A 112,753-nucleotide genomic window follows, 5' to 3' on the forward strand; every position below is an offset into this window, starting at 1 on the left:
GCGATCACCCTGGTCTCCGCACTGTTGTGGATCACCACGTGATCCACCGGACAGACCCTAGACGGTCGTCCCGCCTGACACGTCCAAGCGGTGGCCGGTCATGTAGCGGCTGTCGTCGGAGGCCAGGAACGCCACCGTGTCGGCGACATCCTCCGGCGTGCCCAACCGGCCCAGCGGCGACAGAGACTCCAGCCACGTCAGGGCCTCGCCGACCAGCCGCCCCTGGTGCATGTCGGTGTCGATCACCCCCGGTGCCACGATGTTGACCGTGATGCCCCGCGGGCCCAGTTGCTTGGCGAGCGTCGAGGTGAGCACGTCGAGGGCCGCCTTGGACATTGCGTAGTCGATCGCCCGTGGCATGGCCGGGCCCCGGGTCAGCATGGTGCCGACCGTGACGATCCGGCCGCCGTCGCGCAGCCGCGGCAGGGCGAGTTGCGTGATGAAGAACGGGGCCGTGGTGTTGACCGCGAACAGCCGCTCGAAGCCCTCCCGGGTCACGCCGTCGATCTCGGCCTGGTCGCCGAGGATTCCGGCGTTGTTGACCAGGATGTCGAGGCCGTCGGCGTGGGCGTCGAACGCGGCCCACAGCGTTTCGGCGTCTCCGGGTGCGCCCAGCTCGGCGTGGACGGCGAAGGCCTGCCCGCCCGCCGTTTCGATGGCCGACACCGTGTCCTTCGCCGCGGTGTGGTTGCTGCCGTAGTGCACGGCGACCCGAGCCCCCTCCCTCGCGAGCCGGGTGGCGATGGCTCGGCCGATGCCCCTGCTCCCGCCGGTCACCAGCGCCGTCTTTCCGGTCAATGACGTCATGTTCCTGTTCCTGTCTTTCCGTTACGCGTTGTAGGGAGTGGTGGCCTTGGCGTCGCGCAGCACTCGAGCCCACCAGGTCAGCTGGTCGAGCAGCGTCTTGGCGGCCATCGCCGGCCCGTTCGGGTCCTTGGGCCGGCCGTCCTCGCCGAAGGACTCCCACGTGCCGTGGAAGCTGATCGTGTCCCTCGTGGTGACGGCGTGAAGTTCGGCGAAGACCGCGCGCAGATGCTCGACGGCGCGCAGTCCGCCGGATAGGCCGCCGTAGGAGACGAATGCCACCGGTTTGGCGTGGAACTGGGCGTTGTGCCAGTCGATCGCGTTCTTCAATGCCGCCGGGTAGCTGTGGTTGTACTCAGGGGTCACGATCACGAACCCATCGGCCGCTTCCAGCCGCGGTGTCAGATCGCTCAGAGCCGTCAGCACCTGCGGTGGCGGCGAGACGGACGGGGCGGCCGCGCCGATCGGTACGTCCGCCAGATCGATCAGGTCGATCTCGATGTCGGTACGGCGTGCGGCCTCTCCGGCGAACCAGGTGGCCACGGTGGGTCCGAAGCGGCCGTCGCGGATGCTGCCGATGATGACGGCGAGTCTGAGCGGTCTGTCGGTCACGGTTTTGTCCTCTCGTCTGCGCGGCCTCCTTGAGCGCCGCGTACAAGGTGTTCTCGGTCTGGGTTCCGGTCAGTGGTGGCAGGGAGCCGATCAGGAAGACCGGCACGGCTGTGATGCCGAGGGCGCGTACCCGGCGGAGCCGGGCGCGCAGTTCGCCGGGCGGGAAGTCGTCCGAGGTAGGAGTGCGCGCAGATGACGTCCAACACGATGTGGACGTGCACGCTCTGTCGTTCGTACGAAATGCGGGCCCTCATGCCGCCGCCGTGGCGGGTTCGGCGGGCATCCGGTCACGCAAGGGGATCTCGCGGATGAACCAGGCCAGGGTGAAGGCGATGAGGCCCAGAACGGCGGCGCCGATGGCCATGGCATGGATGCCGTCGGAGACGGCGACGCGGGCCGCCTCGCGCACGGGCGCTGGGTACTGCTGGAGCGCCTGTGCCGTCAGCCGGCCGGTGGCGATCCGATCGGCGGTGCGGGTGCCGAGGCGTTGTGCGAGGGTGCCCTGCAGCCGGCCGGTGTACAGGGCGCCGAGCGCGGCCACGCCCAGCGACGCGCCCATGGTGTGCCAGAGGGTGACGGAACCGCTGGCCGCCCCCATGTCTCGCGGCTCGGCGCTGTTGACAGTGATGATCGTGGTGCTCTGCATCAGCAGGCCGACTCCGATGCCCCCGACCAGGGTGAGGCCGGAGGCGAGGACCGGATTGGTGCCCGGCCGGAGCACCAGCAGCAGGAGCATGCCGACGGCGAAGGTGGCGCCGCCAAGGATCGGATAGATCCGGTATCGGCCGGTGCGGCTGATCAGCCGGCCGGTGCCGACCAGCACGGCGACCATGCCCAGCATCGAGGGCAGCACCAGAAGGCCGCTGACGATCGGCGAGGCGCCCTGGACCAGTTGCATGTACTGGGGCAGGAAGTTGGCCGCGATCACCATGCCGACGCCGCCAAGGAAGCGCACGATCTGGGCGAGGGTGAAGTTCCGGTCGGCGAACAGCCGCAAGGGCACGATCGGCTCGACGGCGCGCCGTTCCACCTTCACCAGCGCGGCCAGCGACAACACTCCGGTCAGGGCCAGCGCGAGAATCGGGCCGGACACCCAGGCGTACTGTGTGCCGCCCCAGCTGGCGATCAGGCTCAGTGCCGCCAGGGCGGTCGTCAGCAGCACCGCTCCCAGGTAGTCGATCCGGGCGCGGATCCGTCGCGGCTGCAGCCGTACGGCGCCGCCGATGAGCAGCAGGGCGACGGCTCCGACGGGCAGATTGACGTAGAACGCCCAGCGCCAGTTGAGCTGTTCGGTGAACAGGCCTCCGAGCAGGGGGCCGGCGATGAAGGCGATCGGCATCATCGTCCCGAACAGCCCCATGAGCTTGCCGCTGTGCCTGGGCGGCACCAGCTCGGCGATGAGCGCCAGGGCACCCACCATCAGACCTCCGGCACCCAACCCCTGCACCGCACGGAAGCCGATGAGCTGGAGCATGTCCTGCGACATCCCCGAAAGCCCCGAGCCCAGCAGGAACAGCACGATCGAGGCCATGTAAACGGGCTTTCGCCCGTAGAGGTCACCGAGCTTTCCCCAGATCGGCGTCGCGGCGGCCATGCAGATCAGGTAGGAGGTCGCGACCCAGGAGAAGTACTCCAGACCACCGAGATCTCCCACGATCGTCGGCAGGGCCGGCCCGAGCATCATGCCGTCAAGCGGGGCAGTGATCATGCCGATCATCACGCCGATCACACCCGTACGAAGAGATGAACCCACAGCTTGACCTTCTTTCGCGTACCTCGTACTCGAAATGGGACCATAGCCATTCAGGTACCCTGTACGCAAATGAAAGGAGCGTGTGGATGTCCGACGACCAGCCGACGAGCATCTGGATGCGACCGGAACGCCTGGAGCGCTCCGGGCCCGGACGGCGCCCCGGCTACAGCCGGGACCAGATCACTCGGACGGCCGTCCAGATCGCCGACGCCGAGGGCCTGGAGGCCACGACCATGCGCAGAATCGCCTGCGAACTCGGCACCGGCGCCATGTCGCTCTACCGCTACGTGCCCAAGCGCGACGACCTGTTCGATTTGATGATCGACATGGTGATCCGCGAGATCGAGCTCCCCGACCGGCCCTCTGGCGACTGGCGATCCGACCTGTCCCTGGTCGCCCACCAAACGCGGGCCACAGGACTACGCCACTCCTGGCTCGTCCCACTGCTGTCCGGCCGCCCCACCCTCGGCCCTCAGCTACTGCGCGTACACGAGTTCGCCCTGGCCGCCCTCGACGGGTTCGTCCCCGACATCGACGACGTGACCGGTTACGTCGGCATGCTCAACGACTACATCCACAGCGCGATCCGCCGCGAAATCGGCTGGCAGGAGGAAGCCCGCCGCACCGGTTTGGACCCGGAAACATGGAAGCGCGATTACGTCGGGCCGTACGTCCGACAGGTCGTCGAGTCAGGCACCTATCCGCTGTTCACCCGGTCCATACTGGAATCCCGGATGTCACACCTATCTCTCGCCGCGCGCTTCCAGCATGGGCTCGAACGCGTCCTCAATGGAATCGGCGCGCAAGTCGCTATCTGACACCTCTTGCCGACCAGAGGCCTGCCCTCACCGGCTACGACGGCACGCTTAAGGACGCGCCGGGAGAGCGGCATCGGCGGGCTGTCCTCACCGAAAATGCAAGGTAGGTCTGAACAATATCGGCGCTCGCTGTTCGGACCTACTTTTCAACCCGCAGGTCAGGATGCTGGGCTACGCAAGGTTCGGCCGGAACGGACACCGGCCACCGCCGGCCGACGTTCCTAGGCGACCGTGAGCACGATCTCGCCTTGGATGTGCCCTCGGGCGGCGCGTTCGTGCGCCGCTCGGGCATCCGCGAGCGGAAACCTGCTGTCGATCACGACGCGAACCGCGCCCGCGTCGAGCAGGCGCCCCACTTCGGCGAGCTGCGCATGGGCCGGGCTCATGCGCCATGACCGCCGTCCACGACGTCGTCCACGAAGAATCGTGGCGATCCAGCCGCCGGTCCCAATGCCACCAGCAGCTGTCGCCGTACGTTTCCTCGGGGCCGTTTTCCAGAGCACGGCGCAGATCTGTCCCGTTGCGCGAATCGGCATTTTATGGCCTCTGCCAGGGGTCAGTACGGTCGGATTCATGGAGTGGAACTTTCCGACTGCAGAAGAACTCGCGGCTGCCTTGCGTGCCGGTGAAGTGACATCGGGGGAGCTGACCGACGAGGCGATTGCCCGTATCGAGCGGGACGACAAGACGATCAACGCGATCTGTGTGCCGGACTTCGACCGTGCGCGGGCCGCCGCGCGCGATGCCGACCAGGCGCGCGCCCGCGGCGAGGACCGGCCGCTACTCGGTATTCCGGTGACGGTCAAGGAGTCCTACGACATCGCCGGGCTGCCCACGACCTGGGGCATGCCGATGTACCGGGACTTCGTGCCGGCCGAGGACGCGGTACAGGTGTCGCGGCTCCGGGCCGCCGGCGCGGTGGTGCTCGGTAAGACCAATGTGCCGTTGGGGCTGCAAGACATCCAGAGCTTCAACGAGATCTACGGCACCACCAACAACCCGTGGGATCACGCTCGCACGCCGGGTGGATCCTCCGGCGGATCAGCGGCGGCCCTGGCGGCTGGATTCGGCGCGTTGTCCATCGGCTCCGACATCGCCGGTTCGCTGCGCACCCCCGCGCATTTCTGTGGTGTCTACGCACACAAGCCGACCCTCGGACTGGCGGCGACCCGCGGTATGGTCCCGCCGGCCACTCCGGCATTGCCGGTCGACCTCGACCTCGCCGTCGTCGGCCCGATGGCGCGCACCGCCCGCGACCTCACGCTCCTGCTCGACGTCATGGCCGGACCGGACCCGCTGACGCTCGGTATGGCGTACGACTTGACGCTGCCGCCCGCGCGCCACGAGCGGCTCCACGACTTCCGGGTCCTGGTCCTCGACGAGCATCCGCTCATTCCGACCGGGTCCGCTGTACGGGCGGGTGTGAACCGGGTGGCCGACGCGCTTGTCGACGGCGGCGCCCGCGTCGAACGGCACACTCCGCTGCTGCCCGACCTGGCCGAAGCCGCGATGCTCTACAGGCAGTTGCTGTTCTCGGGCTCCGTTGCGCGTTTTCCCGTCGAAGCGGACGAGCAGCTGCGGACCCGCGCCGCCGGACTGAGCGCGGACGACCAGAGTCTCGATGCGGCGCTGCTGCGCGGGATGGTGCTCAGCCACCGCGACTGGATCGAGGCGAACAACCATCGCGAGCTCCACCGCCACGGCTGGCGGCGACTCTTCGCCGAGTTCGACGCCGTGGTGTCCCCGATCACGCCCACTCCCGCGTTCCCGCACGACCACAACCCCGATCCGAGGGAACGCCGGATCGACATCGACGGCGTCGAGTACCCGTACTTCGACCAGCTCGTCTGGGCCGGTCTGGCCACCATGCCCGGCCTGCCCGCCACCGCCATACCAGCGGGCCGGTCCCCCGAGGGCCTGCCGGTGGGAGTGCAGCTCATCGGTCCGATGTTCGAAGACCGCACCCCGCTGCGGCTGGCCGAACTGCTCGAGCAGAAGATCGGCGGCTTCCAGGCACCGAGGTAGGGCGTACTACCGGGTGTCCGTCGAGGATGAGGTGCGGATGCCGCCGTCTGTGGTGGATCCGCGCCCGTTCTTCAACGGTCGGCGCGCCGGCTGTTCCGCCGAAGACGCGAAGTAATTCTGAACAAGATCAGTGGCCGCTGTTCAGACTCACTCTTCAGCCAACAGCTCAGCACGCCGACCGCCGGCAGGGTTCCGGCGGCACGGGCAACCGGCCACCGCCGGCCGATGTTCCTAGGCGACCGTGAGCACGATCTTGCCTTGGATGTGCCCCCGGGCGGCGCGTTCGTGCGCCGCCCGGGCATCCGCGAGCGGAAACGTGCTGTCGATCGCGACGCGCACCGCGCCCGCGTCGAGCAGGCGTCCCACTTCGGCGAGCTGTGCGCCGTTCGAGCGGACTTGGGTGCCCGAGACGGTGACGCCCAGCTTCGCGGTCTCTTCGTCGTCGTACTCGCCGAAGAACACGGGGAACAGGGCGCCGCCGCGCTTGAGCGTGCGCAGGAAGCGGCCGCTGTCGCGGCCACCGACGGCGTCGAGAACGAGGTCGACGTCGTGCACGAGTTCCTCGGGACGACCCCTGGTGTAGTCGATGAACTCGTCGGCGCCCAGCTCGCGCAGGAACGGTTCATGCGCGCCCGATGCCACCGCGACGACGCGGGCGCCCTTCCACTTCGCCAGCTGTAGTGCGAAGTGCCCCACACCGCCCGCGGCGCCGTTGACGAGCACCGTCGTGTCGGCGTCGAGGGGCATCGGGCGATGCCGCGCCGCCTGGAAGGGCGAGGGGTGATCGTGTCCGAGTTCGATCAGGAACTGCCACGCCGTCAGCAGGGACATGGGCGCCCCGGCGGCGTGCACGTGATCGATGCCGGCCGGCTTGCGTGCGAGGTCCGACGCGGGCGCGGCCACGTACTCGGCATACGCCCTGCCGTCGAAGCTGGGAAAGCGAAGGAGACCGAAGACCTCATCCCCGACGGAGAAGCCCTCCACATCCGCGGCGACGGCCTCGACGACACCCGACACATCCGTCCCCGGGATCACGGGCAGGTCGAACTTCGGCCTCGTCTCCGGAGGTATGTTGCTCAGCCCGTCGCGCAGGTACCAGTCCGGAGGATTGATGCCGACCGCGTGAACGCGAACGAGCACCTCACCCGCCCTCGGCGCGGGAATCGGCACCTCGTCGTAACGCAGAACCTCAGGGCCGCCGTGCTCGTGCAGCCGGATGGCCCTCATCGTGTGTGTCGGCATCGTTTTCTCCTGCCCCTGCCAGGGGATACGCTTATCGGATCAGTGATCCGGATATCCGAACCACTGATCCGAATATATGGACCACCGATCCGGATAGTCAACTGGATCACCGATCCGGATAGTTGAGAGGGACAGATGCGGGCCGACGCCAGGAAGAACCGCGACCACCTGCTCGCAGTAGCGGGCACCGCCATCACCGAGCACGGCGTCGACGTGTCACTGCGCGACATCGCGCGCCGGGCCGATGTCGGGCTCGCGACGCTGCTGCGGCACTTCCCGACGCGCGAGGACCTGCTCGATGCCCTGCTCCGCACGAGCTTCGACGAACTGACGGCAAAGGCGGGCGAGCTCGAGACGTCGAGCTCACCCGAAGACGCTCTCGTTTCGTGGCTACGCGACTGCGTCGCGTGGACAACCGAGTATCGGGGCGTGACCGTGCTGATGGCAGCCGCCATCGAGGACACCGAATCCGCACTCCATGCTTCGTGCGTCACCCTGCGCGCAGCCGGTGCGCGGCTCCTCACCCGCGCCCAGGCCGCGGGCATGGCGCGGAGCGATATCGATGGCGCCGATCTGTTCGCGCTGATATCCATGCTCGCCTGGCTCGGCGATCAACCCTCGCTCGCGCCACGCGCCGACCGCCTCTTCGAGGTCATCGCGAGCGCCGTCCTGACGAGCGCCATCTAGGACAGAGGGCGACCTACATGGCCTCTACCGTCGGTCCCGTCATCGCGACGCATCGGGAGAGACATGAGTACCGAAGTCCGCCCTTTCCAGATTGACATCGCCCAGGCCGACCTGGACGACCTGAACGATCGGCTGGACCGCACCCGTTGGCCTGAACGACTGCCCGGTGACGGATGGAGCCGCGGCGTTCCCGTCGCCTACCTCCGAGAGCTAGCTGGCTACTGGCGCGACGAGTACGACTGGCGCCGGCACGAGGCGCGACTGAACGAGTTCCCGCAGTTCATGACCGAGATCGACGGTCAGGACATCCATTTCCTGCACGTACGCTCGGCCGAGCCCGGTGCCCTACCGCTGATCCTCACGCACGGCTGGCCGAACTCCTTCGTGGAGTTCACCGCAGCACCGGCTTCGGCTGGCCGGAAGGACGGACGGTCGTACCGACCGGCGTTTACAGCGGACCGCCTGGAATCCGCCGGCTCGCCGAACGCCACAACACCATCCTCCACTGGCCGGAGGACAACCCGGGCGGACACCACTTCATCGCCATGGACCAACCGGATCATCTCGCCGCCGACATGCGCGCCTTCTTCGCCAAGGTCCGCTGACCGGCACGGACCGGCCGCGGCGTCCTCACCAGGCGACGCGGCCGCACACTCTCCGCCTGTCGAACTGCCGGCCACGGCGCCCGAGGAGAGATCCCTTATCGTGCGTTGCGCAGCTTGAGGATGTATGTCGCGGTGAGCGCCACGGCACGGTCTTCGTCATGGGACAGATCTGCGAGGGCACGTGACGTCGTGATCCCCGGGATGTCCGCGAGCGCCTCGGCCAGCCGCCGACGCGCGGACGCTTCGATGGTGCCGTGGGTGAGGCGGTCGACGAGCCTGGTGGCGATCTGATCCGCCAACGCGGGATCACTCGCCAGCGCGCTCAGCGCATCGGCCGCATCGGCGTCGTTCGTCCCCTCGACGATCATGTCGATGAGCGTCGGAACCGCGTCGGCCACTCCACGTGCCCCGAGTGCCAGAGCCGCACACCTGCGGACCACGATGTCGGGGTTCGTGAGGGCGTCGTGCAGCAGGGCTGTCGCCGCCCCGTTCGGAATCTCGGCGATGGACTGGACGGCGCGTTTCCGCACCTCGGCTGCTGGTGAGCCGAGGCCCTCCGCCAGCAGCGCCGACGCGCGATCGCCCGATCGCGCCAGAGCCCATCGAAGGGCTCCGGCGACGTTCGGGTCCGTCTCGCTCAACGCCGCCTCGACCAGAACCTCCACTGGCACCGGAACCTCTTCGACTGAGGACAAGGCCGCCCGCTGGCGCTTCCCGGCGCTCTCCGACCCCAAGGCCTGGAGGAGTGCGACGATCTGGAGGACGTCCTCCCAGCCGGCGGGTTCCGCGGCGTCGATCCGACGGAGTCGTGTGAGCAGCTCCGTCTCGTTCGCGATGCGTTCTCGCGTCTGGCGGATGAGGTCGTCGATGAGCTTCGAGGGCTTGAAGCCGGGATCGTCCAGCGCACACCCGACTTCGCGCAGCGACAGCCCCAATGACCGCAGGCTCTCGATATGGAAGATCCGCCGGATGTCCTCGCCGGAATACGCTCGATAGCCGGCCTCGGTACGGCCCTTGGGCCGCACCAGGCCGAGCGACTCGTAATGCCTGAGCATGCGGGCGCTGACTCCGGACCGTCGTGCCACATCGCCGATCAACACCGCCTATCCCCCCTCCTGGCCGGTCGTGCCGAGGGCCATGAGACGCTTCGCCTCCTCGATCGCGGACTCGAATCCGGCATCCGGGTCGCGCAGCAGCCGTTCCGTGGCGATCGCGTGCCGGCGCACGCGAGGGTCGCGATCCGTCATCGCGGCGCGCAGGGTCGGCGTGATCACCTCACCGAGCGCGATCAGCGCCCGGCTGAGGCTCAACTGCGTCTCACGCTCGCCGCGCCCGAACTGTGTCGCCAACACTCCGGCCAGCTCGGATTCTTCCCCTTCGGGCACGAGTACGACCGCTGCTCGCCACGCGCTCCGCGCCACCTCGTCGTCGGCGTCGGTCAGGAGCGCCCGGGTGATCGCCGGCCACGCCTGCCGGTCCCCGATCTTGGACAGCGTGTGCAACGCCTGGCTTCGTGCCTGCGCACGCTCCGAGCGGAGTTCGTCGATGAGCTTCGGGACCGTCGTTGATGATGAGTGGCGGGTGAGTGCCCAGGTGAGCATTTCACGCACGAAGAATTCAGGCTCGATCGCGCATCGTTCGATCAGCTTGTCGACGAACCTCGGGTCCGGGGCGGTGCCGACCGCCATCGCCGCCCGCATCCGCACCGATGAATTGCCGTTCTCCAGCCCCTGGAGAGCCCTCGTCGGGTTCGTGTCCTCTTTCGGCATGGTCATTGGGACCACCTCCTCGGCCACAGTGAAGACCTTGTCACTGTGTCAAGGTCAAGCGGAGCCACGCCGGGAGATGGCCAGGCACCCTCTGCCCGGCACATGACGTACGGCCTTCAGCCGGAACTGTAGGGGGTGAAGCCGTGCGGCCGACCGGTGTACGCGACCGGAGCCGCACCTAAACAAGATGGAGGACGAAATGACCCGAAAGTCGTTACGGGACTCTCTCCGCCCGTTCTTCGTGATGAGGGAGCCCGTCAAGCCGACCGCCGGCGACGGTGACGGTCACCTCGCCCCTGAGCTGGTCCCGTTCTGGAAGCCCAGCGGGGACGCCGATCGGTACCGCGCCTACCAGGCGGCGATGGCCGCACCGTATGTCGGCGGCTCGCTGTTCGACGTCGGCGCGCAGACGGGAGAGGTGTCCGCGCGACTCATCGAGCTGGTGGGCGCCAAGCTCCAGCGCCTGGTGCTGAGCGACCGGACCCAGAGCTGGGTCGAGCACCTGCGGCGACGCTTCGAGGACGCCGAGGTGCTCCGTGTGGACCTGCCGGAGCGACTCGACATCGCACCGGTCGACACCGTGCTCCTGGTCAACGTCCTCGGGTACCTGGAGGACGACGTCAAGGCGCTGGAGGCGTTGGCCAAGGTCACCACGCCGGGCGGCCGGTTCATCGTCTGGGAGGCCGGCTACCCGAGTCTGTACAGCGCCTTCGACCGCGACCGGGCCGGCCGCCGGGTGCGCTACACGCCGGAGAGCCTGGCCGAGAGGCTTCGGCTCGCCGGTCTGGAGGTGGAGGTCTGCCGGCCCATCAACCTCGTGGGCGGGCTGTTCAACCGGGTCATGGTCGGCCGCACGGCCGACTTCGCCGACCCGCGGCTGGTGAGGCTGTACGACCGCCTGGTCGTACCGCTGAGCCGCCGGTTCGACCGGCTGCCCCTCCGCTTCGGACAGAACATCTTCGCGGTCGCGAGGGTGCGGCCCATGTAACCGCCCGGGCTCCGTCCACAGGAACCCGGCGCAACGCCGAGGGCGCGGGTGGATCCACCGGATCCGCCCGCGCCCTTATGCGCTTCGCCGCAGAAGCCGCGTGCGCGGTCGGCGAGTGCAGGGACGCGGCGGGGGGACTCGCCCACCGGGGCATGCCACATCTGTCACATGTCAGTTACGCGAAGTCATGACCTGTGCGCCGGGCGGACAGACGTGACGGGCGGCGCCTGGGGGAAGACAGGTGATCGTTGTCCCAGTCCCAACGTCCCAGTCCCAACGTCCAGGAGGGTCCGTGCGCCCCCGAGGTCACCTGGTGGAAGCAGATCCGCGTCGCCGATCGGCAGGGTTACAACATCCGAGATCAGAAGGACTTCACCCAGGACGCCAAGCACGTCACCAAGGTCCTCGCCATCACCAAGGCCGAAGTCGACGCGTGCGCGTACGTGATGTTCGAGAAGGCCAAGCACTTGGGCCAGCCCACGGACATGTACCAGACCAACGTGAAGGCCTCCGATCTGGGACATCGCATCGACCTGACCTGGGTGAAGGACTAGGCGAGATCCGCCGGGGCGAAGCCGACCGCGACAGCCTGCTCACCGAACAGACCCGGTACGACACCCATTTCGTCACGAGCCCCGTCTGGTAGGACAGGACCGCCACTTCAGACGCCGGTTGTCACCACCGGCGATACTGAAGATCGCTCTGCTCGCCTTGGAGGCCGACCATGCCCGCTGATCCGTCGTCGAGTCACCGGACGATCGAGAACCTGATCGCCCGCTACGCCGAACTCGTGGACGACGGGGACTTCGCCGGGCTGGACGCGCTGTTCGCCGGCGCCACCTTCGTGGGGAGTGCGGCGCCGGTGAGCGGTCGCGGCGAGATCGAGAAGATGTTCCGGGAGACGCTGATCGTCTATGGCGACGGCACGCCGCGGACCCAGCACGTCACCACCAACCTCGCCATCGAGGTCGACGAAGAGGCTGGGACCGCGACCGCGCGATCGTACGTCACCGTGTTGCAGGCACTACCCGATCTGCCGCTGCAGCCCATCGCCGCCGGCCGATACCAGGACCGTTTCGAGCGCCGCGACGGTCGGTGGCGATTCCTGGAGCGCCGGGTCCGTATCAACCTCGTCGGCGATGTCAGTCGCCATCTCCGCCAGGCCGCCGCACCGGCGTAGTCCTCCCGCGAGGCCGCTTCACTCGCCCAGGTTCTCCGCGAAGAAGCCGGCGAGCTTCTCGACGACGAGGTCGACGTACTGCTTCCGGTCGTACAGGTCGACATGGCCGGCGCCGTCGACCCAGTGGATCTCCTTGAGCTCGCCCGGCTCGTCGGCGAACTGTCCGTCCAGGACGCCGACTTCCGCACATGGTGGGCCGAGCACCGTGTCAACAGCGCCGGCTACGGCACCAAGCACTACCGCCACCGGCTGGTCGGTGATCTCACCCTCGACTGTGACACCTGGAGCAGCCCCGATGGCTCCGGGCAGCGCCTCATGGTCCTCACCGCCGAGCCGGGCTCCCCGTCGGACGATGCCCTGCGCATCCTCGGCGCGTGGACGCCCGAACGGGCGGCAGAGGCGCACCGGTAGGGGGCGCGGCGTCGAACGGAACCCCGGCTCGCCGGGGCCGATCGGAGAGACCGGCCAGGTGATCGCCAGAGCGGGCTTATTTACCTCAAGGTACAAAACGTGCTACGGTCCAGACATGGGAAGGCCGAGGCAGTTCGATCCACAGGTCGCCGTCGAGCAGGCCATGCAGGTGTTCTGGCGCAAGGGCTACGCCGCCACCACTCCGCAGGACCTGGTGGACGCCCTGGGCATCGGCAAGGGCAGCCTCTACAACGCCTTCGGCAGCAAGCAGGCCTTGTTCCAGCAGGCACTCCGGCGCTACCGGGACAGCCAGGCGGCACTCCTCATCGAGATGCTCGAGGAGCCCGGGCCCGTAAGGACCCGGCTGCGCAAGGTGCTGAGGTTGCTGACCGAGATGGATCTGGCCGACCCTGATCGCCGTGGCTGTATGGCCGTGAACACGGCCGCGGAGCTCGCGGGGACCGACGAGGTGGCCACCGAACTCGTGCGGCGCATGCTCGACCGCACCGAGGACGCCTTCCGCGCGCTGATCCAAGAGGGACAGCGCTCCGGGGAGATCGCCCCCGACCGTGACGCGCACGCGCTCGGCAGCCTGCTCATGAACACGGTGGTGGGGCTACGACTGGTGGCGCGCGTCGCCGAGGGGCCCGATCGACTGTCCCGCGTGATCGACGCGGTGATCGACTCTCTGTAACCCCTCCTGCCCCCACCGCCCAAGGCGACCGTCTCACTCGCCGACGGATGCCCTTATTTTGTACCTATAGGTAAAGAAGTGGAGTCTCAATGGAACTCAACCTCACCTCCAAGACGGCCGTCGTCACCGGCGCCAGCCGGGGCATCGGACTGGCCACCGTGCGGGCGCTGATCGACGAGGGCGTACGGGTCGTGGGAGCCGCGCGCACCATCACGCCCGAACTGAAAGAGACCGGGGCGGTCCCGATCTCGGTCGACCTGAGCACCGCCGCCGGAGCGACCACGCTCATCGACGGTGCCCTGGCCGAACTGGGCGGCATCGACCTGCTGGTGAACAACGCCGGCGGCGGGGACGCCGTGGAGCTCACGGGATTCCTCGACACCGATGACGCGCAGTGGAACGGGGTACTCGATCTCAACCTGCTCGCCGCGGTCCGCGTCAGCCGCGCCGCGCTCCCCAGCCTCATCGAGCGCCGGGGCGCCATCGTCAACGTCTCGTCCATCAACTCCCGGCTGCCCGCCGCCGGCCCGGTCGCCTACAGCGCCGCCAAGGCCGCCCTGGCCGCGGTGGGCAAGTCGCTGGCCGAGGAGTTCGGACCGCAGGGGGTGCGGGTCAACACCGTCTCACCCGGAGTGGTCCGCACCGCGATCTGGGAGGACCCGGACGGCTTCGGCGGCAAGGTCGCGGCCGCCGCCGGTGCCGAGCACGCCGCGTTCCTGCAGCAGATCCCCGCGGCGTTCGGCATCACCACGGGACGCATCACCGAGCCCGGCGAGGTGGCGGCTCTGATCACCTTCCTGCTCTCCGACGTGGCCGGCAACATCACCGGCGCGGACCACGTCATCGACGGCGGCACCGTCAAGACGCTCTGAGCCCGCCCCGACGGCCAGGGCACACGAGGGATCCTCACCGGACTCGACTCGCGTTCGAGACGGTGAGGATCCCGTCGATCCGTACGCGACATGGAAGACCGGCCGGGGCGACGTCTCAGACGAGGTGATCCGCTCGAAGATCGTGCTTGTCCATCCAGGCGGCGATGGTCGTGGCGATCGCGTCGGGCTGGTCTTCCGGGGTGTGATGGCCCGCGACGAGGTCGTGGTCGGCGATCTCGAGACCGGCCATGGTGGCGGCGCACCATTCGATCAGTTCCGGTCCCAGCATCGTTCCGGGGCCGGGCTGGAAGGTGAGCATCAGCTTGGGCACGTCGGCACTGCCCGCGAGCCAGTCGTCGTACCTGTCGACCCTGGCCACGACGTCGGCCGGCTCCCCGCCGAGGGGCATGGACCGCGCCCATCGAAGGAGCGGCAGGCGGCTGTCGCGCGTGGGGTACGGCCTGCGGTACGCGGCGAGGTCCGCTTCGGCGAGCGGGCCGGCGGTGCTGCCGGGCAGCATCTCGATGAAGGCGTTCTGGTCGAGCATCATGGCCTCGCCGACGCCCGGCGTCTTGATCGACCGGAACAGCTCACGCCCGCCCTCGGGGAACTCCTCCCAGGACATGGATTTCACGATCGTCTCGGTGACCGCGATGCCGCGCACCCGGCCGGGATGGCGGGCGGCCCAGTCGAAGGCGAGCGCGCCGCCCCAGTCGTGTCCGATCAGGACGACGTCGTCGAGCCCGAGAGCGTCGAACCACGCGTCCAGATACCGGGCGTGGTCGTCGAAGGTATAGCCGATGTCCGGCTTGCCCGACTCACCCATCCCGATCAGGTCGGGCGCCAGCCGGCGACCGGGGTCGCCGACGGCCGGCAGGACGCGCCGCCAGAGGTACGAGGAGGTGGGGTTTCCGTGCAGGAAGACCATCGGCACCCCGGTGCCGGTCTCCCGGTAGTAGATCGTCGAGTCCAGAACCTGTGCGACGGGCATGGTGTTCTCTCTCCGTGCTGATCGAAATACGACCGATGAGGTCAGGTGTTGAGGGTCAGGGCGCGGTCCACCGCGATCTCGATGACGACCCGCCCCGGTGGAGCGGGCGGCGGTGACTGGTAGCGCCTGGTGTAGCGGTACGCGCCGTCGGCGACCTTGCGTGGATCGCCGGACACGGTCGCCGTGCCCTCGAGCGTGATCCAACGGAAGCCGGCCACCTGGCACAGGGCGGCGCGGCCGCCCGGGTGCACCGTCAGGTTGCGCGCCTTGCGTGATGACGCGACCGTCATCACCCTGGCCAGCCCCGCGTCACCGTCCCAGGTGAAACGCACGGCCACCACGTGAAGCGATCCGTCCGGCCGGACGGTCGTCAGCGTGGCGAGGTGCGGCTCGGCCAGGAAGGCCTGGGCCGAGGCCGACAATGCGATATGGCGGGTCATCCTCGCTCCCCTGTTCGAGTTTCATGGGCGACTCGGCGAGGCTACTGTCGTGGGGCTAGTAGGTACCTAGAGGAAAGTGAGGGTGGCGTGACCGAGATCACGACGGAGGTCGCCCCGGAGCAGGCCTGCCCGATCGCGCCCGTGGTCGACATCGTCTTCAGCCGGTGGACCACGCCGATTCTGTGGACGCTCAACGCGCACGGGCGGCAACGGTTCGTCGAGCTGCAACGGCGCATCACCACGATCACGCCCAAGGTGCTCACCCAGCGGCTACGACAGCTGGAACGCGACGGGCTCGTCGTGCGCACCTATCACCCCGAGGTCCCGCCCCGGGTGGAGTACGAGATCAGCGACCTGGGGCGCAGCCTGGCACCGCTGTTCGCGACACTCTCCGAATGGTCCGTCAACCTGGAGAAGGTCGACGAGGCCCGCCGGGACTACGACGCGAGGCAGCAGACCAGCGGCCGCCGAGCCTGAGCGGTCACGGGGGACCTCGTCATGTTCACGCTGCTGCCCAGGGTCGGGGTCGAGCTTCCCCACCGAGCGGGGCTGCTCAGGTTCGGGATGACCGAGCGCCGAGCCCAGTGGGCGATCTCGACACTGGCCGACGTCCGCGAGGAGTGGCTCTGCGTCAGGGCACGCGCGACCGGCGTGGCATGGGCGTTCTTCGCCGAGTACGAAGATCTCACCATCAGCGTCCGCGGTGGCCCCGCTGCCGACGATCGGGTCCCCGGCCTCGACGAGATCCGCATCGCCCGGCGAGGCGATCCTCTCCCGACCGCCCCGGCGGCCGTCCCGGTCGTCTACGACGGCATCGACCTCTTCGGATATCCCGACTCCGAGGTGGAGGAGGCACTGCGGACGACGTGTCCCCATGCCGCGGGCGAGCAGATGCCCGCCGAGGAGTTCGGCTTGACGCTCGGCCGTCCCACCGCCGCCGTCCGTTCCCCGGGAACGGCCGGTCGCAGACCACGCCACCCGGCTCATCGTGAATCGGCCGCGACGCGCTACCTGGCCTCCGCCACGCTGACCGGTCCGGAGCGGTACCGGCTCATGACCGGGTAGCGGAGCGGACCGAGGCCGGCCCGCGGGGTCGATCCCTGGCGGTCACCGCCCCAAGAGCTCGGCGAACGCCAGTGATCTCGAGGTCTCATCGCCTCGGGCACGGGCTGTCAGACTCTTCACATGACCGATCGCCGGCTGCGGGAGACCTTCGATCGCGTGGCCTCTCGCTATCAGACCGCGCGCCCCGACTACCCGGCCGACCTGTACGCCGACCTGCTGGCGATGACCGGACTCCGGCCGCCCGCGCACCTCCTGGAGGTCGGCTGCGGGCCGGGGAAGGCCACTCTGCCGCTGGCGCGAATGGGCTTCTCGATCACCGCGATCGAGCTCGGTGCCGCTCTGGCGGCGGAGGCGCGGCGCCACCTCGCGGCGTTTCCGGGCGGCTCGGTGATCACCTCGTCGTTCGAGGAGTGGCGGCCGCCGCCGGGTGCCCGCTTCGACCTCGTCTACGCGGCCACCGCGTGGAAATGGGTGGACCCGGACATCAAGTACGCCAAGGCCGCCGCGCTCCTGCCCCGAGGCGGTCACTTGGCCGTGTGGGATGCCGGGCATGCCTTCCCTGCGGGCTTCGACCCGTTCTTCACCGAGATCCAGCGGGTCTATGACGAGCTCAGTGAGGGCGACGGCTCCCCTTGGCCGCCGCCACCGCCCGGGGGTCTGCCCGAGCCCACCGCCGCCGAGTTCGAGGCCTCCGGGCACTTCACGGTCGCCGGGACACGGCGCCACGTCTGGGCCCGGCGCTACACAGCCGAGGAGTACATCGCCCTCCTCGACACCTTCTCGGGCCACATCGCCATGGAGCCCGCCAAGCGCGAGCACCTCTATCGGGAGGTGCGCCGCCTCCTCGCCGCACGCCCGGACGGGCGGCTGACCCGCCACTGGTCCGCGGTCCTCACGGTCGGCCGGCGGGCGTGACGGCGTGCGCGTCCTCACCGGTCACGGTGTCCGCGGCGCGTCTCCGGATGACGTACACGCGGGCCACGACGGTCAGGACGGCGGCGACGGGCAGCCAGACGGCCGCCACCAGCCAGGGGTTCTCCCCCCTGCCGCCGACGAAGAGCGGGGAGAAGAGCCCGGCGAAGAACAGCCCGACGGCCAGACCCAGTGTGGCGACCATGCCCGGCGTCGGGTCCGGGATGGCGCGGCGCCTCAGCCGCCAGGCGCACGCGGCGGTCACCAGCAGGCCGCTGGGAACCGTGACCAGCGCGAAGATCAGCACCCGCGCGCGCATGTCGGCCGGAGCGTCATCGGTCTGCTGGGTGAATTCCCCGGACGAGATCTCGGTCAGCAGGCCACGCCAGAGGGTGCCGGTGACCCGCTCGCCCTTCTCGAAGACGGGGCCGCCGGAGTCGTAGGTCGTCTCCCGCCTGGTGCCGTCCGCGCCGGTCAGGACCAGGCGGTTCGGCCCGCGCCTGCTGTTGCGCAGGATCATGTCGGCCACGGTGAACTCCTGCGTCCAGCGGCAGTCGGCGGGCGCGGACGGAGCCGCCGGGCAGCGCGCCGCCGTCTCGTAGGCGCGCAGGTCGCGCGCGCCGCCAGGCGCCACGGTCACGGCGAGGAGGACGCCGAACGCCGCCATGCCGACGCCGGCCAGCAGGGTGAGGACGGTGGCGACGGTGCTGCGCAGGAGCCTGGCGCCGGAGACGTGGGCCATGTCCGCATTGTCTCATTTACCGGATCTTGGTGACGCCTGGCGCAGGACGGTTCGCGCCAGGATGGGGCCATGATGCCTCCTGCTCATGATGGGACGTCCCGGCCGGCCGTGCGGCCGCTGAGCCCCGAGGACCTCCCCTGGATGCGCGAACTATTCACCGAGCGGTGGGGAGGGGTCGTCTCCGTCAGCCGGGGCGTCGCGCACGACACGACCGCGCTGCCCGGCTTCGTCGCCCACCTCGATGGCGTACGGGCCGGGGTCGTCACGTACCGCCCCGACGGGCGGGAGCGCGAACTCGTCACCCTGGACTCCGTACGGCAGGGGACGGGCGTGGGCACCGCGCTGGTCGACGCCGTGGCCGAGGCGGCTCGCGCCGCGGACGCCGTACGGCTGTGGCTCGTCACGACCAATGACAACCTGCGGGCGCTGCGCTTCTACCAGCGGTACGGCTTCGACCTCGCCGTCCTGCACCGCGACGCCGTGGCACGGTCGCGAGCGCTGAAGCCGTCGATCCCGGCGACCGGCCTGGACGGCATCCCGATCCGTCATGAACTGGAGCTCGAACTCGACCTGCGCCGGGCCGGCTCCGCCACAGCGGGGTGAACCGGGGCCGGCGCGGTGGTCGCGGTCACGCACGGGCGGGTGACGGCCTCGCCCTACCGGCCGGCGCGTGCCCCGCCGTAGCGGGGCCCACGCGCCGGTCGGATCGGAGGTCTCCCGGGACGGACGGCGCGACCATGGGCTCCGGTCAGGCGCTGGCGCCGCCGTCGAGGACGAGGTCGTGGCCGACGGTGAAGCCCGCTTCGGGCGAGGCCAGCCAGAGGACCGCGGCGGCGGCCTCGGCGAGGGTGCCGGCCCGGCCGATCGGCAGCGCGTCCTTCAACCGTTCGGCGCGGTCGGCCTCGGTCTCGCCGGGCCGCAGGGACATCGAGGTCTCGATCGGACCGGGACTGATCGCGTTGATGCGGACGCCGTCGCCGATGTACTCCTTCGCCGCCGCGCGGGTCAGCGTGCTCACCGCGGCCTTCGAGGCCGCGTACGCGCCGAGGAACGGCAGCCGCAGATGGGCGCCCAGGTTGGACGCGGTGTTGACGATCACGCCACCGCCGTTGGCGCGCATGTGGGCGATCTCGTGTTTCATGCAGAGGAAGACGCCGGTCAGGTTGACGGCGAGCTGACGGTCCCAGGCGGCCTCGTCCAGGTCCGCGAGCGGCCCGGCCTCGAGAACGCCCGCGTTGTTGAACGCGATGTGCAGGCCGCCATGGCGTGCCACGGTGGTCCGGACGAGCCGGGCCACGTCCTCGGAGGAGGACACGTCGGTCGGCACCGCGTCCGCCCGGCCGCCTTCGTCCTCGATCAGTGCCACGGTCCGGTCGAGCGCCTCGGCGTTCCGCCCGGCGACCACGACGGTGGCGCCTTCGCGGGCGAACGCCAGCGCGGTCGCCCGGCCGATGCCGGAACCGCCGCCCGTGACGAGGGCCACCTTGCGGGTGAAACGTACGGACATTCCTTCTCCTTCTCTCATCGGGTACGGCGCGGCAGTGCCGCGCACACGGCAATGGCCACCAGCGCGGCCGCGGCGACGCGCAGGGCGAAGGCGTAGCCGCTCGAGGCGTCCGGGGAGTGGGCGGCGGCGACGGGGATCAGCACGGCGAGGCCGAGTGGCGGGCCGATCTCCATCGCCGTGTTGACCAGGCCGCCGGCCAGTCCGGTCCGGTCGTCCCCCACCCCGTGCAGCGCGGTCAGCAGGGCGGCGGAGAAGGTCATGCCGGCGCCGAGGGGGAAGACGAGGAGCCCGGCGTACGGCGCGTCGAGGAGGCTGAGCAGGCCGAGGCCGGTCGCCGCGACGGCCGGTCCCGCCGCCAGGACGCGGCGCTCCCCCAGCCGGGCGATGAGCCGTCCGGTGAGCGGGCCGGCGGCGAGGAGGGACGGGGTGGACAGCAGGAAGACCGCCGACGTCCGCAGCGGGGACAGGCCGCGTACCTGCTGGAGGTGAAGGGACAGCATGAAGAACGCCGTGGCCATCGCCGCGGCGCAGAGCGTGACGGCCGCCAGGGGCAGCAGGCGCCGGGCCACGAACGGCAGGGGTGTCAGCGGGACCGCGGCACGCCGCTCGGCCAGGGCGAACAGGACGATCAGCAGGACACCGCCGAGGGCGACCCGGCCGGAGCGCTGCAGGCCGTAGATCAGTGCGGCGAGGCCCGTCGTCGCGAGTACCGCGCCCGGCCAGTCGATCCGGTTCCCCCGGGCCGGCCGGTCGGCGGGGAACAGTCCCGGCGCCACGGCCACGGCGACGGCCGCGACGACCACCGGCGCCAGGAGCGCCCAGCGCCACGACACCCAGGTGATCACCACTCCGGACAGCACGGTGCCCGCGGTCGCCCCGGCGCTGCTCAGCACGCCCCAGACCGCCATCGCCCGGCCCCGTCGACGCGGGTCGGGGAACAGCGCGCCCGCCAGCGCCATCGCCGCCGGCGCCGTCAGCGCGGCGCCGGCCCCCTGGACGAACCGGGCGACCACCATGCTCCCCGCGTCCGGGGCCAGACCGGCCGCCGCCGAGCCGAGGCCGAAGACGGCCGCGCCGACGACGAAGATCCTCCTACGCCCGAACGAGTCCGCCAGCCGCCCGCCGGGCAGCAGCAGCCCGCCGAACGCCACACCGTACGCGGACGTGACCAGCACCGTTCCGGCGTCGTCCAGGTGCAGGTCCCGCCGCATGGCCGGCAGCGCCACCGTGATCACCGTGATCGCGGCGATGAGCGTGAGCTGGACGGCCCCGAGCAGAGCGAAAGCGATCTTCAATCTATTCGGATCGATCATTCTGCTTTCGAGCCCCGCGTCACCGACGACACGGAGTTCGATTGCCGCTGACAGTTCGCTGTCTCCAACCTCCTGCACAGCCGAAACCCTAGCCATATCTAGATCGAACGGTCAAATATCGACGAACGCTCGTCGACTGGTGGCCCGCCGGAGGGCTGTGCGACCATTCGCCGATGCCCGAGAACACGCGCCACCGCCGCCAGGCCGCGATGCGCGGCTGTGACCGGATCCTCTCCGGAGCCCGGCCGGCGACGATGCGGGAGTTGCTCGCCGCGATGCAGGCGGCCGAGGACCTGGACGCTCTGCCCGACCTCTACGACGGCGGGCCGGTGACGGCGCTGGAGGAGCGCGTCGCCGGGCTCCTGGGCACGGAGGCCGCGGTGTTCTTCCCGACCGGCACGATGGCCCAGCAGATCGCGCTGCGCTACGGCGCCGACCGGACGGGGAATCCGACGGTCGCGCTGCATCCCCTCGGTCATCAGGAACTGCACGAGCGGTACGCCTACTCCTGGGTGAGCGGCCTGCGCGCCGTCCGGCCGACCACCGCGCCGCGCAACCCGACGGCCGAGGAGATCGGCGCGCTCGCCGAGCCGGTCTCCACCGTCGTCGTCGAACTGCCGCTCCGCGACGCCGGCTTCGTGCTGCCGACCTGGGAGGAGCTGACCGCCGTTGCGGCGGCCGCCGCCGGCATCGGCGCGCGCCTGCACCTGGACGGGGCGCGGATCTGGGAGTCCGCGCCGTACCTCGGGCGCTCGTTCGCGGAGATCGCGGGCCTCGCCGACAGCACGTACGTCTCCTTCTACAAGACGCTGGGCGGGATCAGCGGCGCGGCGCTCGCGGGGAGCCGGGAGCTCGCCGCGTACGCGCGGGTATGGCGGCACCGCCACGGCGGTCAGCTGTTCCAGCAGTGGCCCGCCGCACTCACCGCGATGGCCGGCCTCGACCGCGAACTGCCGCGGGTCCCCGAGTACGTACGGCACGCGCGGACGGTCGCCGCCGCCCTGGCCGAGCTGCCCGGCGCGCGGGTGTTCCCCGAGCCGCCGCACACGCACCAGTTCCGGCTGTGGCTGCCGTACCCGGCCCGGGCGCTCGAGGACGCGGCGTTCGCGCTCGCCGAGGAGGAGAAGGTCTGGTTCGCCAGCGGGTGGCGCGACACGGAGGTCCCGGGCGTGGCGATGACCGAGATCACCGTCGCCGCCCCCGGCCTGGAGTGGACGGCGGCGGACGTCGCCGAGGTCGGCGCGCGCCTCATCGACCGGACCGCCGGCGCCTGACCCGGATCGCCGGACCCGGTCGACCGGGCCACCGGCGACCGGGTCGGACCGACGCACCCCTGGCCGCCGCAGCCCGACGACCGAGGGGACCGACGCACCCCCGGGAGGCCGGGCCACCGGCGACCGAGCGTGGTCGGCGGGCCGGTGACGTGATCTTTGCGCGGCGGGCCCGGCCGCAGATTTCTCGCTTGACCTGTGTTTACGCCCGCGTGGTCAATGGGTACTCACAGTAACGAGATCGCAACGGCACGTAATGGGAATCACGGGGGACACTCCGGGCCCCGCCCATCGTCTGCGATTCGAGGAGGGCCGGCATGACCGTACGACACCGGCGGGTGATTTCCCCCCACTCGTTCCGGGCGAGAGCGTGCGGCACCCGGCCCTCCAGATCCTCCGGCGCCGGTGCGGTACGCCCCCACGGCATCGGCGCCACACCGGCCGGGCCGGCGGTGTTCCCGAGTCTCACCGTCGGCCCGGCGCCCCGATCCGCCTGCACGGCACACGCGAAAGGAGTCCGGATGACCTGACGCCTGAAACCCTCTCGACTCGAACGGTCCCACTGGCCCGCGGCGGACCATACGACGCCGCGGGCCAGTGCCCTGTTCAGAGCTTCAGGCGCCAGGTCTGCTCCTTGAGCGGCGGCCCGAACTCGTCCGACGGCTCCTCCTCGACCAGTTCGAAACCGGCGCGCTCGTAGAGGCGGCGGGCCCCCGCGAGGACGTCGTGAGTCCAGAGCACGAGCTCCTCGTACCCCGACCGGCGGGCGAACCTGACGCACTCCTCCACGAGCCGGCCGCCCACGCCCCGGCCGCGCGCGAACGGCTCCACCAGGAGGAGGCGCAGGCGCGCGACGCGCTCGCTCTCCCGTACGCAGAAGATCGCCCCGGCGGGCCGGCCGTCGATCTCCGCGATCCACGCGTCGTCGCCCGGCCCGCGCCCCTCGCCGTAGTCGGCGACGACGCGGGCGACGAGCGTCTCGAAGGCCGCGTTGTACCCGTACTCGGCCGCGTACAGCGCTCCGTGCCGCTGGACGACCCAGCCGAGGTCGCCGGGACCGAGCGGGCGCAGCAGGTAGGAGTCGGGCCGGGGACTCTCGCTCAGCAGGCCCTCGATGGCGGCCATGGCGCCCAGCAGCCGGCGCTGCCCGTCCTCGGCGAGGCCGACCAGAATGCGCTCGATCTGGGCCGCCGACCGGGAGTCCAGCTCCTGGAACACGTCGCGGCCGCGGTCGGTGAGCCGGGCGAGCTGCCGCCGGGCGTCGTCCTCGGCGCGGCCACGGACGATCAGCCCGTCGGCCTCGAAGCGGGCCAGCATCCGGCTCAGGTACCCGGCGTCCAGGTCGAGGGACCGGCGCAGGTCGGCGACCTCGCGGGCCTCACCACGGGCCAGCTCGAAGATGACCCTGGCCTCGGTGAGCGAGTACGAGGTCTCGACCAGCCCCTCGTTCAGCACGCCGATGACCGAGGTGTAGAAGCGATTGAAAGCACGGACGGCGTCGATCCGGTCCGGCGGCACGGCACTCTTCATTGACCACCTCAAGCATTAAAGTTGACGCAGTCAAAGATAACGACGCGAGGCCGCACGGTCCAGAGGTGATCGTGGATCAGAGTCGCGCCGGCGCTCGGCGCCGGCGCGGTCCGCGGATCAGACCGTGGCGTCGGCGCTCGGGGCCGGGGCGGTCCGCTCGCGCAGCTCGGCGATCACGCGCCGCTCGACGTAGAAGGTCAGGAACGGGATGATCCCCGCCAGCACGACCAGCACCATCTTCCCCAGCGGCCAGCGGACCCGGCGGTACAGGTCGAAGGCGGTCAGGAGGTACAGCGGGTAGCAGATCATGCCGTGCGGGATGCCCACGGCGGTGGACAGCACGCCGTTGTGCGCGAACAGCTTCACCGGCACCGCGACGAAGCACAGCACGATCAGCAGCACGCCCGTCACGTACGCCATGACGCGATAGCGGGTCACCGCTCCTTGCAAGGGTCGTCCCTCCGTGAGGCCCGCGCCGTCAGGGGCGCGCCGCCTCGTCGTTCAGTCGGGCGAGGCGGCGGTTGTAGGCCGCCAGCTCCTCGTCGTCCTCGTCGTCGATGTCAGCGATCACGGGCGACGGCGCGGCTCCCGGCGGGGTCACCGTCCCGGGGTCGGCGTTCGTCTCGCCGCGCAGCTCGTCCCGCACCATCCGGACCCACATGGCGACCACGAAGATCGCGAACATCGGCCACTCGATGACGTACGCCCAGCTTTGCAGATTGCCGCCCTGGGCGCGCTCCAGCTGCCACCAGCCGGCCAGCATGAAGATGCCGATCAGCACGATGGCGATCGAGTGCAGCCCGAGCCAGCCGGGTCTGAAGAACCGTCGCACGTCTTGAGCGTACCCGCCCCCGCGCGGGATCCCGGTCCGGGTCCGCCTCAGGCGGCGACGGCCCTGATCACCGGCCGCGCGGCGGACCCGTGTAGATGGCGCGCGGGCGCAGCGGCGTGCCCCGGGCGTACTCCTCCAGCGCGTGCGCGAGCCAGCCGGCCGTACGGGCGACGGCGAAGATCGCCTCCCCCACTCCCCGGCCCATGCCCGTCGCCGCGCCGAGCGTCGCGAGCGCGAAGTCGATGTTCACGCCGGGCAGGCCGCGGCTCCGCGCCTCGGCCAGGACCGCCTCGGCGACGGCGAGCCGCTCGTGCCCCGGCGCGGCGGCGCGCACGAGGTCGAGCAGGCAGCCGGCCCGGCCGTCGCGGGCCTGGTAGACGACGCCGCCGAAGCCGGGGACGCGCTCGCCCCGGCGCAGGCGTTCGCCGATCACGCGGGCCGCGCGGCCGGGCGCCCCGATCTCGGCCAGCAGCGCCTCCGCGCCGAGCGAGGCGCCGCCGTGCAGGCCGCCCCCGGCCGCGCCCAGTCCGGCGGTCACCACGGCGTACGGATCGGCGCGGACCGAGGCGGCGACCCGGGCGGCGAGAGTGGAGGCGGCCAGTTCGTGGTCGGCCAGCAGCACGAGCGCGGCGTTCAGCGCCCGGATCGCCGGGGGCCGGGGCTCCGCCGAGGTGAGGCGCGGCCACAGCCGGGCCGCGATCGAGCTCTCCGCCGGCCGGTGGGCGACGATCGCCTCCGGCGGCCGGGGGGCGGCGGTCGCCTCCGGCGACTCTCCGCCGCCGGCGACCGCGGGAAGGGCGTCGACCATGCCGGCGATGAGCTGCCGGCCGACGGCGATGACGGCGGGCGGGTCGAGGACGAGTCGCAGCGGGTCGGCCGCAGCGAGGGCGGCGGCGATCACCTGGAGCCGGTCCAGGGGCAGTGTCTCCTCCGGGAGCCCCGACTGCGCCGCCCGCGCCACCGCGACCGCCTCCGGCCGCGACCGCCACCGAGGGCCGTCCGGCGCGGGGTCCGCGCCGGACCACAGCCACTCCGCGACGGCCTCGAAGGCGTGGGAGGAGGCCAGGCCGAGGGCGTCGCGTCCCCGGTAGTACGGACGGTCGTCGCCGAGCGCGGTGATCCGCGACTCGATCACCAGCTCGCTCGCGCCGGGCGGCCGTCGCGGCCGTCCTCGGCGGGCCAGCTCCTCGATCTCGGCCGGGTCGAACAGGCTGCGCCGCCCGTCCGGCGCGCGCCGCCGCCGCAGCACTCCCCGGCTGACATAGGCGTACAGCGTCGCCGGCTTCACGCCCAGGCGCTCGGCCGCCCGTGCCGCGTCGATCCACTCACCCGCCGCCTCCGTCACGACGTCACCGTAGTTGATCGGCCGTCAACATTGATCGACGCGCCGCGCCGGCCGGCGTCTCAACGGAGACGCGATGTCGGATTCTCGCGAGCGTCCGGTGCCCATCGGTTGATAGGAAAGGAGGATGGACGTCGCGATCGGAGCACTGGAGACGCCGCTGGGCCGGCTGGCCTTCGCCTGCACGGCGGAAGGCCTGTGCGGGCTGTCCTTCCGGGACACGCCCCGCGCCCGCGCGCTGCTGCGCGCGAGGCTGCCCCTCATCGACGCCCCGGCGCGGACGGATCCCGTGCGTGAGCAGCTGAGCGCCTACTTCGCGGACGGGCTGCGCGCGTTCGACCTGCCGATCGACTGGCGCCACACGTCCGGCGCCCAGCGCGAGGTGCTGGAGAAGCTGTACGCCGGCGTCGCCTACGGCGAGACCGTCACGTACGGAGGGCTGGCGGACCTCAGCGGCACCGGCGTGCCCGCGCGGGCCATCGGCTCGATCATGGGCTCCAACCCGATCCCGATCGTCGTGCCGTGCCACCGGGTCGTGGCCTCCGACGGTCTCGGCGGCTACAGCGGCGGCTCCGGCGTCGAGGTGAAGCGCTGGCTGCTCACCATGGAGGGCGCGATCCCCGCCACCCTCGACTGGGACCCCTCCGCCGGGCCGCTCTCCTAGGGTCTGCCCCAAAGTCGCCGCTCGCTACGGACGGGGGCTTTGAGACGGGCCCTGAGCCCGCAGCCCGTCACGCCGGTCGCGGCAGCGCGTCATAGGTGACGCCGGTGCGCTCCTCCGAGACCTCCCACAGCCGGCGGCCGAGCCCCGGGTCCTCGGCGCCGCGCAGGGTCGGCACCCGGCGCGGGGCGCCCCGGCTCTGTCCCGGCCCGCGCGGCCCGTAGCACTGCCCGCCGCGCACGTCCGAGGTGGTCGCCGCGTACAGCGTGGGCTGCGCGCCGGCGGCGTCGGACTGGGCGAAGAGCCTGTTGCCCAGGCCTTGGACGACCTCGCCGATCCGGCTGCCGGCCATCCGCGGCCCGGCCTGCTGCAGGTTCGTCGCGGCATAGCCCGGGTGGGCCGCGACGCTGACCAGCCTGCCGCCGGCCCGGCGGTCGAGCTCCTTGGCGAAGACCAGGTTGGCGAGCTTGGACCCGCAGTAGGCCGTCCACTTCCCGTAGCGGCGTTCGCCGTCGAGGTCGTCGAAGTCGATGCGCCCGAGCCAGTGCATCATGCTCGTGACGGTGACGACGCGCGCGCCGGGGCGGTCGAGCAGGGCGGGCAGCAGCAGGCCGGTCAGCGCGAAGTGACCCAGATGGTTCGTGCCGAACTGCAGCTCGAACCCGTCGGCGGTGGTTCGGCGCGGCAGGGCCATCACGCCCGCGTTGTTGATCAGCAGGTCGAGACCGTACGCCCCCTGCTCCTCGGCGAAGGCGCGGACGGACGCGAGATCGGCCAGGTCGAGGGACCCGAGCGCGACGTCGCACCCGGGAACGGCCGCCCGGACGCGGTCGAGCGCCGCCCGGCCCCGGTCGGCGCTCCGGCAGGCGAGGACCACGGTCGCTCCGTGCCGCGCCAGCCCCAGCGCGGTCCGCAGGCCGAGCCCACTGTTCGCGCCCGTCACGATGGCACGTGTCCCGGTGAGGTCCGAGATGTCATCGGTGGTCCACTTGGCCATGTCCGCACCTCCACTGGCCGCCCATACTAGAACGCGTTTCGGTTCCCTTGAACGGGAACGCGGCGCCGTGCCCGTCCGGCGAGCCGGCCCCGTCCGGGGCCGCCGCCGCCCGTTCCGGGACGCTCGGCCCGCTGTCCGTTCCGCGACGCTCGGCCCGGCGTCCGTTTGACGGCGGCCGACCGGGTCGATAATTGGATCATGCCGTCGCAGGTCATCGTCCCGCACCGGCCCGGCCCGCTCATCGACCCGCCGGTGGCGGCGGACGGCCCCGGCCCGGCCGAAGACCAGGAGATGGGGATGGGAATCCCCGAGGTGGTGCTCGCGGCGAGCGGTGCCGTCCTGTTCGTCGCCGTCCTCGCGGTCGGCCTCCCCGCCTGGCTGAGCGTCGTGGCCGTCGCCGGTCTCGCACTCGGACTCGCGCTGCCCGCCCAGGCGGCGACGCTGCGCGCGGTGCGCCGACGCCGGCTCCGGCGGCACGCGAAGGCCCTCGATCGCGGCATTCCCCTGGACGTGTCCCATTCCTCGGTGCGCCGTCTCGTCACCGCGTACGACCGGCTGCGGCGCACCGCGGGGCCCGGCATGGCGGTGGACGCCGGCCATCTCGCGCTCGTCGAGGTCGCGATGCTGCTGGGCGGCCGCGCGCCACGCGAGGAGGAGGTCGACTACGTCCTGCGCCGGGCCGAGGCGGTGTCCGCGCTGGCCGACCGGCTCGCCCACGGGCCGGTCCCGCCGATCGAGCTCGCCGGTCCGGACTCGGTCGCCCGCATCGAGGCGCTGCTGTCCTGAGGCGCCGGGGTCTCCCGCCGGACGGGGAGGCGCCGCCGTCCTGCTCCGGAGCCTCCCGGTCGCTCGCCCGACGGCGAGGCGTGCCGCCCCGAGACCCCGGGGCCTTCCGCCGCTCAGCCGATGGCGAGGCGGACGGCCTCCGCAGGGCCGGCGGCCCGCCTGATGCCCGGCAGTGGCTCGCCGCGCTCGTCCAGGACCTGCCAGCCGCCCAGCTGCACGACCGGGACGTCGCCCCGGCGCATGGCCAGGGCCAGCTCGGACAGAGTTCCCCAGGAACCGCCGACGACGATGACCGCGTCGGCGGAGGCCACGAGCACGGCGTTGCGCGCCTCGCCCAGCCCGGTGGCGATCGCCGCGCTCAGGCCCGCCGTGGCGCCCTCCCGGTCGGGCCGGGACAGGACGCCGACCACCAGGCCGCCGGCGGACCGGGCGCCCTCCGCCACCGCCGCCATGACGCCGGTGTACCCGCCGCACAGCACGACGGCGCCGCGCTCGGCCAGCAGCCTGCCGACCTCGTGCGCGGCGTCGCGCTCCGCGGCGGTGCAGTCGCGGGGACCGCACACGGCCACCTGGATCAGGACAGGGAGCTCTCGATCGCTCCGACGACCTCGTCGGTGTCCGGCTCCATGCGCGGGTCGAACCGCGCCACGACCGCGCCGTCCGGGCCGATGAGGAACTTCTCGAAGTTCCACCGGATGTCGCCGGTGTACCCGCTCGCGTCCGGAACGGTGACGAGCGCGGCGTACAGCGGGTGCCGGTGCTCGCCGTTCACGTCGACCTTCTCGGTGAGCGGGAAGTCGACGCCGTACGTCGTCGAGCAGAACTCGGCGATCTCCTCCGGGCTTCCGGGCTCCTGACCGGCGAACTGGTTGCAGGGCACGCCCAGCACGGTGAACCCGCGGCCGGCGTAGGTCTGCTGCAGTCGCTGAAGTCCCTCGTACTGCGGGGTCAGGCCGCACTTGGAGGCGACGTTGACGATCAGCACGCTCTTCCCGCGGTACTGACCGAGGTCCGCGGGGCCGCCCTCCAGGCGGTCGATGTCCACATCATAGATCGACACGACCCGAATCCTAGTCTGGAAGCATGGGTGAGCTCCTGGTCGGCACGGCGTCGTGGACGGACAAGACCCTCCTGGCGAGCGGCTGGTACCCGCCGGACGTGAAGACGGCCGAGGATCGCCTGAAGTACTACGCCTCCCGGTTTCCGCTGGTCGAGGTCGACTCCACGTACTACTCGCCCCCGGCCGAGCGTACGGTCGGCTACTGGCGGGACCGTACACCGGCGGACTTCACGTTCAACGTGAAGGCGTTCTCGCTGCTCACCCAGCATCCGACCCGCCCGGACGCGCTCTACAAGGAGCTGCGGGAGCGGGTGCCGGACAAGAGGTCGCTGTACCTGCGGGACGTCCCCGGCGACGTGGTGGAGGAGGTCTGGCAGCGGTTCCTCGACGCGCTGTGGCCGCTGCACGAGGCCGGCCGGCTCGGCGCGCTGCTGTTCCAGTTCCCCCAGTGGTTCCCGATCGGCCGGGCGAACAAGGAGTACATCCTGCAGGTGAAGCGCAGATGCGAGCCGATGCGCGTCTGCGTGGAGTTCCGCAACCGGACGTGGATGAGCGAGGACGACCAGGAGGAGACCCTCGACTTCCTGCGCCGGTACGACGTGCCGTACGTCAGCGTGGACATGCCGCAGGGACACCCGAGCTCGATCCCGCCGGTGCTGGCCGCGACGTCCGACCTGGCCGTCGTCCGCTTCCACGGCCATTCGGACAAGTGGACCAGCAAGAACATCTATGAGCGCTTCGGCTACCTGTACTCGGAGCGGGAACTGAAGGAGTGGGCGCCGAAGGTGCGGCGCCTGGCCGAGGACGCCGACACGACGCATGTTCTCCTGAACAACTGTTATCGAGACTACGCACAGCGCAACGCGGCCCAGTTGGCCGCGCTGCTCGTGGCGTCCCCGGGACAGGGCTCAGCGGTTAGGCAGGTCGCTGACGAAGGTGGACAGTGAGTTGGCCGCGCCACTGATGCCGCCCAGCGCCCCGTGCACGACGTTCGCCGCGCTGTGCGGCCGGCTGATGAGGTAGAACGCCAGGAACGCCAGGCCCCCCCACTTGAAGGCTTTCTTCATCGCGAGTCACTCCTCGTATCGAGTGAGATACAAGGAGTAACTTCCCAGCTATGGCGTCGGTCAGCAGCGGCTGCCCGCAAAGCGGTGTCCTCAAACGGCAAAAGTTTCCGGCGAGGACCCGACCCGCCCGGCGCCGAGCCTCCTCGGCGCCGGGCGGCGGCGCGCCACGGGCGCCGCCCGGCCGGTCGGTCCGCTGCCCGGCCGGGACGGTGGACTAGCGGGTGCCGAAGCTCCTCGGCACCGGCTGGTCCTCGCGCAGGTCACGGAACAGGGTGCCGGCCCGCGCGGTGTCCCAGGTGATGTACTCCCCGACGCCGGCCGCGGAGCCGGTGCCGCCGATCGGGACCGTAGTGGTCAGGCCGTCGCCCTGGGTGACCCCGCGCATGGCCCAGGCGAAGCCCGCCAGGTTGTAGAGGTGGTCGTCCTGGTCGACCGCGAAGTTGTCGGTGGAGCGCAGCGCGAACGGGATGATCCGGAAGGGGTTCAGGAGCACACTGGGGCTGGTCGCCTTGTGCACCAGTGCCGCGAGGAACTTGCGCTGGTTCTCGACCCGCTCCAGGTCGGCGCGGGCGAACGCGCGGCTGCGGACGAATCCCAGGGCCTGGCCGCCCTTGAGCGTCTGGCAGCCCGGCTTGAGGTCGATTCCGGCCTTGGGGTCCTTCATCCGCTCGGGAATGCACATCTTCACCCCGCCGACCGCGTCGGTCATTCCGACGAACCCGGCGAAGCCGATCTCGGCGTAGTGGTCGATGTGAATCTTGGTCGCCTGCTCGACCGTGCGGACGAGGAGTTTCGGCCCGCCGAAGGCGAAGGCGGCGTTGAGCTTGTTCGGGCTGTGGCCGGGGATCGGGACGTACGAGTCGCGGGGCAGGCTCACCAGCGTCGTGCCGTGGTCGCCGATGTGCAGCAGCATCATCGTATCCGTCCGGCGCCCCGCCGCCTTGCCGGTCGAGAACTCCTTGCGCTGCGCCGACGACAGTCCCTCACGGCTGTCGGAGCCGACGATGAGCCAGTTGGTGCCCGGCGTGTCCCCCGGGCGTCCGGCGTAGTCCTCGAAGACGTCGATGCGGTGCAGCCGCGAGTCGAGGTAGAAGTAGGAGCCCACGAGCAGCAGCAGGAGAACGAGGAAGGCGATCAGCAGGCGACGCCCCCAGCGAGGCCGCCGTCGCGGCCGCACGCCGTCTCGGTCATGCGATCCCGGGGCGTCGGCGTACGGTGACGCGCCGACCCCTCCGTACTCGGGCCGATTACTCATGGTGGCCACGTTAGAGGGCTGAAACGGGTGCTCGCGTCACCTTCCCGGATGATTCACCCGCCGCGGATCATCATTCTTCCGAGTGCGGTTCAACCTTTCCGCGTCCGCATGCTGTCGGAGGTGGTGTGAACGCGGAAGCCGAAGAGCAGTTCCGGGAGTTCGTCACCGCACGATGGCACGCCCTCATGCGGACGGCGTACCTGCTGACGGGCGACCACGGGCAGGCCGAGGACCTGGTGCAGACGGCACTGGTCCGGACCCATCGCCACTGGACGCTGATCCGGCGATCCGACGCCCCCGAGGTGTACGTGCGGCGGATCCTGGTCAACCTCAACCACAGCCGATGGCGCCGGAAGAGGGTCACCGAGCAGGTGACCGACGTCCTGCCGGAGCCGGCCACCGCCGACGCGCTCGCCGCCTATGACATACGGGACGAACTGTGGTCGGCGGTCCTGACTCTGCCGCCCCGGATGCGCTCCGTTCTCGTGCTGCGCTACTTCGAGGACCTGCCGGAGGCGGAGGTCGCCCGGCTCCTGGGCTGCTCCCTGGGCACGGTGAAGAGCCAGACCTCGCGCGGCCTGGACCGGTTGCGCGTCGCGTTGGAACGCGAACCCGAGACCGCGCGGAGGAACCGATGAGCATGAACCTGGAAGACGAACTGCGGGCGACGTTCGCCGCCCGCGCCGAGAGCGTCCCCACCGGCCCCGACCCCTATCCGGCCACCGCGCGCCGCGTCGCCCGCGCCCGCCGGCGCCGCCGGGCCGTGGCGGCGGGGGCGCTGGCGGTGAGCGCCGTCCTGCTGGTCGGCGCGCCCGCCGGGATCCGACAGCTCGCCGATCGCCCCGGTCCGGCCTCGGGACGGCACGCCGACGCGCTGAGCTGGCCGCTGCGCGGCTCGCTCGCCGGCGACAAGGCGTTCCTGGGGACGCTCAGCGAGGAGGCTCTGCGCCGTCAGCGCTGGGGCGACATGGTGCACATCCTCTACGCACAGGACGACGGACGGCACCGCGTCGCCGTGGTCGTCACCGTACGGGGACGGTCGGCGCGGGGCTCCGTGTGGCATGGCCCCTCGGGCGCCGAGCCGCGCGCCATGAAGGACGACAGCCTCTTCGCGGACGACAGTGTGCCCCTGGATCCCGAGCCGATGGTCTGGTACGCCGGGGGTACGGGCCCGCTCTTGGTCCTCGGCCCGCCGGCGATGACGGACGTCAAGGTCTCACCGGCCATCGCCCAACGCGGGGACGGTACCGCGTACCGCGTCGTGCGCACGGTCCACGCGGACCGCGGTGCCGTGCTGACCGACGTTCCCGGGGTGCGCCCGTGGCAGCTCGCGGTCGAATTCCGCATCGGCGGCCGGTACGGCCCCGCGCAGCAGGTGCCCTACACGACGGACTCGGAGAACTCCTCCGCCTACTGGCCCGCGGTCGGCAGGGCCGCCGCCAAGGCGACCGGTCACGTCGACGCGGAGCAGGCCCGCGGACTCCTGGACGGGACGGCCGGCTACTTCGGGCTGGTCGGCGAGCGGCTCACCTACCGGTTCTGGTGGGGTGATCGGCTGCCCGGCGGCGTCGACGCCCTCGTCGCGACAGTGAGGGTCCCGTCCGGACCCGAGATCCGCGTCGTCCAGGACACCTACACCGAGAAGGACGGCAGCACCAGCCAGGATCGGTACGCGGTGCGGATGCGCGCCGACGCCGACGCCCGGCGCCCGATCGGCTGGGTCACGACCGCGGCCCAGAACTTCCCCGAGGAGGAGGAGCACGCGACGGGTGCGGTGTACGTCCCGGATGGCCCGGGAGTCCGCGTGGAGTTGTGGAACCACGGGACGATGGTGACGGCGGCTCGGATCGGCGCGACCGGCCTCGCGGTGTTCCAGACCCGGCTCCCGGCGGCCGAGCTGGGCGGCTGCGAGTACCGCGTCCTCGACGGCAAGGGCAAGATCGTCGCCAAGGCCCGGCTCGGCCTGCCGGACCTGGGGACCGTCCTCGGCTGGAACCTCAAATGGTGACGCGGTGCCGGGGCGTGGTCGAATAGGGACATGGCGGAAGAGCTGGAGACGCTGTCGACCAAGGAACTGCACGACCGGGCCATCGAGCGCGCGGTGAAGCATCTCGACGTGGGGTTCCTGTGGCGGCTGCTGAAGGCGATCCCCGCGGCCGAGGCGGCCGCGGGTCACCCGGACCAGGCCGAGGCGGACGTCTCCCACCTGTCCGCGATCCTCAACGAGTTCGTGCACGCGGGCGGTGGCGACGTCGCCGAGGCCCTGCGTCCCCTCTACCTCGAGTACCTCAGCCGCTCCTAGTCCTGACCTCGGCCCTGACCGAAGGCTGACCGAATCCGGACACACGGGCTGCATGTGGTCCACATCGCAATTAGCGTCCTTTCCGAAACCTGAGTGACGCGGCGACAGAAGAGCGACCACAGCGGCCGGTGCGCGTGAGGTTCTCGCGCCCGATGCCGGCGTTCGGGCAGGGAGCTGCCCGGGATGGGAGCCCCCATGACGGGCATCGGACGGCGGGATCTCCTGACGGGCGCGGCGGGTGCCGCGGCGGTCGCGGGCATCGGAGTCGGCGCGGCGCCCCCCGCCGAGGGCGCCGCTCCGTCACGGGCACCAGCGGAGGAGCCGTCCGGACGTCCGACGGGCCGCGCCGTACGGCTGCGCGAGGGCACGGATCTGGCCGCCCAGGTCTCGCCCGACGGACGGACCATCGCGATCGACCTCGTCGGTGTGCTGTGGACCCTGCCGATCTCCGGTGGCCCCGCGCGCCGGCTGACCGACGACCTGTTCGACATCGCGCAGCCCGAGTGGTCGCCCGACGGGCGGCGGCTCACCTTCCAGGCGTACCGCGACGGCGTGTTCGACGTGTGGGTGATCGACGCCGACGGATCGAACCCGCGCCGCCTGACCGAGGGACCGTACGACCACCGTGAGCCGCGGTTCTCCCCCGACGGCACCCGGATCGCCTTCTCGTCGGACCTGTCCGGCAGCTACGGCATCCACACGCTGCGCCTGGACACGGGCGTCATCAGCCCGGTGACCGACTCGGCGGCCGAGGAGTACGAGCCGGCGTGGTCGCCGGACGGCGCCCGCATCGCCTTCGTGGTCGCGAACACCCGCATCGACGTCGTCGAGGTGGCGACCGGCGCGCGCCGTACCGCCGTGACGGTGCCGGCGGACCAGGTGATCCATGGCCCGGCCTGGACACCCGACGGTCAGGACCTCGTCTACACCCTCGTCGGGGCCGGCCGCAGCGAGCTGTGGCGCTCGGGGCGCGCGCTGGTGACCGGCGAGGAGGTCTTCCCCTTCCGCGTGTCATGGTCGTCGGCGAAGGAGTTCGTCTACACGGCGGACGGCCGGATCCGCCGCCGATCGCTCACGGGCGGCCCGCCGCGCGACATCGGCTTCACGGCGCCGGTCACCGTCGTCGCCCCGTCCTACCGCAGGCGCAGGCGCGACTTCGACTCCACGGCGCCGAAGCCCGTCATGGGCATCGGCAGCCCGGTTTTGTCCCCCGACGGCGGACAGGTGGCGTTCCGGGCGCTCAACGACATCTACACGATGAGGATCGGGCAGGCACCGCGACCGCTCACCCGTGACCACTGGTGGAAGTGCGACCCGGCCTGGTCGCCCGACGGCCGTCACCTGTCCTACTCCACGGACCGTGGCGGCAAGCTCGACATCTGGATCCGCGACCTGCGCACCGGGCAGGACCGCCGGCTCACGAACCTGCCGGGCGCCGCGGCCCTCTCCGGAACCTGGTCCCATGACGGGTCGCACCTGGCGTTCCTCGACCAGACCGGGGCGCTCTACACCGTCGAGGTGTCGTCCGGGGACGTCCAGCGCGTCTACCCGGCGACGTTCGAGCCCGGCCGCCCCACCTGGTCCCCCGACGGGAACGTCATCGCCCTGGCGGCGATCAAGCCGTACTCGGCGCGATACCGCGAGGGCCTGAGCAAGATCCTCCTCGTCGACCGCCGTACGGGGGCCGGCACCTATGTCGATCCGCTGCCCGACCGCTCGATCCAGACGCGCGGGGACGACGGGCCGGTGTGGTCGCCCGACGGCACGAAAATGGCGTTCGTCGTGGCCAGCGTGCTCTGGGTGGTCGACGTCCACGCCGACGGCACGCCGGCGGGGCCGCCCCGGCAGGTGACGGAGGAGGTCACCGACGCCGTGAGCTGGAGCGGCGACTCGTCCGAGCTGCTGTACCTGGGCAACGGCCGCCTCCGCATCGTCTCCGCGGACGGCCGCCGCACCCGTACCATCCCCGCCCCGCTGACCTGGACGAACACCCGGCCACGTGGCCGCACCGTCGTACGCGCCGGCCGGATGTGGGACGGCAGCGCGCGGTGGCTGCGGCACGACGTGGACATCGTGGTCGAGGGCCACCGCATCGTCGCCGTCGAGGCGCGCGGGCACGGTCACGGCGACCGGATCCTCGACGCCGGGGCCTCCGTGGTCATCCCCGGGCTGGTCGACATGCACAACCACCGGGAGATGCAGGGCTACGCGTACGGCGACCGCCAGGGCCGGCTCTGGCTCTCGCTGGGCGTCACGACGACCCGCTCGCCGGGCAGCCCGGCGTACCACATGGTCGAGGCCCGGGAGTCGTTCCAGTCCGGCGCCCGCGTCGCGCCCCGGTACTTCGCCACCGGCGAGGCGGTCGACGGGCCGCGCGTCTTCTACAACTTCATGCGCCCGACCTTCGACGCCCGCCAGCTCGCCCGCGAACTCGAACGCGCGGGTGCGCTCGACTACGACCTCATGAAGGCGTACGTACGGCTGCCGGCCGCATGGCAGCGGGAGGTGATCGAGTGGGCGCACCGGCACGGCGTCCCCGCCACCTCGCACTACCACTATCCGGCGTTCGCGTTCGGCGGGGACGGCATGGAGCACGTCGGCGCCACGAACCGGCTGGGCTACTCCCGTACGGTCACCGCGCTCGGCACCGGATACGACGACGTCATCGACATCTTCAACGCCTCGGGCGCGGCCCGGACGCCGACGCTGTTCGGAGCCGTGACACTCCTCCGGGAGGACACCTCGCTCGTCACCGACCGCCGGGTGACGACGCTCTACCCGGCGTGGGAGTACGCCTCGCTGCAGGCGACGGCGACGACGGCCAGGACCACCGACCAGACCGTCACCCGGCAGAACCTCGCCCGTCAGGTCGCGCAGGTCGCCGCCATGATCCGGGGCGGCGGACGGGTCATCACCGGTACGGACTCCCCCATCGCCAACACCGCCGTCAGCACCCACCTGAACCTCCGGGCCATGGTGAAGTACGGCCTCACCCCGTACGAGGCGCTGACCACCGCGACGCGGACGCCCGGCGAGGTCCTCGGGGAGCCCCTCGGGCAGATCAAGCCCGGGATGTACGCCGACCTGGTCCTCCTGGGCGGTGACCCGCTGGAGGACATCACACGGGTCGCCGACGTCCGGCAGGTGATGGTCAACGGGGAGGCGCACACCGTCGACGAGCTGCTCGCCCCGTTCGCGACCGCGGAGCGCGCGGCGGCCGCTCCGGTGGGACGGATGCTGCCGCCCGTCCCCGAGCATCCGTCCAACCGGCGGTACTGGTGGCACGACCCGCACTACCTGGAGGAGAGCAAGCGGTCCTGCTGCGTGGATTCCTGACCGATCCGGGGGCCGGCGCGTCAGCGGTACCGCGCCGGCCCCCGGGTCACGGGCCCTGGGTGACAGGTCCGGTCACAGGTACTGGCCGAGCCGTTCGTCGCGGTCGATGGGCGCGTCGGTCTCCGGCAGGTCCTCCTGGCGCAGCAGCCGGATCTCCTCCCGGTCCGGTGCCTCCTGCCCGGTGATGCGCTGCGCCTGCAGGGCGACGGCCCGGTCCAGGATGTTGCGCATGAGCCGGGCGTTGCCGAACGACTCGCCGCGGGCGGCCGAGCGGAGCCGGGAGCGTACGGCGTCGAGCACGCCCTCGGCCACGCCGAAGCCCGCGTCCGCCGCCATCACCTCGAAGATCGCGACGAGTTCGTCGTCGGTGTAGTCCGGGAACCGCAGGACGGTCGGGAAGCGCGACGCGAGACCGGGGTTGAACTCCAGGAACCGCAGCATCGGCCCTTCGTAACCCGCCACGATGACGACGAGGTCGGCGCGGTGCTCCTCCATCAGCTTGAGCAGCTCGGCGATCGCCTCGTGCCCGTAGTCGCGTCCGGAGTCGGCGGGCGTCAGGGCGTACGCCTCGTCGATGAACAGCACGCCGCCCAGCGCCCGCTCCACCGCCGCGCGCACCTTCGGGGCCGTCTGCCCGACGTACTCGCCGACGAGGTCGGCGCGGGACACCTCGACCAGGTGCCCGGACGACAGGAGCCCCAGCTTGGCGTAGACCGCGGCCAGCAGCCGCGCCATCGTGGTCTTGGCCGTTCCCGGATTTCCGGTGAACACCATGTGCCGCGTGGGCGAGGCGATCGGGATGCCGGCGTCGCGGCGGAGCTGCTCGGCCTTGGCCTCGGCGACGAGCAGGCGCACCTCCTGCTTGACCGCGTCCAGCCCGATCAGCCGCTCGATCTCTGCGAGGGGGTCGCCGGGCAGGTCGATGTGGCCGCCGGCGGCCAGCGTGCCGGGGATGTCCTCGGCGAAGATCTCGTCGAGGGACTCGTCGTCGGTGAGCACGCCGTCGTCGAGGACGCGGCGGGACTGCATGGCCACGGCGCGGTCGAGCAGATTGATCATCAGGCGGGCGTTCCCGGCGGCCCGGTCGCGCGCCCCCGCGCGTACGAGGTCGCGGACCTTGTCGAGCACGCCCTCCCGCAGCGCGAAGCCCGCGTCGGTGGCCTTGGCCTGGAAGATCTCGATGAGCTCGTCCTCGGTGAGGTCGGGGAACCGGAGCTGCTTGGGGAAGAACGCCGCCAGCTCCGAGTCGCTCTTGAGCAGGCCGTTCATCGCGCCTTCGGGCCCGCACAGGACGACGATCAGGTCCTCCGGGTGGGACTGCACGGCCGCCAGCAGGACGTCGATCGCCTCCCGGTTGCGCGGCGAGTCGCCCGGCATGAGGTTGTGCGCGTCGTTGATGGCCAGCACGCCGCCGTGCGCGCGCTCGACCGCCCGGCGCACGCGCGGCCCGCTCTCGCTGACGTACTCGCCGACGAGGTCGGAGCGGTCCACCTCGACCAGGTGGCCGGAGGACAGGACGCCCAGGTCGGCGTAGATGCGGCCGAGGATCCGCGCGACCTTGGACTTGCCCGTGCCGGAGTTGCCGGTGAAGACCAGGTGCCGTGGCCGCGCGGCGACGGGCATGCCCGCCTCGCGGCGCATCCGGGCGGCCTCGGCCTCGGCGACGAGCAGACGGACCTCGTTCTTCACCGACTTCAGGCCCACGCACGCGTCCAGCTCGGCCATCGGGTCGGCGTCGGCGGCGCCGCCGGGGATGACCCGCTGCGGCAGATCCGCGACCGCGACCTCCGTCTCGCCGCGGGCGGCGGCCGCCGCCACGCACTGCTCGGCGAGGTACTCCACGAGGCGCGCGCCCCGCAGGTTCAGCAGCGGCGGGGTGCGGGACAGCAGCACCCCGGCGGTGACCGCGGCCTCCCGGGCGGCGGTCAGGCCGCGCCGGGCGACGGCCCGCCGGAACAGTTCCGCGTAGTCGTCCTCGGCGAACTCCCGCGTGCGGGCGACCCGGAAGTGCTGGTGCAGGGCCGGGTTGGCGTCGAAGATCCGCTCATCGCCGCCCGCCCGGCACGCCGCGACGACGTGCAGTTTCTGGTGGCGTTCGAGGACGCGGCGCAGCTCCTCGGCGAACGCGCCGCCGCAGTGCTCGAGGGCGAGGATGCGGTCGAGGCCCTCGATGACGAGGACCCGTCCTTCGAGGCACTCGCGCACGCGTGCCAGCAGGTACAGGATCGTGTCGCTGACGTGCAGGTTGGCGAACACCTGGTCGGAGACCCAGACGGCCTCGCGGACGTCCCCGCGTTCGGCCAGGGTCTGCTCGACGAGCCGGACGGCCGTGCCCTTGCCCGTCGCGTCCGGTCCGCTGAGCAGGAGGCGCACCGGGCGCGGGGTCGCGCCGGCGCGCAGAACCTCGGCGAGCGTCGTCACGAGCTCGGGCTGGCCGACGAGGTCGGCGCCGGTCTCCTCGGCCGCGGTCGCGGTCCGCGCCTCCTCGGCGGGCGGCACACCGGCGAACGCCGCGGTCAGCGGGTTGACGACCGTACGGGCGCGGAAGAGGCGGCGCAGATCCATCTGGAAACCGCGGACCGGCAGCCGGCCCTTCGGGCTCACGGCGCTGTCGGGCAGGCCCTGTACGGAGCCGGTGATCCGCAGGCCCATGTCCAGCCAGGCCCGGCAGGCGTCGGCCTCGCCCGCGACGAGACCGCGGGCCAGCCAGGACCGCACCTCCGCCTGCCACGGATCGGCGCGGAAGCCCTCCCGCAGGTGCTGGAAGCGCTCCTGGACGCTTTCGTACCGCTCGACGCCGATGGCGAACGCGAGGTCCGCGGGCACGGCCTGCGCGTCGGCCTGCAGCAGCAGCCGGGCCAGCCCCGTCACCAGCGGATCGCCGCCCGGGACCGCCGCGAGCAGGCGCTCGTGCGCGGCGATCCAGCCGGCGCACGCCCAGGTGAGATATCCGGTCGGGCCGGCCAGCTCCGGGAGCGCGGACAGGGTCTCGTCCGACAGGTCCGACGCCCAGACCCGCTCGAGGTCGCCGTGCGGCGTGGTCAGGTCGCGGGCCCGCAGCTCCGGGTCCTCCGCGTGCCGGTCGAAGATCGCGTGGAGGGCCTTGCGGCGCTCCTCCAGCGGCGTGATCCCGGCGAACACGTCGAGGGACTCGCGGCCCAGGGCGAACATCGTCTCCCGGAGCTCGACGTCGTCCCCGGCGTTCTCCACCAGCCACAGGCCGGGCGGCCGCAGCCGGCCGCCCTGGCTGAACCAGGCGACCGAGTCGCGGACGGGCGGCTCGGGCTTGGCCAGGAACTGGGTGAGCAGCTCGTAGTCGATGTCGCCGCGCGAGCCCGCCCGGATCGCCGCCGCCCCGAGCAGGAAGGTGAGCAGCGACCACAGCTCCGCGCCCGCCGCGGAGGTGCCCGTCGCGTAGAAGTCGCTGAGCCCGCCGGTCAGCGCCCGGGCGCGCTCGTCGGCGTCGAACTCGCGGGCGCGCTCGCGGACCTCGTCGTACAGCCCGTCGGGGACACGCCAGGGTCCGTACGCGTACACGTCCAGGACGGGTTCTTCGGTCAGTAGCAGTTCAAGGTGTTCCGGTAGGCGTGGGGGGCTCACGACGTAGACCTTACGACCCACCGGACGACGGACGCAGCCCTCTGAAGATCCGCCGGACCGGTCCGGTCTCCCGCCGCGGTCCGCGGCGGGCGCTCCGGTCTCGTCAGCGCTTCCAGTCGGAGCGGCCGGACCGACGTGGGTCCCGGTGCTCCGCCGCGATGCGGAGCGGGCCTGCGGGGCGTGACGGCTGCTCGGGCTCGGGTTCCGCCTCGGCGGGCAGCGGCAGGGTGAAGCCGATCTCCGCGGGCCGCCGCTCGAGCGCCTCGAGATCCTCCACCGGGACGAGGGCCGCGAGGGGCTTGCCGTGCCGGGTCAGGACGATCCGCTCGCCGGTGTAGCCGACACGGTTGACGAGCTCCGCGAGGTCGGCCCGGGCCTGCGTCACTGGGACCTCTCGTGTCATGCAGAGATTCTAGCATTCTGTACGTTCTTGCTATTCTGTACAGAACTCGAGCCGGTGCGCGGCAGGAGCGCGCCGGCGCGTGGACACCCGCCACGCGTACAGGCGCGCGTGGCAGCGAAGGAGCGCTGATGGACTTCCCGACCCTCGAACCGCGCGCCCGGGTCACCGAGATCCCGCCGGACGTGCACTCCCAGCAGCTCTTCCAGCGGCTGCTCGACCAGCGGATCGTCTTCATCGGCTCGGAGATCGACGACGACCTGGCCAACCGGGTGTGCTCGCAACTGCTGCTCCTCGCCGCCCAGGACGGGGAGCGCGACATCAAGATCTTCATCAACTCGCCGGGCGGGTCGATGGACGCGATGTTCGCCATGTTCGACGTGATGCGGTACCTGCCGAACGACGTCTCGACGGTCGCCCTCGGCATGGCCGCCTCGGCCGGGCAGTTCCTGCTCACGGCGGGCACGCGCGGCAAGCGCTACGCGCTGCGCAACACGCGGATCATGATGCACCAGCCGTCCGGCGGCATCCGGGGCACCGCCTCAGACATCCGTATCCAGGCCGAGCAGAGCGTGCACATGAAGCACCGGTTCCTGCAGCTCATCGCCGAGCACACCGGCCGGCCGTACGAGCAGATCGAGCACGACGCCGACCGCGACCGCTACTTCACCGCCGAGGAGGCCCGCGAGTACGGCCTCATCGACCACGTCGTCACCAGCGCCCTCGAGGCCGGAGGCGTCGCCCCATGAGGAACCCCGTCGCCAGGTACATCCTGCCGTCCTACGTCGAGCGCACCTCATACGGGATGAAGGAGAGCAACCCGTACAACAAGCTGTTCGAGGAGCGCATCGTCTTCGTCGGCGCGCCCATCGACGACACGCTCGCCAACGACGTCATCGCGCAGCTCATCGCCCTGGAGGGGATGGACCCGGACCGGGTCATCAGCCTGTACATCAACTCCCCCGGCGGCTCTCTCACCGCGATGACGGCGATCTACGACACGATGCAGTTCGTCAAGCCGCAGATCGAGACGACCTGCATCGGCCAGGCCGCCTCGGCCGCCGCCGTGCTACTCGCGGCGGGCGCGACCGGCAAGCGCGCCGCGCTGCCGCACTCGCGCATCGTGATCCACCAGCCGAGCACCGAGGGCGGCTACGGCCAGACCAGCGACATGGAGATCCAGGCCCAGGAGATCATCCGGCTGCGCGAGCAGCTCGAGACCATCCTGGCCCGGCACTCCGGCCGGCCGGCCGAGCAGGTCCGCTCCGACATCGAACGGGACCGCTACCTCACGGCCGAGGAGGCCCGCGAGTACGGCCTGATCGACGAGATCATCACCAGCCGCAAGCCGGGCTGACGAATCACCGCCGAGGATCTCCGTCGTCAGGGCGACGGAGATCCTCGGCGTAAGGGCCTCAGCTCGGGAGTGCCTGCGCCGTTCGAAGTGGCGAGAAGAACGTCGGCACCCAGACCAGGGCGAACAGCACCGCACCGGCCCACAGTGCCGCCCGGACGCCGACGAACTGACCGAGCAGACCGGCGAGCGCTCCACCGACCGCCAGTGCCCCGGTCAGGACGAAGCGCATGGTGGCGTTCATCCGGCCCAGGAGCCGATCCGGCGTGACCGCCTGCCGGAAGCTCACCTTGATCACGTTGTCCACGCCGACCTTGAACGTGATGAGCAGCCAGGCGGTGGCGGCGAGCCAGAGCGCCGGACCACGGTCGACGAGTGCGACGCAGATTCCGGTCGGCGCGATCGCCAGGCCCACGAGCCACAGGACCCGGCCCGATCCGAGGCGGCGAGCGAGCCGGCGGGCGGACAGCGACCCCAGCAGCGTGCCGGCGCCGCCCACGGCGAAGAAGACGCCGATGGCGCCGCCGGGCAGACCCAGACGGACGAAGACGACGGGAAGCATCGTCTGGCACAGCTGGATGGCGAGGTTCGTGCACGTGCCGGCGAGGGCGATGGGACGCAGGACGGCGTGGCCGAACACGTAACGGACGCCCTCCCCGATGTCGCGCCGGAGCGCCGTGGTGCCGGCGTGCCGCGGCCGCGGCTCGGGCCGCCGGACGCGCAGCAGGAACACCGCCGACCCGAGGTACGTGGCCGCGTCGAGCCCGATCGCGGCGGGCGCGGAGACGAGAGTGACCAGGAGCCCGCCCACACCACGCCCGCCGATCTCCGTGACCGCGCCGAGCGTCACCAGGCGGGCGTTGGCCCGGCCCAGCCGGTCGTGGCCGACCAGGTGAGGCAGATGGCTCTGCGCGGCCACGTCGAAGAAGACGGTGCACACCCCCGTGACCAGCACGACGCCGTAGAGCTGATAGATCTTCAGGACGCGGAGGAGCCAGGCGAGCGGCACCGAGCCGAACACGACGGCGCGGGCCAGATCGGCGGCGATCATCAGCGGACGCTTGCGCATGCGGTCGGTCCAGGCGCCCGCCGGCAGGCCGATGAGGAGGAAGGCCAACGTGCTGAGCGCCGCCGGCAGGCCGACCTGTCCCGGAGACGCGCGCAGGGCCAGCACCGCCGACGTCCACCGGCGAAGCGCTCCTCGCCGCCGCGCAGTGACAGGTGCCTAGAAGACGACGGGCGGCCTGGAACCGGTGTGATCTGCGGGCGAGTAGACGGTCAGCCGGAGCGCCGGATCCTCGTTGGACTGGAAGGTGGCGTACTCGAAGACGAGCGGGCCCTCGGACGGATGGTGCAGTCGCTTCCGTCCGGAACCGGCGGGTAGGACGTCGTGCCGTTCCCACCAGGTGGCGAACTCCGGGCAGCCGCGGCGGAGCCGGTCGGCGAGCGCGGTGAACGCCGGATCCGGTGCCCACAGGTCGTGCGCCGCGCGGAACTGCGCCGTGGCATGCCTGGCCTGGTCGGTCCAGCCGTCGCCGAAGAGACGCCGGGCCTCGGGCGTGAGCAGCAGGTAGACGAGGACGTTGCGGTCGTCCGCGCCGAGGCGGCCGAAGTCGGTGAACAGCCGGGCCGCCTCGGCGTTCCACGCCAGCACGTCCCAGCGGCGGCCGGTGACGTACGCGGGCGCGCCGAGTCCCTCGACCAGGCGCCTGGTCCCCTCCGACACCTGCTCCCGGACGAAGGGCTCACGCGCCGGAGAACATGCCAGTCTCCGCAGGTGGTCCCGGTCGGTGGCGTCCAGGCGGAGCGCCTCGGCGAGGGCGTCGATCGTGGTGGTCGACGGGCTTCCGGCCCGCCCCTGCTCGAGGCGGACGTACCAGTCGATCCCGATGCCGGCCAGTTCGGCGACCTCTTCCCGCCGGAGGCCCGGCGTCCGGCGACGTCGCCGCTCGGGGAGTCCCACCGTCTCGGGACTCAGCCGCTCCCGCCGGGACCGTAGGAAGTCACCGAGTCCGCGACCGGCCGGCTCGCGCATGATCGCCGCCTTCGCTGGGTGGTACTGGCCGATCCCAGGACGATACCGGGCCTGGATACGCCCGCTCGGGTGGCCCACCATCGATCGCGCAATCGGCCGATCGAACGAGAGGAACCACCATGAAGGCCGCGGTGTTGCAGGAATTCGGCCGCCCCCTGTCGGTGGAGGACGTGCCGGACCCGGTCTTGGGGACCGGCGAGGTGATCGTTGATGTCGTCGCGGCGGCCGTGCTGCCGTACGCGGCGGAGGTCTTCAGTGGCGAGCGCAGGTACCTGCTGACCCTGCCGGTGACGCCCGGTGCCGGCGCCGTGGGCCGGGTCCGCGAGGTCGGGCCGGACGCCACCCGCCTCACTCCGGGGCAGTGGGTGCTGTGCGACCCGACCATACGCTCCCGCGACCACGCGCTGACGCCGGACATCACCCTGCAGGGGCTGAGCGGCCGGGGCGAGGGCGGGCTGCGCCTGCAGCGGCACTTCGGTCAGGGCTCGTACGCCGAACGACTCCTGGTGCCCACCGAGAACGCCGTCCCGCTCGGTTCGATCGACCCGGCCGACGCGGCGCGGTGGGCCGCACTCAGCCTGTGCCTCGTCCCGTACGGCGGGCTCCTCGCGGGCGACCTGCAGGCGGGCGAGACGGTCTTGGTCAGCGGCGCGACCGGCAACTTCGGCGGCGCCGCGGTGGCCGTCGCGCTGGCGATGGGCGCCGCCTGCGTCATCGCGCCGGGACGCAACGAGGAGGCGCTGCGCGGGCTCGAGCGCCGGTTCGGCCCGCAGGTCCGGACCGTACGGCTCTCCGGCGCGGAGGACCGGGACCGGGGCCAGATGATGGCCGCGGCGCCCGGGCCGATCGACCTCGTCCTGGATCTGCTGCCTCCCTCCGCCGGGACGACGCCCGTGCGCGCCGCCGCGATGACCGTCCGCGAATACGGCCGGGTGGTGCTGATGGGCGGGGTCGGCATGCTGGGCGGCGCCGACCTCGCCCTCCCCTACCCGTGGCTGATGCGGAACAACGTCACCGTGCGCGGCCAGTGGTTGTACCCGCGCCACGCCCCCGCCCGCTTCATCGAACTGGCCCGCTGCGGACGGCTGGACCTCGGCCTGTTCTGCGTCACCGAGTTCGCCCTCGACGAGGCGGACGAGGCCGTGGCCCACGCCGCCCGGCACGCCGCGCCGTTCAGCCTGACCGTCATCCGGCCCTGACCCGGCTCACCGTCACGGGCGCCTGCGGGCGCGCAGGACGGTGTCGTGGATCGTGACCTCGTTGCCGTCGTGGTCGGTGGCCGGCCGGGGCCTGGCGTCGGCGGCGACGACGTCCCAGCGGCCGGGGTCGAGGACGGCCACGACGTCCTCGGCGGTGAAGAACAGCTCCGGGATGGGCGGCCGCTGGATCGTGGTCTGCAGGTCCAGCGGGTGGTGGCCGACGATGAGCAGTGTGCCGCCCGGCGCGACGGACGCCGCCATCCGGCGGAAGAACGCCTCGCGAGACGCGGCGAGGTGCACGTAGTGGGTGGAGACCAGGTCGAACCGCTCCTCGGGGGGCGCCCACTCGGTCAGGTCGGCCTGCGCCCAGTCGATCCGGCCTGCGGCGTCGGCGTCGAGGGACTCGGCGTGCTCGCGCGCGCGGCGGAGCGCGGCGGTGGCGAAGTCCACCGCCGTGACCCGCCAGCCGCGGGAGGCGAGCCAGATGGCGTCGGCGCCCTCCCCGCAGCCCGCGTCCAGGGCCGTGCCGGGCGCGAGGTCCTCGGCCTCCGCCACGAGCTGTGGATTGGGCCGTCCGCTCCAGACGTGGGTGTGGCCGGCGTACCGCTCTTCCCAGAAGTCCTTGCCGAACTCTTCGGGCACGATGATTCCCTTTCGTCGTTCAGAGAGCGCGTTCAGATGCCGTGGCGACGGTCGCCCATCGCCTGTTCGCAGAGGCGGGATTCGGACTCGGCCGAGAAGGGGTCCCGGCGGGCGGCGACCGCCTGGCGGGTCTCCTCGGCGATGAGGTCGGCGTTGATCTGGGCCCCCGCCATGGTGCCCGCCGCGGCGGCGGCGCCGACCTGGGCTGCCGGATCGGTGACGTTCCCGGCGGCCCACACCCCGGGGACCTCGGTACGGCCGGTCGCGTCCGCGGGGATGTACTGGCCGATCCCTGCCGGGTGTTCCGCCGGCCGCAGCCCGAGTCCGGCCAGGAAGCCCGCGCGCACCACGATCCGGGACGCGACCACGAGCGCCTCGCGCCCGACGACCGTGCCGTCGCGCAGCCGTACGCCCACGAGACGGTCCCCGTCGATCTCCACCGAGGCGACCTCGCCGTGGACGATCCCGACGCCGCGGGCGGTCAGCTCCTCCGTCTGCTCGTCGCCCGGCGGCAGGGTGTGGGCGAAGTACGTGACATCGGCGCTCAGCTGCCGGAACAGCAACGCCTGATGCACCGACATCGGACCGGTGGCCAGCACGCCGACGGCCTGGTCGCGCACCTCCCAGCCGTGACAGTACGGGCAGTGCAGCACGTCCCGGCCCCAGCGGGCGCGCAGGCCCGGGATGTCCGGCAGCTCGTCGACCGCGCCGGCGGCGACCAGCAGCCGGCGCGCGTGCACCGCCCGGCCGTCGGTCAGCGCCACCGCGAACCCGTCCTTCTCGCGGGTCACGGCGCCGACCTCGCCGGGCATCACCTGGCCGCCGTAGCCGCGGACCTCCGCCCGGCCGCGCTCCAGCAGCTCGACCGGTGGAATCCCCTCACGGGCCAGGAGATTGTGCACGCCCGCGGCCGGGACGTTGCGCGGCGAACCCGCGTCGACCACCAGCACCGTACGCCGCGACCGGGCCAGGGCCAGCGCCCCGCTCAACCCCGCCGCGCCGCCGCCGACCACCACCACGTCATAGCCGTCTTTCCGCAGATCGGTCACTTCGACCACCTCCACGGAGAGGATGCGGAGCCGCTGGCCGTTACCGCAAGCTCCGTTGCCGGTCTGGCAAAATGGGGCCATGGACGACGATCTCGACCAGGCGCTCGGCGCGGTCGGCCCCCGGCTGCGCGCGCTGCGGCGGCAGCGCGAGACCACGCTCGCCGAGCTGTCCGCGGCGACCGGCATCTCGGTGAGCACCCTGTCCCGGCTGGAGTCCGGCGCCCGCCGGCCGACCCTGGAGCTCCTGCTCCCGCTGGCCAGGGCCCACGGCGTCACGCTCGACGAGCTCGTCGACGCCCCGCCCACCGGGGACCCGCGCATCCACATACGGCCGATCGAGCGCGACGGCATGACGCTGCTGCCGCTGACCCGCCGGGCCGGCGGCATCCAGGCGTACAAGACCATCATCCCGGCCGGCAGTCGCCGCCGGGAGCCCGAACTGCGGACCCACGAGGGCTACGACTGGGTGTACGTCCTCAACGGACGGCTGCGGGTCGTCCTCGGCGAGCAGGACCTGGTGCTCTCGCCCGGTGAGGCGGCCGAGTTCGACACTCGGGTACCGCACTGGTTCGGCGCCGCCGACGCCGAACCGGTCGAGTTCCTCAGCCTGTTCGGCCGCCAGGGCGAACGCGCCCACCTCCGCGCCCGCCCCAAGACCAGAGACCCGCGTCTCGACTAGGGCGTGTCTCGAAGTCCACGCCGCGCAGTAGGACAGCGGGACTTCGAGACACGCCCTAAGAGCCGTTCTGCTCGACGGCGGGCTTCAGCACCTCCTCGCACCACTGGCGGAAGCCGGTCGGGGTGGTAGACCGCGGGGTGTGCGGCCGCGCGTTGTACAGGCCCCGGTCGATCGCGGCGGTCATGTCGGCCAGACCCTGGGCCCACGGCTCGCTGAGCCCGTTCCGCACCAGAGTGGCCTTGTACGCCGCACCGGAGACCTGCTGGAAGCGGATGGGCCGCCCCAGCACCTCCGACATGATCCGCGCCATGTCGTTCGGCGACAGATCCTCGGGTCCGAGGACCGGGACGCCCTCCTGCCCGCTCCAGGAGTCGTCGAGCAGCAGCTCGGCGGCGACGGCCGCGATGTCGCGGGTGGCGCACGTCGGGTTCTTGTGATCCCCGGACAGCGCCAGGTAGAAGGTGCCCTGGCTCCTGATCGCCCCGACCTGCTGGAGCATGTTCTCCATGAAGCCCGGCATCTGCAGGGCCCGGTAGCCCACGCCGGTCCTCTCGATCAGCTCGTCCATGGCGAGCGCCGCGGAGATCTGCCCGGCGTTCTCGGCCACGCCGCGGCCCAGGGTCGACACGCCGACGACGCGCTGGACGCCCTGCTTCTCGATGGCCTCGCAGAACGGCCGGGTGAAGCCCAGCAGGTGACCTTCGACGCTGTCGGCACGAGGGTCGGGAGGTACGAGCCAGAACACGGCGTCGGCTCCGTCCAATGCCTCGGTGAGGACGTCGAGGCGGTCGTGCGATCCCGGGACGACCTCGACCCGTTCGCGCACCCGCGGTGAGAGCCGGGACGGATCGCGCGCGATCACGCGGATCGGTTCTCCGCCGTCCAGGACCTTGTCGAGGACCTGCCGGCCGATCTGGCCGGTGGGCGTGGTGATGACGATCATTGAACCTCCAGGAGGAGTGGCGATGACACGGCCACATGGGCGTTCGCATCCGGGCCCGCCGAACTCGGCGATGGGGACCGCCGGATGGCACTGAGCAGTCAATCCGGCCGGGGCGAGAACCTGAAGGATCGATCCGGTCCCCGTTGATACTCTGCGGGTATGAATGACCTGGAGTCGCGAGAACTCCGGTACTTCGTCGCGGTCGCCGAAGAGCTGCACTTCGGCCGCGCGGCCGGGCGGCTGGGCATGGCACAGCCCCCGCTCTCCCGGGCGATCCGCGACCTGGAACGCCGGCTGGGCGTGCGGCTGTTCGAGCGCACCACGCGTCAGGTGAGGCTCACGGCGGCCGGGGAGGTCTTCCTGCGGGACGCCCGGACCGCGCTCGACGCGATCGCCGCCGCCGGCCGGCGGGTTCGGAACGCCGGCCGGGCCGCCCCGGTACTGCGAGTCGCCCTCAAGGCCGACAACGACGCCGGGCTGCTGCCGCGGATCCTGTCCGCCTACCAACGCGAGAACGCGGCGATCGACGTCGAACTGGTGCTCGGCGGCCGGGGCGAACAGGCGCCGGCGCTGCGCGACGGGCGAGCCGACGTCGCGCTGCTCGTCAGCCCCTTCGACGACCGCGGACTGGACTTCGAACCACTGCGCACCGAGCCCCGCCTGGCCGTCCTCGCGGCGACCGATCCCCTCGCCGCCCGCTCCTCCCTGCGGCTGGCGGACCTGGCCGGCCGGAGCCTCCCGGACGGAACCCTCGTCGAGGAGGACGGGCCGCCGCGCCCGCACACTGGGGAGAACGGGCCGCCGCGCTCGCACGCTCACCTGGGCGAGAGCGGCCCCACGTGGCCACGGACGGCGCCCCGCGAGCTCACGGCCGGAGCCCGCCGGCCGCCCTCGGACATCACCCAGATCTTCCGGCTGGTCGAGCTGGGGCAGATGATCTGCTTCCTCCCGGCCTGGGTGACGCGTCGTTACCCGCTGTCCGGGATCGCCTACCGGCCGGTCGACGATCTCGAGCCCGCCACACTGGCCGTCGCGTGGCCGCGGGACGCCCGCTCTCCGGCGGTCGCCGCCTTCATCCGCGCAGCCGTCTCGGTGCCGGCGACCGCCGACGCGGAGAACGGCGTACCTCAGGAAGCCCGGTCCTGACGGTCGCCGCCGTCGAGGCGACGGAGGCTCGCGGACCGCGTCGAACGCGGCTGACGGCCGCGGTGACGGGGGTTTACCGTGGGGCGATGCGGACGTTGACCACCGAACGACTCATCCTCCCGCCCTGGGATCCCCGTTTCGAGGAGGACTTCTGCCGGCTCGGCGCCGATCCGCGCGTCAGCCGCTACCTGGGGGACGGCCGGCCGTGGAAGCCGGAGCGTACCGTCGCGCGGCACGGCGAGATCCTGGCGCACTGGCGGGAGCACGGGTTCGGCTGGCGCGGGATCCTCCTCCGCGAGCCGGGCGACGAAGCGCTGATCGGAGTCGCCGCGTTGAGCCGTCTCTCCAAGCCGCTGCCCGGAGTCGATGAGCCGGCCATCGAGATCGGGTGGTGGGTGGATCCGCGGCACTGGGGGAAGGGCATCGCCACCGAGGCGGCGGCCGTCATCCGCGACGAGGCGTTCACCGACCACGGCGCCGCCCGGCTGGTCGCCCGCTACCAGCCCGCCAACCACGCGTCCGGCAACATCATGCGCAAGATCGGCATGCGCCACCACGACGACACCACCGGCCCCTACGGCGAAGCCGTTCGCCTCTACGTCCTCGAGCGCTCGGACTGGGTCACCGCGACGCACTCCTGAGGCGCACGGTCACCGCGGCACGGTGACCGATTTAGACCATCTATTGACGAATCTGATCATTTGGCTTCATAGTCCATTGACGTGAGCCTCCTCCCCCGATTGCGTAATGTCAGAGTTCGTCGGCGGCACATGCGCCGGCGGACCGGCCCCGGATCAAAGACGGTCAGAGCCGGTCTGGCGCTGGCCGGAGTGGCCGGGCTGGTGGTCGCCGGTTCTCCACCCGCCACCGCGTCCCCCGCCGGGCAGCGGGCCGATCGGCACGCGGTCCGGTCGGGCGACGCCCGCTTCGAAGTGCTGTCCCCGACGCTGATCCGGATGGAGTACGCCGGCGACGGCGCGTTCACCGACGCGGCGACGTTCAACGCGGTCGGGCGCGACGGCTTCGGGCGGACGCCGTACACCAAGAAGGTCGAAGACGGCTGGCTGACCATCGACACCGGGCCGGTGAAGCTGCGGTACAAGGTCGGCTCCGGCCCGTTCACCGCGGACAACGTCTCCGTGCAGGTGCGCGCCGCCGACCAGAAGGTGATCGCGCACCCGACCTTCCCCGGAGCGGTCACCTGTGCCACCGACACCCTCTGTGAGGCGGAGCGGGGCCTGCTCCAGGGGGTGAGCGTCGCCTCCGACCACACCGGGTTCACCGGCACCGGGTTCGCCGCCGGGTTCGAGAGCACCGGCGCGTCGCTCGCCTACACACTCGACGTGCCCAAGGACGGCACCTATGACGTGCGCCTGCGCTACGCCAACAGCCAAGGCGGCGACGGGAAGACAACGACCCGTACGCTGAGCGCCGCCGTCGACGGCGGAACGCCCGCGACGCTGACGATGCCGACCACCGCGAACTGGGACACCTGGGCGTTCACCTCCGCGCCGGGCCTGCACCTGTCCGCCGGCCGGCACACACTCGTCATCTCCCGGACCGCGAACGACTCGGGCGACGTGAACATCGACAGCCTGGCGCTGACGGCGCCCGGCGCGCCGTACCCGACGACGGTGCCATCGGCCGTCTGCGACTACGGCACCGTGTGCGAGGCCGAGGCCGGCGTACTCGCCGGCGGCGCGAAGCTCGCCGCCGACCACAACGGCCACTCCGGTGACGGGTTCGTCGCCGGGCTGGAGCGGGCGGGTGCGTCCGACACCGTCACGGTACGGAACGTTCCCGCCGACGGCTCGTACGGGCTGCAGGTCCGCTACTCGAACGGCGGCGGAACCTCGCGGACCATCTCGACGGCGGTGAACGGCGGAACGGCCACGACGGCGAACCTCGCGCCGACGGCCGACTGGGACAGCTGGTCGACGGCCGTCATCCCGGTGACCCTGACCAAGGGCACCGACACGATCGCACTCGGCTGCCCGACGGCGGACAGCTGCCACGTCAACCTCGACACCGTCGCCGTCGCCCCGGCCTCCTCGGCGGTGCTGCCGGCGCACAGCCCTCTCGGCGGGTACCGGCGCGGCCTCGACGGCGTCAACGGCAGCGCGGTCACCACGCCCGGCCTGCTCTACCGCGACGGGTGGTACCTGCTCGACGACACGCCCTCGGCCATCTTCGACCCGGAGACCCGCACGGTCCACGCGCGGCCCGGCCACGACGGCAAGTCCTACCAGGACGGCTACCTCTTCGGCTACGGCCAGGACTACAAGCAGGGCCTCACGGACCTGAAGACGCTGACCGGACCGTCGGAGCTGCTGCCCCGGTGGACGTACGGCATCTGGTTCTCCGAGTACTACGACTTCAGCGCCGCCGACTACCAGAACGACCTCCTGCCGAAGTTCCGCTCGGAGGGCGTCCCACTGGACGTCCTGGTCACCGACACGGACTACAAGGCGCCCACCGACTGGAACGGCTGGCAGATCGACAGCAACAAGTTCCCGGACCCGGCGGCGTTCTTCGCCTGGGAGCACGCGCAGGGACTGCACAGCGCGCTGAACATCCACCCGAGCATCCAGAGCGGTGACCCGGCCTACGCGCAGGCGCAGGCCACGGCCAAGAACAAGCTGACGCCCTCGAACTGCCAGGCGCCCTCCGGGCAGACCTGCTACACGTTCGACTGGGGCGACCCGGACCAGCTCGCGGCCTACTTCGGCGCGCACAAGAAGACGGAGCAGCAGGGCAACGACCTGTGGTGGCTGGACTGGTGCTGTGATGGCTCCCAGTCCTCGCTGGCCGGCGTCACGCCCGACGCGTGGATCAACCAGCAGTACGCCGACGACACCGCCAAGCGCGTCGGGCGCGGGTTCGCCTTCTCCCGGGCGTACAGCTCCCTGCAGGCCTCGGGCTACAGCGGTCAGGCCCCGGTGCCGACCGGCCCGTGGGCGGACAAGCGCACGACGGTGCACTTCACCGGGGACACCGCCTCGAGCTGGGGCACCCTGAAGTACGAGGTCGGCTACACGCCGGGCGAGTCCGCCGCCACCGGCCTGTCGGCGGTCAGCCACGACATCGGCGGGTTCAACGGCCCGTCCAAGCTCGCCGACGACCTGTACGTGCGATGGGTGCAGATGGCGGCGTTCCAGCCGATCCTGCGGCTGCACAGCAACCACAGTGCCCGGCTGCCGTGGCAGTACGGCGACCAGGCCCGCACGGCGGCCGACAAGTTCCTGAACCTCCGCGAGAACCTGGTCCCGTACTCCTACACGCTGGCGAAGGAGACGGCCGACACCGGCGTGCCCGTCGTCCGGGCCACGTACCTGGAGTACCCGGACGAGCAGGGCGCCTACGACGCGGCGGCCCGGGAGTACTTCTACGGCTCCGACGTGCTGGTGGCCCCGGCCACCTCGCCCGGCGCCACCGCCACCACGTCGGTGTGGTTCCCGCCCGGGCAGTGGACCGACTACTTCACCGGGAAGACCTACAGCGGCCCCGGCACGAGGGACGTCACGACCGACTGGAACTCGATGCCGGTCTTCGTCAAGGCGGGCGGGATCCTGCCGACGCGCACGGACGACGTGACCAACGACGTGCAGAACCCGCTGTCCAAGGTCACGGTGAACGTCGCGGGCGGCGCCGACGGCTCGTTCCCGCTGTACGAGGACGACGGGCACTCGACCGGCCCGCACGCCTCGGCGACGACCACGCTCCGGTACACCGAGCGCGGCGGCGACCACGCCCTGCTCATCGGCCCGGCGCGCGGCCGGTTCCCCGGCCAGGTGGCGCGGCGGCAGTGGACGGCCGTCTTCTCCACCGCGGCGCGGCCGACGGCCGTACGGGTCGACGGCAGGCCGGTGGCCCAGGGGAACTGGGCGTACGACGGCGAACAAGGGACGTTGACGGTCACCGTCCCCGCCCGGCCGATCGGCACCGCGACGAGGATCGACTACCGCTGATCCGGGCCCGACCCGTCCGCTCGAACACGTTGATCGTCGGCGCCTGGCGCCTCCCCGGAGGCGGCAGGCGCCGACGATCGGCCTCTTCTCAGATTCGGCCCAACAGGATCACCTCGTCGGGCGGCTGCGGTCCTCGCAGCCGCCGCTGAAGGAGTGAGACGCCCACGGCGACGTCCCAGAACCGTTTCGCCAAAAGGTCGTCCGGCGCCGCCTGCTCGGCCTCGGCGGCCAGCGCGAGAGCCGTCAGCCTGACCGCCGTCGCCAGCGCGGGTGGCAGCGGCCGGCGTTCTTCGAAGACCCGGATCGAGTCGGCCAAGAAGGGCTTCATGGTGCGTTCGGCCCATGGTGACCATTTTTTCAGGGCCACCCGCTCGGAGATCTCCCTCAGAGTCCCTGCGATGTCATCGAATGACCCGACATAGCCTTCCTGCTTCCCGCTCTCGCTCTTCCGGCTCCACTCCTCACTCTTCCGTCTCCACACCTCGACGGCGCGGCGGAATCGCGTCGCCATGGAGGTCAGCGCGTCCGACCCGCTCGAGAGCAGGCGCCTCTCCCCGTCTCCGGCTTTCGTGATCGCCGCAGCGAAGGCCGGCCCCAGGTTCGACTGGCAGACCTCTGCGAGCTCGGCCCGAATACGCCAGCTGTCCGCGTTCCCGGACTGCGGGTCATCGGCCCTCTTCAGACCACGGCCGAAGGACGGATCGATGTGGGGTGTCTCATCGCCCACCAGAGTGAAGCCCAGGTCGGTGAACCGGCCGGCCTCACCCGGGCTGATATCCCGGACGCTCACCAGCCGGTATCCCCCGATCAGCTCTCCGAGCCGCCCGAACTCGGCATAGCGCGGGATGTCCTTCGCGAGGTCCTTGAACAGGAGGCGGGCTCTCGCGAGCCTACGGTTGAGGACGTCGTCGGACTTGACGTTTATCTTCCAATACGCATCGAAGCCCTGCAGCCGCAGCAGGATCTCCTCCACCGCGACCCGCATCAGCGACTTGTCCGCGCCGATCGAGGCCATGCGCTCCAGGTAACGGAGCATCAGGAGGAGAGTCTCGAGGAGGATCTCAGGAAGACAGTCGGCGAGGTCGGCGCTCACATGGTCGCTAAGCTCCTCCGGGCTCAGTTCATCTGCCTTACCGAAGTCACCGTCCCGCCATTGGCGTTGTCTCCCGACGACCGGGTGAAGCCATACGCGAAGATCGTTCACCCCCAGCACATCGCCGATGTTCTTCTCGTTGAGCTCTGCGGCGGCCGGTAGGCGGTACAAGGGTTCGCCGACCAGCTCGTTGACCCACTCCGCGAACGCGGTCGCGTCGCTGCCGCGTATCCCGCGCACGGGACGATCCAGTGCCTCCTCGGCGGGCGGCCACTCGCCATCCGGTGTGCACACCCGCCCGGCGGCCTGCATATCCCGCTCAAAGAGCTGATAGATCCGGTTGGTTATCAGGCTGGTACAGATTCGGCCGCCGCCGCTCGTCCGCATGGTCGATCGGAGGCTGCGCGCCACGAAGACGGCGGTGGCGGCCCGACGGCGAACCGACGGCTCCGGATCGTCCATGTCCAGGAGCAGGCCGTCGAGTCTGTCCCGCAGTTCGACCGCCAGCTCTTTCGCCTCATCGGCACAGTCAAAGGCGAGGACCAGGGCGGGCACCGTGTCGGCCTCGAGACAGGCACGGATGATCGGGCCCGCGTCCGCGTCCGCGACGTACAGGAGAGTGGTCTCCCGCCACCAGTCATCGGAGACCACGCGGGCCAATTCCGCGACCAGTCCTCGATCGCGAATGTACGCCGCGGTCAGATACTCCTGGATGGTCTGGTGACAGAACGCATAAACTCCGTTCTCCCGCTCGACCAGGAGGCCGTTGGATCCGACATCGGCCAGGAATGTCTCTACCGTGATCTCCTTCGATACCCGTCGGATGCTCCGCTCCAGGATTTTCAGCACCTCGAGCTCCGGCAGATCACGGACGCCACGGCACATCATCTCGTGTGCCAGGGACCGAAGGATGTTCTCCTTCTGGTTGCCGCGCGGATTCACTCCGAGCCGTTTCGCCTCCTGCCGCCGCCAGAGCATCACCTGGCATATCTCGCTGTACAGGTCGGCCCGGCTTCCCGGCAGGGCATCGCGGTAACGATGGACGTTGGCGATCATGGTCAACAAGAGCGGATTCACCGTGAGTTCGTATAGCTCAGGTGATTTACGTAGCCGATCGAGCAGGTCGTTGGCGCCCTCCTCCGCCTGCCGTCGGACATGCTCGTCGCCGGAGCCGGTGATCCGCTCCTCCACCGCCTGGTACCAGTTGTGCACGAACCGGGAGACCTGCTCTTCTGTGAAGGGCCGGGTCTGCAGGACGGTGACGCCTTCGATCGGGGAGGACTGGTATCCCTGCGGACGGGAGGTGATGACGAAGTCGTTCATGGGAAACTGCGACTTCTGCCTCTCCACCCACTGCACTATCTTGCGTCGGTCGTCCCGGCGGGCGACTTCGTCGAGACCGTCGAGGAGTATCAGGCATCTTCCGCTGATCAGCCGCTCTTCGAACCATCCCGCCGGCTCGCTCTTCGCCAACTCACCGATCGAGTCGCGAAGTATCTCGCCGATCGTTATGTTCGGCCTGGCGGTGATCACCGAAGCGTGGTCCCGCAGGTACAGCAGAATCGGTATGTTGCGGCGGCGCTTGTCGGCGCATGCCAGACGCGCCGAACGCCTGAGCAGGGTGGTCTTTCCGCTACCGGGGGCGCCGATCACCACGAGCGAACCAGGATCGGGGCGGTGCAGCAGATCGTCGAGGGATTGCCGTTCGGTTATGCCGGCGGGCACGTCGGCGAGGAGATCGCCACGCGCTCGCCACGGCACGCTGACCGCCAGCCCGACATCGACGAAGACGGAGTCGAGCTCCAGCCGGTGGGGACTCAGTGTGGCCAGACCTCGCTGCTCGACGAAGCGCAGGCTGCCGAGCACGTAGTTGCGATACCGCCCCTCGAAGCTGGAGAAGCGCTGATCGAGCCGCTTTATCAGGTGCCGGGTCACACGCGGCCGGTACTCTTTCTTGAGGTCTCCGGCGACTTCGCCGATCCAGCGGACGGTGACGACCGCACACCAATACAGGACGAGAGCCGCAATGGCCAGACCCAGATGCCTGGTCACCAGCTTGTGGAACACAGTGGCGAGCGTCGACGGCGGCAGCAACATCGCCGATAGCCAGCCGAGTGTGGGCAGTAGGCTGCTCTTGGACGAGCTTTTTTCCTCGGCCATTGGGGACCCTCACTCGATCGTACGACACGGCTGGCGCCAGTATGCCCGGGTCGCCATGGAGTTGGACAGATTCCGGTTATCGCGGCAAGCTCATCACCAGGCCGCTGGTTCGCCGGCGATCGCCAGAGAAGGCGGGATATCGGCACGTCAGCGCCTGACTGTTCAATCCCGATAGTGATGTTTGATATGAATAGCCGGAAATGCGGATGCCCGACACTGGACCTCGAGCCCGAATTCCGCCGATCACTGGCGCCTGACACCTGCCCGGAGGCGACCGAGGCCGGACCGACCCTTCAGAGGGAGGACCCCCGTCTCCTCGGGGGAGGCAATCCGGGCGGCATGGACGGGATCGTGAATGTTGTTCATGCCGTTCCCCTATGTCCGGAGAGCCGCCGTTGAAGACGAAGCTGAAGATCAAGCTATTGGCGGTGGCCGCGCTGACGGCCCTGATCGCCGGAGCCATGCTGGCCACGGGGTCGGGCGAGCCCCGGGCCACCGCCGGCCGTCCGACCGCCGGCGGCACGCGATGACCGCCGTCGACGTGCGACGGGCCGGCGCGGCCGCCGGTGGGACCCGAGGGCCGGTGCCGCGCTGGGCCGACCGGGCCGCGCAGGCGACGATGTGGTGCGCGCTGCCGTCGGGGATCTGGCGGATCCTTTTCGGACTCGGCCTGCCCGCCGGGTTCACCGGCTCCCTGGATCCCCGGCACGGGCCGTCGTACATGCTGCCGTACGTCATCGCGCTGACCGTCGCCTCCGAGGCGGTCGCGTTCCTCAGCATGGGCCTGGTCCGGCCGTGGGGCGAGATCTGGCCGCGGTGGGTGCCGTTCCTCCGGGGACGGCGGGTCCATCCGCTCGCGGCGATCGTGCCGGCCGCGCTGGGCTCGGCGGCGCTGATGGTGATCTGGACACGGCTCATCTCCGGCTTCCCGTCGGGCGATCCGGAGATGCCGCACGGTGCCAAGCGCCTGATCCTCGAGCTCTGCTACCTGCCGCTCATCGCCTGGGGGCCACTGCTGGCGGCCGTCACCGTGGCGTACGCCGTCCGCCGCCGACGCCACGGCTGACGGTACGGGAGCGTTGGCGAGCGCCGCGTCGTTGTCCTGGTCGTACGGACTTCGCGGCCGAGCGATGACTCCGCCCCGCCGCGGGGGAAATCATTCACCGGTGACAGCGCACGTTCCGTATCGACCAGGAGGACTCCGTGGATCCCATAACGACCGCGCCCGCCGCCAACGGGACCCTCCGCGCGCCCGACGCGCGGCTGTACTACGAGGTACGGGGCGAGGGCCCGCTGCTGGTGCTCGTCGGAGCCCCGATGGCCGCCGAGGCGTTCGCCCCCCTCGCCGACCTGCTGGCCACCGGCCACACCGTGCTCACCACGGACCCGCGCGGCGTCGGGCGCAGCCCGGCCGACGACCCCGAACAGGACTCCACGCCGGAACTCCGGGCCGCGGACCTCGCCCGGCTCATCACGCACCTGAACGCCGGACCGGCCGCGGTGCTCGGCTCCAGCGGCGGCGCCATCAGCGCGCTGGCGCTCGCGCAGTCCCGTCCCGAGCTGGTGCACACCGTCGTCGCCCACGAGCCGCCGCTCGCCGAACTGCTGGACGACCGCGACGAACACCGGGCCCGGACAGAGGACGTGATCGCCACCTTCACGTCCGGGGATCGGATCGGGGGCCACCGCAAGTTCATGGCCTCGATCGGCATCACGATGCCCGAGGAGATGTTCCAGCAGATGTACGGCGGGCCGCGCGACGAGCGGGAGCTCGCCGAGGAACGCCGGTTCTTCCTGCACGAGCTGCGCCTGACCGTCGGCTGGCGGCCCGACGTCACCGCCCTCCGCGACGGGACGCCCCGCCTCGTCGTCGGCATCGGCGCGGCGTCCGGCGGCCAGCTCTGCGATCGGACCTCCACCGCGCTCGCCGCCGGGCTCGGCGTCGAGCCGGTCATCTTCCCCGGCGGCCACGTCGGCTTCACCGAGGATCCCGCCCGGTTCGCCGCCCGGCTGCGCGAGGTCCTGGACGGCGCCCCGGCGGCCTGACGCCGGGGCGCGACGGCCGGTGCGGCGCCCTGCCCCGTGGCGCAGGGCAGCCGCCCGGAGACCCCCGGCGGTCCGTGCCGGGGGTCTCCTTCGTACCGGCTCTGGTCAGCAGTTCTGCTTGTACAGGTACTTGGCGACGGTGGGCTGGTCCACGTTGTCCTTGGTGACCGCCACGAGCTGAGTCTTGATCTGCTTGGTCACCGGCTTGCCGTTCAGGGCGGCGACGGCCTGGTCGATGCCCTGGCGGCCGATGTCCAGCGGCTCCTGACTGATCAGCGCCTGGATCGTGCCGGCCCGCAGGTCCTCGACCTGCTTGGGGCTGGCGTCGAACTCGATCAGCTTGACCGTGCCGGTCTTCTTGGCCTGCTTGAGCGCGGCCCCGGCGCCCTCCCCCGTGACGAGGTTGGAGGCGAAGATCCCGGCCAGGTCCGGGTTCTTGGACAGCTCACCGTTCATGATCTCCGTGGCCTTGCCCGCGTCGTCGCCGGGGTACTGCTCCGAGACGAGCTTGATGTTCGGATGCTTCGCGATCTCCTCCTTGAACCCCGCGACCCGGTCGTCGGTCGTCGCGATCCCCTTCTTGGGAGCCAGCACGACGACCTTGCCCTTGTCGCCGATCTGCTTGGCCAGCGTCTGGGCGGCCAGTTGCCCGCCGAGCCGGTTGTCCGAGGAGATCCGCGACAGGCCGAGCGACTGGTCGGACAGCTCGGTGTCCACGAAGATCACCTTGCTGCCGTTGCCGGCGAGCTGGCGGACCGGTCCGGCCATCGCGTCCTTGTCGACGGGGGCGATCAGCACCGCCTTGGGCCGGGAGGCGGCGACGGAGGTGACGACCTGCGTCTGCTGGGCGACGTCCCACTGCGCGGGCGCCTGGACGCCGAGCTGGACGCCCTGCTTGGCCGCCTCCTCCTTGGCGCCGCAGTACATGGAGATGTAGAACGGCTCGTTCGCGATGCCCTGGATGAGGGTGATCTTCTTGGGACCGCTCGACGAGCCGCCGGACGAGGAGTCCGAGCAGGCCCCGGTCACGGCCAGCGCGAGCACCGATGCGACGACGATGTACCTGTTCAACGACGTTCCTCCCTCTATTCGCGTTCTCGCGCCCGACGGCGCAACTGGTCGAAGTAGACGGCGACGACCAGTACGGCTCCGACCGCCACGTCGAGCCAGAACCGCTGTGCCCCGAGGATGATGAGACCGTTGCGCAGGACGCCGGGGATCAGTACGCCGATCACCGTCCCGCCGATGCCGCCGACACCGCCGAACAGGCTGGCCCCGCCGATGACGACCGCGGCGATCGCGCCGAGGTTGTCGGAGGTGTGGCTGGCGATCGTGGTGGTGCTGTAGTGCGCCAGGGACAGCACCCCGGCGACTCCGGACAGCAGGCCCGACAGCGCGTACACCTTGATCAGGTGCCGGTCCACCTTGATGCCGACCCGCCGCGACGCCTCGGCGTTGGAGCCGATGGCGTACGTGTGCCGGCCGAACCGCGACAGCGCGAGCACCAGCCCGAACAGCACCGCGATCAGCCCGGCGATGATCACCAGCCAGGGCACTCCGGCCACGAGCCCGAAGCCGATCACGTTGGACAGCCTGGCCGGGATCCGGTTGACGTCGCTGCCGTTGGTGATGACCTGCGCGAGGCCGAGCGAGACGCCCAGCGTGCCGAGCGTCGCGATGAGCGAGGGGATCCTCGCCTTGGCGACCAGGAGGCCGTTGACGATGCCCCAGCCGAGGCCGCAGCCGATGCCCGCGAGCGCCCCGAGGAGGATCCCGCCCCAGCCCGCCGTCGTACCGCCGAGCGCGACCATGGTCTTGGCCGCCACGACGCCCGAGAACACCAGCACCGAGCCGACCGACAGGTCGATCCCGGCGGTGACGATGACGTACGTCATGCCGACCGCGAGCACGAGCAGGATCGCCGACTCGGTGAGGACGTTGCGGATGTTGAACGTCGTCGCGAACTCCGCCGGCCTCAGCACCGCGAAGAACAGGAACAGGACCACCAGGACGGCCAGCGTCCACAGCGTGTTGTTGCGCAGCAGCGCCGCGCCCCGCCCCCGGCCTCCTTCGGCCGGGTCGTACGAATCCGTCATGGAGGTCACGCGGCGTCCTCCTGGTCCAGGCCGCCGGTCATGGCGGAGACGAGTTCCTCCACGGTGGTGTCGGCGGCGGTGAGGCGTGCGACGCGGCGGCCGAGGCGCAGGACCTCGACGCGGTCGGCGACGGCCAGCACCTCCGGCATGTTGTGGCTGATCAGCACGACGGTGACGCCCCGGTCGCGGACCCGGCGGATCAGGTCGAGGACCTGCCCCCGCTGCACGACGCCGAGGGCCGCCGTCGGCTCGTCCATGAACACCACCTTCGACGCCCAGGCGACGGCCCGCGCCACCGCGACGCACTGGCGCTGCCCGCCGGAGAGCTGCCGGACCGGCGCGGACATGTCGGGCAGCCGGATGCCGAGCTCGTCGAACGCCTCGGCGGCCCGCCGGCGCATCACCCCTCGGTCGAGCAGGTGCAGCGGCGGGAATCGGGTCACCTCGCGGCCGAGGAACAGGTTCGCGGCGGCGTCGAGGTCGTGGGCGAGCGCCAGGTCCTGGTAGACCGTCTCGATGCCGCGCCGCTGCGCGTCGACCGGGCCGGCGAACTCCACGGGGCGGCCGTCGAGGAGGATCTCGCCGGCGTCCGGCCGCAGCGCGCCGGACAGCGTCTTGACCAGGGTGCTCTTTCCCGCACCGTTGTCGCCGATCAGGGCGACGACCTCGCCGGGATGGGCGGTGAAGGCGGCCCCGCGCAGGGCCTGGACATGGCCGAAGCGCTTGGTGACGCCCCGTGCCTCCAGTAGTGGATCGGTCAACGGTGCACCTTCCCTTGGGTCAGAGCGGCGGCGACTCCCCCGAGCCACGGACGATGAGGCGGGTCGGCAGCAGCACGCGCTGCGGCGGCAGGTCCTCGCCGTCCATGCGACGGCACAGCAGTTCGGCGGCGCGGCGGCCCATCTCGGCCGGGTAGTGCGCCACGACGGTGACGGGGGTGGCCAGCATGTCGGCGAGCTCGAAGTCGTCGAAGCCGACGAGGGCCGTTCTCGTGCCGGCCGCCTGGATGGCGCGCAGCGCCCCGATGGTCAGCCGGTTGTTGCCGGTGAACACGGCGGTCGGCGGGTCGCCCAGGGCCAGCAGCTCGGCCGTCGCGGCCTCCGCCCCGGCGACGTCGTGCGGACCGAGGCGGACGAGCGACTCGTCGACGGGGATGCCGTGGGCCTGGAGCGCCTCGTCGTATCCCCGGCGGCGCTCCCGTGCGGTGAAGATGCCGTGCAGGTCGGCGAGGCAGGCGATGCGGCGGTGCCCGTGCGCGATGAGGTGCTCGACGGCGGAGCGGGCCCCGCCGACGTTGTCGATCAGGACGACGTCGGCGCGGATGGCCTCCTCGGGCGGGCGGTCCATGAAGACCGCGGCGGTGCCCATGTTCAACTCGGGGATCAGGTAGCGGTGGTCGGCCGCGGACGGCACGACGAGGAGCCCGTCGACGCGGCGCTCGCACAGAGACCGGATGAGGTGCCGCTCGCGGGCCGGATCCTCGTCGGAGCAGCCGGAGATCACGAACAGGTCGTGGAGGCGCGCGACCTCCTCCACGCCGCGGGCGATCTGCGAGTAGAAGGGGTTGGCGACGTCCTTGATCACCAGGCCGAGGCTGCGGGTGCGCTTCCCGCCCCGCAGGGCGCGCGCGATGTCGTTGCGCCGGAAGCCCAGCGCCGAGATGGCCTCGTTGACCTTCTCCGCCGTGTCCGGGCGGACGCCCACCTCGCCGTTGACGACGCGGGAGACGGTCTTGAGACTCACCCCGGCCTGCCGCGCGACGTCACGCATGGTCGGACGCATGCGCCCCCTTCGGTCCGGTCCGGTCGCGACGACCGTCCAGGCTTGGTCCACTAAGACGACAACGTTGTCGTCTCATCCCCGGGAGCGCGCGTCAAGAGTGACGCCCGTTAAAGGGCGGCATGTACGGCTCAGAGCGGCAGCAGGTCCGGCCTCTTGGCGACGACCTCGTCGCCCGACGACCGGCCCCGCAGCCGCCGCTGGATCCAGGGCAGGAGGTAGGCGCGCGCCCACCGCAGGTCGGCCCGGCGCGAGGTCAGCCAGTCGACGGTCGGGGCCGGCGGCCATGGGTCGCGCCAGTCGCCCGTCACCGGTACGCCCAGCGCCTCGCAGGCGGCGAGCCCGACCCGGCGGTGCCCCTCCGGGGACATGTGCAGCCGATCCTCGGCCCACGCCCGGGGGTCGAGGAGCTGGCGCATCGACCACAGGTCCACGAGGTGGCAGTCGTGCCGGTCCGCGATGGCCCGCAGGTGCAGGTTGAACATGGCCGCCCTGCCGCGGATCCGGCGCAGAACCGGCACGTCACGGGTGTCGAAACCGGTGAACACCAGCACCTCGGCGCCGGTGGCGCGCAGGCGGCGCACGGCTCCGTCGAACACCACGGCGAGGGCGTCCGGGTCGGCTCCGGGGCGCAGCAGGTCGTTGCCCCCGCCCGCGAACGTGATCAGGTCGGGCCGCAGTTCGATCGCGCGGGGGACCTGCTCGTCGACGATCTGCCGCAACAGCCTGCCGCGCACGGCCAGGTTGGCGTACTGGAGCCCCGGCCCGGCGGCGGCCAGATGCTCGGCGAGCCGGTCGGCCCAGCCGCGGTAACCCGCGGCCGGGACCCGGTCTTCCAGACCCTCCGTGAAGCTGTCGCCGATGGCGACGTAGGAGGTGTAAGTCGAGATTTCAGTCACGTCCGACCATGATGCAACACGCGGTCATCCGGCCGTCAACCGGGTTCAGTGGTTGATGGGCACGCCGCGCGCGCGCATGGCCAGCGCGTGCTCGACGAGTGTGATCAGCGTGACCTTGGTCGACTCGCGGTTCCGCGCGTCGCACGTGACGATCGGGACGTGCTGCCCGATCGTGAGTGCCTCGCGCACGTCCTCGATGCCGTGGTTGTACACGCCGTCGAAGCCGTTGATGCCGACGACGAACGGCATCCCGGACTCCTCGAAGTAGTCCACCGCCGGGAAGGCGTCGGCCAGCCGACGGGTGTCGACCAGCACGACCGCGCCGATCGCGCCCTTCACGAGGTCGTCCCACATGAACCAGAACCGGTGCTGACCAGGCGTCCCGAACAGGTACAGGATGAGTTCCTGGTCGAGGCTGACCCGGCCGAAGTCCATGGCGACGGTCGTGGTCGTCTTGTCCGGCGTCGCGGACAGGTCGTCGACCCCGGTGCTGGCCGAAGTCATCACGGCCTCGGTCGTCAGCGGCATGATCTCTGAGACCGAGCCGACGAAAGTCGTCTTCCCGACGCCGAAGCCACCTCCCACGATGATCTTTACGGAGGTCATGCCGGGCGAAGCGCCCGGACTAGAGCTTGCGAAGTCCAACGAGAACCCTTTCCAGCAGCTGGAGATCGGGCTGTCCCTCGGTGAAGGGGGACTGGTGCACGCGTACCAGGCCTTCGTGTGCCATGTCAGCGATGAGCACACGCGCGACGCCGAGGGGCAACCTCAGCAGCGCTGACACCTCCGCCACCGAACGCCAGTTCCGGCACAGATCGATGATGGCTTTGTATTCAGGAGTGAGGGTGGTGATGTCCCGGCGGGGATACGGCGCCGCCGAGATCAACGCCTCGATGGGCAGGTCGTACCTTGGCTTGGTACGGCCGCCGGTGACGGCGTACGGCCGCACCAGCGAGCTGCTCTGTCCCGTCTCCGAGGGCTGCGGGGGCGGCCCCGGCGGCGGGTTCTGGTGCGGTCCGGACCCCGGCCCGTGGTACCCGCCGAAGTCCCGGTTTCCGTACCGACCCCCGTCCACGGCTTAACCGATCCCTGGTTCCGCGCGCAGCGCCGGAGTGAGCACCCGGCCGACGCGCTCGACGAGCAGTGCCATTTCGTAGGCCACCAATCCCATGTCGCAGTCGGGCGCGGCCAGGACGCCGAGCACCGAGCCGTCACTGATAGCCATCACGAACAGCAGGCCGCGCTCCATCTCCACCAGGGTCTGGGTGACCGCCCCGCCCTCGAAGATCCGCGCCGCACCCTGCGTGAGGCTGGTCAACCCGGAGGCGATCGCGGCGAGCTGGTCGACGCGGTCGGCCGGGAAGCCTTCGGAATACGCCATCGGCAGGCCGTCGGAGGAGACCACGACCGCGTGCGCGACACGAGGGACGCGCTCCACGAATGTGGTCACCAGCCAACTGAGATCCTGGCGGCTGTTCACTGGTTCTCCCGTTCATCATCTTCGGGCCGGATCGCGGCGCGACCCCTGCGTACGCCCTGCTGGAAGCTGGAGAAACGGTTCCGTACCGCTTCGGCCTCCGGCGGCTGGAAGGCCGGCCGGGGCGGCGGCTGGACCGGTTGCTGGACCGGCTGGACCGGCTGCTGAGGCTGTGGCGCCGGCCGCGCCGAGGCGATCGATCCGGGGATCCGGTTATTGCCCGGCACCCGTTTCGGCAGCCCGGCCGCGGTCTTCCCGCCCACCGAGGGGGCGCGCACCGTCTCCGCAGCCCGGAAGCCGTCGTCTGCGGGCGAGGACCACTCAGGCGGAGGAGCCGACTCAGATCTAGCCATTGATCCCGTCTTGCGGCGTTGGAACCATTCCGACTGCATTGCCTCGAAGATAGGGGAACGTCCTCCGTTCTCGTCGCCCAAACGACTCTCGCCACGGGCCGATCCCGGCGCCGGCGGTCTGCCCGAGGAGTACGGCGCGCTCTGCGGCCGCTGCGGGCGGCCTGCGGGCGGAGCCCCGGCTGGGGGACCCGAACGGCCCGGCGCCGACGGCGCGGCACCACGGCCCGGCGGTGCGGTGTTCGCGGGCCTTCGCTTGGGCAGCGGCGTCCCGGGCTCTTCCGGCGGCTCCATCTGGTTGCGAGCCGGCTCGGCGGACGGGCGCGGGGTCTCTCTCGGGGTCCATACCGGCTCGGCGGACGGGCGCGTGGTCTCTCTCGGGGTCCACACCGGCTCGGCCGGGGCCCGGGGCGACTCGACCGGCTCGCGCGGCGGTTCCATGGACCTTCGCAGCGGCTCCGGCTCGATCGGCTCCGGCTCCACCGGGCCCCGTACCGACTCGTTGAAGTTCCGCGAGGGCTCCCATGGCGTGTCGGGGACCGGCGCGGCGGAGAGTGGCTCCACGCTGCGGGGCAACTGGCCGCGTGCGACAGGGGCCTCCGCCGCGAGCTCCCGCCGGGCCGGCGTCTCCATCGGCGAGTCGAGACGCCGAGGGCTCGGCGGGTTCCCGCCCTGAGAGCTGATCGCGTTCGCGGGAAGGATCACGAACGCGGTGAGACCGCCCGACAGGGCCGCGCGCAGCTCGACCCGGATGCCGTGGCGCTGGGCCAGCCGGCCGACCACGAACAGGCCCATGCGCCGGGAGATCGAGACGTCGATCGTCGGAGGGTTCGCCAGCTTCCAGTTGGCTTCTTCCAGCTCCTCCGGCGACATGCCGACGCCGTTATCGGAGATCTGGAGCATGGCGCCGCCGCCGCTGAGCAGGTGGCCGGACACCGCGACCTTGGTGTGCTCCGGCGAGAAGGTCGTGGAGTTCTCCACGAGCTCGGCCACGAGGTGCACAAGGTCGTTGACGACGCGGCCGACGACCGAGACGTCGTCCTGGATCCGCAGGGTGACCCGTTCGTACTGCTCCACCTCGGACAGCGACGCGCGCACGATGTCGACGAGGGCGACCGGCTTGTTCCACCGCCGGGTCTGCTCCTGGCCGCCGAGAACGAGGAGGTTCTCACCGTTCCGCCGCATACGCGTCGCCAGGTGGTCGAGCTTGAACAGCGCCTCCAGCCGGGCGGAGTCCTGCTCACTCTGCTCCAGGTCCTCGATGAGGCGCAGCTGGCGTTCGATCAGCGACTGGCTGCGCCGGGACAGGTTGACGAACATCGCGTTGACGTTGCCCCGCAGCAGCGCCTCGTTGGACGCCAGCCGCACGGCCTCGCGGTGGACCTCGTCGAAGGACCGCGCGACCTCACCGATCTCGTCCGTGGTGTGCACGTCGATCGGCTCGATCTCGATCGCGTCGTTGTCCGTCTCGGGATCACGGAGTCGCCGCACCAGGTCCGGCAGCCGGCTGCCGGCGACCTCCAGCGCTCCGGCGCGGAGCTTCCGGAGCGGGCGCACCAGGGACTGGGCGACGACGACGGTGGCGATGATGACGGCGATGATGACGAGCAGCAGGAGGCCGGCGATGATCATCGCGGAGCGGTAGGCCTGCTCCTTGAGGTCGCGGCTCTTGCTCACGAGGCCCTTGACGACCGCTTCCTCGACGACGCGCATACGGTCGAGCCGGAAGGTCATGTCGTCGTACCACTGCTTCGCGTCCGCGTCGTGGAAGGTCCGGAGCGACAGGTCCGGCGACTGCTGCAGGCGGTTGACGGCCTGCTGCCGGGTGAACTCGGCACGGTCGACCTGCGGGCCGGTGACCGTGTCGGCGTACAGCTGCCCCTCCACCGATGTCGCCGAGCTCTCGAAGGACACCAGCTCGCTGTCCCGCTGGGCGCGCGCCGCCTGGAACCCGTCGAACCCGCTCGGGAGGAACCGGTGGGCGCGCATCGCCGCGCCGAGGAACGCGCGCTCGCGGGATGACTCCTCCTTCGCGCGGGACAGCGCCCCGAGGGCGCGGGCGTCCTGCGCGAGGTCAGGGTCGGAGCTGCCCAGCGCGATCACGTCGTCGAGGTCGACCAGATCGGAGATGAACTGGCCGTACTTGTCGATCGTCACGTCGGGCGGCATCTTGGTCTTGGCCGTCATCTGGCGCAACGACGGCAGCTTGTCCAGCCGGTTGAGGATGTCCCGCACCTTGTCGCGTGCCCGGACCGGGTAGGAGGCGTCGATGGCGCCGGCCGCCGTCCGTACGGCGCCGACCGCGGCGTCGACCTGCTGCATGGCCTGGCGGACGTTCTGGTCATCCAGTCCCTGGCCCGCCGACACGGACATCGCCACGCTGTCGCGCTCTGCCTCGAGCCCATGTGTCAATCGGCTTACTCTGTCACTTAGAGTAGCCAAATGTTCAATACGCGCGAACGCCGATGCGTTGTCCAGGGCACTCACGACGCGGAGGCCGGCGAGGGCACCGGCCACCAACGTCGGAATGACAATGAGCGCTACGAGGCGTACTGACACGCGCCAATTGCGCAGCCTGATCCGGCGCCACGACGAGCGTTCGCGCTGGCCAGCGTTTCCGCTGTTCGGAGGAGCAGGGACCGCCGACACGAGGTCGCGGTCGTTCTCCGTCGCTGTCCGCACTGCCTTCCGCTGCCTCTCACGGGGGTATAGATGGCTGTGGAGAAGTTGAGCTAGCCACACTCGACAGGCGGCTGTGACACACCAGTCGAGAGCGGTTATTGCAACACAGAGTGGTCGCTAGCACCAAACGAAACTGGGATATTGCATGATAAATTATCTTTCGCCTCGGATGTCCCACTTTGAGACATGGGACGAACTGCCTTGCGGTTCGACCGTAACCCTGGATCACGCGCTCTCGATCGTCCATCATGGCCGGGGCCCGGATTCCCCAGCAAGGGGCCCGAGCCCTGTTCGATATTCGTGATCGACCAGTTTCGGAGAGTCATATGTCCGACGAAAATCCCTCCGCCGTCATGCTGCGCCTTCTCCAAGGCGCATGGGTCACCCAGTCCCTGCACGTTGTCGCCTCCCTCGGCATCGCGGACCGTCTCACCGACGGCCCGCGTACGAGCCAGGAACTGGCCGCCGAGGCGGGGGCGCACGCCGACTCCCTGCACCGGGTACTCCGTTACCTCGTCTCCCTCGGCGTGTTCGCGGGGGACGACACCAGCGGGTTCCGGCTCACGCCGCTGAGCGAGCTGCTGCGGTCGGACGCGCCCAACTCCGCGCGTGATCGGGCCCTGATGTACGGCACGTACAACTACCGCGCCTTCGGCGAACTGCTGCACACCGTCCGGACCGGTGAAACGGCCTTCGATCACCTGTACGGAATGCCGGCCTACGAGTACATCGGCGCGCATCCCGAGATCGCCCGTAGCTTCAACCGGCAGATGCAGACCGGCGCCCCGTTCTTCACCCACCTGGCGGATCAGTACGACTTCTCCGGTGTCCGCACCGTCGTCGACGTCGCCGGCGGGAACGGGACGCTTCTCGCCACGCTTCTCACCGCCGTCCCCGGGCTGCGCGGGATCCTGTTCGACGCCGACCACGTGGTCGAGGCGGCCCAGGACAACCTGCGGACGCGCGGTGTGCTCGACCGCTGCGAACTGGTCGGCGGCAGCTTCCTGGACGGCGTGCCGGAGGGCGGCGAGGTCTACACGCTCTCCAGAATCCTGCACAACTGGAACGACGAGACCTGCGACCGGATCCTCGAACGATGCCACCAGGCCATGGACACCGGAGCGACCCTGCTGATCCTCGAACGCCTGATCCCGGAAGACGGTTCTCCAGGGGTGGCGCTGGCGGGCGACCTCAACATGCTCGCCGTGTTCAGCGGCCGTGAGCGGACCGCGACCGAATTCCGCACTCTGCTGGACAAGGCGGGCTTCGACCTCTCCGGGCAGCGTGAGCTGCCGCCCGACACCAGCCTGCTGATCGCCCGCAAGCGGTAACAAGGATCATTCGACGCCGCGCGCTCCGCGGTGCCAGGCCAGCGCGCGGCGTTCGATCCACAACAACGTGGTGTTGAAGGCGTACCCCAGGAAGCCGAGCAACACGATCCACGCCCACATGTCGGGCAGCAGGAACGACTGCTTGGCCTGATAGAGGCTGTACCCGATCCCATCGAAGCCGCCGATGGTCTCCGAGACCACCATGAGGATCAGTGCCATCGAGAGGCTGACCCGCAACCCGGCGAAGATCTTGGGGCTGGCGGCCGGAAGGATGATTCGCCGGAGACGTTCCGTGGGACCGAGCCGGAAGACCTTCGCCGTCTCCAGCAGCACCGGCTCCACCGACCGGGCTCCCTCGATCGCGTTGAGGACGATGGGCCACGTCACCCCGAAGACGATGACGGCGACCCGCATGGTGTTCGTGAGCTTGAACAGGATGATGAACACCGGGACGAGCGCGGGTGGCGGCAGCGCCCGGAAGAAGTGGATGAGGGGCTCGACGTAGTCGTGCGCGCGTTCGGACCGGCCGAGAAGGAGGCCCACGGCGACGCCGATCACGACCGCCGCCGCCCACCCACCGAGCATCCGCGCGAGGCTCGGGAGGATGTTCCCGGTCGCCATCCGCGTCAGGAACAGGTGATCGGCGGGGCCGCCCAGCCACAGGTGGACGATCCGCCGGCCGATCACCGTCGGGGGCGGGAAGAACTCCTTCTTGTCCTCGGCGATGAACCGGACGGCGAACTGCCACACCACCAGGGCACCGGCGAACACGCCCCATCGCAGGCCGAACGAGGCCAGCCGGGACCGGCTCACCGCCCCTCCTGCCGCGCGTAGTGCCATCGGAAAAGTCTCCGTTCTCCCTGCCGCATGAGGACGTCGATCAGGAATCCGAGCAGGCCGACGGCCGCGACTCCCGCGTAGAGGAGATCGCCGTGCTCCGCGTCGGCGCTCGCGTTGATGATGAACATGCCGAGGCCGTGCTCGCCTCCGCCCGCGATCAGCTCGGTGCTGACGATGACGATCAATGTGATGCCCGACGCGACGCGGACACCCGTCGCGATGAACGGGGCCACGCTGGGCAGCGCGATGCGGAGCAGCATGCCGAAGCGCCCCACGCCGAAGCACTTCGCCATCTCACGGGCGACGGGATCGACCTCGCCCACCGCGTACACGGCGTTGATCATGATCGGCCACATCGACGCGTACACCGCCAGGGTGCGCTCCAGCGCCGCCTGCTCGGGGATCACGAGAAGCGCGAGCGGGATGAGCGCCACACCGGGGATGGGCCGCAGGAACTCCACCAGCACCCGCACGGCGGAGTTGATCCCGGGCACACTGCCGAGGAGCAGTCCCGCGGGAACGGCGATCAGAGTCGCGATGAGGAGACCGGATCCCCACGCGGCCAGCGTCGCCGCGACGTCCTGGAGGAAGCCGCCGTCGCCTGCCAGTGTCACCAGTCGCCGCAGCACGTCCGAGGAAGGCGGCAGGAAGGTCCGGTCCACGATTCCGGCCCTGCCGATGATCTCCCAGAGGACAAGGAAGACCAGGACGCCGATGGCACCCCGGACCACGCGGGCGACCCCCGGCCGGCCCTGACGGGAAGGGCCGGCCGGGGCGGTGTCACCCGGCGAAGCGGTCGGAGCGTCGACGCCGGATTCGACCACTGTGCGCTCCATCGCCTACTGGGACTGCGAGAGCAGCATGGTCTGCATGTCCAGGTGGTTCTGGATCAAGCCGAACTCCTGCATCAGGTCGGGCACCCGCTGGAGCCTCGCCTTGTTGAGCGAGGTCGGGTAGCTGCCGATGGTGATGGTCGAGGCGACCTGCGGGGTGATGGTCTTGATGTAGGTCGGCAGGATCTGCTCGACCTGGGCGCGGTTGGTGGCGAGGGCCTGCGCCTTGGCCATGGCCCGCTGGAACGCCGCGAGAGCCTTCGGGTACTTCTTCGCCCCCGCGCCCGAGGCCACGAAGCCGGCGATCGGCAGCCCGTCGGCGGGACCGGTCGCGGTGTCGATGATCTCGGTGGCTCCCAGCTTCTGGGAGGCCTGGGTGACGAAGGGCTCGGTGATCCACGCGGCGTCGATCGCACCGCTCTGCAGTTGCGCCGGCATCTGCGGGAAGGGGGTCGCGACCATGTGGACGCTCTTGGGGTCGACACCGGCCGTCTTCAGGGCCGAGGAGAGCAGCAGCGGGCCGAGACCCTTCAGGCCGTTGACCGAGACCTTCTTCCCTGCGAGGTCGGCCGGCTTCTTGATCTTCGACTTCGGCATGGCCAGCACGGGGAACAGGTGCTTGGTCGCGGTGTACCCGTCGACGACGATGCGGAGCTGCACCTTGCCGCTGTCCGTCGCCATGATCGCGTTCGGGTAGCTGCTCCAGGCGACGTCCACGCCGCCCGACTGGAGGCGCGTGATGCCTTCTTCACCGTTGGCCAGGGTCATGGGGGTGACCTTCAGGCCCTCCGCCTTGAAATAGCCGTTCTTGAGAGCGAGATAGAAGGGCGCGTCGTCCACGATCGGGAGCGTGCCGACCTTGAGCTCGGTCTTTTCGAGTCCGTTCGCGCTCTTCTCGGTATCGTCCGATCCCCCGCCACATCCAGAGATGACGCTCGCTGCAATCGCGATTCCGAATGCAGCGCAGGCCCATCGACGAATGCCCACTGTAGCTCCTTGATTTAACTGACTGTGCGCCCGCGATCCGTCACACATCGTGACCGGATGGGTCTCCATGACCGGCGGCGAAGGCTTACCGTAGCGACCGCAAGACGGGGCGATGGTATCGATATGGATACAGGAGTTAAGGCTGAGTCAGGAGAATGTGACAAACATCCTTAATGTCCGAATCTGTAACAAGCCCGCAATCGATCACCTAGAGTCACTGTTCCTGACTCGTCAGGTGGTCTTCCGGCATTCCTCACCGCTCCGCACGGCGGGCGCTAACGTAGGGGTGCGGCTCGCTCTGCCGCCGCTGTAGCATGCGACCTCTGCATCTGAATTGGCGGGTTCTCAATCGTGCTCGAGGTATTGAAGGTAAGTCACACCTACGGCCGCGCCGATGAGCTTCATACGGCTCTTGAGGATGTGTCTCTCGAGGTGCCCGCAGGCCAACTGGTCAGCATCGTCGGAACGTCCGGCTGTGGGAAGTCCACATTGCTGCGGGCCGTCGCCGGCCTCGTCGCCCCGACCTCCGGTGAGATCTACCTGTCCGGCGTACCGGTGCGCGGCGTGCCCGACAACCTGGCGGTCGTGTTCCAGGACTACTCCCGCTCGCTCCTGCCCTGGCTGTCCGTACGCGACAACGTGACCTTCGCGCTCCGGAAGCGCGGGATGAACCGCGCGGAACGCCGTGAGGCCGCGCTCGACGCCCTGGAGGCCGTCGGCCTCTCCGGCAGCGCCGGCAAGTATCCCTGGCAGCTGTCGGGGGGAATGCAGCAGCGTGTCGCCATCGCCCGTGCCATCGCCTACGGCCCGGCGCTCCTGCTCATGGACGAGCCCTTCGGGTCGGTCGACGCGCAGACACGCGAGGACCTGGAGGACCTCCTGCTGCGCGTGCGCGGGGACAGCGACATGACCATCCTCGTCGTCACGCACGACATCGACGAGAGCGTCTACATCGGCGACCGGGTCATCGTCATGAGCCCTTCCCCGGGCCGGATCGTCGCCGACCTGGCCATCGGCCTGCCGAAGGACCGCGACCAGATCACCACACGGGAGCTCCCGGAGTTCGTGCATCTGCGCGGGGAGGTCGGCCGTCTCGTCCGCGGCCAGGTACCATCCGGCGCCGACGCGAATTGAGACGGCGCGGCCGGTACGCGGGCGGCACGCGGTTCCAGAGCCCGACCGGCTTCGCCGCCGTGGCCCGCGCGTGCCATGCTCACGGGGAGATCGTGATCGACCGCGCAGACCTGGTGCCGACCCTGCGGCGCGCGATCGAGCCGCTGGAGGCCGGGCGCCCGGCGGTCGTCGACGTACGCCTCGCCCGTAACTGACCACGCGCTCCGCGCCGCGCAGGAGGAGACCATCGTGGACGTGCTCATCGTAGGAGCGGGAATCGCCGGTCTGACGACCGCGCTGGCGCTGGAGAAGGCCGGTATCGGCGCGCGCGTCGTGGAGGCGGCGCCCGTGCTGCGGCCGCTCGGCGTGGGCATCAACCTGCAGCCGCACGCCGTACGGGAGCTGACCGAGCTCGGGCTCGCCGACGCCCTCGAGGCGACCGGGATCGAGACCCGCGAGATGATCACGACGGACCGGTTCGGCAACCGGATCGCCGTTCATCCGCGCGGCCGGTACGCCGGGTACGACTGGCCGCAGTACTCCATCCACCGCGGCGACCTGCAGATGCTGCTGGCCGACGCGGTGCGCGAACGCCTCGGCGACGACGCCGTACGGACGGGGGCGTCCTTCGAGGACTTCGAGGCGGACGCCGATGGGGTGACGGCGCGGCTGCGCGTCCGCGGCGAGGTCGTCACGCAGCGCGCCGACCTGCTCGTGGGCGCGGACGGCATCCACTCCGCCGTACGGCGGCTGCTGCATCCAGGCGAGGGCGCGCCGCTGTGGAACGGCGTCCGCATGTGGCGCGGCGTCACCGAGGTCGACGAGTTCCTGACCGGCGACACCATGCTCGTCATGGGCTCCCACAGTGTGGGGCGCATGGTCCTGTATCCGATCTCCCAGAGGGCGGCCGAGCGCGGCCGCTGCCTGGTCAACTGGGTGGCGGAGGTGCGCGTCTCCGCCGACCCGCGGGACGGGGCGGCCACGGCGAACTGGACGCGCGAGGGGCGGCTGGAGGACGTGCTCCCCCACTTCGCCGACTGGCGGCACGACGGCTTCGACGTGCCGAAGCTGCTGGCCGGCGCCGAATGGATCCTCGACTACCCCATGGTCGACCGCGACCCGCTCCCCTCCTGGGGCCGGGGCCGGGTGACGCTGGCCGGGGACGCCGCCCACCCGATGTACCCCGTGGGCTCCAACGGCGGCTCGCAGGCGATCCTGGACGCGCGGGTCCTCGCCCGGGAGCTGGCCTCCTCGGCGGACCCGATCGCCGGGTCGCGGTCGTACGAGGAGATCCGTCTCCCGGAGGCCAACGCGGTCGTGATGGCCTGCCGGAACATGCCGCTGGACAAGATGCTCGACCTGATCGCCGAACGCGCGCCGGAAGGGTTCGCCCGGATCGAGGACATCCTCGACGCCGACGAGGTCGCCAGTATGCGGGGGATCTGGAAACAGACGACCGACCTGGACGCCGAGGCCCTGAACAAGCGGGAGTCCTGGGATCCCGTCGCCGGCTGACGCGGCGCCACCGGCGCTCCGGCGGCGCTCCGGCGGTCGAGCCGGTGATGAAGCGGACTCTTCATCCCGGAGGCCGGGTCACTTGGCGTCCGCGTAGCACTCGACGGCGACGGCCTCCATCGGGAAGCGGACCGGGGTGTCGCCGAACACCAGGCGGCGCGCCTCCGTCGCGGACTCCCGGATCGCGGCGGTCACCGCCTCGGTCAGCTCCCGGGGGGCGTGCACGATCACCTCGTCGTGCTGGAAGAAGACGAGCCGCGGGGCGGCGTCGCCGGAGCCCAGCGCGGTCAGCCTGCGGCGCAGCGCCGCCAGGAGAACGAGCGCCCAGTCGGCGGCGCTGGCCTGGACGACGAAGTTGCGGGTGAACCGGCCGCGGCTGCGCACCGCCGATCCGCCGCCGTCCTGAACGGCGAGGTCACGCCACTCCTGTGACGGCGGCGGGCACGTGCGGCCCAGCCGCGACCGCACCACGCGGCCCGACTCCCCGGCGCGGGCCGCCGCCTCCACATAGTCGTACGCGGCGGGGAACCGGCGGCGCATCACCGCGAGCAACTGCGGCGCCTCGCCGCTCGTCCCGCCGTACATGGCGGACAGCAGCGCGATCTTGGCCTTGTCGCGGGCGCCGCCGAAAACGCCCGCGAGCGCGGAGTAGAGGTCGCTCTCGCCCGCGGCGGCGGCGAACGCCTCGTCGCCGGCGAGCGCGGCCAGCACCCGCGGCTCCAGTTGGGCGGCGTCGGCGACCACGAGGCTCCATCCCGGATCGGCGACGACCGCGCGGCGCAGCACCTTCGGGATCTGCAGCGCTCCCCCGCCGTTGGTGGCCCAGCGCCCGGAGACGACGCCGCCGACGACGTACTCCGGGCGGAACCGGCCGTCGCGCACCCACGTGTCGAGCCATGACCAGCCGTGCGCGACGTAGAGCCTGGCGAGCTCCTTGTACTCCAGCAGCAGCCGGGCGGCCGGGTGCTCGACCTGCCGCAGCACGTGCGACCGGGTCGACGGGATCCGCACGCCCTCCTGCGCGAACGCCTTGACGATCTGCGACGGCGAGTCGGGGTTGATCCGCCGGCCCAGGGCCTCGCCGATCCGGTCCGCCAGGTGCTGCAGCCCGCGCGGCCGCAGACCGGGTGCCGGACGCGGGCCCATGAGGTCGGTGAGCAGCGCGTCGTGGACGTCCGGGCGCCACGGCAGACCGTCGTGGCCCATCTCCGCGGCGACCAGCGCGCCCGCCGACTCGGCGGCGGCGAGCATCCGCAGCCCGGCCTCGGCGATCCGTCGCTGCTGCTCGGCGTGCACGGCCACGACGGCCTCGACGTCGTCCGACGGGCCCTCGTCGAACAGCGTCGGCAGGTCGTGGGCGACGACCGGATCGTCCGGGACGGGCCGTCCGTGCAGGCGGGCCAGGGCCGCAGCGACGGAGCGCGGCTCGCCGAAGTGGCCCGCGTGGCCCAGCAGGAGCGTCTCGGTCAGCTCGAGGTCATGGCAGCGCGCGACGCGGACCCCGGCCCTGAGCAGGCGCGGGTAGAGGTCCGCGGTCGAGGACCACACCCAGCGGACGCCGCCGGTCCGTGCCGCGGCGTCACCTCGCGCACCGCCGGGCCGTACCGCGGCGTCGCCGCGGGCGTCACCCGGCGCACCGCCGGGCCGGGACCAGGCGGCCTCGCGGCGGGCGATGGCGGAGACGAGGTCGGTGACCGGCTCGGCCGGTCCGGTGGGGGTGCCGTCCTCCGCGACCGGGCGCAGCACCCCGCCGTCCCCCACCGCGCCGACTGCGATCCGCATGGGTCGATTGTGCCCGGCCCCACCGACGAAACGGAGCGGTGGGGCGGGGCGGACGATCTGCGCCGAGGACGGAAAAAGACCCTGTGACCAGGGTCTTCTGGCTGGGTCCGTCAGGCGGCGAGGGGGACCTGGGCGCCGGTCGGCGCGCCCTGGTACCGGTCGACGACCTTGTTGAGCTCGATCTGGTAGTACAGCGTGCCGAAGCCGAAGAGGCCGAGCAGGAAGGCGAGGCCGCCGCTGCAGGTGGGCTGGAGGCCGGCCGCCTGCTGGGCGTTCCGGACGTGCCCGGCCAGCATGATGTAGGTGACGAGCGGCCAGATGCCGAGCGTGATCCACCCGAACAGCAGCGAGCACAGCGCCATGCCGGCGCTGACCTGGCGGCGGCGGTCGAAGTTCGCCAGCTCGCTGTGCACGCTGTAGTACCAGACCAGGTTGTAGATGCCGAGGGTGATCAGCGGGAGGCCCAGCCACACGCCGACCGGGTTGCGGCGCTTCATCTGGATGCCCATGAGGGCCGGCTGCCCGTGCTGCGCGGGCACCATCTGCCCGGGGTTCTGCGCCATGCCCTGGTAGCCGGGCTGCCCCTGGTACTGCGGCGTCGCCCCCGCGTACTGCGGCTGGTGCTGCTGCGGGTAGGGGTTGCTCATTAAGGCCTCTCCTGAGGTCGGGGGTCGCGGCAGATGGGTGCCGCCATATGTGCATCTCTCAGACGCGGCATAGGGCGCCATGGTTCACACGAATGATCCGTTATATCCGGAGATGGATCATCAGTTCGTCTTCGAGCGGAGGGTCGAGCTCGTGCTCCCGGCATCCGGTCGCGGCGAAACAGCGGATCCGCAGGCTCTCCGGCGTGACGTCGAGGCGCAGGAAGCTCTTGAACAGGGGCGGCCGGTTCGAGTCGGACACCGGGGAGAGGAACCGCTGGTAGATGCGCCGGACGGGAAGGCGCAGGCGGGACCGGCGATGCGGCCGCGGCGGCACGCCGAGCAGCGACGCGACGATCCTGGCGCGCCACGTCACCGTCGCCCGCGTCTCCCGGTGCGGCGGTATCCCGAGCCGCTGTTCGATCACCGCGGCCGCCTCGTCCTCGGACAGCTCGAAGAACCGCCGGAGCCGCAGCCTCCTGCCGTACAGCCTGCTGTAGAAGGCGAGGCAGTCGCCGCGCAGGGGGTAACAGCGGAACTCCTCCTCGGAGACGCCGCCCACCGTCACGCGCGGGATCGTGTGCGTCGCGTGCATGAAGGCGCCGCCGCCGCCCGAGACGATGTACTCGATCACGCGGTCCCCGACCCGCACCGGATACCGCTGGTAGTTGTGGATGTCCCCGCCGATCGCCGCGACGTAGTTGCAGGCCGGGTCGCGGACGATCTCGTCGACGGTCCCGCCGCCCGCGATCGGGCAGGGATGCAGCGCGTCGTCCACGTACAGCGGCTTGCCCGTGATCAGGATCTTCGGCTTGGGCCCCTGGGACACGCGGCGCAGCCACGCGCCCTGGTCGGCGTCGATGCCGCCGAGAATGCCCGTGTCGATGCCGATGATGCGGAGCGGGCCGGCGTCCATCACCCAGTACGGTCCCGGCTGCGCCGCCCGTTGCCCCGGCGCGGACCGCAGGGCCTCCGCCGCGGCGAGACGCCCCTCGTCGGCGACCTCGGGTTCCTTCCAGAACAGCCGCCGCCACCAGGCGGCCGACAACCGCTTGGGGCGGCCGTCCGGGGACAGCGGAGGCGCGCCGCAGAAGACGCGCATGAACCCGCCAAGACCGTCGTACCAGTCGTGGTTGCCCGGGACGGCGTAGATCGGGGCGTCATAGCCCTGGTAGGGGCGGAAGAAGTTGGTGGGGTAGTCGTTCACGCTCCCCGTGGGGTAGATCACGTCGCTCGCGATGACCGCGAACCGCGTGCCCGCGCCGATCTTCTCGAAGCCCGGTACCACGGCGTACTGCGAGGCGTCCCCCTCGCCCGTGTCGCCCAGGATCATGAAGGAGAAGGAGTCCGGGTCGTCGCGCTCGATCGCGAAGTCCGGAGAGACTCCCCGCGCCGACTGCTCGCGCACCCAGCGTGCCCGCTCATCGTCGGTCGGGTCGCCGAACCAGCGGGCGAGGACGTCGTTGCGGGCCCGCCAGAGCGTCGCGGGGTTCGTCCACGACAGGGATCGCGCCCGGCTCGGTATCAGGGCGGTGTACGTTCCCGGCTCCCGGCACGTCCAGCCGGCACCGGCCGCGGAGTCGCGAGAAGAGGGGGGCACCCGGGCAACCTAGCAGTGAAGATCAGCCCGTTGCCGCTGTTCGGCACATTCCGGCCAGGTCGCCCGGACGTCCGGACAGGCCCTGGGCGGGTCCCGCCGGCCCCGGCCCGTCAGGGCACGGTCGGTGGGTCCGGCCGCCAGGCGGGACGCGGCTCGAAGTCGCCCGGCGGCTGTGACTCGAACCGCTCGTGCGGCGGCGGTCCGTCGCCCGCCGGACGCGGCTCGGACCGGTCGTACGGCGCGGCGGGCGGCGACTCGTAGCGCCCCGGAGGCGAAGATTCGTACGACGCCGGGGGCCGCTCCCCGCCGCCCGCGGCCGGGTCGTACCGGCCGGCGGGTCGCGGTTCGTACCGCTCGGCGGCCGGGGCCTCGTACCGCTCGGCGGGCGGCGCCTCGTACGGCTCGGCGGGCGGGGGCTCGTACTGGCCGGTCTGTGGCAGCGGCGGCCGGGGCTCCGGCGCCGCGCTCAGCAGCGCCTCCGCCAACGTGGCGATCTGGTCCGACGGCAACCGGAAGGTGCCCTGGCACACCCCGCCGTTCCAGATGCTCAGCACGACGACCCCCGCGTCGGGATGGCGGCTGAGCCGCAGCGCGCGGTCCGCTCCCCGGGAGTCGAAGAACACGTCGCCCTGCTTGGGCAACGGCGTGGCCGCTGACATGGGGCAAGTGTGTCCCGGTGACCAGCGGCTGTCCAGCCCGCGAACAAAGAGGATGATCTTTCTCACCCGAGACTTTGTCCCCCGGAACCCGGCGGTAGAGCGTGGATCGACCCCGGCCCTACCCGCGGCTCAGGCGAAGGCCCGCGGGTCGTCGGTGGAGACGATCTCGCGTCCCAGCGGCACCAGCGAGACCGGGATGAGCTTGAAGTTCGCCAGGCCGAGCGGGATGCCGATGATGGTGACGCACAGCGCGATCCCGGTGACCACGTGACCGATGGCCAGCCAGAGCCCGGCGACGAAGAACCAGATCACGTTGCCGATCGCCGACATCACCCCCGCGTCGCCTCGCCGCACCACCGTCTTGCCGAACGGCCACAGCGCGTACGCCCCGATCCGGAACGCGGCGATCCCGAAGGGGATCGTGATGATGAGGACGCAGCAGACGATCCCGGCCAGGAAGTAGCCGAGTGCCAGCCACAGCCCGGCGAAGATCAGCCAGATGATGTTCAGGATGGTGCGCATGGCCCCTTTTCTTCCCAACCGGTCGCGTCTCGTCCGTACGTTCTGACATACGTTATGACGCGTTCTCGCGGCCGGCGGTTCCCCGGACGCTCCCGGGTTCACCGGGGGCGGACGAGGGTGGAGACCCGGGCCGTGTCGTCGTCGGGCACGGGGTCGGGCACGCCGCCGACCGCGGCGATCCGGCCTCGGGCGACGAGCTCACCGCGGGCGTCCGGCAGCACCCTGACGTCGAACCGCGCGGCGAGCGACCGGCCGGGTTCGAGACGGCGCACCACCAGCGCGGCCTCCCGGTCGCCGTTGTACCCGTCGACGCCCGTCGGCAGCCAGGCCCCGGTCCGTACGGTGCCCGGGGGCAGCACGCTGCGCACCGTGATCGGGCCGGGCGCGCCGGGCCCATGGTTGGTCAGCCGCACCGAGTACGAGAACCGGCCGCCGGGCCGGACGGTGGGCGGCGCGGCGATGGACAGTTCGAGGTCGGCCGGGCGCACCGTGGCGTCGCCGGACGGCCGGTCGAGCGGGTACCGCCAGGGCCGGTCGGCCGGATACCTCGGCGGCGTCTCCGCCGGGTACCGTGCCGGGCTCTCGGCGGGGGACGGCGACGGCGTGCCGGCCGGAGTCCACGCCGGTTCGGGTTCGCGCCCGGCCGTACGGTCCGCGCCACGCGACGCCGCGCGGTCGGGGCCCTGACGCGCGGACCGGTGGTACGGCGCCGGGAGCGGACCGCGGGCCATCGTCTGGGCGGACGGAGCGGGCTGCGGCCGGCCGGGACCGGACGAGGCGGCCCGCCGTGCGGGCCGGTGCTCCGCCGGCCCCTCCGCGAACGTCCTCGGGAACCGGTGCCCGACGCGGGCCCACGGGACGTACCGGGCCGGCAGTCCCCCGGCGGGCCGCCCGTCCGGCCTGGGCGCCAGGGCCGCCAGCACCGGCAGGCCCACCGCGATGCCCGCCACCGCGGCCAGCGCGTGTTTCACAGTGATCGCCCCCGCACACCGGGAACGTACCGCCGTCGTCTTCTGTGACCGGTAAACCTCGCGCCAAGTGTCAGACCGGATCGGCGATCACGTTCAGCGCGCCGGGCAGCACGCGCGCCGTCGCCGGCAGCACCCCGAGCAGCTCGCCGTCGGCGCCGTACGGGATCTCCCGGTCGGCCTCGACCCGCACCTCCCGGCCCCGCAGCACCTCGACCACCGGGCGGTCGACGTGCGTGCCCCGCGGCAGCTCCCGCATGACGGCGAAGAACAGCCGCTTCGGCGCGTGCCGGATGATGACGACGTCGAGGAGCCCGTCGTCGACCGCGGCGTCCGGCGCGATGTGCAGGCCGTAGCCGTAGAACCCGGAGTTCGCGACGACGACCGTGTAGCCGCGCTCCTCGTGGAGCTCGCCGTCCACGGTGACGCGGTAGGAGACCGGGCGCCAGGTCGCGATCGCGCGCAGCGGGCCCAGGTAGTACGCGAGCGGACCGGGCAGCCGGGTGAGCCGGTTGATGTGGACGTTGGCGACCGAGTCCACCCCGGCGTACACACTGCCCGCGACGACGCGGGACTCGCCGTCCGGCGAGGTCACCTCGATCGCGTCGATCCGTCTCGGCTCGGCCTCCAGCAGCAGGGCGGCGAGCCGGTCCGGCTCCTCCGGCAGCCCGAGCTGGCGGGCGAAGTCGTTGCCCCGGCCCGCCGGCAGGATGCCGAGCACGCCGTCCGTGCCGGCGAGGGCGCCGGCCAGCCCGCCGACCATGCCGTCGCCGCCCGCCGCGATCACCACGTGGCCCTTGTCGGCCGCGCTGCGCGCGAGTTCGGCCGCGTGCTCGAGGCTGCGGCTGTACTCCACGGTCATCTCCGCGCCGGCCTCGCGCAGCAGCCGCGCGAGCGGGATGAGCCGGGCGGCCGCGTCGCCGCCCGCGGCCGGGTTCACCACGGCGGTGAACGAACGCATCCTCAGCACCCTTCTTCCAGTACCGCGAGTCCGGCCCCGCCGAGAAACGCGCGCGGGCCGGGCTGCCGGGCTTCCGGCATCCCTTCCGCGCGGCTCCGGCGGTGGCCACGTCCTCCGCCGGATCGTACGGGTCATCCGGTGGCGGGCGGGACGAGCACGCCGGGATTGAGGATGCCGGCCGGGTCGAGCCGGTCCTTGACCGCGCGCAGGACGTCGACGCCGAGCGGGCCGATCTCGTCGGCGAGCCGGTCACGGTGGTCGGTCCCGACGCCGTGGTGGTGGGTGATCGTGCCGCCGGCCTCGACGATCGCGTCGCCGACGGCGGCCTTGGCGTGCCGCCACCGCCCCAAGGGGTCGTCGCCCTGCGCGGTGACGACGGTGAAGTACAGGGAGGCCCCGTCCCGGTAGACGTGGGAGATGTGGCACATCACCAGGGAGGACGGCAGCTCGCGGGACAGCGTCTGCCGCACGCTCTCGGCGAGGCGCGGCAGCACCGACCAGAACCCGGCGGTCTCCAGCGTCTCGGCGAAGGCCCCCACGTCGAGGAGCGCGTCACGGAGGTACGGCGCGGAGAACCGGCCGGCGGCCCAGCTCTCCCCCGGCGCGTCGCCCAGCGGCTCCCCGCCGTGCGCGGTCAGGACGGCGTGCGCGCCGGCGCGGCGCGCCGCCACGTCCTCCCGGTGGCCTTCGTACCCGCAGACCGCCAGGCAGCCGTCGCCGCGCCCCTCGCCGATCTCGTCGGGCCGGGCGAGGCCGATCATCGTCTCGGTCTCGTCGGACAGCCGGAGCACGGTCGGCAGCGGCCCGTCCTGGGCCAGCGCCCGTACGGCGGCGGTGCCCTCGGCGAACGTGGGGAACCGCCAGCCCTCGTACCGGCGCGTCTCCGGCAGCGGGCGGACCCGCGCGGTCACGTCCGTGATGACGCCGAAGGCGCCCTCGGAGCCGAGCACCAGCTCGCGCAGGTCGGGGCCGGCCGCGGACCTCGGGGCCCGGCCGAGCGTCAGGGTGCCGCGCGGCGTGGCGACGGTCAGGCCGGCCACCATCTCGTCGAACCGGCCGTAGCCCGCCGACGCCTGGCCTGAGGACCGCGTCGCGGCGAACCCGCCGATGGTCGCCCACTCGTACGACTGGGGGTAGTGGCCGAGCGTGAACCCGCGCTCGGCCAGCAGCGCCTCGGCACGCGGGGCGCGCAGGCCCGCCTGGAGGGTGGCCGTCCGCGACACGGTGTCGTGCGCGGTGATCCGGTCCAGGCGGCGCAGGTCGAGCGCGACGACGCCGGCGAACCCCTCCCCCGCCGCGGTGAGGCCGCCGACGACCGACGTGCCGCCGCCGAAGGGGACGACCGCGACGCGCTCGCGCGAACACCGCTCCAGGACCGCCAGGACCTGCTCATGGTCGGCGGGGAGCACGACGGCGTCCGGGGCCGCGCTCGCGTCACCCGCGCGGATGCGCAGCAGGTCCGGCGTGGACTTCCCGCGGGTGTGCCGGATCCGCGTCTCGTCGTCGCTGACCACCCAGTCGGGACCGACGACCTCCGCCAGGACGCGTACGGCGGGGTTCGGCGCGGGCGGTGTCATCTCCTCGAGCCGCACCGGCGGCGCGGGATCCGCCCGCACGCCGAGCAGCTCCCGCAGCAGCCCGACGACGGAGGCGGGCAACGGCGTGGCCCGGTCCGGATCGCCCCAGCCGTCCCAGCGCATCCTCGGCACGGCCCCTCCCTTCCTGCGGATGATGACGAGATTTACACTGTTACACATGACGTCTATTCGTCACAAGAAAGACGCGATGCTCGACGCCGCCCGCGACTGTGTCCTCGCCGTCGGAGTGCGGCGCACGACGCTCACCGACGTCGCGCGGCGCGCCGGAGTGTCCCGCATGACGATCTACCGGCGCTGGCCGGACGTGCGCACGCTGGTCGCCGACCTGATGACCCGGGAGTGGGCCGACGTGGTCGCCCGTGTCACCCCGCCCGGCGACGGCGCGCCGGTCCGGCCGCAGGCGGTCGAGGCGCTCGTCGCGGGCGTCGCCGCGCTCCGCGGGCACCCGCTGTTCCACAAGATCCTGGAGGTCGACCCCGAGGTCCTCCTGCCGTACCTCCTCCAGCGGCGCGGCACCACCCAGGACACGATGCTCCGCGCCTTCGAGAAGACTCTGCGCGCCGGCCACCGCGACGGCACGATCCGCGCCGGCGACCCGGCGCGGCAGGCCCGCGCCGTCCTGCTCGTCGTGCAGTCCTTCGCGATGTCCGGGCACATCGTCGCCGACGGCGTCCCGGCCCTGTCGCCGGAGGCCTTCGACGACGAGCTGCGGCAGATCCTCGACCGGTACCTCGCGCCGTGACGCCGCCGGACTCCTCCCTGAACGCCGCCCGGCGGGCCCGTGACCTGGCCGCGCTCGCCGCGGGCGAGGTCGTCGACGTCCTGGTCGTCGGGCTCGGGGCGACCGGCGCGGGCGTCGCGCTCGACGCGGCCTCGCGCGGCCTGTCCGTCGCCGCCGTCGACGCGCACGACCTCGCCTTCGGCACGTCCCGCTGGAGCTCGAAGCTCGTGCACGGCGGCCTGCGCTACCTGGCCTCCGGACAGCTCGGCGTCGCGCACGAGAGCGCGGTCGAGCGGGGGGTGCTCATGGCGCGCACCGCCCCGCACCTCGTACGCGCGCTGCCGTTCGTGCTGCCGCTGACGCCGCTGGTGTCGGGGTCGGCGGCGACCCTGTCGATGGCCGGGGTACGGGCCGGCGACCTGCTCCGGCTCAGCGCCCACACCCGCCGCGCCGTCCTGCCCCGGCCGCGCCGCCTGTCCGCCGTGGAGACGCTCCGGCTGGTGCCGGCGCTGCGCTCGTACGGCCTGCGCGGCGGAATCCTGTCCTGGGACGGTCAGCTCGCCGACGACGCCCGTCTCGTGACGGCGATCGCGCGGACGGCGGCCGCGCACGGCGCCCGGATCATCACCCGCTGCCGGGCCGCCGCCCTGTACGGCGACGGCGCGGACGTCCGGGACGAGCTGACCGGCGCGGAGCACGTCATCCGGGCCCGTGCCGTCATCAACGCGACCGGGGTGTGGGCGGGCGGGCTCGCCGACGGCATCCGGCTGCGGCCCTCGCGCGGTACCCACCTCGTGCTGCGGGCCGACACGCTGGGCGTGCCGCTCGCCGGGCTGCACCTGCCGATTCCGGGGACGACCGGGCGGTTCGCCCTCGTCCTGCCCCAGGACGACGGCCGGGTGTACGTCGGCCTGACGGACGAGCCCGCGGACGGCCCGGTCCCGGACGTGCCGCGGCCGACGGAGGCCGAGATCGGCTTCCTGCTCGACGTCGTCGACTCCGCGCTCGAGGTCCCCGTGCGCCGCGCCGACGTCGTGGGCGCGTTCGCCGGGCTCCGCCCGCTGCTCGACGGCCCCGGCGGCCGGACCGCCGACCTGTCACGGCGGCACGCGGTGCTGACCGGCCCGAACGGCGTGGTCACGGTCGTCGGCGGCAAGCTCACGACCTACCGCCGGATGGCCCAGGACGCGGTCGACGCGGCGATCGAGGGACGCGGGCTCCCGGCCGGACCGTGCCGGACGACCCGGCTGCCGCTGGTCGGCGCCGCGCCGGAGCTCGGCCGGCTGACCGCGCCGCCGCGCCTCGTGCGGCGGTACGGCGCCGAGGCGACCGCCGTGGCGGCCCTCGCGGCGGCGGACCCCTCGCTCGCCGAGCCGGTGGCGCCGGGCTCGGCCACCATCGGCGCCGAACTGGTCTGGGCGGTTCTCCACGAGGGCGCCCTCGACGAGTCCGACCTCCTCGACCGCCGTACCCGCGTCGGTCTCGTCCCCGCCGACCGGCAGGCCGCCCTTCCCGCCGCCCGCGGGGCCCTGGCCCACCTCCCCGCCGCGACCGGCCCCCGCTGACCGCGCGGCCCGGAGGCGGTGCCGGCCCGGTACCGGGCCGGCACCGCACCGAACACGCGGTTGTACCGCTCCAAGGGGTGGTCAGGCGTGCCGAAACGTGGCAACCTAGCGATTGCTTGTTTTGCTGTGCGGGCCACGACGGAGGGCCACCGACATGATCGAATTCCACCCCGTAACACGGCACATCGGCGCCGAGGTGACAGGACTCGACCTGCGAAAACCACCGTCGGAGGAGGAGGTCGCGGAGATCCGCCGGGGCCTGCTCGACCACCTGGTCCTGTTCTTCCGCGACCAGGAGATCACCGACGAGCAGCACCTGGCCTTCGCCGAGCGGTTCGGCACGCTGAACGAGCCGCCGATGAAGACGTCGGCGAGCGCCATCCACATCCTGGACCAGAAGGACCCCAAGGGCGAGGGCGGGGACTCCTGGCACAGTGACAACACCTTCATGACGGTGCCCCCGATGGGGTCGCTGCTGCGCGCGGTGATCCTGCCCGACGTCGGCGGCGACACCAACTGGGCCAACATGTACCTCGCCTACGAGTCGCTGCCCCGGTCGATCCAGCGCCTGTGCGACGAGCTCGAGGCCGAGCACGACCTGACCATGTCGGTGACGAAGGCCATCGCGAAGGGCCACAAGCTGGACCTGGCGGAGATGCAGCGCAAGTGGCCGCCCGTCCGTCATCCGGTCGTGCGCGTCCATCCGGAGACCGGCCGCAAGGCGCTGTACGTCAACCGCAGCTCGACGACCCGCCTCGTCGGCATGGACGACCGGGAGAACGAGGCGCTCCTGCCGCTGCTCCAGGACGTCGTCCGGTCGCCGGAGTTCCAGGTGCGGCTGAAGTGGCGGGTCGGCACGCTGGCCTTCTGGGACAACCGGCCCACCCAGCACTACGCGGTCGCCGACTACACCCAGCGCCGCAAGATGCACCGTGTCACGATCAACGCTCCGGCGGAGATCGACGACGGCGTCCCGAAGGGTCCCCGGCCGGCCTAGGATTCCGGCCGGTCTCGCGGCAGGCCCGGGATCAGGGCTCCACCGCCGTCGCGTGCGTCGCTCCGGTCGCGAACGGCCGGGGCGGCGCGGGCCGGGGCCGCAGCGCGGGCGACAGCTCACCGTCCTCGGCCGCCAGCCGCCGGACCAGCTCGGCCAGGGCGCCGGCCTGGGCCACCGGCGCCCACGCCGCCAGCAGGTTCATCGCGTCGGGGAGGGCCTCGGCGAAGACGTGCTCGACGACGTTCCCGGCGTTCCCCTCCAGCTGCAGCAGGAACTGCAGGGGCGGCTTCTCGCGGGAGTAGACCGTCAGCGTCAACGGCGTCGCGGCGAACCCTTCATCGCCGATCCGGCACCAGGCCTCGAAGCCGAGCCCCGCCATCGCGGCGTCCACGTCGCCGCCCTGCGGGTCGCACGCCGCCATCACCGGGTCCTCGCGCTCGGACCACTCGCCGTTGACCAGGCACCATGCAGGGACGGGCTCCATCGCGATCACAGCGTCACGGTAGGACGCCGCCGGGTGACTGGCGAGGACGCCACGCCATGAGCGTCCGGCCGGCGTGGCCGCGAGATGCGTCGCGATCCGGACGGAGGGGGCGCCTCGGGTGAAGTCACCGCGGCGACGCGGCGGCCGTCCTCGGACCGTCGGGACGGAGGAACCGTCGAACGGCCGGATGCACCTGCCCGTTGTGGGTAGGGCTCCGGAAGAAAGGCCCCTCATCCGTGCGAGGTGGTCGTCGTGGGTTGGAGCCGTCAGGGAGTGCGGCTGCCCTTCACCGACCGGGCCGAGGCCGGGCGCCTGCTCGCGGAGGAGCTCGTGCCGCTGCGGCTCGTCGACCCGCTCGTCCTCGCCCTGCCCCGTGGCGGCGTGCCGGTCGGCCGGGAGATCGCGCGCCGCCTGGACGCGCGGCTCGAGGTGCTCGTGACGCGGAAGATCGGCTGTCCGGGCCAGCCGGAGCTGGGCGTCGGCGCGATCGCCGAGGACGGGGATCCGGTCTTCGATCCCGACCTGATGCACCGCGTGGGACTGACCCGCGCGGACGTCGAGGAGACCGTACGACGTGAGCGGGCCGAACTGGCGCGCCGGGTCACGGCGTACCGGGGGGATCGGGCGCTGCCGTCCGTCAAGGACCGGGACGTCGTGGTGGTCGACGACGGCCTCGCCACGGGAGGGACGGCGCGGGCCGCGCTCGCGGCCGTCCGGGCGGGCGAGCCCCGGCGGGTCGTGCTCGCGGTGCCGGTCGGAGCCGCGCAGACGGTGAAGGCGCTCGCCGCAGACGCCGACGAGATCGTGGTGCTGGCCGCCCCCTGGACGTTCCGCGCGGTGGGCCAGTGGTACGTGCGCTTCGACCAGCTGTCCGATGACGACGTGCAACGGCTGCTGTGAAGGTCCGCCCGCCGAACGTCCTCCCGCGGCCGCCTCGGGGTGGCCGAGAACACGTCCGGGGGCCTGTTCCGGGCCTGCGCCGGGGCGGCCGCGGCGCTGGTCACGCCGGCCGCGCGGCCGGACGGCGCCGCCGCGGTGGTGCTCCGCGGCGGCGCCCGGATCTCGCGGCAGGCTTCAGCGGTCGTACGTGCGCCTACACTGTTCAATCGTGGGCGGACGCGACCTGAGAGCGCTGTCGCCGAACGAGCGGGCGACCGCGCGGACGACGACCGAGACGGCGATCGTGGGGTTGCCCGGCGCGGGGCGGCGATCGCCGAAGCCGGGCGCACTCGATGAGGTCGCCCGGCTCGCGGAAGATCAGATCACCCGCCACGTGAAGGGGTGAACATTCTGGATTGCTCGGCGCTCACGCCGTTCGGCCCGGAATCCCCGGGCCGGGGTCGCGCAGCCGCAGGTAGCGGAGGGAACGCTACGCGGCGTTGGCGCGACGCATGCGACGGCGACGCTCGGACGCGCGCTCGTCTTCGTTCAGGCCGCCCCACGTGCCGTACTTCTCGGGCCGGGAGACGGCGTAGTCAAGACACTCGTTGCGCACGGGGCAGCGCATGCAGACGGCCTTGGCCTTACGCTCGCGGATCTCACGCTCCGGCTGACGCTCTCCGTCGGGGCCGAAGAACAGGATGAGGTCCTCCCCCCGGCACTCGGCAGCGTCCTGCCAGCCCCAGCTGGGACGGGGGAGGTTTGCCTGCCGACGTACCTGAGCCATAGAACTACCACCTCGTAGCTTGCTGGTGAGCAAATTTCGGTCACGGGCGCTACAGCAGTAAGAAGCGCGCAAAATCTTGCAACGTCTTGAAGCGCCGTGATGTTCCCCGAGAGCCGCCGTGTCCTCACGGGAACGGCGAATAGGGCCTCGGAGAGGCTACACGAGGGCCGCCCCGTTGAGAAGGGCCATCCCCCTTTTAACATACGTGGCGAGGTTCTCCGAACATCCCCCGCCGCACGGGCCGGGGTCGGTCCGCTCCACCTGGACGCGGTATCTCTCCTGGCCGGCGCGCACGACGGCGGTGTCGGCGACCATCGACTCCACCGTGACGCCGTCCACCGCGAGGATCCCGGTGTGTGCCCGCACGAAGTGCTCGGCGGCCTGCACCGGCTCGGGCAGGCCGGCTCGGCCACGGTAGCGGTCGAGCACGACCTCCCCTCCGTGGTACGCCGTCACGGCGGCCACCGCGCGCCGTTGGTCCAGGTCGCCGTAGTACAGGCCGTGCGGCAGGCAGACGAGGTTGGCGGCGTAGCGGTCGCCGCCCACATGTGTGGTTTCCCACACTTGTGATCCGAAGCGCTCGCGCAGGGCGCGGGCCAGCGGCGCGCCGGTCCGCGCGCAGCAGGCGTTCCGGCGGCCGTGGGTGCAGACGAGCAGGAGCGGGCCCGCCACCGGCCGGCCGAGGCCGGGTGGCCTGCCGGCCGCCACGGCCGCCAGGTCGAGGCCGGCCAGTTCGGCCGGGTCGGCGAGTTCCCTGCCCTCCAGCCAGGGCGTCACGGGCCGGCCGTCAGGGGCTGTGTCGCCGGAGAAGCCGGTGTAGACCCACAGCGGAGGCGTCCGGCGCCGCCGGCGGGGGGCACGGATGAACTGGGCGCGTACGCCGTGCCGCGCGGCCCGGCGGAGCGCGTCGGCGACCGGTCCCGGCAGGTCGGCGTCCTCGACGTACTCGGCCCACGGGCCGGGATGCTCGATGAGCAGCCACGAGCGCGCCCCGGTGGTGGCGCTGGCCAGGCACGGGCGCTCCCCCGTGTGACTTCCCGGACAGTGTGCGCAGCGGTGGTCCGCCAAGGGGTCCCCTGTCGATCGGCTGGTCGGAAATGGTCGCGCCACATTATTAGGTGAGACTAACCTAACTCCAATCGGCCGGCTCTGTGCGCAATGGATCGAGAAGGCCGTGGTAAAGCCCCGGTTACGCGGACTTGAACAGCTGCGCGGAGCCCGCCGGTGCCCGGGATCCCGGGCGTCGGTGGGTTCCGTGGCGTCTAGAGTGTCGGGGGCCGCCGCCCGACGATCAACGCGCCGGCGCGGCCGGTGACCGCCGACCAGGGACGGCCGTGCGCCGTGCCCTCCGAAGAACCGATGGAGTTCGTGATGCGCTTGCCGGCGCTCGCAGCGGGTGCGACGGGTGCGGCCCTGCTGCTCGCCATGGCCGGCGACGGCACGCCCCCCGCGCCGAAGGCGGCGTCGGAGGCGCCCGCGATCGAGGCCGGCGCCTCCGGCTGCGGCACCGGGCGGGTCCCGCTGCGGCCGGGCCGGCAGGACCTGCCGCTGCGCAACAACGGCAACACGTCGACGAACGTCACCCTCATCGACCCCGGCAACGGCGCGGTCTACGCCGAGCTGGAGGGCGTCGGCCCCGGGACCGTCCGCGTGCTGCGGATCACCCTCGGCCCCGGCTCGTACGCCTTCCGCTGCGCGCAGGACGGGCCCGGCGACCCGGTCACCGGCCCCGTGACGCGGATCAGCGGCCCCGGCGGCGGCACGCCGGGGATCGTCCCGGTCTCCGAGAACGACCTGTACGCGCCGGCGCGCGCCTACCAGGCGTACGTCTCCACCGGCCTCGACCGCCTGGTCGCCCGGACCGACGCCCTGCGGTCCGCCGTCGACGACGGTGATCTCGACGCGGCGCGGGCCGCCTGGACGCCGGCGCACCTGGCCTACGAGCGTCTCGGGGCGGCGTACGGCACGTTCGGCGACTTCGACGGCCGGATCGACGGCCTTCCGGCGGGGTCGCCCGCCGGGGTGCGCGACCCGGGTTTCACCGGGTTCCACCGCGTGGAGTACGGCCTGTGGCACGGCGAGTCCGCCGCCTCGCTGGCCGGCGTCGCCGACCGTCTCGCCCGGGACGTCCGCGCCCTGCGGTCCGCGTGGCCCGACGAGCGCATGGAACCCGGCGACCTGCCGTTGCGCGCGCACGAGATCCTGGAGAACACCCTGCAGTTCCAGCTCACCGGCGAGGCCGACCAGGGCAGCGGCACGACGCTGCGAACCGCCGCCGCCAACCTCGAGGGCACCCGGGAGCTCGTCGACCTGCTCCGCCCGCTGCTGCGTCCCCGTTACGCGGGCCTGGCCGGGGTCGACGCCTCGATGGACCGGATGGCCGCCCTGCTGAAGGGACACTCGTCGGTCGACGCGCTCTCGCGCGCCGACCACGAGCGCCTCAACGGCGTGGTGGGAGAACTGCTCGAACGCCTCGCCCCGATCGCCACGATCTGCGCGCCCCGACGTCGCCCCCAGGGAGCGGGATGATGCCCTCCGACCGCCGATCCTTCCTGCGCGGCGCCCTGGCCGCCGGCGTGGCCGGCGCCGTCGCCGGTCCCTCCGCCGCCGGTGCGGCCGGGACCGCCGCCGGAGCCGCCCCGTCCGGCCGGACCGCGGCGCGCGCCTTTCACGGAGCGCACCAGGCCGGCATCCTCGAACCGGTCAGGCGACGGACCGTCGTCGTGTCGTTCGACGTCGTCGCCGACGGCCGCCGCGAGCTGACCGAACTGTTCCGCGGCCTGACCGACCGCGCCCGCGCGCTCACCGCCGGCGGCACGCCCGTCGACGCCGGGATCAGCGCGCCGCCCGCCGACTCCGGGGTGCTCGGCCCCGACGTGCCCGGAGCCGGGCTCATGATGACCGTCGGCGTCGGCGCGTCCCTGTTCGACGACCGGTACGGGCTGGCGGCCCGGAGGCCGCCCGGCCTGACGCCGATGCGGACCTTCCCCAATGACTCGCTCGACCCCGCCTGGTGCCACGGCGACCTGAGCGTGCAACTGTCCGCGGACGACGAGGACACGGTCGTGCACGCGCTCCGCGACGTCGCCCGGCACACGCGCGGCGCCATGCAGGTGCGGTGGCGGATCAACGGCTTCTCCAGCCCGCCGCGGCCCAGCGGCACGCCGCGCAACCTCATGGGTTTCAAGGACGGCATCGCGAGTCCCGACGTGACGGACGCCCGGGAGATGAACCGTCTGGTCTGGGCCGCCCCCGGTACGACCGGCCACGGCCGGAGCGCCCCGGAGCCCGCGTGGACGGCGGGCGGCTCGTACGTCGTGATCCGGCTCATCCGGATGCTCGTGGAGTTCTGGGACCGGGTGGGACTGACCGAGCAGGAGCAGATGTTCGGCCGGGCGCGGGACACCGGCGCCCCCCTCGACGGGAACCACGAGTTCGACGAACCCCGGTACGCCGACGACCCGATCGGCAAGGTCATCCCGCTGACGAGCCACATCCGGATGGCCAACCCGCGGACGCCGCAGAGCGCCGACAGCCGGATCCTGCGCCGCAGCTTCAACTACGACCGGGGCGTGGACGCGGTCGGCGACCTCGACATGGGGCTGATCTTCAGCTGCTACCAGCAGGACATCGCCCGGCAGTTCGAGGCGGTGCAGGGCCGGCTGGCGGACGAGCCGCTCACCGACTACATCCGGCCGTTCGGCGGCGGCTACTTCTTCGCGCTGCCCGGCGTCCGCGACACGAGTGACTTCTTCGCCCGCGCCCTCCTGAGCTGATCCCCCCACCAGCCCCAGAGTGGTCAAAATCGGTCATTGACGGGACAGACGCCCCCGATATCAGATAAAGATCGTCTAAAGAGATTTGAAGCATCCATGGCGCCCTGTTCACCTGCGCGTCACCGTACGTCAGCGTGATCGTCGTCGCGGCTCGATGGGATCCCGGCTGAGCCGGGACTCCGTCGGAGGACCGGTGTTTCACAACTTCAGGAGGCAACAGGATGGGTCCCGGAAAGTGGAAGGGCCGACGGTCCGCGCTGATCGCCGGATCGGTGGCCGCGGCCGGAGCGCTCGCGCTGGCCACGGTGCCGAGCTGGGCGAGCGGCGGCGGGCGGCAGGAGCCCGCCTCGCTGACCGCGGCCGAGACGCAGGTCCGCACCGCCACGCCGATCCAGCACGTCGTCGTGCTGTTCGACGAGAACATCTCCTTTGACCACTACTTCGGCACTTACCCGAACGCGGCCAACACCGACGGCACGAAGTTCACCGCGAAGCGGCACACGCCTCGCGTCGACGGGCTGACGAAGAAGCTGCTCAAGGACAACCCGAACCAGTACGACCCGAAGCGCCTCACCCACGAACAGGCGCTCACCTGCGACCAGGACCACGGGTACGGGTCCGAGCAGAAGGCCGTCAACGGCGGCAAGATGAACCAGTTCGTCGAGCACACCGAGAAGGACAAGTGCACCGGCCAGCCGGTGCTGTTCGGCGAGCCCGGCCTGGTGATGGACTACTACGACGGCAACACCGTCACCGCGATGTGGAACTACGCGCAGAACTACGCGCTGAGCGACAACTCCTGGGACTCGGTCTTCGGGCCGTCCTCCCCGGGCGCGGTCAACCTCATCTCCGGCCAGACGCACGGCATCTACGCCGTCGACCCGAAGACCCACCAGAAGGTCAGCGACTCCTACGTCGTGCAGTCGCCGGACCAGAACGGCGTGGGCACGATGATCAACGACCCCGACCCGGCGTTCGACGACTGCTCGGGGAGCAACCACACGTCCAAGAACAACCTGGGCGTGATGACCGGCAGGAACATCGGTGACCTGCTCAACGAGAAGAAGGTCACCTGGGGCTGGTTCCAGGGCGGCTTCCGGCCCACCGGCACGGCGAACGGCTACGCCGTCTGCGGCGCGACACACCCGAACATCGGCGGCGTCAACGCCGTCGACTACAGCCCGCACCACGAGCCGTTCCAGTACTACAAGTCGACGGCCAACGAGAAGCACCTGCCGCCGTCCTCGGTCGCCGCGATCGGCCGCACCGACCAGGCCAACCACCAGTACGACCTGAGCGACTTCGACGCGGCGCTCGAGGCGCACAACCTGCCCGCGGTGAGCTTCCTCAAGGCCCCCGAGTATCAGGACGGCCACGCCGGTTACTCCGACCCGCTCGACGAGCAGCAGTTCGTCGTGAACACGATCAACAAGCTGCAGAAGTCGCCCGAGTGGAAGTCCACCGCGGTCGTCATCGCCTACGACGACTCCGACGGCTGGTACGACCACAAGGCCCCGCGGATCCTCAACGGCTCGGCGGACGCCGCCCAGGACTCGACGCTGTGCGGCAAGGCCAAGGTGGCCGGCGGCTACCAGGACCGCTGCGGTCCGAGCCAGCGCCTCCCGCTCCTCGTCATCTCGCCGTTCGCGAAGGTCAACCACGTCGACCACCGCTACACCGAGCAGACGTCGGTGCTGAAGTTCATCGAGGACAACTGGGGCGTCGGCCGGATCGGTGACGCGTCGTTCGACCAGCGGGCCGGGAGCCTGGGCGGCATGTTCGACTTCCACCGCCCCCGCGCGGGCCGTCTGATCCTCGACCCGAAGACCGGCGCCCCGGTCTCCGGCTGAGCCGGCGTCTCGAGTCCACTACCCCGGAAGCCCCCGCCCCGGCGGGGGCTTCCGCCATGTCCGGGCGGAGGCCGTCAGGGCTCGCGGCCGGGGGCGGGGGCCTCGTCCTCCAGGCGGGCGCGCGAGGTGAACTCCCCGGGCCAGAGCTTGTCGACCTCGGCGTTCAGCGCCGCGCCGATCAGGACGGCCAGCGCGGTGACGTACAGCCAGGCGAGTACGGCGATGGCCGCGCCCAGCGACCCGTACACCGACACGGCCGTCGTCGAGCCGTCCAGGTAGAGCCGCAGCACGAGGCTGCCGAGCCCCCAGATGGCCAGGGCGGTGATTCCACCGGGTATCTCCCGCCACCAGGCCGTCCGCACGGGGACGCTCAGGTGGTAGAGCAGCGCCAGGAAGATGACCGCGACGATGACGAGGATCGGCCAGTAGAGGAGACGCACGACCACGGCACCTGCCGGGACCCAGTGCAGCACCAGGGTCGGCCCGGCGACCAGCACGGGGATGACGATCAGCCCGACGCCGAGCCCCCCGATGTAGAGGAAGAACGCCCGCAGGCGAGTACGGATCACGCCGCGCACACCGGACAGGCCGTGCGCGATCGTGATCGTGTCGACATAGACGTTCAGCGCGCGGGAGCCGGCCCACAGCGAGATGAGGAAGCTCAGCGAGACGATCCCGACCTTGCCGCCGCGCAGCACCTCGTCCAGGAGAGGCTCGACGACGGACTTGACGGTCTGCTCGGTGAGCACGGTCTGTGCGCGGTCCAGGACCCAGTCGTGGGTCTCCCTGACCGTCGTGGCGCCGAACAGGTTGCGGAAGTGCCCGATCAGGCCGATCAGGCCGAGCGCCAGGGGCGGCAGCGACAGGAGCGTGAAGAACGCCGCCTCCGCGGCCAGCCCGGTCACCCGGTAGCGGAACGCCGACAGGGTGGTGCCCCGGACGACCTGCCATACGGCGGAGCGCATCCGTGCCACGGCGGACGGCTCGGCAACGCCCGTCGAAGCATCGGAGGCGGTGGTCATGGTGATCTACCGTATTGGCTCGCGCACCCGGTGTGCGGCATGACGCTCATCTCGCCGATCGCCTTCGGCCGGTCGCCCCGGGCCCGAGTCGGGGCCGGAAATCCCCGCCCGGGACGGGAAATCGAAGGCTCCCCAATGGGATGACCCGGTCGGCGCGGCGGACGCATCATGAGGCTGTGACGATCGTCACATCTCGGGCGAACCGGCCGGCGGTCGGCCGGTGCCGGGCGGCCCGGCGAACGCCTGCGCGATCTCCATCCACTCCTCCGCGACCGGCCCGGCGACCGTGAGGTCGACGTCGGCCCGGTTCCGGCGTTGCGTGACGAGCAGGCAGAAGTCGAGCGCCGGGCCGCGTACGACGTCCGCGGCCTCCTCCGGCCCGGCGGCCCAGGCACCGCCGCCGGGGAGGGTGAGCTCCACCCGTACGGGCGCCTGCGGCGCCGGCCGGCCGTGGACGATGAAGCTCCACTGCAGGGTCCGCACGCCGATCTGGGCGACGTGACGGAGCCGGTCGGTCGGCTCGCGCCGGACGCCGACGGCGTCGGCCACGTCCTGGCCGTGCGCCCACGTCTCCATCAGGCGGGCGGTGGTGAACGAGGCCGCCCCCATGTCGGGGCCGTACCAGGGGATCCGCGTCTTCGGATCCAGGGCGGTCAGGGCGCCGGCCAGCCGGCCGCGGGCCGCGCGGAACCAGTCCAGGACCTCGCCGCCGGGCATGGACCGCCGCTCCGCGACGATCCGGTCCGTGTCGAAGCCCTCCTCGACCAGCCGGCGGACCTCCGCGCGGAAGGCCTCGGGGTCGGTAACGGCGCGTACGGCGGCATCGTCGAACCAGGCCAGGTGGGTCACCTGGTCGCGTACGGTCCAGCCCGCCGCGGGGGTCGGCAGGTCCCAGACCTCCGGTCCGAGGAGACGCTCGAGGTCGCCCGTCTCCGCGCGCAGGTCGGTCAGCAGTTGATCCATCGCCACGGCCACGGGCCCCAGCGTACAGAACGATGTTCGGTACAGTCCGTACGCGCGAGCCCCCGGTGGGGCGGTGAACAGGCTCTGAGTGGGCACAATGCACACGTGATCTGCGAAGCGTGTCGTGAGCGGCGGCACGACAAGTGCCGTGGCGGCACGTGGTGCGACTGCCAGCACCTGCCGCCCGAGTTCGACGGCCCCGAGGAGCAGCGGTCCGAACCCGGCGAGGGCTCCGAGCCGGGCATCAACTGGCTCCGGCAGGGCTGAGATCCGACCAATGCGACGCCCGTCCGCATTTCGGACATGGTTGGACAGTCATCGAACCACATGTCATCATCGATACATGGCTGCTGCGGATCCGTTGCTGGTTATGCGCCGGCACGTCGACTTTCTCCGTGTGGGCAGCGCCATCTGTCGCTGACACCTGATCACCGCCACTGCCTCAAGGGCGCGCGGTATGCCGGTGTCATTCCCAAAGCTCAGCGTTGAGCCAGCAGTGCGATCTGCCGGCGTGCTTCGCGTCCCCCACGACCACGGAGGACGCGCACGATGCCATCCCGTCTGCAGCGGAAACGAGGCGAGGGCCAGTGGGCCCTGGGCTACCGTGAACCGCTCAACAAGAACGAAGAGAACAAGAAGAACGACGACGGCCTGAACGTCCGCCGTCGCATCATCGACATCTACGCCAAGGGCGGCTTCGACTCCATCGACCCCGCGGACCTGCGGGGCCGGTTCCGCTGGTACGGCCTGTACACGCAGCGCCGGCCCGGCATCGACGGCGGCAAGACGGCGGTCCTCGAGCCCGAAGAGCTCGACGACCGCTACTTCATGCTGCGCGTCCGCATCGACGGCGGCCAGCTGAACCTCGACCAGCTCCGGACGATCGCCGACGTGTCGTCGAAGTACGCCCGTGGCACCGCGGACATCACCGACCGGCAGAACATCCAGCTGCACTGGGTCGAGATCGAGAACGTCCCGGCCATCTGGGAGGCCCTGGAGTCGGTCGGGCTGCACACGACCGAGGCCTGCGGCGACACGCCGCGGGTCATCCTCGGCTGCCCGCTCGCCGGGATCGACGCGGACGAGGTCATCGACGCGACGCCGCAGCTCCGCGACATCCACGACCGGTACATCGGCCACCCGGACTTCTCCAACCTGCCGCGGAAGTTCAAGACGGCGCTGTCCGGCTGCACGGCCCAGTGCACGATCCACGAGATCAACGACATCGCGTTCGTCGGCGTGGTCAATGCCGAGGGCGAGGCCGGCTACGACCTCTGGGCGGGCGGCGGCCTGTCCACGAACCCGATGTTCGCCAAGCGGCTGGGCGCGTTCGTCCGGCCGGACCAGGTCCACGAGGTCTGGGCGGGCATCACCGGGATCTTCCGCGACTACGGCTACCGCCGGCTCCGGCACCGCGCCCGGCTGAAGTTCCTCATGAACGACTGGGGCCCGGAGCGGTTCCGCGAGGTCCTGGAGAAGGAGTACCTCGGGTACGCCCTCGCGGACGGCCCCGCGCCCGGCGGACCGCGGGACCAGCGCCGGGACCACGTCGGCATCCACCGGCAGCGCGACGGCCGGTACTACGTCGGCTTCGCGCCGAAGGTCGGCCGGGTCGACGGCGACATCCTCCGCGTCATCGCGGACCTGGCCGAGGAGTACGGCTCCGGACGGGTGCGCACGACGACCGAGCAGAAGATGGTCATCCTGGACGTTCCGGAGGAGCGGACCGAGGAGCTGGCCGCCGAGCTGGAGGCCCACGACCTGCGGGTCCGCCCGTCGACGTTCCGCCGCCAGACGATGGCCTGCACCGGCATCGAGTACTGCAAGCTCGCCATCGTCGAGACCAAGCAGCGCGGCATGGACCTGATCGAGGAGCTGGAGCAGCGCCTGCCGGACTTCGCCGAGCCGCTGACGATCAACATCAACGGCTGCCCGAACTCCTGCGCCCGCATCCAGACCGCCGACATCGGACTGAAGGGCCAGTTGGTCACCGATGCGAACGGTGACCAGGTCGAGGGCTTCCAGGTCCACCTGGGCGGCTCGATCGGCGGGGAGTTCGGCAAGAAGATCCGGGGCCTGAAGACCACCGCCGAGGAGCTGCCCGACTACGTGGAGAGGGTGCTGCGCAGGTTCCAGGAGAACAAGGCCGACGGCGAGTCCTTCGCCGCGTGGGTGCAGCGTGCGGAAGAAGGTGACCTGAAGTGACCGAACGAGCCGTCCCCTTCTACTGCCCCTACTGCGGAGACGAGGACCTGGAGCCGTACGAGAGCGACGGCGGCTGGCACTGCCGTGCCTGCACGCGGGCCTTCCGGCTCCGCTTCATCGGGCTCGGCGCGCTCAGCTCGGCGGGTGCTCCCCGAGGGGAGGGCTCGGCATGACGCTCCTGTTCGAACGCCCCACCGCCGCGCTCGACCTCACCGACATCGTCGAGTCGGCGGCGGACGCCCTGGAGGACGCCTCCGCCGAAGAGATCATCCGCTGGTCGATCGCGACGTTCGGCGACCGGATCTGCGTGACGTCGTCCATGAAGGACGCCGTGCTGGTGGACATCGCCTCCAAGGTCCGCCCCGGCATCGACGTGCTCTTCGTCGACACGGGGTACCACTTCGCCGAGACGGTCGGCACCCGCGACGCGGTCGAGGCCGTCTACCCGGTGAACGTCGTGAACGTCACCCCCTCGCGTACCGTCGCCGGGCAGGAGCGCGACCTCGGGCCCCGGCTGTACGGCCGGAACCCGGACCTGTGCTGCCACCTGCGCAAGGTCGAGCCGCTGAACCGCGCCCTCGAGCCGTACCTAGCGTGGATCACGGGGATCCGGCGCGAGGAGACCTCGCACCGGCGCGGCGCGCGCGTGGTCGAGTGGAACGCCGCGCGCGGCAAGGTCAAGGTCAACCCCCTCGCCCGCTGGAGCCAGGCCGACCTGCACGGCTACATCGAGAAGCACGGCATCCTGGTGAACCCGCTGCAGTACGACGGGTACCCCTCCATCGGCTGCGAGCCCTGCACCAAGCGGGTCGCGCCGGGCGAGGACCCGCGCAGCGGACGCTGGGCCGGCACTGGAAAGACCGAATGCGGCATCAACCTGTGAGACCGGTGAGCGGCAGCCGGGCGGTGCCCCTGGTCGCGGTGGCCCACGGGAGCCGTGATCCACGTGCGGCGGCGACGGTCGAGGAACTTCTCGATCTTGTACGTCGTTCCTCGGGGGTGCGGGTCGTGACCTCGTATCTCGACCACGCTCCCCCCGCACCGGGGCAGGCGCTCGGTGGTCTCGTCGGAGAGGGGGCCGACGAGGCCGTCGTGCTCCCCCTCCTGCTCACGGCCGCCTATCACAGCAAGACCGACATCCCCGGCGCGCTGCGGGAGGCTCGGGCGGCCCACCCGCGGCTGGCGCTGCACTACGGCGCCACGCTCGGCCCCCACCCGCTGATGACGGGCGCCCTGGAACGGCGGCTCGCCGAGGTGGGCGTCCGGCCCGACCCGGAGACGGCCGTGGTGCTCGCCGCGGCCGGCTCCAGCGATCCGGCCGCGAACGCGACGATCGGCCGGATGGCGCGCGACTGGGGCGGCTGGCGCGCCGTCGTCCCCGCGTACGCCTCCGCGGCCCGCCCCACGCCCCCCGAGGCCGTACGCGCGCTGTACGCCGCGGGGGCGCGGCGTGTGGTGGTGGCGTCGTACTTCCTGGCCCCGGGCTTCTTCGCGGACAAGGTACGGGACGAGTCCCTGGCGGCGGGCGCCGTGGCCGTCTCACCGGCTCTGGGCGCCGCCCCGGAGCTGGCGGAGATCGCCGCGCAGCGCTATCGCGAGGCCCTCATCCGGGCCGACCTCGTCGCGGCCGCGGGCTGAGCGACCTTCCTCCGGCCGGCCGGACCCCCGCACCGGACCTCTCCTCCTGCCGCGGGAACACCGGGCCGGGCGTCTCCTCCTGCCGCGGGAACACCGGGCCGGGCGTCTCCTCCTGCCGCGGGAACACCGGGCCGGGCGTCTCCTCCTGCCGGCCGGAACGCCGTGTTGAGCGATCTTCTTCGACTGGCCGCGACGCCCTATGCCGTAAGGCTTTTCGGCCCGTCCGCAATTATGATCATTTCCAGGTTTCGTGATTCTTTTTCCTTATCCGGAAATTGATCACGGCAGGCCGCGACGCAATAACGATCACTTATTCCAATGGATCATGTGAGCCATGTCGCAAACCTGGGGTATTTGGTCCGTCGGTATTTGTCTGCTATGTTCGCCTAAGTCCGGCGGACGCCCCCCATGCGCCTCCCGGATGCCCGCCGGTGACGGCCGGCCCACCAGCGCGAACGGCGCGGCGCGAAGAAGCGTGTGAGGGCCTCCGTGAAGACCGGACGGTTCATATCCAATATCACGCCACTCCCGTGGAGAACCCCTTGATCCATATGGAGCGGGAGCGGCAACGTCGAGTCCGTGAAGATCACGGAGCCGGGGACCCACAAGAAGTCCCGGGGTGAATCGGTACACCTGTCGTGCCGTAGGGCGACTTCCACGCCCGAACCCGTCAGCTAACCCGGTAGGCGTCTGGAAGTAAGGAGCTTAGAACCTCGTCCGCGAGTCCTCCCTGATCTGAATATCCGGTCGTTCGTCCCTACCCCTGGGACCGTACGGCCAGACCCTGTCTCTTTGTTCGTGCCGTCCGCGCAAGCGGGCGACCCGCTGAATCCGCACATCGCGGAACCGGGGACCCACCAGAAGTCCCGGGGTGAATCGGCACATCTCTCGTGCCGTAGGGCAGCTTCCACGCCCGAACCCGTCAGCTAACCCGGTAAGCGGCATGGAAGCCGAAGGAGTACCCCCCGTGTCCCCTCGACACGCCAAACCCCTCTTTGCATCGAAGAAGAAGTGCCTCACCGGCCTCGTCGCCGGTGCCGTGACCGCCGGCGCCGCGGCGATGGCCGTCGCCACCGCGGCACCCGCCGTCTCCGCGCAGACCCCCACCGCGTCCCGTCCCGCCGCCCACCAGGCCGGTCAGGTACCCGCACCTCGTACGGGTAAGGCGGCGAAGCACGCCCGCCCGGTGAACGACAACCCGCACATCAAGGTGCACACCGTCGCCGAGCAGAAGGCGAAGAGGGTGCCCACCGCGGCGGACGTCGTGAAGCTCGCCGTGTCCCAGGTCGGCACGAGCGAGAACGCGACCGGCGGCAGCAAGTTCAACCAGTGGTTCATGACCACCCCGTACGCCAAGGCCGGTGCCGCGCGCGACGGCGGGTCGGTCAACGACTACGCCAACGCCTCCTGGTGCGACATGTTCGTCACCTGGGTCGGCGACCAGCTCGGCGTCAAGGGCATGGGCGGCGACGCGTTCACCCCCTCCCACGCCAAGTGGTTCATCTCGCAGGGCCGCTGGGGCACCACTCCCAGGCCCGGCGCGGTCGTCTTCTTCTCCTGGAACGGCAGCGGCGTCGACAACATCGATCACGTGGGCCTGGTCATCAAGGACAACGGCGACGGAACGATCCAGACCGTCGAGGGCAACACGGACGACGCCGTGAAGGTCCGGACGCGTAACACCTCCACCGTCGTGGGCTACGGCTACCCGGAGTACCCCCAGTAATTCACCCGTCGATGCGTGCCGTGCCGCCGTCGGCGACGCGGCACGCGCCGACCTCCCTTCCCGGGTCGCTCCCCGGATCTCTCCTCACCCCTCCCCCGGTACCCCCGTGCCCTCATCCCCCCATGCCCCCGAAAGGAAAGCGATGATCAGGTTCTCGACGAAGGCCATCGCCGGCATCGCCGCAGGCGTCGCTCTGGCCGGCGGCGGTGTGACCACCGCCCTCGCCTACGGCGGCACCTCGGAGGCGGCGGCGTCGCCGCAGGCGCAGAACGCCCCCGCGCAGGCCGAGAAGCGCGTCGACAGCGCCACCCAGGACCGGATGCTCGTGGCGGTCAAGAAGGACAAGGACCCCAAGAAGGAGAAGGACGCCAAGGCGGCGGCGCTGCCGGGCGGCGTCTCCACCGCCACGTCCTTCTGGGACCCGTCGACGGCGTCGGGCAAGCCGATGTCGTACCACACGATCGCCAGCCCGTACTGGCCGCTCGGCACGAAGGTGAAGATCACCTACAACGGCAAGAGCGAGATCGGGGTCGTCGAGGACTTCGGCCCGGCGGAGTGGGCGGTCGCCCAGCACAACCCGCCGGCGCTCATCGACCTGTCGGAGAAGATGATGCAGCACCTCACCGGCACCGCCTCGAACTCGATCACCATCAAGTTCCAGGTGCTCGAGCTGGGCAAGGGTGGCGTGTACCGCCACTCCGGCACCGGCTTCGACACGGCCACCGGCAAGGCGTAACCCGCTCCCCCTCGCCTGCCGGCCGGACGGCGCGGGATCCCCTCTCGGGATCCCGCGCCGTTGTTCTGTCTCCGGTGACGATGCTTGCCGGGAAGGAGTGAACTGAGGTTCAATCCTTGTGTGCCGTACCGCCGTACGCCCCGCGTCGAGGCCCGGCTCAGCGCGTCGCGGGAGCGCATCCGGGCCGCCGCGCTGGCCGTCGTGGCCGAGCGGGGCTACGCCGGATGTTCGATCGCCGCCGTCGCCCGGCGGGCGGGGGTGGCGACCGGCAGCGTCTACCGCCACTTCCCGTCGAAGTCCGAGTTGGTCGCCGAGGTGTTCCGGGTGGCCTCACAGCGCGAGGTGGACGCGTTCGCGCGCGCCGCGTCGCCGGCGCGACCGGCGGCCGAGAGCGTCGCGGCGGTGATCGAGACCTTCGCGGGCCGGGCCCTGCGCGCCCCCCGCATGGCGTACGCGCTCCTCGCCGAGCCGGTGGACCCCGCCGTCGACGCCGAACGGCTGGTCTTCCGCCGGGCGTACGCCGCCGTCCTGGCCGGGCTCATCGGCCGCGGCATCGCCGCCGGCGAACTCCCCGACCAGGACGTCGAGGTCAGCGCCGCCGCGCTCGTCGGCGCCATCGGCGAGGCCCTCGTCGGCCCGCTCGCGGTCGGCGCGACACGGTCTGCCGACCCGTATCCGCCCGCCGCCCCGGCCGTCCCGGCCCGTACGGACGCGGCGGCGCGCGACCGGGTCCGGGCCGACCTGATCTTCAATCTCACCTCCTTCGCCCAGCGCAGCATCGGAGCGGTCAGTGCCAACACATGAGGTCTTCAACCAGGTCCCGCCGCTGATCGGCCACGACGTGGCCGACGATCCGGCTCTTCTCGACGGGATCTTCCGGGAGGGCGGTGGCTGGGCGGCCGAGGCCGTCCACGAGCTGGGCCGGCTGGCCGGCACCGAGCAGGCCCGGGAATGGGGCCGGCTCGCCAACGAGCACCCGCCGGTGCTGCGGACCCACGACCGGTACGGCCGGCGCGTCGACGAGGTGGAGTTCCACCCGGCCTGGCATGAGCTGATGCGGGTCGCCGTCGGCCATGGGCTGCACGCCCGCGCCTGGACGGAACGCTCCGGGGCGCACGTCGCCCGCGCGGCCAAGTTCTACGTCTGGCGGGTCGACGCCGGTCACGGCTGCCCGATCTCGATGACCTACGCCGCCGTACCGGCGCTGCGCCACGCGCCCGAGCTGGCCCGGCAGTACGAACCGCTGCTGACGTCCGACACGTACGACTTCGGATTGCGGACCCCGGCGGACAAGCGCGGCATCCTCGCCGGCATGTCGATGACGGAGAAGCAGGGCGGGTCCGACGTCCGGGCGAACACGACGCGGGCGGTGCCGCAACCCGACGGCACGTACCTGCTGACCGGCCACAAGTGGTTCACGAGCGCGCCGATGTGCGACGTGTTCCTCGTCCTCGCGCAGGCGCCGGAGGGCCTCACCTGTTTCCTGCTGCCCCGCGTGCTGCCCGACGGCACCCGCAACGCCATCCGCCTGCAGCGGCTCAAGGACAAGCTGGGCAACCGCTCGAACGCGTCCGCCGAGGTCGAGTACGAGGAGGCGGTCGCCTGGCGCGTCGGCGACGAGGGGCTGGGCGTCCGCACCATCATCGAGATGGTCAACATGACCCGGCTCGACTGCGTCGTCGGCGCGGCCGCCGGGATGCGCGAGGGCCTCGTCCAGGCCGCCCACCACGCCGCGCACCGGCAGGCCTTCGGCCGGTACCTCGTCGACCAGCCGCTGATGCGCAACGTCCTGGCCGACCTGGCCGTCGAGTCCGAGGCGGCGACCGTCCTGATGCTCCGCCTGGCGGGGGCGACCGACCGGGGTGAGACCGCGTTCAAGCGGCTCGGGCTCGCCGTGAGCAAGTACTGGGTCTGCAAGCGCTGGCCCGCCCACGCCGCGGAGGCCCTGGAGTGCCTCGGCGGCAACGGCTACGTCGAGGACTCCGGCATGCCGCGGCTGTTCCGCGAGTCGCCGCTCAACGGGATCTGGGAGGGCTCGGGGAACGTCTCGGCACTCGACGTGCTCCGCGCCATGGTCAAGGAGCCGGAGACCGTCGAGACGTTCTTCGACGAGGTCGGCCTGGCCTCGGGCGCGGACGCCCGGCTGGACGCCGCCGTGCGGGAGGTCAAGGACTCCCTCGCCGACGTCGCGACGATCGAGTTGCGCGCCCGGCGGATCGTGGAGCGCCTCGCCCTGGTGCTGCAGGGTTCGCTGCTGGTCCGGCACGGTCACCCGGCGGTCGCCGACGCCTTCTGCGCCTCCCGCCTGGACGGCGACTGGGGCCGGGCGTTCGGAACCCTGCCGGCCGGCGTCGACTTCGCCGCGATCATCGAACGAGCCCGCCCGAAGACCGGCTGACTCCGGTCGCCCGCGGCTTCGAAGGCCGGTCCCGCGGATCCCGGAGCCGCTCGCCACGGACGTGTCCCGGAGTCGCTCGTCACGGACGTGCACGGGCCCGCGGCCGGCCGAGGCCGCGGGCCCGTGATCTCACCGGTCTATCCCGCTCAGGCGATGCCGGGCAGCAGCGCCGCCGACCAGCTGAAGTTGGTGGAGTTCAGCGGCTCTCCGGTCAGCGGGTCGTAGTTCTCCATGATCGGACCGTCGCCGAGCAGGCCGCCGGCCGACCGCCACAGCCGGTCCGCCGCCGCCGTGGCGTCCCTGCCGTAGCCGTACCGGCGCAGGCCGGCCAGCGCGAAGTACGCCTGGTCGAGCCAGACCGGCCCGCGCCAGTACTCCTGCGCGGCGAAGTACGGCGAGCTCTTGGCCACCGTCGGGAACGGCACCTTCGTGGCGAACTCCGCCGGGTCGGTCAGCCTGGCCCGGACCCGCGCCGCCTCGGCGCCGTCGGCGACCCCGGCCCAGAGCGGGACGGCGCCCTCGATGCCCCGGCCCCGATCGACGAGCCGCCGGCCGGTGGTCAGGTCGGTGTCGTAGAAGAAGCCGGTCGCCCGGTCGTACATCTTGGCCCGGATGGTCGCGGCCAGCGTCCGTGCCTGCGCGGTGTACCGCGTGGCGTCCGCCCGGTGCCCGAGCCGCGCGGCGATGGCCGCCAGGTAGCCCTTCTCGGCGACGAGGTAGGAGTTCAGGTCGACCGACTCCTGGTTGAGCGAGTAGCCGACCAGGCGGCCGTTCGCGTCACGGTTGTCCACCACGCTCGTGCCGAGCGCGGCGTCGAAGCGCGGGGCGTTGTCCATGCCGCTCTCCCAGGCCGCCGCCTGCCGCCGTTCCTCGGTGCTGTCGTTGGCCGGGTCGACGGTGGCGCCGTACTCGGCCAGGCCGTCGTGGTCGTGGTCCCGGTCGCGGTACCACCAGTCGTGGTAGGCGACCAGCTTCGGGTACATCTCCTTGAGGAACGCGGTGTCGCCGTTCGCCCGGTAGACCTCCCAGACCGCCCAGGCGGCCAGCGGCGGCTTGGAGTTGCGCTCGTTCCAGTTGCCGCCGCCGCGCGCCGGGTCGTTGTAGAACACGCAGTCGGGGATCATCCCGGCGTCCTGCGGGCGGGTCGGCGAGTCGGGGCGGACCTGGTAGTCGAACATCGACCGGATCTGCGACTCGGCGAGCGCGGGGGCGAACCGCGCGGTGCCGACCGCCTGCTTCCAGGTGTCCCAGGCCCAGAGCCCGCCGGTGAACCACTTGTAGGTGATCGACGGGGTGACGCCGTCGTGCTTGAGCATCCCGGCCGCGCCGCGCCAGTTGGTGATCAGCGTCTCGACCGACTTGACCACGGCCCGGCGCCGGTCGGCGGGCACGCCCCGGGTCGCGGCGGTGACGTAGCCGCGCCAGCGCGCGTCGCCCCGGGCGATGGCCTGCTCCGGCCGGCGCAGCAGGTCGCCCACGACCGGCGCCTCCCGGTTCCGCTCCGCGGCGGTGAAGGTGTAGGTCTCGGTCCAGGTCAGCGCGGTGGTGCGGTGCGGCGCGACGGTGCGCGGGCGGGCCAGCTCGGTGACGTACGAGTCGCCGGTGACCGTGGTGCGGACCGGCTCGGCGTGCACGACCTCGAACCGCTCGGTGCCGTCGGTGAGGTAGTCCCAGACCTTCCGGACCTCGGCGAAGTCGACGGCGACGCCCTGGCCGGTGGCGCGCAGCGACGGGGCGCCGCGCATCGGCTCGGTGTCCGGCCGCAGCAGCGCGCCGCTCCAGCCGACCTCCAGCGTGCGCGCGGTGGTGCCGGTGTTCTCCAGGTACGCCCGCACGAGCGCGCTGCGGTCACTGCCGAACCGCAACTCCAGGGTGAGGCGCAGCCCGGGCAGGTCGTACGACTGGCGCAGCAGGCCGGGCAGCGCGGTCAGCACCGGCTTCTTCGCGGCGGCCAGGTCGATGTCCCCGCCGTTCTCCCGCAGCCGGATGCGGGAGAACGCCTTGCTCAGCCACCACGGGTACTCCTGGGCGATGTACATCGGCCCGGAGAACGCGCCGTACGTGGAGGGGTCCTTCGGCAGCGCGTAGGCGTGCCACGCACCCTGGTCGGCGAACACGTTGATGTCGCTGACGTCGGCGGGCAGGGCGTTCGCGGGGACGCCGCGCAGGTCTAGCACGTCGGCGTACCCGGTGGGCCCGGCGGGTGGCGGCGCGGCCTGCGCGGCGGGCAGGGCGGTGATGACGAGGGCCGAGCCGAGCGAGAGCCCGGCCAGGGCGTGCAGCGATCGACGCATGGTCACCTTTCGAGGGGATGGAGCGGCCGCTGGGGCGAGGCCGTCTTGAGCACCGCCGCCCCGAGCGCGGGCAGCCGGAGCGTGCCCCGCACGGCGGTGCCGGTCAGCAGCTCGACCCCGTCGGGCACGGGCACGTCCGTGTCCGCGCCGCCGTGGTTGAGCAGGAAGAGGTAGGAGGCGTCCGGGCCGTCGCGGCGGGTGACCTCGACGCCGTCCGGGACCGCCAGCACGGGCCGGACGCCCGCGTCGGCGAACACCGCGTCCAGCAGGACGCCGACGTCCTCGCCGAGGTGGCAGCCGACGTACCAGGCGCGGCCCGCGCCGTGGTCGTTGCGGGTGATCGCGGGACGGCCGGTCAGGGGGCCGGCGGCGTACGCCCCGACCACCTCGGCCGTCGTCGCGGTCAGCCACTCGCTCCACAGCGTCGCCGTGAGGACGCGGTCGCCGGCCGCGACCTCGGTCGCGTCCCCGTCGGCGATCGGCCAGAACTCCTCGACGGCCACGCCGAGCAGGTCGCGGAGCGGGCCCGGGCAGCCGCCGTCGTGGATGTGGTCGTGCTCGTCGGCGACGCCGCTGAAGCAGCCGCAGACGAGCCGTCCGCCGCGTTCGACGTACGCGGTCAGCCACCGCGCGGTCGCCTCGGTCACCAGGTACAGGTTGGGGGCCAGGACGACGCGGTAGCCGTCGAGCGGCGCGCCGGGCGGCACGAAGTCGACCGTCACGTTGCGGGCGTGCGCCGGGGCGTACCACGAGGCGGTCAGCTCGCGCAGCCGCAGCCGCGACGACGGGTGCTCGTCCAGTTCCAGCGCCCACCAGGAGTCCCAGTCCAAGGCGATGGCGACGTCGGCGATCAGCCGGCTGCCCGCGACCTCGCCGAGCCGGGCCAGCTCCCGGCCGAGCCCCACGGTGCCGGCCCAGCGCGGCGACGCGACGCCCCGGTGCGGCAGCAGCGCGCTGTGGAACTTCTCCGCGCCCGCCCGGGACGCCCGCCACTGGAAGTGCAGGACGCCGTCGGCGCCGCGCGCCACCGTCTGCAGTGACCACAGCCGCTGCAGCGCCGGGGTCTTCGGGACGTTGACGGGCCGCCAGCTCACCCCCGAGGGCGCCTGCTCCATCAGCAGCCACGGCCGGCCGCCCTTGAGCGAGCGCATCAGGTCGTAGTTCAGCGCCGCGCCGATGTGCGCCGCCGGGTCGGCCGGGTCGGGGTAGGCGTCGTCGGACACCAGGTCCTCCTCCGCGGCCCAGGCCCAGTAGTCCAGCGCCTTGAACATCGACATGAAGTTCGTGGTCACCGGCACGTCGCCGCGGACCTCGTCGAGCACCGCCTTCTCGGCCCGGTGGCAGGCCAGCAGCGCGTCGGAGCAGAACCGCCGCCAGTCCAGCACCTGGGTGGGGTTGACGGGGCCGGGCGCGGCGCGCGGCGGCTCGATCTCCTCCCAGGCGCCGTACCGCTGGGACCAGAAGGCGGTGCCCCACGCGGCGTTCAGCGCCGTCAGGTCGGCGTACCGCTCCCGCAGCCAGCGCCGGAAGTCGGCGGCCGAGGTCGGGCAGAAGCACTCGGTGACGTGGTCGCCGTACTCGTTGTGGACATGCCAGAGGGCGAGCGCCGGATGATCGTGGTACCGCTCGGCGAGCGCCCGCGCGAGCCGTACGGCCGCCCGCCGGTAGACCGGCGAGGACGGGCAGTAGTGCTGCCGCGAGCCGAACTCCAGGCGCACGCCCTCGGCGGTGACCGGGAGCACCTCCGGGTGCGCGCGGACCAGCCACGCGGGCGGCGACGCGGTGGCGGTGGCCAGGTCGACGCCGATGCCGCTGCCGGCGAGCAGGTCCAGCAGCCGGTCGAACCAGCCGAAGTCCCAGGTGTCGGGGCCGGGCTGCAGCCGCGCCCAGGAGAACACCCCCACCGTGACCAGGTTGACCCCGGCCTCCTTCATCAGCCGGACGTCCTGCTCCCACACCTCCTCGGGCCACTGCTCGGGGTTGTAGTCGCCGCCGTACAGCAGGCCCGGAATCCGGGTCAGGCGACCGTCGGTCCGTGTCATCCCTTTACCGCCCCTCCGAGCAGCCCGGACACGAACTGCTTCTGGAAGATGAAGAAGACGAGCATCAGCGGCAGCGTCGCCAGGAACGAGCCGAGGATCAGCCCGGAGTAGTCGACGTGGCTCTGCCCGACGAGGGTGTACAGCGCGACCGGCGCGGTGTACTTGTCCTCGGTGTTGAGCATCAGCAGCGGCCACAGGAAGGAGTTCCACTGGCTCATGAACGTGAAGATGGCCAGCGCGCCGAGCTGGGGGCGCACCACCGGCAGCACGATCCGGTAGAAGACGCGCAGGTCGCCGGCGCCGTCCATGCGGGCCGACTCGATCAGCTCGTCGGGGAAGTCCAGGAACGCCTGGCGCATCAGGAAGATGCCGAACGAGTTGGCCAGGAACGGGATGATGACCGCCTGGTACGTGTCGATCCAGCCGAGGTTCGACATCATCTGGAACAGTGGGACGAGCAGCACCTGGAACGGGATCATCATGGTCGCCAGCACCAGGCCGAGCAGCAGCCCGCGGCCGCGGAACCGGTACTTCGCCAGGCCGTACCCGCACATCGCGGAGATCAGCGAGCTGACCACGGTGTAGACGACCGCGACGCCCAGGCTGTTGGCCATCACCCGGGCGAAGCCGATGGAGTGCTGCAGCGACACGAGGTTGTGCAGCAGCCGCCCGCCCGGCAGGAACGGCGGCGGGGAGCGGAACAGCTCGTCGTTGTCCCGGGTGGAGGCCACCACCATCCAGTAGAACGGCACGATGCTGACCACCGCGCCGACGGCGAGGAACAGGTAGCCGACCACGCGGCCGAGCAGGCGCGGGCGCAGGGTGCGGGTCGTCGTGGTCATCGGCCCGACCGGTCCTTTCCGAGGAAGCGGAACTGGACGAACGAGATCAGCCCGATCAGCAGGACGACGACCCAGGCGATCGCGGCCGCGTAGCCGAAGTCGAGCTGCTCGAAGCCGACCTTGTACAGGTAGAGGACGGGCGTCATCGTGGCGTTGCCCGGCCCGCCCTTGGTCAGCACGTAGTTCTCGTCGAACAGCTGCAGGGTGCCGATGGTCGAGGTGACCGAGCAGAACAGGATCACCGGCCGCAGCTGCGGGACGATCACGCGGGTGAACGTCGTGAAGGCGCCCGCGCCGTCGATGGCCGCCGCCTCGTACTGCTCGCGGCCGATGCCCTGCAGCCCGGCCAGGAGGATCACCGCGTTGTAGCCGGTCCACCGCCAGGTGATCGAGCCGATCAGCGCCAGCCGGGCCCAGCCGGGGCTGTTCAGCCAGTCCACCTCGGGCAGGCCCACGGCGTGCAGCGTCTGGTTCACCATTCCGCCGTCGGTCTTCAGCAGCACGCGGAACACCACCGAGTAGGCGACCAGCATGGTCACGGCCGGCAGGAAGTAGGCGATGCGCCAGGTCGACCGGAACCGCAGCCACGAGCGGTTCAGCCCGTACGCCAGCGACAGGCCCAGGCCGATCATGAGGGGGACCTGCACGACGAGGATGAGCCCGGTGTTGCGCAGCGACGCCCAGAAGACCGGGTCGTGCAGCATCCGCCGGTACTGGGCGAGCCCGACCCAGGTCTGCACGCCGTCGCGGTCGGCGGTGAAGCTCTGGTAGACGCTCGCCAGCAGCGGATAGGCGAAGAAGAGGACGAACAGCGCGGCGGCCGGCCCGGCGAAGATCCACGGAGTCAGGCGTGGCAGGCCGCGCCGCCCCTCGCCCCGGCCGGGCCGCCGCCCGGCCGGGGCGGGCGCGCGCACGGCCTCCCGTGTCACGTCCACGGTCACGGCGTCACCCCACCGCGCGGCCGGTCGCGGCGGCGATCTGCTGCGCCGCGGAGTTCAGCGCCTTCTGC

110 protein-coding genes, 1 pseudogene and 2 riboswitches (1 of these 113 cut by a window edge) are annotated in these 112,753 nt (G+C 71.5%); of the genes and pseudogenes, 52 read left to right on the forward strand and 59 right to left on the reverse strand.

Annotation, left to right across the window (positions count from 1 at the left end):
- Positions 1-57: 57 nt before the first annotated feature.
- The 3 genes from ABD978_RS23680 to ABD978_RS23690 form a co-directional block, all read right to left on the reverse strand.
- On the reverse strand, positions 58-807 hold the full coding sequence (locus tag ABD978_RS23680; protein ID WP_345358462.1) for an SDR family NAD(P)-dependent oxidoreductase: 750 nt from the start codon (positions 805-807) through the stop codon (positions 58-60).
- Positions 808-828: 21 nt separating this feature from the next.
- On the reverse strand, positions 829-1,416 hold the full coding sequence (locus ABD978_RS23685; RefSeq protein ID WP_345358465.1) for an NADPH-dependent FMN reductase: 588 nt from the start codon (positions 1,414-1,416) through the stop codon (positions 829-831).
- A gap of 250 nt (positions 1,417-1,666) precedes the next feature.
- Entirely contained in the window at positions 1,667-3,169 is a 1,503-nt protein-coding gene (locus ABD978_RS23690) for an MDR family MFS transporter (protein ID WP_345358468.1), read from the reverse strand.
- Positions 3,170-3,255: 86 nt separating this feature from the next.
- Here ABD978_RS23690 and ABD978_RS23695 point away from each other — a divergent pair, with 86 nt between their 5' ends.
- Positions 3,256-3,987 carry a TetR/AcrR family transcriptional regulator gene (locus ABD978_RS23695; RefSeq protein ID WP_345358471.1) on the forward strand — a complete coding sequence of 244 codons (732 nt, stop codon included), beginning with the start codon at positions 3,256-3,258 and terminating at the stop codon, positions 3,985-3,987.
- Positions 3,988-4,208: 221 nt separating this feature from the next.
- Here the strand turns inward: ABD978_RS23695 and ABD978_RS43965 are convergent, their stop codons facing one another.
- A complete protein-coding gene (locus ABD978_RS43965) occupies positions 4,209-4,523 on the reverse strand; it encodes a zinc-binding dehydrogenase (RefSeq protein WP_425550751.1) in 315 nt (104 codons plus the stop codon).
- Between ABD978_RS43965 and ABD978_RS23705 the strand changes: the two genes are divergently transcribed.
- The gene (locus ABD978_RS23705) at positions 4,414-6,012 is read left to right on the forward strand and encodes an amidase (protein WP_345358477.1); all 1,599 of its coding nucleotides are present in this window, start codon (positions 4,414-4,416) and stop codon (positions 6,010-6,012) included. The genes ABD978_RS43965 and ABD978_RS23705 overlap by 110 nt on opposite strands.
- Before the next feature lie 231 nt (positions 6,013-6,243).
- Here the strand turns inward: ABD978_RS23705 and ABD978_RS23710 are convergent, their stop codons facing one another.
- On the reverse strand, positions 6,244-7,254 hold the full coding sequence (locus ABD978_RS23710) for an NADP-dependent oxidoreductase (protein WP_345358480.1): 1,011 nt from the start codon (positions 7,252-7,254) through the stop codon (positions 6,244-6,246).
- A 135-nt stretch (positions 7,255-7,389) separates the two neighbouring features.
- Here ABD978_RS23710 and ABD978_RS23715 point away from each other — a divergent pair, with 135 nt between their 5' ends.
- Both ABD978_RS23715 and ABD978_RS23720 read left to right on the forward strand, forming a co-directional pair.
- Positions 7,390-7,941 carry a TetR/AcrR family transcriptional regulator gene (locus tag ABD978_RS23715; RefSeq protein ID WP_345358483.1) on the forward strand — a complete coding sequence of 184 codons (552 nt, stop codon included), beginning with the start codon at positions 7,390-7,392 and terminating at the stop codon, positions 7,939-7,941.
- A gap of 63 nt (positions 7,942-8,004) precedes the next feature.
- Positions 8,005-8,334, forward strand: a pseudogene (locus tag ABD978_RS23720) (epoxide hydrolase N-terminal domain-containing protein); the annotation flags it as partial.
- Between the two features lie 307 nt (positions 8,335-8,641).
- Here the strand turns inward: ABD978_RS23720 and ABD978_RS23725 are convergent.
- Together ABD978_RS23725 and ABD978_RS23730 are read right to left on the reverse strand one after the other, a co-directional pair.
- A complete protein-coding gene (locus ABD978_RS23725) occupies positions 8,642-9,646 on the reverse strand; it encodes a HEAT repeat domain-containing protein (protein WP_345358486.1) in 1,005 nt (334 codons plus the stop codon).
- Between the two features lie 3 nt (positions 9,647-9,649).
- Positions 9,650-10,321 carry a HEAT repeat domain-containing protein gene (locus ABD978_RS23730; protein WP_345358489.1) on the reverse strand — a complete coding sequence of 224 codons (672 nt, stop codon included), beginning with the start codon at positions 10,319-10,321 and terminating at the stop codon, positions 9,650-9,652.
- 238 nt (positions 10,322-10,559) lie between these two features.
- Between ABD978_RS23730 and ABD978_RS23735 the strand changes: the two genes are divergently transcribed.
- From ABD978_RS23735 to ABD978_RS23760, 6 genes are all read left to right on the forward strand, one after another.
- Entirely contained in the window at positions 10,560-11,303 is a 744-nt protein-coding gene (locus ABD978_RS23735; RefSeq protein ID WP_345358492.1) for a class I SAM-dependent methyltransferase, read from the forward strand.
- A gap of 248 nt (positions 11,304-11,551) precedes the next feature.
- Positions 11,552-11,857 (forward strand): hypothetical protein, encoded by a 306-nt coding sequence (locus ABD978_RS23740; RefSeq protein WP_345358496.1) that lies wholly within the window; start codon positions 11,552-11,554, stop codon positions 11,855-11,857.
- Positions 11,858-12,027: 170 nt separating this feature from the next.
- The gene (locus tag ABD978_RS23745) at positions 12,028-12,483 is read left to right on the forward strand and encodes a nuclear transport factor 2 family protein (protein ID WP_345358499.1); all 456 of its coding nucleotides are present in this window, start codon (positions 12,028-12,030) and stop codon (positions 12,481-12,483) included.
- A 123-nt stretch (positions 12,484-12,606) separates the two neighbouring features.
- Positions 12,607-12,894, forward strand: a complete 288-nt coding sequence (locus ABD978_RS23750) for an MmyB family transcriptional regulator (protein ID WP_345358502.1) — start codon at positions 12,607-12,609, stop codon at positions 12,892-12,894.
- Positions 12,895-13,009: 115 nt separating this feature from the next.
- A complete protein-coding gene (locus tag ABD978_RS23755) occupies positions 13,010-13,588 on the forward strand; it encodes a TetR/AcrR family transcriptional regulator (protein WP_345358505.1) in 579 nt (192 codons plus the stop codon).
- An 89-nt stretch (positions 13,589-13,677) separates the two neighbouring features.
- Positions 13,678-14,460 (forward strand): oxidoreductase, encoded by a 783-nt coding sequence (locus ABD978_RS23760; RefSeq protein ID WP_345358508.1) that lies wholly within the window; start codon positions 13,678-13,680, stop codon positions 14,458-14,460.
- Between the two features lie 115 nt (positions 14,461-14,575).
- Here ABD978_RS23760 and ABD978_RS23765 read toward each other — a convergent pair whose 3' ends face one another.
- Together ABD978_RS23765 and ABD978_RS23770 are read right to left on the reverse strand one after the other, a co-directional pair.
- Positions 14,576-15,496, reverse strand: coding sequence for a haloalkane dehalogenase (locus tag ABD978_RS23765; RefSeq protein WP_345359092.1), 921 nt, complete (start codon positions 15,494-15,496; stop codon positions 14,576-14,578).
- Complete coding sequence (locus ABD978_RS23770) at positions 15,493-15,891, reverse strand: pyridoxamine 5'-phosphate oxidase family protein (RefSeq protein ID WP_345358511.1); 399 nt, start codon at positions 15,889-15,891, stop codon at positions 15,493-15,495. The genes ABD978_RS23765 and ABD978_RS23770 overlap by 4 nt, the downstream gene beginning before the upstream one ends.
- Before the next feature lie 87 nt (positions 15,892-15,978).
- Here ABD978_RS23770 and ABD978_RS23775 point away from each other — a divergent pair, with 87 nt between their 5' ends.
- The 3 genes from ABD978_RS23775 to ABD978_RS23785 all read left to right on the forward strand — a co-directional run bounded on the left by ABD978_RS23775 (position 15,979) and on the right by ABD978_RS23785 (position 17,871).
- Positions 15,979-16,368 carry a winged helix-turn-helix transcriptional regulator gene (locus ABD978_RS23775; protein WP_345358514.1) on the forward strand — a complete coding sequence of 130 codons (390 nt, stop codon included), beginning with the start codon at positions 15,979-15,981 and terminating at the stop codon, positions 16,366-16,368.
- Between the two features lie 21 nt (positions 16,369-16,389).
- On the forward strand, positions 16,390-16,956 hold the full coding sequence (locus tag ABD978_RS23780) for a hypothetical protein (protein WP_345358517.1): 567 nt from the start codon (positions 16,390-16,392) through the stop codon (positions 16,954-16,956).
- A gap of 120 nt (positions 16,957-17,076) precedes the next feature.
- Entirely contained in the window at positions 17,077-17,871 is a 795-nt protein-coding gene (locus ABD978_RS23785) for a class I SAM-dependent methyltransferase (RefSeq protein ID WP_345358519.1), read from the forward strand.
- Here the strand turns inward: ABD978_RS23785 and ABD978_RS23790 are convergent.
- Entirely contained in the window at positions 17,849-18,610 is a 762-nt protein-coding gene (locus ABD978_RS23790) for a hypothetical protein (protein WP_345358522.1), read from the reverse strand. The genes ABD978_RS23785 and ABD978_RS23790 overlap by 23 nt on opposite strands.
- A gap of 141 nt (positions 18,611-18,751) precedes the next feature.
- On the opposite strand from ABD978_RS23790, the gene ABD978_RS23795 reads away from it, so the two are divergent.
- Positions 18,752-19,213, forward strand: a complete 462-nt coding sequence (locus ABD978_RS23795; RefSeq protein WP_345358525.1) for a GNAT family N-acetyltransferase — start codon at positions 18,752-18,754, stop codon at positions 19,211-19,213.
- A gap of 145 nt (positions 19,214-19,358) precedes the next feature.
- Here the strand turns inward: ABD978_RS23795 and ABD978_RS23800 are convergent, their stop codons facing one another.
- Positions 19,359-20,117: an SDR family NAD(P)-dependent oxidoreductase gene (locus ABD978_RS23800; protein ID WP_345358528.1), complete on the reverse strand. Its 759-nt coding sequence runs from the start codon at positions 20,115-20,117 to the stop codon at positions 19,359-19,361.
- Positions 20,118-20,131: 14 nt separating this feature from the next.
- Positions 20,132-21,412 carry an MFS transporter gene (locus tag ABD978_RS23805; protein WP_345358531.1) on the reverse strand — a complete coding sequence of 427 codons (1,281 nt, stop codon included), beginning with the start codon at positions 21,410-21,412 and terminating at the stop codon, positions 20,132-20,134.
- Between the two features lie 191 nt (positions 21,413-21,603).
- On the opposite strand from ABD978_RS23805, the gene ABD978_RS23810 reads away from it, so the two are divergent.
- Positions 21,604-22,704, forward strand: coding sequence for a threonine aldolase family protein (locus ABD978_RS23810; protein ID WP_345358534.1), 1,101 nt, complete (start codon positions 21,604-21,606; stop codon positions 22,702-22,704).
- A gap of 603 nt (positions 22,705-23,307) precedes the next feature.
- On the opposite strand, the gene ABD978_RS23815 is transcribed toward ABD978_RS23810, so the two are convergent.
- The 4 genes from ABD978_RS23815 to ABD978_RS23830 form a co-directional block, all read right to left on the reverse strand.
- Positions 23,308-24,231 (reverse strand): bifunctional helix-turn-helix transcriptional regulator/GNAT family N-acetyltransferase, encoded by a 924-nt coding sequence (locus ABD978_RS23815; protein WP_345358537.1) that lies wholly within the window; start codon positions 24,229-24,231, stop codon positions 23,308-23,310.
- Positions 24,232-24,348: 117 nt separating this feature from the next.
- A complete protein-coding gene (locus ABD978_RS23820) occupies positions 24,349-24,669 on the reverse strand; it encodes a DUF3817 domain-containing protein (RefSeq protein WP_345358540.1) in 321 nt (106 codons plus the stop codon).
- Between the two features lie 40 nt (positions 24,670-24,709).
- Positions 24,710-25,063, reverse strand: a complete 354-nt coding sequence (locus ABD978_RS23825) for a hypothetical protein (RefSeq protein WP_345358543.1) — start codon at positions 25,061-25,063, stop codon at positions 24,710-24,712.
- 67 nt (positions 25,064-25,130) lie between these two features.
- Positions 25,131-26,408: a citrate/2-methylcitrate synthase gene (locus ABD978_RS23830; RefSeq protein ID WP_345358546.1), complete on the reverse strand. Its 1,278-nt coding sequence runs from the start codon at positions 26,406-26,408 to the stop codon at positions 25,131-25,133.
- 124 nt (positions 26,409-26,532) lie between these two features.
- On the opposite strand from ABD978_RS23830, the gene ABD978_RS23835 reads away from it, so the two are divergent.
- Complete coding sequence (locus tag ABD978_RS23835; protein WP_345358549.1) at positions 26,533-27,069, forward strand: methylated-DNA--[protein]-cysteine S-methyltransferase; 537 nt, start codon at positions 26,533-26,535, stop codon at positions 27,067-27,069.
- Positions 27,070-27,136: 67 nt separating this feature from the next.
- Here ABD978_RS23835 and ABD978_RS23840 read toward each other — a convergent pair whose 3' ends face one another.
- Positions 27,137-28,063 carry an oxidoreductase gene (locus ABD978_RS23840; RefSeq protein WP_345358552.1) on the reverse strand — a complete coding sequence of 309 codons (927 nt, stop codon included), beginning with the start codon at positions 28,061-28,063 and terminating at the stop codon, positions 27,137-27,139.
- A 198-nt stretch (positions 28,064-28,261) separates the two neighbouring features.
- On the opposite strand from ABD978_RS23840, the gene ABD978_RS23845 reads away from it, so the two are divergent.
- The gene (locus ABD978_RS23845) at positions 28,262-28,849 is read left to right on the forward strand and encodes a hypothetical protein (protein ID WP_345358555.1); all 588 of its coding nucleotides are present in this window, start codon (positions 28,262-28,264) and stop codon (positions 28,847-28,849) included.
- Between the two features lie 113 nt (positions 28,850-28,962).
- On the opposite strand, the gene ABD978_RS23850 is transcribed toward ABD978_RS23845, so the two are convergent.
- Together ABD978_RS23850 and ABD978_RS23855 are read right to left on the reverse strand one after the other, a co-directional pair.
- Positions 28,963-29,418, reverse strand: coding sequence for a TIGR00725 family protein (locus ABD978_RS23850; RefSeq protein WP_345358558.1), 456 nt, complete (start codon positions 29,416-29,418; stop codon positions 28,963-28,965).
- 5 nt (positions 29,419-29,423) lie between these two features.
- Positions 29,424-29,909, reverse strand: a complete 486-nt coding sequence (locus ABD978_RS23855) for a glutathione peroxidase (RefSeq protein ID WP_345358561.1) — start codon at positions 29,907-29,909, stop codon at positions 29,424-29,426.
- A 23-nt stretch (positions 29,910-29,932) separates the two neighbouring features.
- Here ABD978_RS23855 and ABD978_RS23860 point away from each other — a divergent pair, with 23 nt between their 5' ends.
- Positions 29,933-30,856 (forward strand): DUF72 domain-containing protein, encoded by a 924-nt coding sequence (locus ABD978_RS23860; RefSeq protein ID WP_345358564.1) that lies wholly within the window; start codon positions 29,933-29,935, stop codon positions 30,854-30,856.
- Here the strand turns inward: ABD978_RS23860 and ABD978_RS23865 are convergent.
- Both ABD978_RS23865 and ABD978_RS23870 read right to left on the reverse strand, forming a co-directional pair.
- Positions 30,818-30,976: a hypothetical protein gene (locus ABD978_RS23865; protein ID WP_345358567.1), complete on the reverse strand. Its 159-nt coding sequence runs from the start codon at positions 30,974-30,976 to the stop codon at positions 30,818-30,820. The two genes, ABD978_RS23860 and ABD978_RS23865, sit on opposite strands and share 39 nt — an antisense overlap.
- A 214-nt stretch (positions 30,977-31,190) precedes the next feature.
- Positions 31,191-32,231 (reverse strand): LCP family protein, encoded by a 1,041-nt coding sequence (locus ABD978_RS23870; RefSeq protein ID WP_345358569.1) that lies wholly within the window; start codon positions 32,229-32,231, stop codon positions 31,191-31,193.
- A gap of 125 nt (positions 32,232-32,356) precedes the next feature.
- Between ABD978_RS23870 and ABD978_RS23875 the strand changes: the two genes are divergently transcribed.
- The 4 genes from ABD978_RS23875 to ABD978_RS23890 all read left to right on the forward strand — a co-directional run bounded on the left by ABD978_RS23875 (position 32,357) and on the right by ABD978_RS23890 (position 37,869).
- Complete coding sequence (locus ABD978_RS23875; protein ID WP_345358572.1) at positions 32,357-32,869, forward strand: SigE family RNA polymerase sigma factor; 513 nt, start codon at positions 32,357-32,359, stop codon at positions 32,867-32,869.
- Entirely contained in the window at positions 32,866-34,239 is a 1,374-nt protein-coding gene (locus ABD978_RS23880) for a hypothetical protein (protein WP_345358574.1), read from the forward strand. The genes ABD978_RS23875 and ABD978_RS23880 overlap by 4 nt, the downstream gene beginning before the upstream one ends.
- Positions 34,240-34,269: 30 nt before the next feature.
- Positions 34,270-34,533 (forward strand): hypothetical protein, encoded by a 264-nt coding sequence (locus tag ABD978_RS23885; protein WP_345358577.1) that lies wholly within the window; start codon positions 34,270-34,272, stop codon positions 34,531-34,533.
- Positions 34,534-34,728: 195 nt separating this feature from the next.
- A complete protein-coding gene (locus ABD978_RS23890; protein WP_345358580.1) occupies positions 34,729-37,869 on the forward strand; it encodes an amidohydrolase family protein in 3,141 nt (1,046 codons plus the stop codon).
- A gap of 72 nt (positions 37,870-37,941) precedes the next feature.
- Here the strand turns inward: ABD978_RS23890 and ABD978_RS23895 are convergent, their stop codons facing one another.
- Both ABD978_RS23895 and ABD978_RS23900 read right to left on the reverse strand, forming a co-directional pair.
- Positions 37,942-41,469, reverse strand: a complete 3,528-nt coding sequence (locus tag ABD978_RS23895; protein ID WP_345358583.1) for an AAA family ATPase — start codon at positions 41,467-41,469, stop codon at positions 37,942-37,944.
- Positions 41,470-41,572: 103 nt separating this feature from the next.
- Positions 41,573-41,872, reverse strand: a complete 300-nt coding sequence (locus tag ABD978_RS23900) for a type II toxin-antitoxin system Phd/YefM family antitoxin (RefSeq protein ID WP_345358586.1) — start codon at positions 41,870-41,872, stop codon at positions 41,573-41,575.
- A 128-nt stretch (positions 41,873-42,000) separates the two neighbouring features.
- On the opposite strand from ABD978_RS23900, the gene ABD978_RS23905 reads away from it, so the two are divergent.
- Positions 42,001-42,618, forward strand: coding sequence for a ClpP family protease (locus ABD978_RS23905; protein WP_345358589.1), 618 nt, complete (start codon positions 42,001-42,003; stop codon positions 42,616-42,618).
- On the forward strand, positions 42,615-43,226 hold the full coding sequence (locus tag ABD978_RS23910; protein ID WP_345358592.1) for an ATP-dependent Clp protease proteolytic subunit: 612 nt from the start codon (positions 42,615-42,617) through the stop codon (positions 43,224-43,226). The genes ABD978_RS23905 and ABD978_RS23910 overlap by 4 nt, the downstream gene beginning before the upstream one ends.
- Positions 43,227-43,284: 58 nt before the next feature.
- Here ABD978_RS23910 and ABD978_RS23915 read toward each other — a convergent pair whose 3' ends face one another.
- Together ABD978_RS23915 and ABD978_RS23920 are read right to left on the reverse strand one after the other, a co-directional pair.
- Positions 43,285-44,397, reverse strand: coding sequence for an MFS transporter (locus tag ABD978_RS23915; protein WP_345358595.1), 1,113 nt, complete (start codon positions 44,395-44,397; stop codon positions 43,285-43,287).
- Between the two features lie 51 nt (positions 44,398-44,448).
- Positions 44,449-45,258, reverse strand: a complete 810-nt coding sequence (locus tag ABD978_RS23920; protein WP_345358598.1) for a helix-turn-helix transcriptional regulator — start codon at positions 45,256-45,258, stop codon at positions 44,449-44,451.
- Between the two features lie 119 nt (positions 45,259-45,377).
- Here ABD978_RS23920 and ABD978_RS23925 point away from each other — a divergent pair, with 119 nt between their 5' ends.
- Positions 45,378-46,457: an alcohol dehydrogenase catalytic domain-containing protein gene (locus ABD978_RS23925; RefSeq protein ID WP_345358601.1), complete on the forward strand. Its 1,080-nt coding sequence runs from the start codon at positions 45,378-45,380 to the stop codon at positions 46,455-46,457.
- 12 nt (positions 46,458-46,469) lie between these two features.
- On the opposite strand, the gene ABD978_RS23930 is transcribed toward ABD978_RS23925, so the two are convergent.
- Positions 46,470-47,099: a class I SAM-dependent methyltransferase gene (locus ABD978_RS23930; RefSeq protein ID WP_345358604.1), complete on the reverse strand. Its 630-nt coding sequence runs from the start codon at positions 47,097-47,099 to the stop codon at positions 46,470-46,472.
- A 32-nt stretch (positions 47,100-47,131) separates the two neighbouring features.
- Complete coding sequence (locus tag ABD978_RS23935) at positions 47,132-48,148, reverse strand: NAD(P)/FAD-dependent oxidoreductase (RefSeq protein ID WP_345358607.1); 1,017 nt, start codon at positions 48,146-48,148, stop codon at positions 47,132-47,134.
- Positions 48,149-48,227: 79 nt separating this feature from the next.
- On the opposite strand from ABD978_RS23935, the gene ABD978_RS23940 reads away from it, so the two are divergent.
- On the forward strand, positions 48,228-48,827 hold the full coding sequence (locus ABD978_RS23940) for a helix-turn-helix domain-containing protein (protein WP_345358610.1): 600 nt from the start codon (positions 48,228-48,230) through the stop codon (positions 48,825-48,827).
- 55 nt (positions 48,828-48,882) lie between these two features.
- Here the strand turns inward: ABD978_RS23940 and ABD978_RS23945 are convergent, their stop codons facing one another.
- Positions 48,883-49,770, reverse strand: coding sequence for an NAD(P)H-binding protein (locus ABD978_RS23945; RefSeq protein ID WP_345358613.1), 888 nt, complete (start codon positions 49,768-49,770; stop codon positions 48,883-48,885).
- Positions 49,771-49,929: 159 nt separating this feature from the next.
- On the opposite strand from ABD978_RS23945, the gene ABD978_RS23950 reads away from it, so the two are divergent.
- From ABD978_RS23950 to ABD978_RS23960, 3 genes are all read left to right on the forward strand, one after another.
- A complete protein-coding gene (locus tag ABD978_RS23950) occupies positions 49,930-50,916 on the forward strand; it encodes a LysR family transcriptional regulator (RefSeq protein WP_345358616.1) in 987 nt (328 codons plus the stop codon).
- Positions 50,917-51,002: 86 nt separating this feature from the next.
- On the forward strand, positions 51,003-51,557 hold the full coding sequence (locus ABD978_RS23955) for a GNAT family N-acetyltransferase (RefSeq protein ID WP_345358619.1): 555 nt from the start codon (positions 51,003-51,005) through the stop codon (positions 51,555-51,557).
- A 129-nt stretch (positions 51,558-51,686) separates the two neighbouring features.
- Positions 51,687-54,884, forward strand: coding sequence for a TIM-barrel domain-containing protein (locus ABD978_RS23960; RefSeq protein WP_345358622.1), 3,198 nt, complete (start codon positions 51,687-51,689; stop codon positions 54,882-54,884).
- Between the two features lie 88 nt (positions 54,885-54,972).
- Here the strand turns inward: ABD978_RS23960 and ABD978_RS23965 are convergent, their stop codons facing one another.
- Positions 54,973-58,137: an NACHT domain-containing protein gene (locus ABD978_RS23965; protein WP_345358625.1), complete on the reverse strand. Its 3,165-nt coding sequence runs from the start codon at positions 58,135-58,137 to the stop codon at positions 54,973-54,975.
- Between the two features lie 395 nt (positions 58,138-58,532).
- Between ABD978_RS23965 and ABD978_RS23970 the strand changes: the two genes are divergently transcribed.
- The 3 genes from ABD978_RS23970 (at position 58,533) to ABD978_RS23980 (ending at position 60,183) form a co-directional block, all read left to right on the forward strand.
- On the forward strand, positions 58,533-58,667 hold the full coding sequence (locus ABD978_RS23970) for a hypothetical protein (protein ID WP_345358628.1): 135 nt from the start codon (positions 58,533-58,535) through the stop codon (positions 58,665-58,667).
- Entirely contained in the window at positions 58,664-59,203 is a 540-nt protein-coding gene (locus ABD978_RS23975; RefSeq protein ID WP_345358630.1) for a hypothetical protein, read from the forward strand. The genes ABD978_RS23970 and ABD978_RS23975 overlap by 4 nt, the downstream gene beginning before the upstream one ends.
- A 137-nt stretch (positions 59,204-59,340) precedes the next feature.
- The gene (locus ABD978_RS23980) at positions 59,341-60,183 is read left to right on the forward strand and encodes an alpha/beta fold hydrolase (RefSeq protein ID WP_345358632.1); all 843 of its coding nucleotides are present in this window, start codon (positions 59,341-59,343) and stop codon (positions 60,181-60,183) included.
- 105 nt (positions 60,184-60,288) lie between these two features.
- Here ABD978_RS23980 and ABD978_RS23985 read toward each other — a convergent pair whose 3' ends face one another.
- From ABD978_RS23985 to ABD978_RS24025, 9 genes are all read right to left on the reverse strand, one after another.
- The gene (locus ABD978_RS23985) at positions 60,289-61,254 is read right to left on the reverse strand and encodes an ABC transporter substrate-binding protein (RefSeq protein ID WP_345358634.1); all 966 of its coding nucleotides are present in this window, start codon (positions 61,252-61,254) and stop codon (positions 60,289-60,291) included.
- A 14-nt stretch (positions 61,255-61,268) separates the two neighbouring features.
- Positions 61,269-62,279: an ABC transporter permease gene (locus ABD978_RS23990; RefSeq protein ID WP_345359095.1), complete on the reverse strand. Its 1,011-nt coding sequence runs from the start codon at positions 62,277-62,279 to the stop codon at positions 61,269-61,271.
- A 5-nt stretch (positions 62,280-62,284) separates the two neighbouring features.
- Positions 62,285-63,040: an ATP-binding cassette domain-containing protein gene (locus ABD978_RS23995; RefSeq protein WP_345358636.1), complete on the reverse strand. Its 756-nt coding sequence runs from the start codon at positions 63,038-63,040 to the stop codon at positions 62,285-62,287.
- Between the two features lie 19 nt (positions 63,041-63,059).
- Complete coding sequence (locus ABD978_RS24000; RefSeq protein ID WP_345358638.1) at positions 63,060-64,061, reverse strand: LacI family DNA-binding transcriptional regulator; 1,002 nt, start codon at positions 64,059-64,061, stop codon at positions 63,060-63,062.
- A gap of 128 nt (positions 64,062-64,189) precedes the next feature.
- The gene (locus ABD978_RS24005; protein ID WP_345358641.1) at positions 64,190-64,957 is read right to left on the reverse strand and encodes an SGNH/GDSL hydrolase family protein; all 768 of its coding nucleotides are present in this window, start codon (positions 64,955-64,957) and stop codon (positions 64,190-64,192) included.
- A gap of 45 nt (positions 64,958-65,002) precedes the next feature.
- Positions 65,003-65,563, reverse strand: a complete 561-nt coding sequence (locus ABD978_RS24010) for a GTP-binding protein (protein ID WP_345358644.1) — start codon at positions 65,561-65,563, stop codon at positions 65,003-65,005.
- A gap of 19 nt (positions 65,564-65,582) precedes the next feature.
- Positions 65,583-66,032, reverse strand: a complete 450-nt coding sequence (locus ABD978_RS24015) for a DUF742 domain-containing protein (RefSeq protein ID WP_345358647.1) — start codon at positions 66,030-66,032, stop codon at positions 65,583-65,585.
- A gap of 3 nt (positions 66,033-66,035) precedes the next feature.
- Positions 66,036-66,437, reverse strand: coding sequence for a roadblock/LC7 domain-containing protein (locus ABD978_RS24020; RefSeq protein WP_141959232.1), 402 nt, complete (start codon positions 66,435-66,437; stop codon positions 66,036-66,038).
- Entirely contained in the window at positions 66,434-69,196 is a 2,763-nt protein-coding gene (locus ABD978_RS24025) for a nitrate- and nitrite sensing domain-containing protein (protein ID WP_345358654.1), read from the reverse strand. Before ABD978_RS24025 ends, ABD978_RS24020 begins: the two co-directional genes overlap by 4 nt.
- Positions 69,197-69,792: 596 nt before the next feature.
- Here ABD978_RS24025 and ABD978_RS24030 point away from each other — a divergent pair.
- On the forward strand, positions 69,793-70,797 hold the full coding sequence (locus tag ABD978_RS24030; protein WP_345358657.1) for a methyltransferase: 1,005 nt from the start codon (positions 69,793-69,795) through the stop codon (positions 70,795-70,797).
- A 6-nt stretch (positions 70,798-70,803) separates the two neighbouring features.
- Here ABD978_RS24030 and ABD978_RS24035 read toward each other — a convergent pair whose 3' ends face one another.
- Genes ABD978_RS24035 through ABD978_RS24045 form a run of 3 tightly spaced genes read right to left on the reverse strand, consistent with a single transcriptional unit; the run spans position 70,804 to position 73,526 of the window.
- On the reverse strand, positions 70,804-71,610 hold the full coding sequence (locus ABD978_RS24035) for an ABC transporter permease (RefSeq protein ID WP_345358660.1): 807 nt from the start codon (positions 71,608-71,610) through the stop codon (positions 70,804-70,806).
- Complete coding sequence (locus tag ABD978_RS24040) at positions 71,607-72,461, reverse strand: ABC transporter permease (RefSeq protein ID WP_345358663.1); 855 nt, start codon at positions 72,459-72,461, stop codon at positions 71,607-71,609. Before ABD978_RS24040 ends, ABD978_RS24035 begins: the two co-directional genes overlap by 4 nt.
- A gap of 15 nt (positions 72,462-72,476) precedes the next feature.
- Positions 72,477-73,526, reverse strand: coding sequence for an ABC transporter substrate-binding protein (locus tag ABD978_RS24045; protein ID WP_345358666.1), 1,050 nt, complete (start codon positions 73,524-73,526; stop codon positions 72,477-72,479).
- Positions 73,527-73,877: 351 nt separating this feature from the next.
- On the opposite strand from ABD978_RS24045, the gene ABD978_RS24050 reads away from it, so the two are divergent.
- Together ABD978_RS24050 and ABD978_RS24055 are read left to right on the forward strand one after the other, a co-directional pair.
- Positions 73,878-74,591, forward strand: a complete 714-nt coding sequence (locus tag ABD978_RS24050; RefSeq protein ID WP_345358669.1) for an ABC transporter ATP-binding protein — start codon at positions 73,878-73,880, stop codon at positions 74,589-74,591.
- A 228-nt stretch (positions 74,592-74,819) separates the two neighbouring features.
- A complete protein-coding gene (locus ABD978_RS24055; RefSeq protein ID WP_345358672.1) occupies positions 74,820-76,085 on the forward strand; it encodes a flavin-dependent oxidoreductase in 1,266 nt (421 codons plus the stop codon).
- Positions 76,086-76,163: 78 nt separating this feature from the next.
- Here ABD978_RS24055 and ABD978_RS24060 read toward each other — a convergent pair whose 3' ends face one another.
- The 8 genes from ABD978_RS24060 to ABD978_RS24095 all read right to left on the reverse strand — a co-directional run bounded on the left by ABD978_RS24060 (position 76,164) and on the right by ABD978_RS24095 (position 84,921).
- Positions 76,164-77,867: a bifunctional 3'-5' exonuclease/DNA polymerase gene (locus ABD978_RS24060; protein ID WP_345358675.1), complete on the reverse strand. Its 1,704-nt coding sequence runs from the start codon at positions 77,865-77,867 to the stop codon at positions 76,164-76,166.
- A gap of 110 nt (positions 77,868-77,977) precedes the next feature.
- Positions 77,978-78,514 carry a DUF4234 domain-containing protein gene (locus ABD978_RS24065; protein WP_345358678.1) on the reverse strand — a complete coding sequence of 179 codons (537 nt, stop codon included), beginning with the start codon at positions 78,512-78,514 and terminating at the stop codon, positions 77,978-77,980.
- Positions 78,515-78,614: 100 nt separating this feature from the next.
- Entirely contained in the window at positions 78,615-80,111 is a 1,497-nt protein-coding gene (locus ABD978_RS24070) for a metallophosphoesterase family protein (RefSeq protein WP_345358681.1), read from the reverse strand.
- A gap of 110 nt (positions 80,112-80,221) precedes the next feature.
- Positions 80,222-80,770 carry a hypothetical protein gene (locus ABD978_RS24075; RefSeq protein ID WP_345358684.1) on the reverse strand — a complete coding sequence of 183 codons (549 nt, stop codon included), beginning with the start codon at positions 80,768-80,770 and terminating at the stop codon, positions 80,222-80,224.
- Positions 80,771-80,899: 129 nt separating this feature from the next.
- Complete coding sequence (locus ABD978_RS24080) at positions 80,900-81,292, reverse strand: YccF domain-containing protein (RefSeq protein ID WP_345358687.1); 393 nt, start codon at positions 81,290-81,292, stop codon at positions 80,900-80,902.
- Positions 81,293-81,390: 98 nt separating this feature from the next.
- The gene (locus tag ABD978_RS24085; protein ID WP_345358690.1) at positions 81,391-82,263 is read right to left on the reverse strand and encodes a hypothetical protein; all 873 of its coding nucleotides are present in this window, start codon (positions 82,261-82,263) and stop codon (positions 81,391-81,393) included.
- A 70-nt stretch (positions 82,264-82,333) separates the two neighbouring features.
- Positions 82,334-83,221, reverse strand: a complete 888-nt coding sequence (locus ABD978_RS24090; RefSeq protein WP_345358693.1) for a diacylglycerol/lipid kinase family protein — start codon at positions 83,219-83,221, stop codon at positions 82,334-82,336.
- A gap of 131 nt (positions 83,222-83,352) precedes the next feature.
- A complete protein-coding gene (locus tag ABD978_RS24095) occupies positions 83,353-84,921 on the reverse strand; it encodes an FAD-binding oxidoreductase (protein ID WP_345359098.1) in 1,569 nt (522 codons plus the stop codon).
- Between the two features lie 55 nt (positions 84,922-84,976).
- On the opposite strand from ABD978_RS24095, the gene ABD978_RS24100 reads away from it, so the two are divergent.
- The 3 genes from ABD978_RS24100 (at position 84,977) to ABD978_RS24110 (ending at position 88,102) form a co-directional block, all read left to right on the forward strand.
- Positions 84,977-85,561: a TetR/AcrR family transcriptional regulator gene (locus ABD978_RS24100; RefSeq protein WP_345358696.1), complete on the forward strand. Its 585-nt coding sequence runs from the start codon at positions 84,977-84,979 to the stop codon at positions 85,559-85,561.
- Positions 85,558-87,105, forward strand: coding sequence for a glycerol-3-phosphate dehydrogenase/oxidase (locus tag ABD978_RS24105; RefSeq protein WP_345358699.1), 1,548 nt, complete (start codon positions 85,558-85,560; stop codon positions 87,103-87,105). The genes ABD978_RS24100 and ABD978_RS24105 overlap by 4 nt, the downstream gene beginning before the upstream one ends.
- Before the next feature lie 154 nt (positions 87,106-87,259).
- Complete coding sequence (locus tag ABD978_RS24110) at positions 87,260-88,102, forward strand: TauD/TfdA dioxygenase family protein (RefSeq protein ID WP_345358702.1); 843 nt, start codon at positions 87,260-87,262, stop codon at positions 88,100-88,102.
- A 31-nt stretch (positions 88,103-88,133) separates the two neighbouring features.
- Here ABD978_RS24110 and ABD978_RS24115 read toward each other — a convergent pair whose 3' ends face one another.
- A complete protein-coding gene (locus tag ABD978_RS24115) occupies positions 88,134-88,595 on the reverse strand; it encodes a hypothetical protein (RefSeq protein ID WP_345358704.1) in 462 nt (153 codons plus the stop codon).
- Positions 88,596-88,838: 243 nt separating this feature from the next.
- On the opposite strand from ABD978_RS24115, the gene ABD978_RS24120 reads away from it, so the two are divergent.
- On the forward strand, positions 88,839-89,486 hold the full coding sequence (locus ABD978_RS24120) for a phosphoribosyltransferase (RefSeq protein ID WP_345358707.1): 648 nt from the start codon (positions 88,839-88,841) through the stop codon (positions 89,484-89,486).
- 208 nt (positions 89,487-89,694) lie between these two features.
- Positions 89,695-89,871, forward strand: a complete 177-nt coding sequence (locus ABD978_RS24125; RefSeq protein WP_345358710.1) for a hypothetical protein — start codon at positions 89,695-89,697, stop codon at positions 89,869-89,871.
- 84 nt (positions 89,872-89,955) lie between these two features.
- Here the strand turns inward: ABD978_RS24125 and ABD978_RS24130 are convergent, their stop codons facing one another.
- Positions 89,956-90,252, reverse strand: a complete 297-nt coding sequence (locus tag ABD978_RS24130) for a WhiB family transcriptional regulator (protein WP_289848350.1) — start codon at positions 90,250-90,252, stop codon at positions 89,956-89,958.
- Between the two features lie 156 nt (positions 90,253-90,408).
- Positions 90,409-91,320 carry a ferredoxin family protein gene (locus ABD978_RS24135; RefSeq protein WP_345358713.1) on the reverse strand — a complete coding sequence of 304 codons (912 nt, stop codon included), beginning with the start codon at positions 91,318-91,320 and terminating at the stop codon, positions 90,409-90,411.
- Positions 91,321-91,623: 303 nt separating this feature from the next.
- On the opposite strand from ABD978_RS24135, the gene ABD978_RS24140 reads away from it, so the two are divergent.
- From ABD978_RS24140 to ABD978_RS24150, 3 genes are all read left to right on the forward strand, one after another.
- Positions 91,624-92,781, forward strand: coding sequence for an EfeM/EfeO family lipoprotein (locus ABD978_RS24140; protein WP_345358716.1), 1,158 nt, complete (start codon positions 91,624-91,626; stop codon positions 92,779-92,781).
- Entirely contained in the window at positions 92,778-94,028 is a 1,251-nt protein-coding gene (gene efeB / locus ABD978_RS24145) for an iron uptake transporter deferrochelatase/peroxidase subunit (RefSeq protein WP_345358719.1), read from the forward strand. Before ABD978_RS24140 ends, efeB begins: the two co-directional genes overlap by 4 nt.
- A 221-nt stretch (positions 94,029-94,249) precedes the next feature.
- A complete protein-coding gene (locus ABD978_RS24150; protein ID WP_345358722.1) occupies positions 94,250-95,878 on the forward strand; it encodes a phospholipase C in 1,629 nt (542 codons plus the stop codon).
- A gap of 74 nt (positions 95,879-95,952) precedes the next feature.
- On the opposite strand, the gene ABD978_RS24155 is transcribed toward ABD978_RS24150, so the two are convergent.
- Together ABD978_RS24155 and ABD978_RS24160 are read right to left on the reverse strand one after the other, a co-directional pair.
- Entirely contained in the window at positions 95,953-96,900 is a 948-nt protein-coding gene (locus ABD978_RS24155) for a YihY/virulence factor BrkB family protein (protein WP_345358725.1), read from the reverse strand.
- A 186-nt stretch (positions 96,901-97,086) separates the two neighbouring features.
- Complete coding sequence (locus tag ABD978_RS24160) at positions 97,087-97,875, reverse strand: TIGR03084 family metal-binding protein (protein ID WP_345358728.1); 789 nt, start codon at positions 97,873-97,875, stop codon at positions 97,087-97,089.
- Positions 97,876-97,968: 93 nt separating this feature from the next.
- Between ABD978_RS24160 and ABD978_RS24165 the strand changes: the two genes are divergently transcribed.
- The 9 genes from ABD978_RS24165 to ABD978_RS24205 all read left to right on the forward strand — a co-directional run bounded on the left by ABD978_RS24165 (position 97,969) and on the right by ABD978_RS24205 (position 106,566).
- A complete protein-coding gene (locus ABD978_RS24165; RefSeq protein WP_345358731.1) occupies positions 97,969-98,130 on the forward strand; it encodes a hypothetical protein in 162 nt (53 codons plus the stop codon).
- A gap of 282 nt (positions 98,131-98,412) precedes the next feature.
- Positions 98,413-100,068, forward strand: a complete 1,656-nt coding sequence (locus ABD978_RS24170; RefSeq protein WP_345358734.1) for a nitrite/sulfite reductase — start codon at positions 98,413-98,415, stop codon at positions 100,066-100,068.
- Positions 100,065-100,241 carry a PDDEXK family nuclease gene (locus ABD978_RS24175; protein ID WP_345358737.1) on the forward strand — a complete coding sequence of 59 codons (177 nt, stop codon included), beginning with the start codon at positions 100,065-100,067 and terminating at the stop codon, positions 100,239-100,241. The genes ABD978_RS24170 and ABD978_RS24175 overlap by 4 nt, the downstream gene beginning before the upstream one ends.
- Positions 100,238-100,951 carry a phosphoadenylyl-sulfate reductase gene (locus ABD978_RS24180; RefSeq protein WP_345358740.1) on the forward strand — a complete coding sequence of 238 codons (714 nt, stop codon included), beginning with the start codon at positions 100,238-100,240 and terminating at the stop codon, positions 100,949-100,951. Before ABD978_RS24175 ends, ABD978_RS24180 begins: the two co-directional genes overlap by 4 nt.
- Positions 100,933-101,706 carry a sirohydrochlorin chelatase gene (locus ABD978_RS24185; RefSeq protein ID WP_345358743.1) on the forward strand — a complete coding sequence of 258 codons (774 nt, stop codon included), beginning with the start codon at positions 100,933-100,935 and terminating at the stop codon, positions 101,704-101,706. Before ABD978_RS24180 ends, ABD978_RS24185 begins: the two co-directional genes overlap by 19 nt.
- A gap of 559 nt (positions 101,707-102,265) precedes the next feature.
- Positions 102,266-102,410: riboswitch (cyclic di-AMP (ydaO/yuaA leader) on the forward strand.
- A gap of 109 nt (positions 102,411-102,519) precedes the next feature.
- A riboswitch (cyclic di-AMP (ydaO/yuaA leader) is annotated at positions 102,520-102,661 on the forward strand.
- A 12-nt stretch (positions 102,662-102,673) separates the two neighbouring features.
- A complete protein-coding gene (locus ABD978_RS24190) occupies positions 102,674-103,432 on the forward strand; it encodes a CHAP domain-containing protein (protein WP_345358746.1) in 759 nt (252 codons plus the stop codon).
- Between the two features lie 142 nt (positions 103,433-103,574).
- Positions 103,575-104,168: an RlpA-like double-psi beta-barrel domain-containing protein gene (locus ABD978_RS24195; protein ID WP_345358749.1), complete on the forward strand. Its 594-nt coding sequence runs from the start codon at positions 103,575-103,577 to the stop codon at positions 104,166-104,168.
- 120 nt (positions 104,169-104,288) lie between these two features.
- The gene (locus tag ABD978_RS24200) at positions 104,289-104,972 is read left to right on the forward strand and encodes a TetR/AcrR family transcriptional regulator (RefSeq protein WP_345358752.1); all 684 of its coding nucleotides are present in this window, start codon (positions 104,289-104,291) and stop codon (positions 104,970-104,972) included.
- Complete coding sequence (locus tag ABD978_RS24205) at positions 104,959-106,566, forward strand: isovaleryl-CoA dehydrogenase (protein WP_345358755.1); 1,608 nt, start codon at positions 104,959-104,961, stop codon at positions 106,564-106,566. Before ABD978_RS24200 ends, ABD978_RS24205 begins: the two co-directional genes overlap by 14 nt.
- 146 nt (positions 106,567-106,712) lie before the next feature.
- On the opposite strand, the gene ABD978_RS24210 is transcribed toward ABD978_RS24205, so the two are convergent.
- The 5 genes in view from ABD978_RS24210 to ABD978_RS24230 are tightly spaced (at most 4 nt apart) and all read right to left on the reverse strand, a layout consistent with a single transcriptional unit that may run on beyond the window.
- The gene (locus ABD978_RS24210; RefSeq protein WP_345359101.1) at positions 106,713-108,860 is read right to left on the reverse strand and encodes an MGH1-like glycoside hydrolase domain-containing protein; all 2,148 of its coding nucleotides are present in this window, start codon (positions 108,858-108,860) and stop codon (positions 106,713-106,715) included.
- 2 nt (positions 108,861-108,862) lie between these two features.
- Positions 108,863-110,902 carry a beta-galactosidase gene (locus ABD978_RS24215; RefSeq protein WP_345358757.1) on the reverse strand — a complete coding sequence of 680 codons (2,040 nt, stop codon included), beginning with the start codon at positions 110,900-110,902 and terminating at the stop codon, positions 108,863-108,865.
- The gene (locus ABD978_RS24220) at positions 110,899-111,744 is read right to left on the reverse strand and encodes a carbohydrate ABC transporter permease (RefSeq protein ID WP_345358760.1); all 846 of its coding nucleotides are present in this window, start codon (positions 111,742-111,744) and stop codon (positions 110,899-110,901) included. Before ABD978_RS24220 ends, ABD978_RS24215 begins: the two co-directional genes overlap by 4 nt.
- A complete protein-coding gene (locus ABD978_RS24225) occupies positions 111,741-112,685 on the reverse strand; it encodes a carbohydrate ABC transporter permease (RefSeq protein WP_345358762.1) in 945 nt (314 codons plus the stop codon). The genes ABD978_RS24220 and ABD978_RS24225 overlap by 4 nt, the downstream gene beginning before the upstream one ends.
- Positions 112,686-112,689: 4 nt before the next feature.
- Positions 112,690-112,753 carry the 3' end of an ABC transporter substrate-binding protein gene (locus ABD978_RS24230; RefSeq protein WP_345358765.1) on the reverse strand. 1,268 nt of this gene lie beyond the right edge of the window, so the window shows 64 of its 1,332 coding nt (coding positions 1,269-1,332); its start codon lies beyond the right edge, outside the window; it ends in the stop codon at positions 112,690-112,692.

Origin of the sequence: Actinoallomurus liliacearum (genome assembly GCF_039542035.1) — a bacterium.
In the GTDB taxonomy this organism is placed as follows: Bacteria; Actinomycetota; Actinomycetes; order Streptosporangiales; family Streptosporangiaceae; genus Actinoallomurus; species Actinoallomurus liliacearum.

What these genes read in the sequence shown, in the direction of transcription:
- ABD978_RS23680 (WP_345358462.1), bottom strand. Translation starts at nt 807, where the DNA reads ATGACGTCATTGACCGGAAAGACGGCGCTGGTGACCGGCGGGAGCAGG.
- ABD978_RS23695 (WP_345358471.1), top strand. Translation starts at nt 3,256, where the DNA reads ATGTCCGACGACCAGCCGACGAGCATCTGGATGCGACCGGAACGCCTG.
- ABD978_RS43965 (WP_425550751.1), bottom strand. Translation starts at nt 4,523, where the DNA reads ATGCCGATTCGCGCAACGGGACAGATCTGCGCCGTGCTCTGGAAAACG.
- ABD978_RS23710 (WP_345358480.1), bottom strand. Translation starts at nt 7,254, where the DNA reads ATGCCGACACACACGATGAGGGCCATCCGGCTGCACGAGCACGGCGGC.
- ABD978_RS23715 (WP_345358483.1), top strand. Translation starts at nt 7,390, where the DNA reads ATGCGGGCCGACGCCAGGAAGAACCGCGACCACCTGCTCGCAGTAGCG.
- ABD978_RS23730 (WP_345358489.1), bottom strand. Translation starts at nt 10,321, where the DNA reads ATGACCATGCCGAAAGAGGACACGAACCCGACGAGGGCTCTCCAGGGG.
- ABD978_RS23735 (WP_345358492.1), top strand. Translation starts at nt 10,560, where the DNA reads ATGAGGGAGCCCGTCAAGCCGACCGCCGGCGACGGTGACGGTCACCTC.
- ABD978_RS23745 (WP_345358499.1), top strand. Translation starts at nt 12,028, where the DNA reads ATGCCCGCTGATCCGTCGTCGAGTCACCGGACGATCGAGAACCTGATC.
- ABD978_RS23755 (WP_345358505.1), top strand. Translation starts at nt 13,010, where the DNA reads ATGGGAAGGCCGAGGCAGTTCGATCCACAGGTCGCCGTCGAGCAGGCC.
- ABD978_RS23760 (WP_345358508.1), top strand. Translation starts at nt 13,678, where the DNA reads ATGGAACTCAACCTCACCTCCAAGACGGCCGTCGTCACCGGCGCCAGC.
- ABD978_RS23770 (WP_345358511.1), bottom strand. Translation starts at nt 15,891, where the DNA reads ATGACCCGCCATATCGCATTGTCGGCCTCGGCCCAGGCCTTCCTGGCC.
- ABD978_RS23780 (WP_345358517.1), top strand. Translation starts at nt 16,390, where the DNA reads ATGTTCACGCTGCTGCCCAGGGTCGGGGTCGAGCTTCCCCACCGAGCG.
- ABD978_RS23785 (WP_345358519.1), top strand. Translation starts at nt 17,077, where the DNA reads ATGACCGATCGCCGGCTGCGGGAGACCTTCGATCGCGTGGCCTCTCGC.
- ABD978_RS23790 (WP_345358522.1), bottom strand. Translation starts at nt 18,610, where the DNA reads ATGGCCCACGTCTCCGGCGCCAGGCTCCTGCGCAGCACCGTCGCCACC.
- ABD978_RS23795 (WP_345358525.1), top strand. Translation starts at nt 18,752, where the DNA reads ATGCGCGAACTATTCACCGAGCGGTGGGGAGGGGTCGTCTCCGTCAGC.
- ABD978_RS23800 (WP_345358528.1), bottom strand. Translation starts at nt 20,117, where the DNA reads ATGTCCGTACGTTTCACCCGCAAGGTGGCCCTCGTCACGGGCGGCGGT.
- ABD978_RS23810 (WP_345358534.1), top strand. Translation starts at nt 21,604, where the DNA reads ATGCCCGAGAACACGCGCCACCGCCGCCAGGCCGCGATGCGCGGCTGT.
- ABD978_RS23815 (WP_345358537.1), bottom strand. Translation starts at nt 24,231, where the DNA reads ATGAAGAGTGCCGTGCCGCCGGACCGGATCGACGCCGTCCGTGCTTTC.
- ABD978_RS23835 (WP_345358549.1), top strand. Translation starts at nt 26,533, where the DNA reads ATGGACGTCGCGATCGGAGCACTGGAGACGCCGCTGGGCCGGCTGGCC.
- ABD978_RS23840 (WP_345358552.1), bottom strand. Translation starts at nt 28,063, where the DNA reads ATGGCCAAGTGGACCACCGATGACATCTCGGACCTCACCGGGACACGT.
- ABD978_RS23845 (WP_345358555.1), top strand. Translation starts at nt 28,262, where the DNA reads ATGCCGTCGCAGGTCATCGTCCCGCACCGGCCCGGCCCGCTCATCGAC.
- ABD978_RS23860 (WP_345358564.1), top strand. Translation starts at nt 29,933, where the DNA reads ATGGGTGAGCTCCTGGTCGGCACGGCGTCGTGGACGGACAAGACCCTC.
- ABD978_RS23865 (WP_345358567.1), bottom strand. Translation starts at nt 30,976, where the DNA reads ATGAAGAAAGCCTTCAAGTGGGGGGGCCTGGCGTTCCTGGCGTTCTAC.
- ABD978_RS23870 (WP_345358569.1), bottom strand. Translation starts at nt 32,231, where the DNA reads ATGAGTAATCGGCCCGAGTACGGAGGGGTCGGCGCGTCACCGTACGCC.
- ABD978_RS23880 (WP_345358574.1), top strand. Translation starts at nt 32,866, where the DNA reads ATGAGCATGAACCTGGAAGACGAACTGCGGGCGACGTTCGCCGCCCGC.
- ABD978_RS23885 (WP_345358577.1), top strand. Translation starts at nt 34,270, where the DNA reads ATGGCGGAAGAGCTGGAGACGCTGTCGACCAAGGAACTGCACGACCGG.
- ABD978_RS23890 (WP_345358580.1), top strand. Translation starts at nt 34,729, where the DNA reads ATGACGGGCATCGGACGGCGGGATCTCCTGACGGGCGCGGCGGGTGCC.
- ABD978_RS23900 (WP_345358586.1), bottom strand. Translation starts at nt 41,872, where the DNA reads ATGACACGAGAGGTCCCAGTGACGCAGGCCCGGGCCGACCTCGCGGAG.
- ABD978_RS23905 (WP_345358589.1), top strand. Translation starts at nt 42,001, where the DNA reads ATGGACTTCCCGACCCTCGAACCGCGCGCCCGGGTCACCGAGATCCCG.
- ABD978_RS23910 (WP_345358592.1), top strand. Translation starts at nt 42,615, where the DNA reads ATGAGGAACCCCGTCGCCAGGTACATCCTGCCGTCCTACGTCGAGCGC.
- ABD978_RS23920 (WP_345358598.1), bottom strand. Translation starts at nt 45,258, where the DNA reads ATGCGCGAGCCGGCCGGTCGCGGACTCGGTGACTTCCTACGGTCCCGG.
- ABD978_RS23925 (WP_345358601.1), top strand. Translation starts at nt 45,378, where the DNA reads ATGAAGGCCGCGGTGTTGCAGGAATTCGGCCGCCCCCTGTCGGTGGAG.
- ABD978_RS23940 (WP_345358610.1), top strand. Translation starts at nt 48,228, where the DNA reads ATGGACGACGATCTCGACCAGGCGCTCGGCGCGGTCGGCCCCCGGCTG.
- ABD978_RS23945 (WP_345358613.1), bottom strand. Translation starts at nt 49,770, where the DNA reads ATGATCGTCATCACCACGCCCACCGGCCAGATCGGCCGGCAGGTCCTC.
- ABD978_RS23950 (WP_345358616.1), top strand. Translation starts at nt 49,930, where the DNA reads ATGAATGACCTGGAGTCGCGAGAACTCCGGTACTTCGTCGCGGTCGCC.
- ABD978_RS23955 (WP_345358619.1), top strand. Translation starts at nt 51,003, where the DNA reads ATGCGGACGTTGACCACCGAACGACTCATCCTCCCGCCCTGGGATCCC.
- ABD978_RS23960 (WP_345358622.1), top strand. Translation starts at nt 51,687, where the DNA reads ATGCGCCGGCGGACCGGCCCCGGATCAAAGACGGTCAGAGCCGGTCTG.
- ABD978_RS23965 (WP_345358625.1), bottom strand. Translation starts at nt 58,137, where the DNA reads ATGGCCGAGGAAAAAAGCTCGTCCAAGAGCAGCCTACTGCCCACACTC.
- ABD978_RS23975 (WP_345358630.1), top strand. Translation starts at nt 58,664, where the DNA reads ATGACCGCCGTCGACGTGCGACGGGCCGGCGCGGCCGCCGGTGGGACC.
- ABD978_RS23990 (WP_345359095.1), bottom strand. Translation starts at nt 62,279, where the DNA reads ATGACGGATTCGTACGACCCGGCCGAAGGAGGCCGGGGGCGGGGCGCG.
- ABD978_RS24000 (WP_345358638.1), bottom strand. Translation starts at nt 64,061, where the DNA reads ATGCGTCCGACCATGCGTGACGTCGCGCGGCAGGCCGGGGTGAGTCTC.
- ABD978_RS24010 (WP_345358644.1), bottom strand. Translation starts at nt 65,563, where the DNA reads ATGACCTCCGTAAAGATCATCGTGGGAGGTGGCTTCGGCGTCGGGAAG.
- ABD978_RS24030 (WP_345358657.1), top strand. Translation starts at nt 69,793, where the DNA reads ATGTCCGACGAAAATCCCTCCGCCGTCATGCTGCGCCTTCTCCAAGGC.
- ABD978_RS24045 (WP_345358666.1), bottom strand. Translation starts at nt 73,526, where the DNA reads ATGGAGACCCATCCGGTCACGATGTGTGACGGATCGCGGGCGCACAGT.
- ABD978_RS24060 (WP_345358675.1), bottom strand. Translation starts at nt 77,867, where the DNA reads ATGCGGATCGCAGTCGGCGCGGTGGGGGACGGCGGGGTGCTGCGCCCG.
- ABD978_RS24065 (WP_345358678.1), bottom strand. Translation starts at nt 78,514, where the DNA reads ATGAGCAACCCCTACCCGCAGCAGCACCAGCCGCAGTACGCGGGGGCG.
- ABD978_RS24075 (WP_345358684.1), bottom strand. Translation starts at nt 80,770, where the DNA reads ATGTCAGCGGCCACGCCGTTGCCCAAGCAGGGCGACGTGTTCTTCGAC.
- ABD978_RS24080 (WP_345358687.1), bottom strand. Translation starts at nt 81,292, where the DNA reads ATGCGCACCATCCTGAACATCATCTGGCTGATCTTCGCCGGGCTGTGG.
- ABD978_RS24090 (WP_345358693.1), bottom strand. Translation starts at nt 83,221, where the DNA reads ATGCGTTCGTTCACCGCCGTGGTGAACCCGGCCGCGGGCGGCGACGCG.
- ABD978_RS24095 (WP_345359098.1), bottom strand. Translation starts at nt 84,921, where the DNA reads ATGCGCTGGGACGGCTGGGGCGATCCGGACCGGGCCACGCCGTTGCCC.
- ABD978_RS24100 (WP_345358696.1), top strand. Translation starts at nt 84,977, where the DNA reads ATGACGTCTATTCGTCACAAGAAAGACGCGATGCTCGACGCCGCCCGC.
- ABD978_RS24110 (WP_345358702.1), top strand. Translation starts at nt 87,260, where the DNA reads ATGATCGAATTCCACCCCGTAACACGGCACATCGGCGCCGAGGTGACA.
- ABD978_RS24130 (WP_289848350.1), bottom strand. Translation starts at nt 90,252, where the DNA reads ATGGCTCAGGTACGTCGGCAGGCAAACCTCCCCCGTCCCAGCTGGGGC.
- ABD978_RS24140 (WP_345358716.1), top strand. Translation starts at nt 91,624, where the DNA reads ATGCGCTTGCCGGCGCTCGCAGCGGGTGCGACGGGTGCGGCCCTGCTG.
- efeB (WP_345358719.1), top strand. Translation starts at nt 92,778, where the DNA reads ATGATGCCCTCCGACCGCCGATCCTTCCTGCGCGGCGCCCTGGCCGCC.
- ABD978_RS24150 (WP_345358722.1), top strand. Translation starts at nt 94,250, where the DNA reads ATGGGTCCCGGAAAGTGGAAGGGCCGACGGTCCGCGCTGATCGCCGGA.
- ABD978_RS24155 (WP_345358725.1), bottom strand. Translation starts at nt 96,900, where the DNA reads ATGACCACCGCCTCCGATGCTTCGACGGGCGTTGCCGAGCCGTCCGCC.
- ABD978_RS24170 (WP_345358734.1), top strand. Translation starts at nt 98,413, where the DNA reads ATGCCATCCCGTCTGCAGCGGAAACGAGGCGAGGGCCAGTGGGCCCTG.
- ABD978_RS24180 (WP_345358740.1), top strand. Translation starts at nt 100,238, where the DNA reads ATGACGCTCCTGTTCGAACGCCCCACCGCCGCGCTCGACCTCACCGAC.
- ABD978_RS24185 (WP_345358743.1), top strand. Translation starts at nt 100,933, where the DNA reads ATGCGGCATCAACCTGTGAGACCGGTGAGCGGCAGCCGGGCGGTGCCC.
- ABD978_RS24195 (WP_345358749.1), top strand. Translation starts at nt 103,575, where the DNA reads ATGATCAGGTTCTCGACGAAGGCCATCGCCGGCATCGCCGCAGGCGTC.
- ABD978_RS24210 (WP_345359101.1), bottom strand. Translation starts at nt 108,860, where the DNA reads ATGCGTCGATCGCTGCACGCCCTGGCCGGGCTCTCGCTCGGCTCGGCC.
- ABD978_RS24215 (WP_345358757.1), bottom strand. Translation starts at nt 110,902, where the DNA reads ATGACACGGACCGACGGTCGCCTGACCCGGATTCCGGGCCTGCTGTAC.
- ABD978_RS24220 (WP_345358760.1), bottom strand. Translation starts at nt 111,744, where the DNA reads ATGACCACGACGACCCGCACCCTGCGCCCGCGCCTGCTCGGCCGCGTG.